The following is a 94,422-nucleotide window of genomic DNA, read 5'->3' as shown; positions in this document are numbered from 1 at the left end:
GGTCGTCTCGGCTGAACCTGTGGTTCCTGCCGCCTGCATTTTTTTCGCAGGCGGGCCATGGGTGCGGCCGGCACCCGGCATTCCCCGCGCCCTCTCTTCATGAAGGGCGAAACGATCCGCACAGCTCGGACGCGAGAGGCGTCGCGAGGCTGTGGTCGTGCGTCTCGCGGGATCGGCAGGCGGCCGCCCTCGAGTGACAGGAGCCTTCAGGCGTTCAGCCTGTCGCTGTGGATCTTGCCGGCCTTCATCACCAGGGGAATGCGGTCGCCTTGGCCGAGCAGACAGGAGATGTCGCGCAGCGGATTGCCGTCGACGACGAGGAGATCGGCGATCGCGCCGGGCTGGATCCGCCCGAGCTTGCCTGCCATGCCGAGCACTTCGGCCCCGACAACCGTGGCGCTCGCAATCGCCTCGCGCGGGCCGAGGATCTCGGCGCGAATCCGGAATTCGTCGCTCTGCAGCCGCTGCGACGGGCCGAGGAGGTCGCTGCCATAGCCCATCTTGACGCCGGCTTCGCGATAGATCTCCAGCGAGCGCAGGCCGGCGTCGCGCACGTCGGCAATCTTGGCGACGCTCTCCGGCGGCAGGCCGTATTGCGCCCCCTCATTGGCGAGCGCCTCGTAGGTGACGAGCGTCGGAATCACATAGACCCCGTGCTCGGCCATCAGGCGCGCCGTTGGAAGGTCGACGAGATTGCCGTGCTCGATGGTGCGCACGCCACAGCGCACCGCGCGCGCGATCGCCTCCGCCGTGTAGGCATGGGCCAGCACATAGGTGCCGCGTCCCCTCGCCTCGGCGACAATGGCGCGGATCTCGTCCTCGGAATAGCCGAATGCGCCGACCGGGTCGGTCGGCGAGGCCACGCCGCCGGAGGCCATGATCTTGATCTGATCGGCGCCCATCTGCAGCTCCTCGCGCACCGCCTTGCGCACTCCGTCGACACCGTCGGCCACGCGCGCCAGCGCGCCGACCCGGACGCAGCAGGGGCACGGGGCGTTGTCGGAGAGGAAATCGGTGCGCGCGCGCATGTCGCCGTGACCGCCGGTCTGGCTCAGCGCGCGGCCGGAGACGAACAGCCGCGGGCCCTCGGTAATCCCGGTGTCGACCGCCTGTTTAAGCGGGTAGCCGGCACCGCCGGCATCACGCACCGTGGTGAACCCCCGCCGCAGCATGCCACGCAGCAGAAGAGCCGAGCGCAAGGTGACCAGCACGTTCGGCATCTGCACCTGCTGCGCCAGGTTGAGCTCGACCGCGATCGCATGCACATGCAGGTCGATCAGGCCAGGCATCAGCGTCTTGCCCTTGAGGTCGATCCTCTGCCCCGCGGTCGCCTGCAACGGCCTGTCCGAGACCTCCTTGATCACGCTGTCCTCGACCAGCACATGCACCCCCTCGCTCAATTCGGGCTGCAGCGGATCGAGCAGCGAAGCATTCTCGAACAGGATCGTCGGCATCGGCAATTTCCTTGCACAGGACCAGGGGTCCTTCAGGGGGAGTCCGGATGACGCCAGCAGCACCATCGCGCAGCCCGGGCTGCGGCAGGTCTTGGCGCAGGCCGAGCACACCGGACTCAACGTCACTCCGGGCCAACATGCCCCGCGCCGTGGGCGCGGCGCAAGGCTCTCCCATGCATGGGGCGTCATGCATGGGCGCCGATGCATCAGAAACGCGCGGCCAGCTCCACGAGCCGCCGGTGCGCCCTGTCGCGCGCCGCGCCGGTGTGCTCGGCCGGCCCGCTGGTCGGCCCGATCGCGACGAAGGTGACGTCGCGCAGACCCATGAAGCGCAGCGCCTCGCGCAGATAGGGCGTCGCAAGATCGGTGCGGCCGCGGCTCATGCCGGTGGAGAAATCGCCGCCGCTGGCAAGGATCACCAGCGTCGGCCGGTCCTTCAACAGTGGAAGATAGCCGCGCGCAGGATCGAAACTGAACGTGAGCCCGGGCTGGTTGATGATGTCGAGCCAGTGCTTGAGCTTGTAGGGGATGCCGAAATTCCACATGGGCGTCGAGATCACGACCCGCTCGGCGAGATCGAGCCGCACCACCATGCGCTCGGCCACCGCGAAGGCGGCGCGCTGGCCGTCGGTGAAGGCGCGTCCGCCCATTCGCGCATATTTCGCCTGCAGGATCTCGCCATCGAACTCCGGCAGCGGCTCGCGCCACAGGTCCATCTCGTCCACTTCCCATTCCGGCCGCGCCTGCCTGAAGCGGTCGAGAAAGGCGCGCGCGCCGGCGCTCGACTCTGAGTCTGCGCGCGGCGAGGCGACGAGATGAAACAGCTTGGGCATCCCCTACCCCAGAGCCTTGATCACCGCATCGGCATTGGTGACGACCGACACGTTCTGAAGGGCGAAGTTGATCGCGGCATTGTGCCAGTCCGCATTCATCGTCGAGCAGCAATCCTCCGGCACGACCATGAAGTAGCCCTTGTCGGCGCCGGTGCGCGCGGTGTGCTCGACCGACATGTTGGTCCAGGCGCCGGTGTTGATGATGACGTCGCGCCCGGTCGCCTTGAGGATGGTCTCCAGCCTCGTGCCTTCCCACGCGCTCATCCGCATCTTCTCGACGACGAAGTCCCCACTGCGCGGCTCCAGGCCGGCAACCGGTGCCACGCCCCAGCTGCCGCGGACGAGTGCCCTGCTGTCAACCAGCCCCTCGAACAGCGGCGCATTCAGCGTCACCCCGGGCGCACCGGGCTCGACCACGAACCAGACGAAGACGATGACGACGCCGCGCGCGCGCGCGACCTCAGCGAGGCGCCGCACATTGTCGACCACGCGCTGCTGCTTGGCATGACCGGGCGCACCGGAATCCGCGAACGCGCCGCCCTCCATGATGACGTCGTTCTGCAGGTCCTGGATGATCATGGCGCAGCGGCGCGGATCGAGCTGCATATCGCCGGACGCGAGCTGCGGCGCCGCGGGAGCTGTCGACGAAGACGATGCGGCCGATGCCGGCCCGACCGTCCGCCGCGCGCTCATATACGGCTCGTGGCGCGGGCCGACCTTGGTGGTCACAGCATAGACCGAATGCGTCGCGGTGAGATACAGCGTGCGGAAATCAGCGCCGCCCCAAGCGAGATTGGCGACCAATTCCGGCACGCGCACCTTGCCGAGCAATTCGCCGGTCGACGCATAGACCCAGACGCCGCCCGGCGCGGTGACCCAGACGTTGCCGCGCTGGTCGCATTTCATGCCGTCGGGCACGCCGGGCTCCAGCTCCGAGCGAATGCCGCTGGCGAAGACGCGGCCGCTCGACAGGCTGCCGTCGCCGCCGACGTCGAACACGCGGATGACAGCCTGCACCGTGTCGTTGACATAGAGCAGCTTCTCGTCGGGCGAGAAACACAGCCCGTTCGGCTGATCGAACATGTAGCGATCGACCAGCAGCTGCGGCGCGCCGCCGCCAGGCGGCACGCGGTACACGCCCTGAAAGCCGAGCTGCCGCGGGCGCTCGACGCCATAGACGGGCATGCGGCCATACCAGGGATCGGAGAAATAGATCGCGCCGCTGGAGTGCACGCACACATCATTGGGACTGTTGAGTTCCTGGTTCTGATAATGCGACGCCAGGATCTCGCGCCGTCCGTCGGGACGCTCGCGCACCAGCGACGACGTCGCGTGCTCGCAGACGATGAGGTTGAGCTCGGCATCGTAGGTCATGCCGTTGCACTTATTGGACGGACGTCGCATCTCCACGACGCCGCGCTTGGCGTCCCATCGGCGGCGGACATCGGCCGGCATGTCGGAGAACAGCAGGAACTGCTCGGCGGGATGCCAGATGGGCCCCTCCGTGAAGTCGAATCCGGTCGCGACCTGCGCTACCGGCGCGTAGGGGTCGATCAGGCTCTCGAACTCAGGGCGCAAGGTGACGTGGGTCATGACCCGTCCTCACGCCGGAAACCAGTGTCGCTGCGGCAGCGACTGCACGAGCGGGCCCGGCACCTGGTCGTGCAGCCGTCCCACGACCATGCCGCCTTCGATCTTCGCGGGACGATCGTGGACCGGCAGCAGATAGCGCGAGCTCGACAGCAGCTTCTTGATGGCCGCCTTCTCGGCGCGCTTCGAGGTGCCGTGATTGCCGGTGGTGCGCGGCTCGGCGTCCTGAATCTCGTTGAACGGCGTCACGATCTGATCGTTGAAGTCGTAGATGACGTCGCCGCAGATCGTGGCGATGCCGTCGGCGGTATGGACGTGGATGTTCATCGAGCCCTCGGTATGGGCATTGGCGGCGTCGCAATACACGCCGGGCATCAACTCGACCGGCCCCGTCAGCTCGAGATCCAGGAAGCGCAGCGCGCTCTTGGTGTGCAGCCGATCTATGAGATGCTTGATGTCGGGCGCCGGATATTGCGGATGCATCAGGCCGGAGACGGAATACTCCAGCTCGCGCCGGTTCAGCACCACGGTCGTGTTCATCGGAAACAGATCGTCCTTGCCCGCATGGTCGATGTGCAGATGGGTGTGGCAGACATAGCGGACGTCGCCCATGCGCACGCCGTGCCGCGCCAATTGGTTCTCGATCATGTTCTCATGGTACTGCAGGCCGCGCATGCCCAAAGTCTCCATGATCTGATTGGAGCGGTAGCCGGTGTCGACCACGACGGGGTAAGGCCCGCCCAGGATCAGGAATCCGAGGGTCAGCACCCGGCGGGTGCGGCCGCAGTCGCGGCCGAGCACGAGGAAGCTCGATTCCAGCTCGATATCACCATAGTCGAGAACCTTGATTTCCAGCGCCATGAGCGTTCCCTGTTGCTTTTGTCGTCGTTGCGCGCAGCGTCATCCCAGCCGATAGACACGCCGCGCGGTCTCTCCCATCACCTGGGCTCGCGCGTCCTCGTCGAGATCCTTGATCGCAGCCGCATAGACCCCAATCAGCGTGCGATAGTCCGTCCAGAGCTTCTCGATCGGAAAGTTCGAGCCGAACAAGCAGCGCTGGGCGCCGAACATCTCGATCGTCTCGCGCACGACATCGGCGACATGCGCCGGATCGTTGCGACGGATGAAGGTGCCGAGGCCGGAGAGCTTGCTGACGACGTTGCGGCAGGCCGCAAGCCGCCGTATGCCGGCGCGCCATTGATCGCGGCCAGCCGGAGAGAGATCCTCCAACATGCCGGCGTGCTGCAGAATGAACGTGACGGACGGACAGCCCTCGGCCAGTGCAGCGGCGCCGGTCATCTGTCCAGCAAATACCTGCAGGTCGAACGACCAGCCATAGTCGGCCAGCCGCGCGATGTTGGCGCGGATAGTGGCATCGTTGCAGAGATCCGGGGACGCAGCAAAGCGGTACAACGGGTTCTCATGCCAGTGCAGTTGCATCCGGACGCCGCGCATCAGCGGATAGCGCGCGAGTCGATCGAATTGCGGCCGCGCGTCGTCGACGGCGAGATCGGCATAAGCGACGATGGCGTGGGGAAAGCCGTGCTGGTCAGCGGTTCGCTGCACCCAGGCGGCCTCGTCCTCGAAACCCTCCTTGGCCCAATTGGTCTGGACATAGACCGACTGCGTCACGCCACTGCTTGTGATGTCTTCGAGATATTCTTCGATCGGATAGTCGCGGCGAATGGGCTCATAGGGCCCGAAGATCCGCGGCTGCATCGGGCCGACCAGCCAGGGCAGATCGGCCCGGCGCCAGATGTGATGATGCGCATCGACGTAACCGCTCATGCCGCCCTCCTCCGCGCCAGCGACAGCACGTGCGAAACGATCACGTCGTCCGAGCCGCCGGGAACGATGTCGTCGACGAACGGCGCGATCGCCTGCAGCGCTTCGGTCTGCGGCTTGAAGCCGGGCCCCGTCGCCAAAGGCGTCAGCCAGCTCACGCGCCAGGCGCGCAGCGACAACTTCCACACGGCCTCGCGGAGCACCTGGTGATCGCCGCGCTCCAGTCCGTCGGAAAGCACCAGCACGGCGGCTCCGCGCGCGTAGGTCGAGAAGCGCGGCACCGCGAGGAACGCCTGCAGCGCCTCGCCGATGCGCGTGCCGCCGTCCCAGTCGCTGACGAGATGCGAGGCCGCCAGCAGCGCCTGCTCGCGCCGCTTCAGGCGCAGCGGCCGCGTCACCCGCGTCAGCCGCGTGCCCAGTGTGAACACCTCGGCCTGCGGCACCGCCTGCACGAGCACATGCGCCAAGCGCATGTTGTCCTCGGTACGCGCCTTCATCGAGCCGGAAACGTCGATCAGCAGCAGCAACCGCCGCAATCGAGGCCGGCGCTTCAGCCGCCGCAGCGACAGCACCTCGCCGTCGCGCCGCACGCTCTCACGCAAGGTCCGGCGCAGATCGACGAAGCTGCCGCGCCGCGCACGCATCCGGCGGTGGCCGCGCCGCTTCGGCAGTTTTGCGCGCGCCTGACGTGCGAGACGCTGCAAGGCGTTGCCGCCGCTGATCGCGGCGAGACGGCGCGCGACCAGCGCCTCGGCCTGGGTGGCCGCGAGCCCGGACTCGTTCTGCTCCTGGGCGCTGTCGGGATCGATGCCGTCGTCGCCTTCCTCCTGCAGCCTGATGACGTCGTCCTGCTGGTCGCTCTCGCCGAGGGCCGCCGCCTCGGTCACGCCGAAATGGATGTCGAACAGCAGATGATAGGTCGAAAGCCGCTCCGGCGGCGGCGCCAGGGTCGCGGCTCCGGCGCGCCTGATGTCGTCGATACCAGCCGGCCCGAGCAATTCGATCGCTGCGAGAAAGGCCGTGGTCTGCTCGGGCGCGACGGCAAAGCCGTTCCGCCGCAGCAGAGCGGCGAAGGTGACGAAAATCTCGGTGGCCCGCGGCAGGCGCAGCTCGCTCATGTCGTCGCCTCCGCGAGCAGCGCGTCGAGGCGCGGCGCGATAAAGGACAGGTCCTCCTCATCCTTCAGCGCAACGCCTATCGAGCGCTTGAAGGCGTCGGGCCAGCGCGCGCCGGTGCGGTTCAGCAAGGTCGCTGCCTCCGCCCAGTCGACAGCTTCGGCAATTCCCGGCGCCTTGCTCAGCGGCTCGCGCCTGAGCTTCGCCACCGCTGATACCACGGCGCGCGCGGTCGCCTCGGCGACGCTCGAGGCGCGCATCATCACGATCCGCGCTTCGCGCTCTGCATCGGGATAGTCGATCCAATGATAGACACAGCGACGGCGCAGCGCTTCGTGCAGGTCACGGGTCCGGTTCGACGTCAGCACGACGATCGGCCGCTCGGCGGCGCGCACGGTCCCGCGCTCGGGAATCGAGATCTGGAAATCGGAGAGGAATTCGAGCAGGAAGGCCTCGAACTCCTGGTCGGCGCGATCGATCTCGTCGATCAGGAGCACGGTCGAATCCGGCGCACGCAGACAGGCGAGCATCGGCCGCTCGATCAGGAAGCTCTCGCCGTAGATGTCGATGCTCTCCTCGCCGGCCTGACGGATCGCCAGCATCTGGCGCGGATAATTCCACTCGTAGAGCGCAGCAGAGGCATCGATGCCTTCATAGCATTGCAGCCGGATCAGCTTGCGGCCGAGCACGGCGGCGACCGCCTTCGCCGCCTCGGTCTTGCCGACGCCGGGCGCACCTTCGAGCAGCAGCGGCTTACCGAGCGCAAGCGCGAGATAGGCGGCGGTGGAGAGCCCATCGTCGGCGAGGTAGTACGCCGCGCGCAGCGCCTTCTCCAGCGCCTGCGGCGAGTCGATGCCGACGATGTTACTGCGGACCACCATGCGCCGTCACCGCCGCGTCTGCGGCCGCGCGCCGCCCTGGGCCTTGATCGCGCGCAGCACCTTCTCCGGCGTGATCGGCAGCTCGTCGATGCGCACGCCGACCGCATTGAAGATGGCATTCGCGATCGCCGGCAGCACCGGATTGGCGCACATCTCGCCCGGGCCTTTGCCGCCGAACGGACCGTCCGGCGCGGGTCGCTCCAGCACGGCGATGTCGTGCGGGCAGATGTCGCCGGGCCCCGGCATCAGATATTCGACGAAGTCGCGCGGGCCCTGCCGGGGGTCGGGATAATACGGCTCGGTCGTCTCATACAGCGCGTGGCTCATCCCCATCCAGGCGCCGCCGACCAGCTGCTGCTCGACGAGTCGCGGATTGAGCGCGCGGCCCAGTTCGTAGGCCGAGTCCATCCTGACCACGCCGACCTCGCCGGTCTCGTCATCGACATCGACCTCCGCGACCAGGCATGCATGCGCGTAGCAAGTCGCCGGCGACATCTCGCCGGTCTCGGGATCGACGTCCGACAGCGGTACCAGAAAGATGCCGCGGCCGGAGATGGTCTTGCCCTGGCGGAACTGCGCGGCGATGGCGACGTCCTTGACCGAGATCGACCGGTGCGGCGCGCCCTTGACATGGATGTTGCCGCGGCCGTCGGTCTCGAGGTCGCTGGCGTTGACCTCGAGCTCCTCGGCGGCCGCTTCCATCATCACGCCGCGCGCCTCCTTGGCTGCGGCCATCACGGCATTGCCGACCCGGTGCGTGCCACGCGAGGCGAACGAGCCCATACAATGCGGGCCGGTGTCGGAATCGGCGGTGTCGACATAGACGTCCTCGACGGGCACACCGAGCGTCTCGGCGCAGATCTGCCGCGTCACCGACTTCATGCCCTGCCCGAGATCGATCGACGACAGCGCCACTGTGAACTTGCCGCTCGGATTGGAATGCACCAGCGCCTGGCTCGGGTCGCCGCCGAGATTCATGCCGATCGGATAGTTGATCGCCGCCATACCGCGGCCGCGGTGCCTGGTCATCTCAGCGCCTCCTTGTGCCGAACACCGATGAGAACCGCGTCGCGCCATGTCCCGGCGATGGCGCCGGGCTCGGCGGCGGCGGCGGCTCGGGCGGCGGCGAGATCGGGAGCCCGCGGTCGTAGCTGGTGCGCTGCTGCGCCGCTGCAATGCGCGGTGAGTTGGGCTCGCGTGGCGTGGCCGGCACTTCCGCACGCGTCCCGCCGCCGTCCCTGCGCGAGGACATGCGCCGAAACTCCTCGCGGATCGGCCACTTGGCCTTCTCCGCCGCGACCTGAACGCATTCGATCAGCGCGGTGTTCTTGGCCTCGCGGCGATGCGCCTTCATGTCGCCGTCGCGATAGGCATTCAGGATGCGGAACTCCATGGGATCCATGCCGATGAGATGCGCGAGCTTGTCCATCTGGCATTCGAGCGCGAAGTCCATGCCGGTGATGCCGAAGCCGCGCATCGCGGTGGCCGGCGTCCGGTTGGTGAAGACGCAGTAGATGTCGCCATGAACGTTCGGGATCGTATAGGGCCCAGGCAGATGCGCGGCGCATTTGACCACCGCGTAGCTCGACAGCCGCGTGTAGGCGCCGGAGTCGAAATAGCCGCGGATCTGCCGCGCAACGATACGGCCGTCCCGCATCACGCCATCCTTGATGTAGATGCGCTCGGCGCCGCGCGGCGGCCCGAACTGCATCTCTTCCTCGCGCCCGAACACGTAGCGCACGGGCCGCCCGGTCAGCATCGCCGCGAGGATCGCGAGCGGCTCGGTCAAGGTGTCGACCTTGCCGCCGAAGCCGCCGCCTACCGTGCCTCCGATGAAATGGAAGGTGTTCGACGGCAGATCGAGAATCTTGGCGCAGGTGTCGAGCGAGAAGAACAGCGCCTGGGTCGATGTGTAGACCACGTAGCGCCCATTGGTGTCGGGCGCTGCAATCGAGCCGTTGGTCTCGACCGGCGCGTGTTCGATCGGCGACATCTGGTAACGCTGCTCCAGGACATGATCGGCCTGCGCAAACCCGCGCTCGACATCGCCAAACCGGAGCTTCTGATGATCGTAGCGCTCGTGATAGGTGAAGGTGTTCTTCGGATAGGTCTCATTGACCGTCGGCGCGCCGGGCTTCAGTGCCTCCTCGACATCGAACACGGCCGGCAAGGTCTCATAGTCGATGCGCACCTTGGCCGCCGCCTCGGCGGCTGCGCGCGGCGTCTCGGCGACGACGGCGACGATCGGCTCGCCGCGATAGCGCACCTTGTCAACCGCGAGCGTCGGCTCGTCGTCCTTGCCGAAGTTGATCAGGCTGAGCAGCGTATTCAGATTGCGCGGCACATCGGCGCCGCGGATGACCCGCCGGACGCCCTCGCTGCGCTCGGCCTCGCTGATGTCGATGCGGCGCAGCCGGGCATGCGGCTGCGTCGACCTCACGACCCGCAGATGCAGCATGCCCTGCAGCTTGTGATCGTTGAAATAGGTCGAGGTTCCCGTCACGTGCCCCAGCATGTCCTGCCGCTGGGTGCCCTTGCCAACCTCGTTGAGATTGTCGTCGCGCTCGTCGGCGAAGATGTCCTTGCGCAGTTCAAGCATCGCGATCTCTCCTTACGCGCTCGCTCGCGACGACGACGCCGCAGCCAGCACGGCATTGATGATCGGCTCGTAGCCGGTGCAGCGGCAGATGTTGCCCGAGATCGCCTCCACCACCTGCTCGCGGCTCGGCTGCGGGTTGCGATCGAGCAGCGCCTTCGCAGCCATCAGCATGCCCGGCGTGCAATAGCCGCATTGCGCGGCAAAGCCTTCGGCGAACGCGCGCTGCAGCGGATGCAGATTTGGCCCGGACTTGATGCCATCGAGCGTCTCGACAGCGCGGCCCTCGACGGTCTCAGCGAGCGTCAGGCAGGAGAGATGCGCGTCACCATCGATCAGCACGGTACAGGCGCCGCAGCCGCCCTGCCCGCAACCGAACTTCGGCGTGACGTCGCCGAGCATCTCGCGCAGCACGGCGAGGAGATTGGTACCGCCGTCGACGAACAGCGCGACGTCGCGGCCGTTGTGCCGGAACTGCAGCGGGGTTTTCGCCATGGTCTAGCTCTCCTGTCCCGACAGCAGCCGCCGCAGATGCACGCCGACGACCTCGCGGCGATACCACGCACTCGCCAGAGAATTGTCCGTGGGCGCCGTGCCCTCGCCTGCGGCCGCTGCCGCCTCATTGATCGCGCCGGCATCGAGCGGCCTACCTTCGAGCGCGCGCTCAGCGCCCTTGGCACGGATGGCGGTCGGCGCCATCGACCCCAGTGCGATCCGCGCGCCGGTGACGCGCCCCCCACTCTGCGGAAGATGTGCGGCGAGCGTGATGACCGAGCCGCCCTTCGGCTTGATGCGCGCGATCTTGCGGTAGCGGAACGCATCGGCCGAGGCGGGCCGGATGCAGGACATGGCGACGACCAACGCTCCGGCCTGACGGTCACGCGATTGCAGGAATTCTTCGAGCGGCAGATCCCGCAGACCGAAGCCGCCCTGCAGCGAGACCATGCCGTCGAGCGCCAGCAGCGCGACGGTGAAATCGCCGAACGGCGCCGGGGCAAACAGGTTGCCGCCGACGGTGCCCATATTGCGCACCGCCGGTCCGCCGATCGAGCGGGCGGCCGGATGCAGGAAGGCGAGATCGCGCTCGGCCAGCACGCGCGCGAAGGTCACACCGGCGCCGATGCGCACACGCGCGCCGGCCGCCTCGATGCCCTGCAAGGCGCGGTCGGTGGCACGCACAACGGTGGCAATCGACACGTCGCCCTCGTTGAGATCGCGCATCACCAGTGTGCCGCCGCCGATATAGCGCGCGGCGCGGTCCGACGACAGCGCGGACGCCGCCTCGTTCAGCGCCTGGAATGTCTTCACCGTCACCGGCATCGGCTCACCTCTTGCTCATGCCGCCGGCTTCAGATGCGACCGGATCGCCTCGAAGCCGGCTTGATAGATGTCTTCCGCAACCATGCGCGTGAGCGCCTCGGCCTGCTCCGGACGCGCGGTGAAGCGGCTTTCCCAATGCCAGAACGTTCGGTCGCCATCGGTGACAGGCAGAAGCCGGACATGGGCGACGTAGTTGAAGAGCTGGACCGGCGTATCCAGAAGGCAGTAGCTGAAGCTCTGCTCGAGGTCGGACAGCGCCAGCAGCTGCTCCCGCAGCTCGGAGCCGTCCTTGAGCCGGAAGCGCCTGACGCACCCGATCTTGTCGGACGACTGCGAACGCTCGATCGCCGAGGTCGCCACGGCCGGGTGCCAGCGATCATGACCATTGAAGTCGCGCAGCAGCTCCCAAACCCTGTCGGAGGGCGCATCGATGATGGTGCTCTTGACCACGTGCGGCACGGCCTAGCCTCCGAACGCGCGCTTGAGCGCATCGAAGCCGCCCTGGAACACGCCGCCACCGATCGACGCCACGAGATCGGTCTCACGCTCCGGCGCGCAGTCGAACTCGGCGGTCCATTCCAGGAACGTCTTGTCGCCGTCCGTGACCGGCGTCAGCCGCAGCGTAGCCACGTAGTTCGACACGCCCATCGGCGATTCCAGGATCGAATAGGTGCAGAACATGTCGTAGTCGGACAGGCCGAGCAGTTTTTCACGGATGCGGTCGCCGTTGCGCAGCCGGAAATCCCTGACGCAGCCGATCTTGTCGGCGGGCTCGCCGCCCTCGATGCGGCTCTCGGCAATCGCCGGGTGCCAGTTCGGCAGACCATTGAAGTCGCGGACACGCGCCCAGACCCGGTCATTGCGAGCATTGACGACAGTGGAGACGTAGACCCTCGCCATCTCGCATCACCCCTTCTTGCGCGGACCGCGATCGGCCGGCGGCTCAGACGGCGCGCCGTCGCCGGCTCCGCCTCCCGCGTCCTTGCGCGCCGCCGTGTCCTTGCGGATGCCCTGCATGTCCCTGGCTTCGCGGATCAGGCCCGGCATCTTGGCGAGGCTGCCGCCCTCGACACCGATGTCGGAGAGGATGGAGTCGATGAGCGGCGCCTGCACACGGTAGCGCAGCGCGGAGTCGATGACTTCGTCGGTCGCGCTGCGGCCGCCATTGCCGTTGCCGCCATTTCCATTCAGGCCGTCGACCTGGAGGATGCGGATGCCCTCGATCTTCTCCATCGGCTTGACGCTCTCGCGCACGATGCCCTCGATGCGGTCGAGCAGCTTGCGGCGGAACAACGAATAGCGTGCCTGGTCGGTCAGCACGTTTTCGGCCTCGTTGAGCAGCCGCTGCGCCTCGGCCTCGACGGCGGCGCGCACGCGCTCGGCCTCGGCCGCGATGCGGGTCTCCTCCGCCTGCTTCTCGGCCAGCAGCACCTCGACGGTCTTGCGGCGACGGGCGATCTCGCTCTCGCGCGCGGTGATGACCTTCTCCGCCGCCTCCGTGGCACGCGTGCGCGCCTCCTCCGCCGTCACCTTGGCGGCCGATTCCTCCAGCGACTTCTGGTACAGCGCGATCGCCTTCTCCATCAGTGCGGTCTCGACGTCCTTCTCGCGATTGACTTCGAGCTTGCGCAGCTCGCGCTCACGGCCGATACGCGCCTCGTCGAGGCCGCGATCAGAGGCAATGCGGGCACGCTCGACCTCCTCGCGGGCGGCGATCTCGGCCTCCTGCAGCGACTGCACGCGCGCGACCTCGAGCTGTTCGATCGCCCGGCGGCGCTCCAGCCGGACGGCCTCCAGCGCCTGCTCGCGCGAGACATCGGCTGTCTCGACCTGCTTGCGCGCGACGATCTCGGCTTCCTTTACCTGGCGGTCGGCGTCGATACGCTCGGCGCGCTTGGCCGCGAGCTCGATGACGCGCGTCTCATCGGCCAGCTCGATCGCCTTCTTCTGATCGATGTTGAGCACTTCCCGGGTGCGCGACGAGGCGATGCGCTCGGCCTCCAGCGCCAGCTCGACCTCGATGCGGCGCCGCTCGACCGCCTCGCGCCGCTTGAGATCGGCGGCCTCGACGGCCTCCGTGCGCGCGATCTCGAGGCTGCGCGTCTCCTGCTCGGACAGGATGCGCTTGGCGGCGACCGCCTGCTCCTGTGCGATCCGCGCCGCCTCGATCGCTTCGCGCGATGCGATGTCGGCTTCCTCGATGGTCCTGACGCGGGCGATCTCCAGGGCGCGCACCCGCTCCTCCTGCGCGATGCGGCTGGCTTCCGTGGCCTCCCGCGCGGCGATGCCGGCAATCTCGATGCCCTGGTTGCGCTCGATCTCCAGCTTGCGTGTCGCATGCTCGGCGGCGATGCGCTCGGCCGACAATGCCTGCTCGCGCGCGATGCGGGCGGCCTCAACCGCCTTCTGCGCCTCGATCTCCGCCTCCTGAATGGCACGGACCTGCGCGATCTCGGTGGCGCGGGTGCGCTCGTCGGAACTGATGCGCTCCAGATTGACGATCGTGGTCTGCGCGATGCGCGCCTTCTCGGTCGCCTCGCGGGCCGCAATCTCGGCTTGCTCGATGGCGCGGGTACGCTCGATCTCGCGCCGCCGCGTCTCCTCATCATTGGCGATCCGCGCGTCGGAGACGACGCGATCCTGCTGGATACGCGCCTTCTCCACCGCTTCCCGCGCGGCAATCTCGGCCTCCTCGATGGTGCGGGTCCGCTCAATGTCACGCTGGCGCACCTCGCGTTCGGATTCGATCCGTGCGGCATCGATCGCGCGCTGATTGGCGATCCGCGCCTTCTCGATGTCCTCGCGCGCCAGCAGCTCGCGCTCCTCGACGGCGCGCGTCCGTTCGATCTCGCGCTGCCGCGTGTCGCGCTCTGCGGCGATGCGCGCCTCCGCGATCGTCAGCTCGTTGGCGATGCGCGCCTTCTCGATCGCCTCGCGGGCCGAAATCTGCGCCTGCTCGGCCTCGGTCTCGCGCAGCGCGCGCTCGCGCGCCACCTCCGTCCGCTGCAGCGCCCGGCGCATCTCGATATCGCGCTCCTGCTCGAGCCGCGCCGTCTCGCTCTCGCGCTCGATCTCCAGCGCCTCGCGCTCGGCCTCGAGGTTGCGGGTGCGGATCTTGATCATCGAGTCCTGCTCGATGTCGTTGCGCAGCTTGCGCTTGCTCTCGATGTCCTCCATCAGCCGGGTGAGGCCTTCGGCATCGAACCGGTTCGAGGGATTGAAGAACTCGAGATCGGTCTGGTCGAGATCGGTGATCGCGACCGATTCCAACTCCAGGCCGTTCTGGGCCAGCGCTTCGGCGGCCGCCGCTTTCACGCGCGCGACATAGTCGCCGCGCTGCTCGTGCATCTGCTCCATCGTCATCTCGGCCGCGACCGAGCGCAGCGCAGAGACGAACTTTCCGGACAGCAGCGCGTGCAGTTTCTCCGGTTCGAGGGTACGACGTCCGAGCGTCGCGGCTGCGATCGAGACCGCGTCGCGGGTCGGCTGCACCCGCACGTAGAAGTCGGCCTCGACATCGACGCGCATGCGGTCGCGGGTGATGACGGCGTCCTGCCGGGCGCGCGTGATGCCCATCGGCAGCACGTTCATGTTGACCGGCGTGTAGTCGTGGATGAACGGCATCACGAAGGCGCCGCCATTGATCACGACACGCTCGCCCATGAAGCCGGTACGAACGAAGGAGACCTCCTTCGAGGAGCGATGGTACAGCCAGTTGACGATGTAGACGGCGACCACGATCACGATGATCGCTATGATCAGCCACAGGATCAGCTCACCGATCAATGCTCCGGACATTGCATTTCTCCCTCAGTCTTCTGTCCGGCGAGCGCGGCGCCAGGCGCCATCGCTGCCGGATCTCGTATTGTCGTGTCAGAGGCGGCGCGGCCGCGAGCTGATCGCCTTGAAATGTCGCACCTGCTCGGTCAACGCCCGCTCCACCGGCAGCCGCTCCATCGAGGAGGCGCCGTAGAAGCCGTGGCAGTTCTTCGTATGCTTCATGATGAAGTCGGCATCGGCCGGCTCGGCGATCGGCCCGCCATGCGCCAGCACCAGGATCTCCGGGTTCACGCTGAGCGCCGCCGACGCCCAGCTGTCGATCAGGCCCGGGCAGTCCTCCAGCTTCGGCGCGGTCTGCGCGCCGATCGAGCCGCCGGTGGTCAGGCCGAGATGACAGACGATAATGTCGGCGCCGGCGATCGCCATGCCCGTCGCCTGCGCCTCGTTGAACACATAGGGCGTCGTCAGCAGATCCTTGTCGTGCGCACGCCCGATCATGTCGATCTCCAGCGCATAGGAGATGCCGGTCTCCTCCAGATTGGCCCGGAAGGTGCCGTCGATCAGGCCGACGGTCGGAAAGTTCTGCACGCCGGCGAAGCCGAGCGTCTTCAGTTCGTCGAGGAAGACATCCATGTCGCGGAACGGATCGGTGCCGTTGACGCCTGCGAGCACCGGCGTGCTCTTCACGACGGGCAGCACTTCGGCGGCCATCTCGACCACGATGGCATTGGCGTCGCCATACGCCATCAGCCCGGCGAGCGAGCCCCGCCCGGCCATGCGGTAGCGGCCGGAGTTGTAGATCACGATCAGGTCGATACCGCCGGCCTCCTCGCACTTCGCCGACAGACCCGTGCCGGCGCCGCCGCCGATGATCGGCACGCCGCGACGGACCATGTCGCGGAACTTCTTCAGCAGTGGTGCACGCTCATATCGCGGCATGACCCATCACCTCGCCTGTCTACGCCGTGCCGGCAGCCGCCCGAGCATCGGCCTCATGGCGCCGATGATGGCTGCGACGAACTCATTGTCGTTGATGTGATGCGGCACGCGGATGAGCCGCCGGTTCGACGTTTGCCGCACAGTCTGTTCGAGACTGCGGAACAGCGCCTCGTCCGCCTCGCGATCAAAGAACGGCTGGCCCTGCGCATCGAGCGCCGAGACGCCCTTCTCCGGCAGCAAGAAGCGGACGGGTCCGTCCATACGATTGAGACGCTCGCCGATCCAGCGCCCCATCTGCGTGTTCTCGGCAGCCGTCGTGCGCATCAACGTCACCTGCGGATTGTGGACGTGAAACCTGCGGCCGCGATAGCGCTCTGGAATCGTGTCCGGCGCGCCGAAATTGACCATGTCGAGCGCGCCGACCGAGCCGACATAGGGCACGCGCGAGCGGATGATGGCGCCGAAGCGGTCCTCCGTCGCCGGAAACACGCCGCCCATCAGCAGGTCGCAGACCTCGGTGGTGGTGAGATCGATGATTCCGGCAAGCATGCCGGAGTCGACCAGCTTCTCCATCGAGCGGCCGCCGACGCCAGTGGCGTGGAAGACCAGGCATTCATAGTCGTCGCGCAGCTCGGCCGTGATCTTCTGCACCGCCGGCGTGGTCACGCCGAACATGGTGATGCCGATGGCGGGGCGTTGCGGCGTGGCGCGATCGACCGCGGCAGACGGCTGCTGCCGCGCCGCGACCATGCCGGCGAGCGCATTGGCGGCATTGCTCAGCACGGCCCGCGAGATCGAGTTCAGGCCCTGAACATCGGTGACCGAGTACATCATCGCGATGTCGGCCGGGCCGACATAGGCGCCGACATCTCCCGACGCGACCGTCGAGACGATCAGCTTGGGCACGCCGACCGGCAGCTCGCGCATGCCGGGTGCCACGAGCGACGTGCCGCCGGAGCCGCCAGCGGAGATGATCCCGGCGACATTGTCCTGCCGGCGCAGCCAGCGCGCGAAGGCGTCGGCCATCGCCGTGACGGAGGCGCCGCGGTCGGCGCCGAACACGGCCGAGCCGCCACGCGGATGATTGAGCGCGATCTCCTGAGCCGAGACGTCGCAGCTCGCGTGCTTGCCGCTGGTGGAGACATCGACCAGCCGCGTGCGCAGGCCGTGGCTGGCAATGATGTCGCGGATGAAGCGCAGCTCCTCGCCCTTGGTATCGAGCGTACCGGCCACGATCACCGCCGGCGGACCGGAGGAGACCGGCGCAACGCGCTCGCGCCCCACGCGCGCGGCCTCATCGAGACGGGTGACGCTGGTGGAGACCGTCCGCGCCTTGGACTCGATCTGCGCGATCGGGACCGGCTGCGACCAGCGCGTCGGCACCACCGGATTGGACACGTAGACCTTGACGGGCGCGGCCTTCGGGGCCGCAGGCGTCGCGGCTCGAACGACCGGCTCCTCTCTGACCTGCTCCGAGCCGAGATCGGTCTCGTCGCCGGCATGCTGGCCGACACCGAGCAGCCGCTGCTGCAGTTCGCGATCAGCCGCAAGCCGCGCGGAATCGATGATGCGGTTGATGCGGCCATTGACCATGATCGCCACGCGCGGCGAGATCGCCGTGGCCACGCCGATATTCTGCTCGATGACCAGCACCGCGATGTCGCCGTCCTGCCCCAGCCGGATCAGCATCTCCTCGACCTGGGCGACGATGACCGGCGCGAGCCCCTCGGTCGGCTCGTCCATGATCAGGAGCTGCGGATTGGTCAGCAGCGCGCGCGAGATCGCCAGCATCTGTTGCTCGCCGCCGGAGAGCTGACCACCGCCATTGCTGCGTCGTTCGGCAAGCCGCGGAAACGTCTCGTAGACGCGATCCACCGTCCACGCCCCCCGGCGCAGCCCGGCCGCAAGCCGCAGATGCTCGTCGACGCTCAGCGAGCGCCACAGACGACGCCCCTGCGGCACATAGCCGACGCCGAGCCGCGCGATGCGCGCGGGATTGAGGCCGGTGATATCCTCACCGCGCAACCGCACCGATCCGCCGGACGGCCGCAGCAGACCCATGATGGCCTTGCACAGCGTGGTCTTGCCCATGCCGTTGCGGCCGACGAGCGAGAACACGCCGCCGTCCAGACGAAGATCGACGCCTTGCAGCGCGTGCGAATGGCCGTAATAGACGTCGAGGCCGCGGACCTCGAGCGCAGGCGCGGAGCGGCGGATATCATTCATGGCCGCCTCCCAGGTACAGCTCCTGCACCTCGGGATCCGACTCGATCTCCTGCGGCGCGCCTTCCTTGAAGATGCGGCCGTTGTGCATCATCGTCACGCTCTCGACGACGCGCAGCGCCACGTCCATGTCGTGCTCGATGATGATGTAGCCGATATGCGACGGCAGCGCGGTCAGGATCTCGACCAGCTCGCGCCGCTCGGTCGGCGACAGGCCGGCCGCCGGCTCGTCGAACAGGATGAACCGAGGGGCGCCGGCGAGCGCCAGCGCGATCTCCAACTGGCGCTGCTGGCCGTGGGCCAGCTCCGAGACCAACTGGTCGCGCACGGAGGTCAGGTGCACCGCCTCGATCAAACGCTCGGTCGCCTGCATCAGCGCGTCGTTGACACTCGGGCGCAGCATCGAAAAGCGCGCGCGCGAGACGCCACGGCAGGCGAGATAGACGTTGTCGCGAACGGTCAGGCCGAGGAACAGCGCCGAGATCTGGTACGTCCGTCGCAGTCCGCGGCGGATGCGCTCATACGGGGGAAACCCAGTGACGTCCTCGCCGAAGAAGCGGATCGTGCCCGAGGTCGGCAGGAAGTCCCCGGTGACGCAGTTGAACAGTGTCGTCTTGCCTGCTCCGTTGGAGCCCAGCACCGCGCGCCGCTCGCCCGGGCGAACCGTGATGGTAATGTCCGTCAGCGCGGCCAACGCGCCGAACATCCGGGTCACGCCGCGCAGTTCGAGCGCAGCGGTCGAGCCAAGGGCCGAGAGCCGATCCGCGACCCTATCCATGACCGTGCCCTCCTGGACGGGACCGCGCCCCGCCGGCTTGGCCGCGCTTGCGCCAGCGCTCGTACAGGCCGATGACGCCGTCGGACGAGAACAACACGATGACGAGGAAGCCGAGGCCGATCAGCAGCCTGAAACGGTTGCCGTCGAGCCCGACCTTGACCAGGAAATCGAGCGCAAACGTGCGCAGGATGACGAAGATGAAGGCGCCGATATAGGCGCCGACGGGACGCGTGATGCCGCCGACAACGGCGACGATGAGAATGTCGATGCAGCGCTCGACGGCCACGGATCCCGGCGAGATCTGCCGATAGTTCCAGACCTGCAGCACGCCACCAAGCCCCGCGATCAAGGCGGCGAAGGCATAGGCCGCAATCCGATTCGCATTGACGTTGAAGCCGAGCGCGGCCATGCGCCGGGGATTGTCGCGCACGCCCTGCAGGGCCAGGCCGAACGGCGCACGGGAGAGATAAAGCACGGCGAAGTAACACAGCGCCGCCACCGCCAGGATCAGATAATAGAACGCGATGTCGGTCCGCCAGTTGATGCCGAGGACATGCGGCGTGGCGATCGTGTTGATACCGGTGTGGCCGTTGAAGATCGCCCAGTTCTGGTTGGTGAAATAATAGAACGCCGCGCCGATCGCGAGCGTGATCATGATGGTGTAGATGCCCTCCGTACGCACGGCCAGCGCGCCGCCGAGCGTGCCGAACAGCATCGCGAGCACCAGCGCCGTCGGCGTCGCCAGCCACCAAGGCCAGCCCAGGCTGATATTGGCATTGCCGCTGACGCCGAAGACGGCGACCATGTAGCCGGCAAAGCCCGCGATCGTCAGCTGCATCAGGCTCACCATGCCGCCATAGCCCGCGAGGAACATCAGGCTCAGGGCGATGGTGCCGAGGATCAGGGTCGTGCCGAAGATCTCGATCAGGAAGAATCCGTTGGCGATGAGCGGCATGATGAGCAGCAAGGCGGCCAGTGCCCAGGCCCATGGATGCTCGGTGACCGACCACGCCGCCGGCTGCGACACCGCGCCCCGTGCTGCCAGCCCCCCCTCTCTCGTCCGCGCCTCCTGGATCAGCGACATGTCAGCGCCTCGCCAACAGGCCCTGAGGCCGCAGCGCGAGCACCAGGACCATGATCAGGAACGTCACGACGATCGCATAGGTCGGGATGTAGACCGAGCCGAGCTGCTCGGCGAGCCCGATGATGACGGCGCCGAGCGCCGCGCCCGGGATCGATCCCATGCCGCCGACGATGACCACGACCAGCGACGCGAGAAGGAAGCGCGTATCCTCGCCCGGCGAGATCGATTGGAAGGTCCCGCCGACCACGCCGGCGATGCCGGCCAATCCCGCACCCAACGCGAACACCAGGACGAACACGAGCTGGATCTGCACGCCGGTCGCGGCGAGGATTTCGCGATCGTCGACGCCGGCGCGGACGATCATGCCGACGCGCGTGCGGTTCAACGCGAGCCACATCAGCACGCCGATCACCACCGAGCCGCAGAAGATCACGAGCCGCACCAGCGGATATTGCAGGAACACCGCCTCGCCGGACGACTTCATTGCGGTCATCAGCGGCAGCTGGACCGGTCCGACCAGCCAGGCCGGCGTCTGGATCTGATAGAAGTCACCGCCGAACGCCCACAGCATCAGATCCGCAAACACGATCGAGAGCCCGATCGTCACCATGGTCTGCCGCAGATCCTGCCCCTCCATGCGGCGAAACACGAGCAGCTGAAGCAGCACGCCGACGACAGCGACAACGATGAAGGCCGCAATGAAAGCCAGGATCCACGAGCCGGTCGCGGTCGAGATGCCGTAGCCGACATAGCCGCCGAACAGATACAGCGAGCCGTGCGCGAGGTTGACGTTGCGCATCAGGCCGAAGATCAGGGTGAAACCGCTGGCGACCAGAAAGTAGAGTCCACCCAACGTGATGCCGTTGAACACCGCGCTCAGAAACACCTTCTTGCGGCCAACAGCCTCTTCCAGCCCCGGCGGCCATACCGCGATGATGAGCCAAGCGAGACACGCGACGGCGAGCAGAATGACGAGGGACCAGATCGGGTGACGCTCGATGAAGCGGCTCATCGGCATCCCCTCGCGTCGGCGAGACCGGCGCCGTCGTCACAACGGCGTCGCGCGTGCAGCCGAAGATCGCCGGTGACGCCGGCCATCGCAGGTCCTCCCTCGTCGGATCCCTTGCCGGATCACGCTGCGACAAGACTAGCCGCAGACGAGAACGCCTGTTTGATCGACAGTCTCTTTTCGCGCGATGCGCAGCAGCACGTCAGGACCGCAGCACTTTTGCAGCGCGGCGATAATCGGTCGGCGCCATGCCGACATTGCCTGCAAAGAAGCGGGTGAAGCCGCTCTGCGACGAGAAGCCGAGATCGAAGCCGATGTCGGCAATGGGCGACTCCGTTGCGACGATTGCGTCCAGCGCCCGCTCCATCAGCAGCGTGTTCAGATACAGGTTCGGCGTCACGCCGGTCTGGCTGCGGAACAGACGATAGAAATGCGGGCGCGACAGTCCCGATTCCCGCGCGATGTGATCGAGCTCGATCTCGGCACAGGGGCTGTCCGACATCAGCTTGATGCACTTGCGGACCCGGAAATCGGTCACCTCGGTGCTTGGCCGCTCCGGCGTCAGCTCGGAAACACGCCAGCTCTCCTCGTAGCAGCTTTCGATCAGCTGGCGCAGCTCGCCATCCAGGCAGCCGAGCGATGGCGCGCCACAGACGAGCGCGGCGGTGCGACGAATGCAGCGGTCGAGCGCGGCGGTGCGGCGGAACCAGGTCCGTCCGAATTTCAGGCCCTCGCGCATGGCTGGCGGCGCGAACCATTCGGCATTGACGTAGAGCACGAAGAAGATCGCGCCGTTGTCGATATCGTTCGGCAGGAAATTATGCGGTTCCCATGGATTGACCGCGACGATCGAGTCCTCGCCGATGACATGGCGCTGATCGCAGACATCGATGTTGGCCGGGGTTCCGCCCACGTGAAAGATCAGATGCCCCTCGCGATGGGCATGCACATTGAACGGCCGATTGAGCTGATAGACCGTCGCGCGACCGAAGCGGGCATGAAAGACGGCAAGCGCCCTACTCATCACTTCCCCACCGATATGACTTTTTGATTATTCGTCAGCGTCGGCCATTGCTGCACAGAAAGCAAGCGACGCGACGACGCGGCCGGAGCAAGCCTCCGGCCGCGTGAGTTGCTGACCCCGATTGGTCAGTACTTCTTACATTCAGGCACGGTCCGGCTTGGCAGCCCGATCTTGGCAAAGGTGGCCGCATCATAACCCAGTGTCTGGTTGACGTCGGGGATCACCTTCACGACCTTGCTGAACAGCGCGCCCTTGCCGTCATCAACCACTTCGGTGACGAAGTTGGTGCCGATGGCCTGGCGGTTGGAGTCGAGCTTGATCTTGCCGTTGGGCGCATCGATCTCGATCTTGGCCAGGGCCGCCTTCAGCTTGGACTGGTTGTCGGACAGATCGCCATTGACCTCACGCAGCGCGAGAATGAGGGCCATGGTCGAGTCATAGTAGTTGGTCGCCAGCAGCGACGGGCTCGGGAAGCGCTTCTCCGGCGGGAACGAGTCCTGATACGCCTTGACGAACTTCTGCCAGCGCGGATCCTCCCAGGTATCGGCCTGGCCCGACGCCGCGATCGTGCCGATCAGCGCGTTCTTGGCGTTCCCCTTGGACGACAGGATGGTCTGGTCGATCATGATCGAGCCACCCATCAGATGCGCCTTGCCGCCTGCCTGCTGGTACTGATTGAGGAAGTTCACCGCGTCGGCGCCGCCGAGGCCAAGATAGATCGCGTCGACATCGTCGGGCAGCGCGGCGATGACCGAGGCGAAGTCCTTGGTGCCGAGCGGGACCCACTGCCGGCTCGAGATCTTGCCGCCGAGGCCGCAGAACTCGAGCGCCAGACCGAACACCTGGGTGTAGATGAAGGAGTAGTCCTCCCCCACGGTCGCGATCTTGCGATAGCCCTTGGTCTCGTAGGCATATTTGCCGAGGCCGACCTGCCACTGCGCGCCGTCCATGTTGAAGCGGAAGAAGTTCGGCGCCGGATCGACGTAGGTCGTTTCCTGCGCGCCGGAGGCCGCATTGACGAAGGTCAGCTCGGGATGCGTCTTGGCGAAATTCTTGACCGCGATGCCTTCGTCGCCCGACAGCGGCGACAGCAGGATCTGCACCTTGTCCTGCTCGATCAGCTTGCGCACGGCGCGCACTGCCGAGTCAGGCGTGGCATCGGTCGAAGCAACGACGAATTCCAGCTCCTTGTCGCCGACCTTCTTGCCAAGCACGTTCAGCGCAGTGACATGGCCGCGCATGCCGTCCTCGCCGAGAACCGTATAGGTGCCCTCGAGCGTCGCCGTGACTCCGACCTTGATCTTCTCCTGAGCGAACGCAGCCGTACCGGACAGCAAAAGCGCCGTGACCACGGCGAACCCCACGCGTCGCATGTGCATCGAACTCCTCCCTTGTCGCCCATTGCTGGAGCACACGATTGTGCCGGCCAGTCGTTGCTGGCCGTATTAGCGGCAGGCCCCACCGTCTCCTCACCATGTCTGGTAAGCAGGGTGAGCCCCATCGCTGCGAAGGCTAGCTGACGCCGCGCTGCACCGGATCGCGCGGCCAGCCGCCACCTTGACGGGCAGTCTCATTTTCCTCGATGCGACGCAAAAATGCCGCCGTGGTAGCGCTGACATCAGGGATGCGCGCAGGACGCGGTGTGAGTCGGCCACTTCTGAGGCATCAACAAAGGCTTCAATGGGCAATACCCTTCGCGTCAGCTCGCACGACAGAAGCCGCGCGCCGGTAATTGACAGCGCTGTCATTGGCCAGTATCGCTGCGATCGTTGAGACGACGAGCGACGCTCGAACAACCTCCAAGAACAAGTGAGGCGTCTCGCACATGCGTCAATGATTGGCGCTGCAACAATGGGGAGGTCACGAATGTCTTCCAAATCGATGAAGGCGCGATGCCTTGCGACCTGTGCATCGCTGGTGCTGCTTTCGGCGTTCGCGAGCAAGGCGCTTGCAGAGCCGGAAATGGTCAAGGGTCCCGCGGCCGAGCCCGAATGCATGGTGCCGTGGACCGGCGACACCAAGTTCTTCAAGTATCCCGCCAAGAAGGGTCCCTACCGCATCGCGCTCGCCAATGGCTACATCGCCAACACCTGGCGCATCCAGATGATCCAGACGGCGAAGGCCTATGCGGCGCAGCCGGAGGTGAAGGCCAAGCTGAAGGAATTCAAGGTGGTCTCGACCGGCGAGGACGTGCCGGCGCAGATCTCGGCGATCAACAATTTCATCGACTCCGGCTATGACGCCATCGTCGTCAACGCGCAGAACCCGACGGCGTTCGGCCCGGTGATCAAGCGCGCCAAGCAGGCCGGCGTGATCCTCGTCGCTTTCGACAACATTCTCGCCACGGAAGATGCGATCAACGTCAACGTCGACCAGAAGGGCCTCGGCGAGCTCTGGGCGAAGTGGCTGGTCAAGAACGTGCCAAATGGCGGCAAGGTGCTCGAAGTGCGCGGCGTCGCCGGCACCTCGGTCGACACCGACCGGCACAACGGCTTCCAATCCATCCTGAGCGGTTCCGGCAAGAAGTGGCAGACCACCGAAGTCGTCGGCAAATGGGACGACGGTGTCGCCCAGAAGGCAACGGCCGATGCGATCGCCACCAATGGCCCGTTCGATGCGATCTCCGGCCAGGGCGGCGACACCGGCATCGTGCAGGCGATGCTCGACGCCAAGCACGAGATGGTGCCGTTCGGCGGCGAGACCGAGAACGGCTTCCGCAAGTTCTGCGCTGCCAAGTCATCGGAAGGCCTGAAGTGTTCCTCGGCCGGTACCGGTCCCGCGCAGGTCGCGGTTGCGATCAAGGTTGCGCTCGCAGCTCTCGAAGGCAAGGTGGTGCCGCAATCGGTCAAGCTGCCGCTTGCGGTCGTCGAGGACCCCAACTTCAAGAAGGATGAGGACTACTTCCCGTCGCAGTCCGACAACTTCTTCGTCGGCAACTCCTTCCCGACCTGCGGCATCAACTTCACGGCGCAGGAGATCATGGGCCAGTCGAAGGAAAATCAGTAGTACGAGGCCCGAAGCCGCCGCGCCGTGCGATGGATGGCGCGGCGGATCGGGATGTGACTGTCGCGCCAGCGCTGAGGAAGAGAGTATCATGATCGCGGCCGAGCCGCTGTTTCGCGCCGAAGGGCTGTCAAAGCGCTATGGCGGCGTGGTCGCGCTGGACCGGGCGGACCTCGAGGTTCACCCTGGGCGCATCCACGCCATTCTCGGCGAGAACGGCGCCGGCAAGTCGACCTTGATCAAGCTCATGGTCGGCGTGGTCGCGCCGGACGAAGGCCGCATGACACTCGGGGGACGCGAGGTCGCCTTCGCCAGTCCTTCGGCGGCAAACGACGCCGGGATCGTCTGCATCTTCCAGGAACTGTCGCTGATCCCCGATCTGTCGGTCGCCGACAACATCATGATCTCTCATCCGCCGACGCGGCTCGGCATGATCGACCGGCGCGCCCAGCGGCGCATCGCTGAGGAGGCGCTGCATCGCGCCGGTGCCGGCGACATTCACCCGCGCGCGCTGGTCAGGGACCTGCCGTTGTCGCGCCGGCAGATGGTCGAGATCGCGAAGGCGCTGGCACGGCAGCCGAAGATCCTGATCCTCGACGAGGCCACATCGGCGCTGACGGCCTCCGACGTCACCAAGGTGTTCGAGGTGCTGAAGCGGCTGCGCAGCGAAGGCCTCGCGCTGCTCTACATCTCCCACCGCATGCATGAGATCGCCGAGCTCGCCGACGACTGCAGCGTCTTCCGTAACGGCCGCCGCATCTCGACCTTCGCCGCCGGCACCAGGACGGATGCCGAGGTGATCGAGCTGATGATCGGCCGCGAGTACAAGCATGTCTTTCCGGACAAGCCGGCGCGTAAGCCCGACGGGCGGCCACCGGCCCTGCAATGCAAAAAGCTCCGCTGGGGCGACCGGCTCAAGGACATCTCCTTCTCGCTGCATGCCGGCGAGATCATCGGTCTCGGCGGCCTCGACGGCCAGGGCCAGCGCGAATTGCTGCTGGCGCTGTTCGGCGTGCTCCGCGACACCAGCGGCGACATTCTCATCGATGGCGACAAGGCTGCGATCGACAGCCCCGTCGCCGCCAAATCCGAGCGCATCGGCCTCGCGCTCATTCCGGAGGATCGCAAGACCGAGGGGCTGATGCTGCCGATGTCGGTGCGCGACAATCTTTCGGCCGCGGCCTTCGACCGCTTCGCGCGATTCGGCATCATCGACCGGCAGCGCCAATCGGCCTTGATCGACGAGATGATCCGCCTGATCGAGATCAAGACCGCCTCGCCTGACCTTCCCGTCAGCGCACTGTCCGGCGGCAACCAGCAGAAGGTCGTGATCGCGAAATGGCTGATGAACAAGCCGCGCATCATCCTGCTCAACGATCCCACCCGCGGTATCGATGTCGGCACCAAGCAGGAGATCTACCGGCTGCTGCGCCGCCTCGCTGACGAGGGCGCCGCGGTCCTGCTGTATTCGACCGATTATGACGAGCTGATCGGCTGCTGCGACCGCGTACTGGTGATGTATGACGGCGCCGTCAGGCGTGAGCTCGCGGGCGCAGAGATCACCGAGCGCGCGCTGGTCAGCAGCGCCCTCAATGTCGACGACGGCGAATTGGCGGAAGCGAGTCTGACATGACCGAATGGCGGTACTGGCTCGCCGAGCAGCGCGGCACCTTGCTCGCGATCGGCATCTTCGTCGCGATGTTCCTGATCTATGCGACCAACCATCCGGCCGGCTTCAGCGCCAACATGGTGCAGACCGCGTCCAACAAGGCGACCCTGCTCGCCTTCGTCGCGATGGCGCAGGCGATCGTGGTGATCACCGCCGGCATCGATCTCTCGGTCGGCATGATCCTGACGCTCACCAATTGCCTCGCCTCCTGGATCGTCGTCGGCACCGCCACCGAGACCGCGCTCGGGGTCGTCGGCGTGCTGGGCACGGGCATCCTGTGCGGCATGATCAACGGCGCGATCGTGATCTTCGGCCGCCTGCAGCCGATCGTGACTACCATCGCCACCGGCGCGATGTATTACGGCGTCGCGCTGATGCTCAGGCCCAATCCCGGCGGCGCCGTCAACGAGACGCTGGCCGATGCGCTGACGGGCCGCCTGTTCGGCGTGCTGCCGACCAGCCTCGTGGCGCTGGCCGCGACGGCGGTCCTGATCTGGGTGCCCTATAGCTGCTCGGTCATCGGCCGCGCCGCCTTCGCCACCGGCTCGTCGGAGGTCGCGGCCTACATGTCCGGCGCACCGATCCGCGCCGCCAAATTCATGGCCTACACGCTCGCCGGCCTATTGTCGGCGATCGGCGGCCTGTTCCTCACCTTCTTCTCCTACACCGGCGAGGCCGCCTATGCGAGCGGCAACGCCTACACGCTATTCTCGATCGCAGCGGTGGTGCTCGGCGGCGTGTCGCTGATGGGCGGACGCGGCAGCGCGATCGGCGCGATCTTCGGTGCGCTGGCCTTCCGCACCATCGGCGACCTCCTGTTCGTGTTCGACTTCGATCCGCTGTGGCAGCCGCTGTTCCAGGGGATCGTGCTGATGCTCGCGGTCTCCATCGGCGCGTTCGGGCTGCTTCGCGTGCGCAATCGGCTGGAGTGGTTCGGATGAGCGATGCAACGGCAACCCGGCCGGCCTCTCGTGGCGCCGGCATGCTGCGCCGGATCGATCCGGCGGTGGCCGCCTCGTTCGGATGCATTGTGCTGCTGCTGCTGGTCGGCAGCCTGTACTCGCGCAGCTTCCTGTCGCCGGACTATCTGCTGCAGCAGCTGAAGGTCGCGAGCTTCCTCGGCGTGATCGCCACCGGCATGATGCTGGTGATCCTGCTCGGCCAGATCGATCTCTCCGTGCCGTGGGTCGTGACATCGGGCGCGATGATGGCCTGCGCTGCCGCCGCGCATGGCACGACCGGCGCCATCCTCGCGATTCCCTGCGGCATCCTCTGCGGCGCCGCGATCGGCCTGCTCAACGGCATCGGCGTCGCCTATCTGCGCATTCCCTCGATGATCATCACGCTGGCCACCAACGCGGTCGCGCAAGGGCTGATGGTCGCCTACACCGGCGGCTTTGCCCCGCAGGATTCCGCTTCGAAGGCGATGCGCTATCTCGCCACCGGCAATGCCGTGCCCGGCCTGCCCAATGCGGTGCTGGCTTGGGCTATCATCGGCGGCGCGGCGATCTGGCTGCTGTCGCGCACCACCTTCGGCCGCGCCATCTACGCCATCGGCAACCGCGAGCGCGCCGCCTATCTCTCGGGCATCGACACGCGCCGGATCACGATGCTGGCCTTCGCGCTGTCGGGCGCCCTCTCCGCCTTCGGCGGCGTGCTGCTCGCGGGCTATGCGTCAAAGGCGGCGCAGTCGATGGGCGATGCCTATCTGCTGCCCTCGATTGCCGCCGTCGTGCTGGGCGGCACGCATATCCTCGGCGGCCGCGGCAGCTATCTCGGCACGATCGCCGGCGTCATCCTGATCACGCTGCTGCAATCGATCCTGTCGGTGATGCAGATCAGCGAAGCCGGTCGTCAGCTGATCTACGGCGCAGTGATCATCCTGATGCTGCTGATCTACGGCCGCCAGAAGGCGTGACGAACTGCGCAGCCGCCAGGCGCTCGGTCTATCGTGCACCCGGCCTTGCTCGTTTCAGAAGTCCGCGACCTTGGTGCCGCCATGCCGCGCAAAGCGCTCGGGTGCATAGGCCTGGGGATCGACGATCGGTGTTGCAGCGGTGGCGAGATCGGCGATGAGATGGCCGGCGCCCGGACCGATGCCGAAACCGTGGCCGCTGAAGCCGGCGGCAACGATCAGGCCGGGCAGCGCGGCGAGCTCGCCGATGGCAGGCACGCCGTCCGGTGTGGAATCGATATAGCCCGCCCAGGTCGCCGTGATCTGGCTCTGCTTCAGGGCCGGCAGCAGCTCAAGCGCGCGTGCATGCATCAGGCGGATCGAGGCGCCGTCCGGCTTGGGATCGAGGATGCGGGTGACCTCCATCGGGGTCGGCTCATCGAGCCGCCAGCGACCGAGCGTCTCGTGTCCGGAGCGCAAGCCTTCGAGGCCGCCCGGCAGCAGGCTGCGCCAGCGCTTGGCGAACATCGGCAGGAACTGCGGCGCGAAGCGCAGCTGCTGCAGGGTCGGATCGACGCGACCGCGTCCGCTGATCGCGACCGTATGTCCGCCATCGCCGCGCCTGGTGATGGAAACGGCGGCGGTGTGCAGCGCCGGCGGCAACGGCTCCGCCGACGGCGACAGCGCGAGCGCCGAGGCGCGGATCGAGGCCATCGGCAGCGCGACGCCGAGCTGATGGCAGAACGACGAGGCCCACGCGCCCGCCGACAGCACCGCAAGCGGAGTGCGGATCGTGCCGCGCTCGGTGACGACGGCCGACAGCCGGCCGCCGCTGGTCTCGATGCCGCGCACCGCGCACATCTGATGCACCGTGCCGCCCTGCTTCAGGATCGCGCGCGCCACCGCCGGCGCCGCATCCGCGGGGCTGGCAGTGCCGTCGGTCGGCGAGAACACGCCGCCCTTCCAGCTACGCCCGGTGGCTGCGCCGCGCTCGGTAGCTTGCCGGCTGTCCAGCATGTGCGTGGTGACGCCGGCCGTCCTGGCGAACTCGCCCCAGCGCGCCCAGCCCTCGAGCTCGGCCTCGTCATTGCTCAGATAGAACAGGCCGCAGCGTGAGAAGCCGGTCGTCTCGCCGCTTTCGGCGGAAAAACGCTCCCAGAGGTCGAGGCTCCATGTCGCCATCGGCAGCTCGCGCGCATCACGGTTCTGCTGCCGGCACCAGCCCCAGTTGCGGCTGGACTGCTCGGCGCCGATCCGCCCCTTCTCGATCAAGGCGACCGAGAGCCCACGCCGCGCGAGGTAATAAGCGGCGAACACGCCGACGATGCCGCCGCCGATGACCACGGCGTCTGCACGCTCGGGCAGCGTGGGCGATGTCTCGACGTGCACCAGGGGGGCGGGCATGTGTTTTCTCCGGCTTTCGGCTGACACAGGTTAAAGCGGTATCAGGCACTTCGGGCATCGGATTCGACAGCCGGACGGCATATCGTTCTGCAAGCCCCCACGTCCCCAGTGTATTGTTTTGCATCGCTTAATCCGGACACATACGGCCCCGTTCTTGCTTTGCAGAAGTTCAATCCCCCAAACGCAGAATTTTCTGCTGTAATGGGACCAGGACGCCTCGCGACACGGGACCCCGGCGGCATGAAGCTCGATCGCATCGACATCAAGATCCTGCACGAACTGCAGAAGAACGGCCGCGTCACCAATGTGGAATTGGCCGAACTGGTCAACCTGTCGCCGAGCCCCTGCTTGATGCGGGTAAAGAAGCTGCAGGCGGAGGGCTATATCGAAGGTTATTCGGCCCAGATTTGCGTCTCCAAGCTCGGCCAGACGCTGACCGTCTTCACCGAGGTCACCCTGAAGAACCATCGCCAGATCGACTTCGCCCGGTTTCTGACCGCGGTCGAGAAGATCGACCAGCTGATCGAGTGCCACCTCGTCTCCGGCGGCTACGACTACATGATGAAGTTCGTCACCGCGGGGATCGGCGAGTATCAGACGATCATGGAGCGGCTGACCGACATGGACATCGGCATCGAGAAATATTTCAGTTTCGTCGTGCTGAAATCGCCGATCGTGAAGCCCTATCTGCCGCTGACCAGCCTGTTCCAGATGTAGGCGCACGCTCAACGCTGGCAATAGGCGCGGACCTGCTCGGGATCCTGGCGCAGATGATCCAGCCAGGTCGGATCGAGCTTCGGTACCGACGACAGCAGCAGCTGCGTATAGGGATGCTCCGGCTTCGCCATGTCCTCGGGCGTGATCTGCTCGATCTTGCGGCCGCGATACATCACGACGATGTCGTCGCAGATCGCTTCCACCACCGACAGATCGTGACTGATGAAGACATAAGCGAGATCGAGCTCGCGCTGCAGCTCCTTGAGCAGATCGATGACCGCCGCGGCAACGACGGTGTCGAGCGCCGAGGTGATCTCGTCGCAGATGATCAGCTTGGGATCGGCGGCGAGCGCGCGGGCAAAATTGACGCGCTGCTTCTGCCCGCCCGACAGTTCGGCCGGCCGGCGCTGCCGCAACGCGCGCGGCAGCTTTACCATGTCGAGCAGCTGGTCGATGCGGCCGCTGCGCTGCTTGCGCGGCATGCCGTGGTAGAATGTCAGCGGACGCCCGAGAATGTCCTCGACCGTATGCGCCGGATTGAGCGCCGTGTCGGCGTGCTGGAATACGATCTGCACCTGGCGCAGCTGGTCCGGGCTGCGATGTCGTGCGCTGCGCCCGAGCTCGTGGCCGTCGAACACGACGCCTCCCGAGAACGGCGGCAGGATTCCAGCAATGGCGCGCGCAAGTGTGGACTTGCCGCAACCGGACTCACCGATGATGCCGAGATTGCGCCCGCGCGCCACGCGCAGGCTGACATTGTCGACGGCGACGATCGCAGGCTGGCCGTCCGAGCGCAGCGGCCCGTAGCCGACCGAGACCTCATGCACCTCGAGTAGCGCCTCGGCCGTGGGCCCGGACGCATCACGCCGCGGCTCATGATCCGGCGCGACGGCCGCCAGCAGCTGGCGCGTATAGGGATGCTGCGCGCGCTCGAGAATGTCGGCCGTCGTGCCGCTCTCCTGCACCTCGCCATTCCTGAGCACCACGATGCGGTCGGCGATCTGGGCGACGACCGCAAGATCGTGCGACACATAGATGCCGGCGATGCAGTGCGCCGAGATCACCGACTTGAAGGCACGCAGCACCTCGACCTGGGTGGTGACATCGAGCGCCGTGGTCGGCTCATCGAAGATCAGCACCTTGGGGCTTGCGATCAGCGCCATGGCCGCTGCGAGCCGCTGCAATTGGCCGCCGGACACCTGGTGCGGATAGCGATCGCCGATCCGGTCGGGATTGGGCAGCGACAGCGCGCGGAACAGTGCGACCGCCTTGGTGCGCGCCTCCTCCAGCGGCATCACGCCGTGGATGCGCACGACCTCGATGACCTGGTCCATGATGCGGATCGCCGGATTGAACGCCGCGGCCGCGCTCTGCGGCACATAGGCGATCTTGGCGCCGCGCACCGCCGCTTTGTCCTTCTCCGGCAGCGCCACCATGTCGACGCCGTCGACCACAACCGAACCGCCAACGATCCTGCAGCCCGCGCGGGCATAGCCCATCAGGCTCATCGCCATGGTGGTCTTGCCCGAGCCGCTCTCGCCGATCAGCGCGACGATCTCGCCCTCGGCGATGTCGAGGTCGACGCCCCCTATGATCTCGATCGTGCGGCCGGAGTCGGTGGTGGCCTCGACGCGCAGATCGCGGATCTGAACCAGGCTCGTCATCTACGACGCCTCCCGGTCGCGGATCTTGGTCGGCAGATTGTCGATCAGGAGATTGATCGCAATCGTCAGGCTCGCGATCGCCAGTGACGGAAAGATCACCGCCGGCGCGGCATAGGGCAGCCCGCCGATGTTCTCACGCACCAGCGCGCCCCAATCGGCGTAAGGCGGCCTGACGCCCAGGCCGAGGAACGACATCCCCGAGAGCAGCAGCACGATGAAGACGAAGCGCAAGCCGAGATCGACCAGCACGGGACCGATGATGTTGGGCAGGATTTCCGCACGGATCAGGTACCACAGGCTCTCGCCGCGGATGCGGGCGACCACGACGAAATCCATGGTGTTGATGTTGACCGCGAGCGCGCGGGCGAAGCGATAGGCGCCGGGAATGTAGATCACGGCCATGGTCACGATGAGAACGGGAATCGACGAACCGACAGCCGCGACGACGACGAGACTGAACAGCTTGCTCGGAATCGAGCTCAGCGCATCGAGCAGCCGGCTCAGCACCATGTCGACGACACCGCCGGTAATGGCGGCGATCATGCCGAGCGTGACGCCGGACGCGCCGGCGATGATGACCGAGGCCACGGAAATGCCGAGCGTGTAGCGCGCGCCCATCAGGATGCGCGAGGTCATGTCGCGGCCGAGATAATCGGAGCCGAGCCACAGCTCACGGCTCATCGGACCGAAATAGTCGGTGTCGACGATGTCGCCGACCGGATGCGGGATGATCATGGGCGCAGCGAACGCCACGACGATCCAGAACGTCACGATCAGCGCACCGACGACGCCGACCGCATTGATGCGGTAGCCGAACAGCGACGTGGGGCCAGGCTTGCGGCCGGCGGATGTCGTGACGCTCGTCATCGCAGCCTCGGATTCGACAGGATGGCAATCACGTCCGCCGTGGTGGTCAGCAGCAGGAAGCCGAAGCAGAAGATGATGGCACAGCTCTGGATCAGCGGCAGGTCGCGGGTGGACACCGCATCGACCATCAGCTTGGCGACGCCGGGATAGTTGAAGATCGTCTCGACGATGATGACGCCGCCCAGGAGATAGGACAAGGACAGCGCGACCGCGTTGACGATCGGCCCGAGCGCATTCGGCAGCGCGTGGCGCAGCACGATCCGGCCGCGCGAGGCGCCCTTCAGCAGCGCCATTTCGACGTAGGGCGTATTCAGCGTCTCGACGACGGCCGCCCGGCTCATCCGGATCATCTGCGCCGAGATCACGATGGTGAGCGTGACGACCGGCATCGCATAGGCACGGGCAAAATCATGGACGGTACGGATCTCGCTGGTGAAGGACACGGCCGGAAGCCAGTTGAGATAGACCGCGAACAGCAGCACGGCGAGCGTCGCGATCATGAACTCCGGAACCGACACCACACCGATGATCGCGATGGTGAGGCAGCGGTCATACAACGTATTGCGCAGCATCGCCGCGGTGATGCCGAGCGTCAGCGCCAGCGGCACCGCGATGACAGCGGTGAGGCCTGCGAGCTTGAGCGTGTTGATCAGACGTCCGCCGATCAGCTTCGCCACCGGCATGTTGTTGGCGTAGGAGACTCCGAGATCGCCATGCACGACGCCTGCGAGCCAGCGCAGGAAGCGGAAGATCGCGGGATCGTCGAGATGCATCGCCTTGCGCAGGCCCTCGACCGCTTCCGGCGTCGCGGCCTGGCCGAGCAGGATCGTGGCGGTGTCGCCCGGCAGCATTGCGGTGGCGAAGAACACGGCGAATGAAACAATGATCGCGGTGACCAGCGCGAGGGCCAGCCGGGACAGGACGAGTGATACGATCCGATGTTTCAAACGATGCGCCCGTTAGCCTGGTCAGCGGATGATGGTCGTTGCCGCGGCGCCGGTCTGCGTGACCGGCGCTACGCGTCTCAAACGGCATTCACGAATCGAGCCAGACATATTCAGCGAAGGCATACCCCATCATGCCGCCGAGCGGGCTCGGCTCCAAGCCCTTCAGCTTCGACGAGGTGGCATCGATGTTGGAGATGTAGGCCGGCACGATGGTGCCCGCCTCCTCCGCGATCATCACCTGCATCTCGGCATACATCTGCTTGCGCTTGGCCTGGTCGAGCAGGCCGCGCGCCTCGAGCATCATCTTGTCGAACTTCTCGGACTTGTAGCGGCTCTCGTTCCACGGCGCCTCGGAGGCGTAGAGCAGCGAGAACAGGATGTCCGGCGTCGGGCGCGGATTGATGTTGCCGAAATGGACCGGCGCCTTCAGCCAGTAATTGTCCCAATAGCCGTCCGAGGGAACGCGCTGCACGTCGAGCGTGAGGCCGATCGCGGCCGCCGAGGCCTGGATCACCATGGCCATCTCGATCGCGGAGTTCGCGGCTTCCGAGGTCACGACCGGAATCGAGGTGCCGAGCACACCGGCCTTCTGGAACAGCGACTTCGCCTTGTCCGGATCGAACGGCTTGGGCTTCAGGTCGGGGTTGTGGAAGAAGTTGGCCGGCGACACCGGCTGGTCGTTGCCGACGACACCGAAGCCGCGCAGCACCGATTTGACGATCTGCTCGCGGTTCACCAGGTGCTTCATGCCATCGATGAAATCCTTCTTGTTGCCCGGCGCCATGTCGAGGCGGATGTTGAGGTCGGTATAATTGCCGCTCGTCGACTTCGACAGCGCGATCCCCTCCTTGCCCTCGATCAGCCGGAGCGAGCGCGGATTGATGTTGGCGGCCAGCTGGATGTCGCCGGAGAGCAACGCATTGACGCGCGCATTCTCCTCGGTGATCGCGATGAACTCGACCTGGTCGAGATAGGGACCGTCCTTGAAATAGTTCTTGTTGCGCACGCCGACGGAGCGCACGCCCGGCTCGAAGACCTCGCGAACGAAGGCGCCGGTGCCGTTCGCCTTGGAGAAGTCGGTGGTGCCGTCGGCCACGATCATGAAGTGATGCAGCGCCAGGATCATCGGCAGGTCGGCATTCGGGCTCGCCAAGGTGATCTCGACGGTGGTCTTGTCGACCGCCTTGAAGCCGGTCATTTGCGCCGCGATCTTGGCGACCTTCGAACCGATCGCCTTGTCGAGGTGCCGTTTCAGCGAGAACACGACGTCGGCCGCCGTCAGCGGCTTGCCATCGTGAAAGGTGACGCCCTTCTTGAGCTTCACGGTCCAGGTCTGCGCATCCTGGGACTCGATCGACTCCGCAAGCTCCATCTGCGCCGCGCCACTCTTGTCCAGCGTCGTGAGCCGATTGTAGAACGAGCAGCAGCGAACATAGTCGGTCGACAACGAGGCCTTGGCCGGATCAAGCGTATCGGCCGTCGAGGTCGACCATCCCGCCGCCTTGATCGCCCCGCCCCGCTTCGGGCTCGCCGCGAATGCGCGCTCGGCGCGGCCGAGGATGGTGCTGCCGGCAGCGAATGCGACGCCGTTCGCGAGCATCATCTTCAGGAGATCGCGGCGCGAGGCGCCGCGCCGGATCGCAGCCTCGACCAGCCCATCATCCGCAGCAGTCCAGTTGGAGATCTCGTGGCTCATGTCATCCGTCCCCTGTTTCGATCCGGCAGAATGAATTCGTCAGTCGCGCGCTTCACGTGGCGGGCACGTGGTCCACGGCGTCGGCCAGCTCGGCCATCGAGCGGAAATGAAAATCCGGCCTGGTGAACGATGCCGGCTCGATTGTGCCGCCATAGCCCTGCTTGTCGTGGCGGCGCTCGATCCAGCAATTGGCGATGCCGAGCTGACGGGAGATGCCGATGTCGTGATACTGGCTCTGCGCGACATGCAGGATCTCGGACTTGCTGCCGCCGTCGCGCGCGACAAACGCGAGCACCTGGGCGAAGAAGGCAGGATCCGGCTTCTCCGTCCCGGTGTCGTCGACCGTGAAGGTTGCATGGAATGGCGAGCCCAGCGCGCGCTCGAAATGATCCATCGCCCAGCGCCGCGCGTTCGTCATCGCGATCAGCTTGTAGCGCTTGGCGAGACGGGCCATCGCTGCGGCGCTGTCCGGAAAGGCTTTCCAGCGCGCGGCTGAATCACGGAAACGTTCGCCGAGCGCGGTCTGCCGGGGCAGACCGAGCTGCGGGGCAATGATGTCATAGACGCGGACGAGATCATCCGGAAAGCGGTCGGCATCAGCGGCATAGCGTGCAGCGCGGTACAGGCTGAGCGCCTGCTCGCCGTCGACAGCCCTGTTCGCATCCGCCGCGATCTCGGCGAGGCTGGAGACGATCCCGCCTTCGAAGTCGATCAGCGTGCCGACCACGTCGAAGGTCAGGTACCTGAATTGAGCGAGATCGAGCTGGGTCATTCTGCGAGGCCTTCCGCGTCGTCGATCCTAGTGTGAAGCCGGGTTTCGGCGAAAGCTTCCGAATTGCCGGGACCCGACGGCAGAAAATTGCGAATAGGAGCGGGCCCCGACATATCGGCGTTGCTGCATAAGCAGCGAGCGGTCCTTGCCCGCTTTCACGCCATCTTTCACGCCATGGCTTGGCGGACGTCCGGGTCGGCCAGGGTCTGGTCGAGCGTCCGCGCGGTCCGCTCGATGATGGCATCGATGTCGGCATCGGTGCAGCACAGCGGCGGGGCGTAACCGAGCACCCCCGTCGGGAAGGCGCGGATGACCAGCCCGTTCGCCCAGGCGCGATCGAAGATGCGGCGCGACGGCTCGGCGCTCGCCGGCAGCGGCGTCTTGCGCTCCTTGTCGACGACGAGCTCGATCGCCGCCAGCAGGCCACGGCCGCGAACGTCGCCGACCAGCGGGTGATCCTGCAGCGCACGCAGGCCGGCCATCAGCCGCGCACCGGCACGCCGGCCGTTCTCCAGCAGACCGCTTTCATACAATTCGAGCACGGCAAGGCCGACGGCCGCGCTCACCGGATGCGCCGAATAGGTATAGCCGTGCCCCACCGCCGACATCCCTGCCCCGTCGGCGATCACGCCATAGACATGATCGGACATCAGGACCGCGCCCATCGGCACATAGCCCGAGGTCAGGCCCTTGGCCACCGTCATGAAGTCGGGAACGATGTCGTCATCGGTGCAGGCAAACAAGGGACCGGTGCGGCCGAATCCGGTGATCACCTCATCGGCAACGAACAGGATGCCATGCTGCCGGCAGCGCTCGCGCATCGCCTTCATCCAGCCGTCAGGCGGCACCAGCACGCCGCCCGAGCCCTGGATCGGCTCGGCATAGAACGCCGCCACCCGCTGCGGCCCGCCCACCTCGGCGATCTTGGCCTCGAGCGCGGCGAGCGACGCCGCAATGATCGCCTCGGGATTGCTGCCGACCGGATTGCGATAGCAATCATGCGACGGGATCTTGTGCTGCCAGCTCAGCGGCACGCCGAAATTGGTGTGGAAGGCAGGCAACGCCGTCAGACCGGCGCCGACCGTCGAGGAGCCATGATAACCCTGCTGCAGCGTGATGAACTGGTCGCGCTGCTTCTGTCCCTTCGCGTGCCAATAATAGTGGATGAAGCGGACCGTGCTGTCGACCGCGTCCGAGCCGCCCAGCGTGAAGTAGACGTGGTTGAGATCGCCCGGCGCACGCTCGGCCAACGCCGCGGCGAGCCGGATGGCGGGCTCCGATGCGAGGCTGAAATAGCCGGTCGCATAAGGCAGCTCGCGCATCTGCCGCGCCGCAGCCTCCACGATGCTGTCATGGCCATAGCCGGCATTGACGCACCACAGGCCGGCGAAGCCATCGACCAGCTGGTGGCCGGAGGCGTCCGTGACGACAGCGCCCTTGGCCGAAGCGAGGACCCGCGCGCCCGAGGCCTCATGTCCGCGATAGGATGCGACGGGGTGCACCAGATGGGCGCGATCGAGTTCGATGAGCGAGTTGCTGAGCATGACGATCTCCGGTTCAGCCGAACGCCTGGCTGGCCAAGGCAAATGTTGAGGCGAATGGCGAGGCAAATGAGGTTGCGGACGGCCGCGTCCCGTCCCTTGCCGCGGGGCGGCGCATGACGATGCCGCCGCCGACATGATCGAAGCCGAGGCTTGTCAGCCACGGCGCAAGCCCGCTCTCGATGGCGGTGTCGACGCGGATGAATTCGCCTTGCCGCCCGGAAAGAAAGTGCGCGACAAGGGCCTTGGCGTCGTCGAGACCCGCGCCGACGACCGGACCGATCACGAGGCCGCGGCCGAAGCGACGCAGCGCCGCGAAGCCGGCCAATCGACCGTCTCGCTCGAGCACCGCGAACTCGCCGACAACAGCGAGATGTGCAATCAGTACGCCGCGGTCCGCGCCGAACGCCGCAGCGTCCAGCACGGTGATCGCGGCAACGTCCTCCGTCGTCGCCGCACGCACGGCATCGCACTGCGCGACCGCCTGCACGAGATGTCCCTGGTGCTGGACGATCTCGCCCGACCGACAGAAGCCGAGCTTCTCATAGAGCGGCAGGCCATCCTCGGTCGCGACGAGCTGCAGCCGGCGGTCGCCCGCAAGCGTCATCGCCTGCTGCATCAGGCGTCGTCCCAGCCCCTGCCCCCGCTCGGCCTCGTCGACGATGACCATGTTGATGGTGCCGGCGTCGCCGCCATAGGGCGTCATCAGCACGGTCCCGATCACGCGCGTATCCGCGCGGACCGCAACGCAGCCCTTGCTGAGCGCAAGAGCCATCTGCCAATCCTCGCGGCGATGCGGCCAGCGGGCCTGACGCGACAACTCCGTCGCGGCATCCAGGTGATCCCTGCTGAAAGCCACCAGGTTCGCGGCGTTGGACATCATGCATGTACTCCCAATCCACCGGGAGTCTGAGGGAGCATCCCCCGGCAAATCGTCTGAAGGCGCTGATGCCAACAACATCTTCCGCCGTAGAACCGGGGCAAAGCCGCATCTTATGCTGGCCTGCCGGCCTATCATCGGACGCCGAGATCATAGCCCGCGTGAGGATCCATGAGCCGCTTTCGTCCGAAATACGTAACCTTCGACTGCTACGGCACGCTGACCAATTTCCAGATGGCTGAGGCCGCACGCGATCTCTACAGCGCAACGCTCCCCGAGCCGGCGATGAACGAGTTCGTCAGCGTCTTCTCGGCCTATCGCCTCGACGAAGTCCTCGGCGCCTGGAAGCCCTATGCCGAGGTCGTCAGCAATGCGCTGGCCCGCAGCTGTCGCAAGATCGGCATCCCGTTCAAGCCGGAGGACGCCGAGATGGTCTATCAGCGCGTGCCGACCTGGGGACCGCATCCGGACGTGCCGGCGGGGCTCGCCAAGCTGGCGAAGGAAATTCCGCTGGTTATTCTCTCCAACGCCATGAACGGGCAGATCCCCTCGAACGTCGCCAAGCTCGGCGCCCCCTTCCATGCCGTGTTCACCGCCGAGCAGGCGCAGTCCTACAAGCCGCGGATGCGCGGCTTCGAATACATGTTCGACATGCTCGGCTGCGGCCCTGAGGACATCACGCACTGCTCCTCCTCGTTCCGCTACGATCTCATGACGGCGCACGACCTCGGCATCAAGAGCAAGGTCTGGGTCAACCGCGGCCACGAGCCGGCCAATCCCTACTACGGCTACACCGAGATCAAGGACGTCTCCGAACTGCCCGGCGTGTTCGGTCTTTAAGCAGAGTGCCCGCGATGAAGTATGTCTCCTACTGGCGCGATACTGCGGCCGCATTTTTCGGCGGTCACACCGGGCCCGTGGAGGGGCATTACGACGTCGCCGTGATCGGTGGCGGCTTCACCGGCCTCGGCGCCGCGCTGCAGCTCGCCAAGGCCGGCGCCAAGGTCATCGTGCTCGAAGCCGGTTCCGTCGGCTCGGGCGCGTCGGGCCGCAATGGCGGGCATCTCAACAACGGCTTGGCGCACAGCTATCCGGCCGCGAAGGCCGAGCTTGGCGCCGAGCGCGCGATCGCCCTCTACAAGGCGTTCGACGAGTCGATCGACACGCTCGAGCGCCTGATCGCGGAGGAGAACATCGCCTGCGATTTCCGCCGCTCCGGCAAGCTCAAGCTGGCGTCCAAGCCCGCCCATTTCGATGCGATCGCCCGGAATTTCGAGGCCATCAACCGCGAGGTCGATCCGGACACGGCACTGCTCTCGGCGGCAGATCTGGAATCGGAGATCGGTTCGCCCTTCCATGGCGCCATGCTGTTTAGGAAGAGCGCGATGATGCATATGGGCCGCTTCGCAGCCGGCCTCGCCACGGCTGCAAGCCGCCGCGGCGCCGTCATCGTCGAGCACGCCGCGGTCACCGAGCAGGTCCCCGAGGCCAAGGGGTTTCGCCTGACTACCGCCAAAGGCACGGTGCGAGCCGATCAGGTGCTGCTTGCGACCGGCGCCTATACCCCGTCGACCTTCAGCTACTTCCGCCGCCGCATCATCGCCGTCGGCAGCTTCATCATCGCAACCCGCCCCCTGACGGCGGCCGAGGCGGCTTCGGTGCTGCCGGGCCACCGCACCTACGTCAACTCGATGAACATCGGCAACTACTTCCGTCTATCGCCGGACAACCGCCTGATCTTCGGCGGCCGCGCCCGTTTCTCGGCGACCTCGGATCAGCAGTCGGACGCCAGGAGCGGCGCGATCCTGCGCGACGCGATGGAACGGATGTTCCCGCAGCTCAAAGGCATCGATATCGACTATTGCTGGGGCGGGCTCGTCGACATGACGGCCGACCGTTATCCGCGTGCCGGCCGCCAGGACGGCGTGTGGTATGCGATGGGCTATTCCGGCCACGGCGCGCAGCTTTCGACCCATCTCGGCATGATCATGGCCGATGCCATGCTCGGCCGGCCCGACCGCAATCCGATGAAGGAGGCCGGCTGGCCGGTCGTACCCGGCCATTTCGGCAAGCCATGGTTTCTGCCGTTCGTCGGCGCGTACTACAAGGCCTTGGACTGGATCCGCTGAGCTGTCGCGGACAGCCGCTCGTGCAGCCGGCACACGGCCCTTAGCAATCAAAGCTGCGCCTCGAAGGCCGCGCGCTCGGCGCGGCTGAGATGCAGCCCATGCTTGGTGCGCCGGTCCAGCACGTCGGCTGCCGTCTGTGCCCACTCCCGCTCGCGCAGGTAGGCCAGCTCCCGCTCATAAAACGTGCCGCCGAAATGACGGCCGAGATCGTCGCGTGTGCGCGCCGGCCCGAGCAGGTCGCGGGCGCAACTGCCGTAGAGACGCGCATAATGCGCCACCGCCTCGCGCGGCAAGGCCTGATACTCGGCTGCAAGATCGTCGAGAAACTGCTCGAACGAGACGCCGAGATCCCCGCCCGGCAGACAGGCCCCCGACGTCCAAGCAGGTCCCATCTGCGGAAACCACGGACCGAGCCGCTCCAGCGCGTGCTCGGCGAGCTTGCGAAAGGTCGTGATCTTGCCGCCGAAGATCGACAGCAGCGGCGGCTGTCCCGCCGTGCCGTGCACCTCGAACACATAGTCCCGTGTCACGGCCGACGGATTGTCGGCGTTGTCGTCGTAGAGCGGCCGCACGCCGGAGAAGGCGTGGATGATATCCGCCTTGCCGGGCGCCGCGCGGAAGTAGCGGTCGAGCACCGCCAGCAGGTAGTCGATCTCGCCGCCGTCGATCGCGACGTCCTCCGCACGACCGTCATGCACGATGTCGGTGGTGCCGATCAGGGCGAGATCGTTTTCATAGGGGTTGACGAAAATGACGCGGCGGTCGGTGTTCTGCAGCAGATAGGCCTGCGACCCGCTCCAGAATTTCGGCACCACCAGATGGCTGCCCTTCACGAGCCGCACATTGTGCGCCGAGTTGAGGCCGGCGACGCCTTGCACGACGTCCTGCACCCAGGGACCTGCGGCATTCACCAGCGCCTTGGCGCGGACGCTCCGCAGCTCGCCGGTCTCGGAGCGCATCTCCAATCGCCAGCAATCGCCCTCGCGGCGTGCGCTCACCGCGCGGGTGCGCGGCAGGATGACGGCGCCCTTGCGCGCGGCATCGATGAGATTGAGGATCACCAGCCGGGCATCGTCGACCCAGCAATCCGAATATTCGAAGCCGCGCCGGAATTCGGGCCGCAGCGGCGCGCCCTCCGGCTCGTGGACGAGGTCGACGTTGCGGCTCGCCGGCAGTTGCTTGCGGCCGCCGAGATGGTCGTAGAGAAACAGCCCGGTGCGCACCAGCCAGGCTGGGCGCTGCTCCGGCGAATGCGGCAGCACGAAGCGCATCGGCCAGATGATGTGCGGCGCCGAGGCCAGCAGCACCTCGCGCTCGATCAGCGCCTCACGGACCAGGCGAAATTCGTAGTATTCGAGATAGCGCAGGCCGCCATGGATCAGCTTGCCCGAGCGCGACGAGGTGCCCTGCGCGAAATCATCCTTCTCGCACAACAGCACCTTCAGGCCGCGGCCGGCGGCATCACGGGCGATACCAGCGCCATTGATGCCGCCGCCGATCACGGCGAGGTCCAACAAGCCGTAATCGGATCCGCTGCGTGAAACCGGCGCGTTCATCGCTTGCTGCTGTGCTTCGTCTCAAGCTTGCGGCCGGCGGCTGCTGCGCGCGTCCTGGTGGCCTTGGCCGGCGTCTTTGCAACCTTCTTGGCCGGCTTCGCCGACTTGGCATTCGACTTGGCCTTCGTCTGTGTCTTGGGGTCCTGAAGACCGTAGGTCGAGAACCCCTGCGCCGTCTCGGCGATCTCGGCGTCACCCAGGATGTGCGGCTGGCCGAGCGCGAGCGACAGATAATATTGCTTCGCGATCGTCTCGAGCTCGACCGCCAGCCACATCGCCTTGTCGAGATTGGCGCCCACCGCGATCATGCCGTGATTGGCCAGCAGGCAGCCGTTGCGTCCCTCCAGCGCCTCAAGCGCAAGCTCGGACAACTCAGCCGTGCCGAACCGTGCATAGCCGGCGCAGCGAATGTCCATGCCGCCGAACGCGGCCATCATGTAGTGGCAGGCCGGGATCGACTTGCGCGCGATCGCGAGCACCGTAGCGTAGGTCGAATGCGTGTGCACGACGCCGCCGACATCCGGCCGTCCGCGCATGATGTCCAGATGAAAGCGCCATTCGGTCGACGGCTTGAGCGGTCCGTCCCAGGAGCCGTACTCGCCCTCGAGCGGCATCGAGGCGATCATCTCCGGCTTCATCGAGTCGTAGGGCGTCGCCGACGGCGTGATCAGCATACGGTCCTTGTAGCGGGCGGAGATGTTGCCCGATGTGCCCTGGTTCAGACCCGACGCATTCATCCACCGGCACTTGGCGATGATGTTCTCGCGGATCAGTCGTTCCTCGCGATTCATTGCAAAAACCTTTCGTCAGCAGGGATTGAGCGGCGGCTCGCCGGCGAGATAGCGGCGAACCTCTTCGGCCGCCTGGTCGGCGGCAAAGGTGACGGTGCGTACGGAGGCGCCGGCGATGTGCGGCGTCAGCGTGACATTGGGGAGCTGCAGCAGCGGCCAGTCCGGCGGCACCGGCTCGACGGCGAAGGTGTCGAGCATCGCACCGGCCAGCCGCTGCGAGCTGAGCGCGTCATAGAGCGCCTGGTAGTCGACCAGCGGGCCGCGGGCCGTGTTGATCAGGATCGCGCCCGGCTTGATCTTTGCCAGCGCGTCGCGATCGATGAAGCCGGTGGTCTCTGCGGTCACGCGGGCATGCAGGCTGATCACATCGGCCCGCGCCAGCAGCTCGCCGAGCGCGACGTGCTCGACGCCGTCGTTGCGATCCTGGGCGCTAAGCTGCACGTAAGGGTCCGTGACCAGGATCTTGCAGCCGAACGCTTTCAGAAGCTTCACCACGCGGGTGCCGATCGCACCATAGCCGACGATGCCGACGGTCATCTCACCAAGCTCGCGGCCGGTCCGGTCGGCGCGGTAGAGATCGCCGCGCCAGTCGCCGCCGCGCAACGACTCGTGGCCGCTGCGGATCAACCGCGTCTCCGCGAGCATGGCGCCGATGGTGAATTCGGCCACGGCGCTGGCGTTGCGTCCGGGCGTATTGACCACGAGCACGCCGTGATCGCGCGCCGCCTGCATGTCGACATTGACCGGGCCGCCGCGCGACACCGCGATGAATTTCAGACGGGGCAGCCGCTGCAGCATCGCCCGTGAGATCGGCGCGAGATGCGTCACCAGCAGCGGCGCTTCGCCGATGAACGCGGCGAGCTCATCGGGATCTCCCATGAACTCCTTGAGGCCATCGAGCTTGGAGCCGGCATAGCCGTGCTCCATCGGCTCGTCCGGCCAGGGCTGCTCGAGCGTGCGGATGTCGAGACTGTCGCCGCAGGTCGCGGTGATGCGCTCGGCGAACACCGACGGCAGCATGAAGCGGTCGCCGATGATGGCGATGGACCTAGACATGATTGGCCCCCGTCCGCTGCGCAGCGAGCTGCTTCCACACCGGCCGCGCCGCGAGGCGCGCATCGACATAGGCCGGAAATAACTGCTCATAGCGTTCGGCCAGCGCCATATCCGGCGCTTGCGGCTCGTCCAAATAGGGCCTCACCCACTCCTCCGCGCAGTCCATCATGTTCGAATAAAGTCCGGTCGCGACCGCTGCGATCATGGCCGCGCCCGATGCGCCGGCCTCCTCGCGGCGGCAGACCCTGATCGTGCTGCCGAGCGCCGCACCAAGAATGGCGCCGAGCGCACGGCTGCGCGCAGCGCCACCGGTCAGACGGATCTCGGCCGGGAGCGATCCCATCGCCGCGTAGCAGTCGCGTGCGGCAAAGGCCAGCCCCTCCATCACCGCCCGCATCAGATCCCAGTAGCCGTGACGCGTGCGCAACCCGATCAGCTGCGCGGACGCCTCATGCGACACGAACGGGCCGCGTTCGCCCGCCTCCGAAATGAACGGATGGTACAGCAGCTCGCCTGCTTTCGCAGCGAGCACGCGCTCATCGAGCCGCCTGATAAGGTCGTTGCGCGAGCGCGCGATACCCTCCATCGCGAGCACGCCGCGGGCGACATCGAGCAGCCAGTCGATGTTCAAGGTCGCGGCCATCGTCGACTGCATCTGCGCGTAGTGCCCGGGCACCGGAAACGGCATCGTATAGCCGGTCGCCTCCGCATTCAGCTTGACCGCATCGGCCGTGCGCGCCAGCCGCATGTGCATGCCGGTCGAGCCGATGATGGTGCAGCCGACATCCGGACTCGGATCATAGAGCCCGCCGCCGAGCGCGTTGCAGATGACGTCGACATAGCCGAGCGACACAGGCACGCCCGCGGGCAAGCCGGTCTCCGCCGCAGCCATCTCCGACAGCGGATGCGTCGCGACGACCCCGTCGACCACGTCGGGAAACAGCCGCGCGGAGTCGCTGATACCGATCAGATCAGCGGCTTCGCCGTCAAAGCAGCGATTGCGGAAATCGCCGCAGGAGAACGCCGCCTCCGACGGATCGGTGGCGCGGGCGCCGGTGAGCTGGAAGTAGAGCCAGTCCTTGCAGTGGAACACCGTGCTGGCGCGATCCAGGATCGCGGCCGCGTGCGCCTGCAGCCAGGCGAGCTGCGGCCCCTGCTGGCAGGCGTTGAGTCCCGATCCCGTGCGCCGATAATGCGCCGCGTTGCGCTCGCCCGATCGGAACGACTCGACGAAGCCGGCCGCGCGCGAGTCGAGCCACAACAGAGCGGGCGCGACGGGCTCGCCGTCGGCATCGATCAGCCAGGTGCCGTCGCCCTGCCCGGTCACCGCGATCGCCGCGACGCGGGCCGCCAAATCAGGCAGCGCAGCGCCGAGCCCGCGCAGGGCGGCCACCGTATCGCTCCAGGTCCGATCCATGTCCTGCTCGACGCGACCGCCCGGCAGGGTCGTGTAGCTGTTGGGAATTGCGAAGTCGCCAAGCTGGCGACCGTCCCGCGCGAACGCGACCGCCTTGATCACCGAGGTGCCGGCGTCGATGCCGATGATCACGTCGCGGGTCGCGGATGACGCCATCGCTCAGCGGGCCTCCGCATGACGAACGCAGACGCCGTCGGTCCCGAAGATATGGAGGTGACGCGACTCCAGCGCGCACGGAACGACATCGCCCGGTCGCGCGGCGACCTTGCTGGAGGTGACGGCGACCAGCAGATGACCAGCGCACTCGCCTGCAATATGCGCCTGATCGCCGAGCCACTGGTTGGAGACGACGCGCAGCCGCGCTTCGCCGCTGCCGATCGCGATCCGCTGCGGCCGGATGCCGACCTTGATGCGATCGGTCTGCACCAGCGCCTGCTGCGCCGACACATCCAGCGTCTGCCGGGAAATGTGGAAGGAGACGTCGGAGCCCGCGGTAAGGCGAAAGCCGCCGTCCTCCTCCGCCACCGCCGTCTCCAGCAGATTCATCGGCGGCTCACCGATGAAGCTCGCGACGAACAGATTGGCCGGACGGTTCTTCAGCTCTCGCTCGCTCGCGAATTGCTGCAATACGCCGTCCTCCATGACGGCGATGCGGTCGGCGAGCGCGCTGGCCTCGGTCTGGTCATGGGTGACGAAGATCGCGGTCATGCCGCGTTCGGCGAGCAGGCCCTTGATGCGCCCGCGCAGCACCGCGCGGAGCTGCGGCTCCAATTGCCCCATCGGCTCGTCGAGCAGATAGAGATCGGCGTCGCGCACCAGCGCACGCGCCAGCGAGACGCGCTGCTGCTGGCCGCCGGAGAGCGCGCGCGGATGATGATCGAGGATATCCTCGATCTCGACCAGACGCGCGATGTCGTCGACGCGCCGCGCGATCTCGGCCCGCGACAGCTGCTGCGCCTTCAGCGCGAAGGCGATGTTCTCGCGCACGGTCAGCGGCGGATACAGCGAATAGCCCTCGAACGCCATCGCCACCCTGCGCTTGGCCGGCGGCAGATCATGAATGGGACGCTGCGCCAGCGCGATCGAGCCCGAGCTCACGCTTTCGAACCCGGCGATCATGCGCAAGGTCGAGGTCTTGCCGCAACCGGAGGAGCCGAGCAGCGCAACGATCTCGCCCGACCTGATGTCCATGTCGAGCGCGCGCACGGCATGGACGTCCGGCTTGCCCCTGGTGTGATAGACCTTGTCGACGTTGCGGATTTCGAGCATGCCCATATCAGATCCTCACGCCGCCTGCCGCCGCGACGGCAGCCCGATACGCTCGCCGCTGGCATGGTCGAACAGCAGCGCCGCATCGGGCGCGAACCGCACGAACACGTCCTCGTCGGCCCCCGCACCCAGCGCCTCCGGAGCCAGAGCCGCCAGCCATTCGCCACCGTCGGCGAAGCGCAGCAGCACCACGGCGCGCTCATGGAGAGGTGTCACCGCGACGATCCGCGCGGGGATCGCGTCCTCGCCGCCATGGCGCGTCACCAAGACATCATCGGGACGTACGCCGAGCCAGCAGCGCCCGCGCGCACCGGACGGCAGCTCGTCAGCATCGAGCCGGACCTGCGTGCCGGCGACTGTGGCGATCAAGCCGCCCTGCCCGACCGTCGGCGTGACTTCGGAGAGATTGATGCTGGGATCGCCGAACAGCCTGGCCACGGCGACTGAGGCCGGCCGCGCATAGATCTCCTCCGGGCGGGCCACCTGCACCAGGCGCCCGTTGATCAGCACGGCGATGCGATCGGCGATCGCCATCGCCTCGCGATAGTCCTGCGTTACATACAGCACCGCCGCCGAACCACGCCTCAGCAAGGTCGGCAGTTCCAGCCGCATCTCGTAGCGCAGCTTGGCGTCGACGTTGCGCAGGGGATCGTCGAGCAGCAGCACTTCGGGATTGCCGATCAGCGCGCGCGCGAGCGCAGTGCGCTGCTTCTGGCCATTGGACAATTCGCGGGGCTTGTGGCCGAGCACGTGCTCGATCTTCAGCAGCCGGCTCATCGCCGCCACCTTCGCCGTGACGTCGGCGGCGCCGCGCGCACGCAGGCCGCTGGCGATGTTGTCGCGCGCGGTCATGTGCGGGAACAGCGCAAAGTTCTGGAACGCCATGCCGATGCCGCGCTGCTCCGGCGGCGCATCGACGATCGAGCGCCCGCCGACCAGGATGTCGCCCGCATCAGGCTCGAACATGCCGGCGATCATCCGCAGCAGCACGGTCTTGCCGCTGCCCGACGGACCGAACACCGCAACGATCTCGCCGGGCTCGACCGCAAGCGACACACCTTTGGCGCAGCTCGCGGCGCCGAAGCTCTTGTCGACGGATTTGAGTTCGAGACGCGCCATGCTTCAACCCTTGACTGCACCGAGCGAGAGACCTTCGACCAGATAGCGCTGCGCATAGAGCGCCAGCAGTAAGGTCGGCGTCACCGAGAGCACGATGGCCGCAGCGATCTGGCCGTATTGGATGCCCGACGCGGTTACGAAGGCGAGCGCGCCGACCGTTACCGGCTGCTTGTCGGCGGAGGCCAGGATCAGCGCGAAGACGAAATTGTTCCAGCAGAAGATGAAGGACAACAGGCCTGCCGCCGCAATGCCGGGACCGGCGAGCGGCACGGCGATGCGCGTGAAGGCCTCGCGCCAGGAATGCCCCGCGAGCCGATAGGCGTGCTCGATATCCGGGCTGATGTCCTCGAAATAGCCGCGCACGATCCACAGGATCAGCGGCAGCGCGATCAGCTGATACACCCAGACGATGCCGAAGTAAGTGTCGTTGAGGCCGAGCTGCTGGTAGTACAGCGACAGCGGCAACAGTACCAGAAGCGGCGGCGCGAAGCGGAACGACAGCAGTGTGAACGCGATGGTCTCGCCGAGCCGGAACTTGAACCGCGCGAAGGCATAGGCTGCGGGCACGCCGAGCAGTAGCGCCAGGATGACGGAGGCGCTCGACAGCAGGAAGCTGTTCATCAGGTTGCGCATGAACGAGATCTGCAGATTGCCGGCGGCGGTCTTGAGCTGGCCGGAAATCAGCGCCTCGTAATTGGCGAGCGTCGGCTCGAACAGGATGCGCGGCGGGATGCGCAGGATCTGCTCGTTGGTCTGGAACGACATCAGGAGGATCCAGACGATCGGGAACATGAAGAACACGAGCACCAGCGCCAGCGCGATGCCGCGGAAGATGCGTCCAGCCGGACTGGAGTGATCCATGACCTCTCTCCTCAGGCGTGACCGTGGGCGCGTTCGCGCAGCCGCAGCCAGTTCTTGATGAAGATGTTCGACAGGATGTTGGTGATCAGCCAGAGGATCATCAGCAACGCCGCCGAGCGTCCGACATTGGTGTACTGGAAGAATTCGAGATAGGCCTGAACCTGGAACACCATCAGCCGGTCACCGGGCCCGCCTTGCGTCATCGCATAGACGATGTCGAACTGCTGGATCGAGTCGAGCAGCCGGAACAGCGAGGCCGTGATGATGTAGGGCGCGAGCATCGGCAAGGTGATGCGGAAGAACACGAAGCTTGCCGGCACGCCGTCGAGCGCGGCCGCCTCGAACGGCTGCCGCGGCAGCGAGCGCAGGCCGGCCAGCAGCAGGATCATGATGAAGGGCGTGTAGACCCAGACGTCGACCAGCACGACCGTGAACAGCGCGGTCGAGGGATCGGAGGCCCATTTGAAATCGGGCGCACCGAGCAGGCCCACCAGATAGGACAGGATGCCGAAGCTCGGATTGGTCATCAGCTTCCACATCAGCGCGGCGATCGCCGGCGCCGTCATCAGCGGCAGCAGCAGCATGATCGAGACCGCGTTGTGGAAACGCGTCGGCCGCCGCAGCAGCAGCGCGATGCCCAGACCGAGCAGCAATTCGGCGATCACCGTCACGGCGGTGTAGACCAGCGAGATGCGCAGCGTGTTCCAGAACGCCGGATCGGACAGGAAATCGATGTAGTTGTCGACGCCGATGAAGCCGCGCAGATACGGCAGATTGAGCCGGTAGCGTTGCAGCGAATACACCGCGGCGGTGACGAACGGCACCAGGATGGCGATGCAGACCAGCAGCGCCGGCAGGCTCAGGAGATACGGCAGCAGCCGCCCGCTCCAGCGTTTCGCGCGGCGCGGCGCCGCCTCGGTCTCGACAAGTTGGGCCATGCTCATGACAGGCGTGATCACATCATCGCGGGAAGAAGATGGGGCCGGTCCGGACGCTTGTGGGGAGCGTCCGGACCGACGGGCGGTCCAAGGAGGTGCCGGGCGCAGCCTCAGCCGAGGCCGGCCTGCTTCAGCTGACGGTTGATGCTCTCGGCAAGCTTGTCGAGGCCCTCGTCAACGGTGATCTCCTTGGCCACCATCTTCTGCAGCGAGGCCGCCCACTCCGTGGTGAGATCGAAGAACAGCGGCTGTGCCGTGAAGTAGATCTTCGCGCCGGGCGCCGAGAGGTCATGCTGCTCGAGATAGCCCGGATACGACTTGGCGATGCGGTCGCGGAATTCGCTGTCCTTCCACACGGAGGTGCGGACCGGATTGACGAAGTCCATCTTGCGCGCGCCGAACAGGTCGTGCTCGACCGACGCCGCCCACTGCATGAACAGCCACGCCGCGTCCTTCTGCTTGGAGAAGCTCGACATCGCCAGCGACCAGATCCAGACGTTCGGCGTCGGCGCCTTGGCGGCCGGATTGGCCGCGAACGGCGCGTAGCCGAGATTGCCGCGCTCCTTGTTCTCGCCGCCGTTCATGAAGTAGCCGAGAATGTCGGCGTCGAAGATCATGCCGGAGGCGCCGGCGCCGAGATCGGTGCCGACCTGGTACCAGGTGTAGGTCGACCAGTTCTTCGGGCCCGAGCCCTGGATCATCTTCACCCACTTCTCGTGGAAGTCCTTCGAGGCCTTGGTGTTCATCGCGGCCTTGAGCTTGCCGCCCTCCATCACGAAGTCCTTCTGGCCGAAATTCGCATAGGCCGACAGGAAGCCTGGATGGATGGTTGCCCAGGAACGCGAGCCGCGCACGCCGACGCCGTAGGGACCGCCGGCGTCCTTGGTGATCTTGGCCGCGACCTCGAGCATATCATCGAGATTGGTCGGCGGCTTGACGCCGACCTTGTTGAAGATGTTGCGGTTGTAGGTGACGTTGTTGAGCTCGTAGCCCCACGGGATGCACCATTGCTTGGCTTTGCCCGAGCCGAGCTCCGAGCCGGCGACGCCGTCCCAGGCGGTCGAGGAGCGCAGGCCCGGCAACACGTCGTCCCAGGCGAACGACGGATTGGTCTTGGCCGGATCCTTGATGTAGGTGTTGAGGTCCTCGATCCAGCCGGCCGGGCCGTAGGTCCAGGTCATGTAGGCGCCGGTCATGAAGGCGTCGTACTGGTCGGACTTCGACGACAGCGCCGCGGTCACCTTGTCGAAATACACATCCTCCGGAAAGATGTCGTAGGTGACGTTCATGCCGGTCAGGCTCTTGAACGCCTCGATGTCGCCGATCATGGCGTCGACGTAAGGATGCTTGTTGAGCAGCAGCTTGACGGTCTTGCCGCTCTGGGCCTTCCAGTTGAAATCCGCGGCCATCGCCTGCGACATCGCGGAGGCAAAGCCGGCATTGGCTGCGGCGCCGGCGATGCCGAGCTTGGCGGCGCCGTCGAGCAGATCACGCCGGCTGATGCGCTTGCCGGCATAGGACGCAAAGAGATTCTTCTCACGATCGTACATTCAACCCTCCCTTTGTTTTTATAGAAGTTGGTCGCGTTACCTGCCCTTCCGACTTTTGTTTTTAGTCTGACCGGATGTTTTCTCCGGCTTGTCGGTAGATAGTGCCTGAGCGGTCACCTCATCGATGATGAGGCCGTTCAGAAAGCCGCTGCGCAGCACCGCGCGCAGGGCCGTGATCTTCGCCTCGCCGCCACCGATGGCGACGATGCGGTGTTTCTTCAAATCGCTCGCGGCCATCGAGGTGGCACGCGCGGAGAGATCGAGATCGAGCAGTTCGCCCTGGGCATTGAAGAAGTGCCCGAGCAGGTCGGCGCAGGCGCCGGCGCGCTTCAGCTCGACGACCTCGTCGGGCTTGATCATGCCGCTCGACACCAGGAAGCCGTCGGCGTGGATCTGGCCGATGCCGACGAACAGCAGCGACGCCTGCTGCGCCAGCGCGAACACGTCGGCGATGCCGAACTGCTGCATCAGCACGCGGCGGTCGGCGACGGAGTTCGCAAACACCGGCACCGGCAGCAGATAGGCCTCAGCGCCGGTGCGCTCGGCGAGACGATGGATCACGTCGAACGGATTGGCGGCGAATTTGCGCGTGAGGCCGCCGAGCAGCGACACGAACTGCACGTCGCGCGCCGGCGTCTGCGGCAACTGCGCCACCACGGCTGCGAGCGTGCGGCCATGGCCGACGCCGATGATCTTGTCGTCGCCGCGCTCCAGCACCTGGCGCAGGAAGCTCGCGCCCTCGAGAGCCAGCGCCTTCAGCGGCAGATCGCCCTCGCCGAGATCCGGCGCGACGCGGCAGAAATCGAGGCCGTAGCGATCGGCCAATGCATTCTCCAGCGCCACGCATTCGGCGACCGGCCCCTCGACGAAGACGCGGATCATGCCCTCGCGGCTGGCGCGGGCGATCAGGCGATGCGCCTTGGTGCTCTGGATGTTCAGGCGGTCCGCGACCTCCGACTGCGTCAGCCCGGCCGCAAAATACAGCCACGCCGCGCGCGTCGCGAGCGATGCCTCGCCGTCGATCATGGGCGCCCTGTCGGAAGCTGTCGTCACGCCGGATTGCCTGCTTGCAAATTTCTTCACGTCTTGCAAAAAATTGCAGACGCCGATCCGGCCGTCAATCCCCCAAACGTGCTGCGGTGCGTCAGGGATGACGGTCCAGGCGAGCATCGGCATGCTCGCCCCATCAGAACGAGAAGAGGTCGCATGAGGGAGTTGTTTGTCGGGATCGACGTCGGAACGAGCGGCGTGCGCGCCTCCGCACTCGATAGCAGCGGCGCGATCCAGGGCACCGCCGCCGTGCCGCTCGCGGCGCCTGTTCAGAACGGCAACGCGGTCGAGCAGGATCCGGAGCTGTGGTGGCAGGCCACGGTCGCCGCGCTGCACCAGCTCGGCGAGCGCGTCGATCTCGGCGCCGTGGCGCGCATCGCGGTCGACGGCACATCGGGCACGCTGCTGCTGATCGATGCCGGCGGACGGCCCTGCTCACCCGGCCTGATGTACAACGATGCGCGCGCGGTCGAAGAGGCGCGACGTATCGCAGCGGTCGCGCCGCCGGAGAGCGGCGCGCATGGCACCAGCAGCCCGCTCGCCAAGCTGCTGCATCTCATGTCCACGACGTCAGGCGCATGGCGCGTCGTGCATCAGGCCGACTGGATCGCCGGACGGCTGGCGGGGCGGCACGGCGTCAGCGACGAGAACAACGCGCTCAAGCTCGGCTATGACCCGGTCAAACGCTGCTGGCCGGATTGGTTCGATCAGCTCGGCGTCCCCCGCGGCGTCCTGCCGACCATCCTGGTGCCGGGCACGCCGTTCGCGGACATCGATGCGGGGATCGCGCGTGCGCTCGGGCTGTCCCCGTCCGCGCGCATCGTGGCCGGTACCACCGACGGCGTGGCTGCCTTCATCGCCACCGGAGCCGATACACCAGGCGATGCGGTAACCTCGCTCGGCACGACGATGGTGGTGAAGCTGGTCGCGACGCAGCCGATCTTCGCCGCCGATCAGGGCGTGTACTCGCACCGGCTCGGCGACAAATGGCTCGCCGGCGGCGCATCGAACACCGGCGGCGCCGCGCTGCTGGCGCATTTCTCCACCGCCGACATGGACCGGATGACACCGCTGCTATCGCCAAACGATCCGACCGGGCTCGATTACTATCCGCTGCCCAAGCCCGGCGAACGTTTCCCGATCGCCGATCCCGCACTGGCGCCGCGGATCACGCCGCGACCGCCGGACGATCTCCGCTTCTTCCAGGCGCTGCTCGAAGGCATCGCCAACGTCGAGGCGCTCGCCTATCGACGCCTGCAGGCGCTCGGCGCACCCGCGCTGCGGCGGGTGATCAGCATCGGCGGCGGCGCCAGGAATCCGGCCTGGACTGATATCCGCGAACGCGTCATCGGCGTGCCCGTCAGCGTCGCCACGCAGACGGAAGCGAGCTACGGCACCGCGCTGCTCGCCTTGCAGGGGCCGCCGCAATGACCGCCGCGGCTTGTGAGATCGGCGGCCTCTCGGCGATTGCCGACCGGTTCGATCACGTGCTGCTCGACCAATGGGGCACCTTGCATGACGGCCGCACCGTGTTTCCCGCCGCGCTGGATTGCCTCGCCAAACTGAAGCGGGCTCACAAGCCCATCCTGGTGCTGTCCAATTCCGGCAAGCGGGCGCGCTCGAATGCCGAGCGGCTGGCGCGCCTCGGTGTGTCCAGCGCGACCTATGACGGCATCCTGACCTCGGGCGAGGTCACATGGGCCGGATTGCGCGACCGGACGCGCGCGCCCTTCACGGATTGCGGCGACACCTGCTTCCTGATCAGCCGCGGCGGCGACCGCTCCTTGATCGAAGACTTGGACATCGTGACCGTCGACGACATCAGGGAGGCCGACTTCATCCTGCTCGGCGGATTGGATGACGATCTCGCCGAGCCCGATCTCTGGCGTGAACCCTTCGCGCAGGCGGCGGCGCGCGGCCTGCCGATGATCTGCGCCAATCCCGACCTGATGATGTTCGGTACGAGCGGCCTCGTCTCCGCGCCCGGCACGCTGGCGCGCGCTTATGAATGGCTCGGCGGCGCGGTGACCTTCGTCGGCAAACCGCACGCCCCGATCTTCGAGGCGGCGCTGGAGCAGCTCGGGCATCCCGATCCACGTCGCGTGCTGATGATCGGCGACTCGCTCGACCACGACGTTGCCGGCGCGCGCGCCATGGGCCTGCAGAGCCTGCTGCTCGCCGATGGCGTGCATCGCACGGCTCTCGCGGGCGCGCCTGATCTGGCCGCGGCCACGCGAAAACTCGCGGCGTCCGCCAGTCGCATGCCGAATTGGACGATGCAGCAGCTGAGCTGGTGAAGGAGACGAACCATGCGCGAACCCGATGAGCTCAGTGCGTTGCGCCGGATGTCGGCGCGCGTCGGCCGCAACATGCTGCTGGTGCAGGGCGCCGGCGGCAACTCCTCGGTCAAGGACGACGATGTCCTCTGGGTGAAGGCGTCCGGCACCTGGCTGTCCGACGCCAATGAGAAAGACATCTTCGTGCCGGTGCTGCTGACGGCGGCGCGCGAAGCGCTCGCTCGCGACGACGAGCGCATCCCGCTCGCCGCCCCCGGCCCCCTGCGCGCTTCGATCGAGACCTCGCTGCATGCGCTGATGCCGCACCGGGTCGTGCTGCACGTTCATGCCGTCAATACCATTGCCTGGGCGGCACGGCGCGATGCGCGCGATGAGTTCGCGGCGCGGCTCGACGGGCTCGCGTGGCGCGATCTCGACTACTACCACCCCGGCCTGCCGCTGGCGCGCGCGGTCAGCGCGATCGTGGCGCGAGAGACCGTCGATGTCCTGATCCTCGGCAATCACGGCCTCGTCGTCGGCGCCGAGACCAGCGATGCGGCCGAGGCGCTGGTGCATGACGTGGAGACGCGGCTGGCATTGCCGGTGCGCGCGACGCCCGCGGCGGATGACGCGGCCTTGCAACGTCTCTGTGCCGGCACCGCGTATCGCCTGCCAGCGGATGCCGCGTGCCACGGCATCGCCACCGATCCGTTCAGCCGCGCCATCGCGACCGGCGGCTCGCTATATCCGGACCACGTCGTGTTTCTCGGCCCGGGCCTGCCGACGATCGAAGGCGCCGACGGTCTCGCCACAATGCTTGCCCGCGCCGAGGCAACCGGCCTCCCCGCGCCCGTCGCGGCACTGGCGCCGGGTCTCGGCGCCATCATCCGCAGCGACGCGAACCCTGGCGCCGAGGCGATGCTGAGCTGCCTCGCGCTGGTGACCAGCCGCCTGCCGCTGTCAGCCGACATCCGCTATCTGTCGTCGCATCATGAGCAGATGCTGCTCAACTGGGACGCCGAACGCTACCGGCAGCAATTGACGGCCGCGCGACAGTAAACGGCGAACCGCCGACGAGAATTGTCACCGCCGGCCGGATCACCCGACGCGATCCGTCGCCTCATTCGGCTGCATAGGCATCCGGATCGGGACTGCTGCTGGGCTTCTTGAATGCAGCCCGCAACGCGGCCGGCATCGGATAGTTGAAATTGGTCCCGGTCGGCGGCACCGGCGATTCGAACCACGTCTTGTAGAGCTTTTCGATCTCCGGGCTCTGATACAGCTCGGCCGTGACGCGGTCGGCGACGGCCTTGAACGGGGCATCATCCTTGCGCAGCATGATGCCGAATGGCTCGGCCTTCGAGAAAGCATCCTCGCTGATGACGTAGGCCGCCGGCTCCTTGGAGCGGGCGATCGCGACCGCAAGCTGGACGTCGTCGAGCACATAGGCCTGGGCCCGATCGGTCTCGAGCATCAGGAAAGCCTCGGCCTGGTCCTTGGCCGGAACGATGGTGACGCCGAGCTTGCGCTCGACATTGACCTTGTTCAATTGCGCGATGTTGGTCGACCCGGCGATCGCAACGGCCGTCTTGCCCTTCAAATCGTCGATCCGCCGCAGCGAGCTCGATGCCTTGGCGGCGAAGCGCGTCGCGCTCAGAAAATGCGTGTTGGTGAAGGTGACGAGCTTCTGGCGCTCCGCGTTGTTGGTGGTGGAGGCGCACAGAAGGTCAATGGTGCCGTTGGTCATCAGCGGAATGCGGGTGGACGAGGTAACCGGAACGGTCTCGACCACGAGGTTGGGCAGCCCGAGCTCCCGCTTCACGGCGTCGGCAATCCGCGCGCAGATGTCGAGCGCGTAGCCGACCGGCTTCTGGTTGCCGTCGAGATAGCTGAAGGGCACCGCGGACTCCTGGAAGGCGACCGCGATCCGGCCGGTTTCCTTGATCTTCTGCAGCGTCCCGCTCAGCTCCTCGGCGCAGGCGGCATTCGCCGCCAGAACCAGTGTCAGGACGCATCCCCATCGGCGCATCGAAGCCTCTCCTCGTCGTCATTCCCTGCATACCGCAGCGGGCCGCAGCCTCGCTTCGGCCGACCGCGATGAAAAGGGATAAAAACGCTCCCGCGTTCATTCCAAAAAGTGATGTCTTTTGGATCCCGAACGTCTAGCCCTGTAGCTGGCGGCTGAAGTCGCAGGTCCTGCGCGCCAGTTCGGCCACGACGGCCGTCAGCGCCGACGGCCTGTCGTTGCGATACATCGCCGAATACGGCACGGCGGGAAGCGCCGGGCTCACCGGCACGACGGACAACTTTCCCTCGGCAAAGAGGGGCCGGAAGCAACGTTGCGGAAGGTAGCTGATTCCGAGGCCGGCCACGGCGAGACCGACGAGAGCGGTGAGATTGTCGATCGTAATCGCACGCTTGAAGGCGACGCCGTTCGCCGTCAGCCATCGATTGATGTAGAGCCCCTGCCCGGAACGGCGCCCCTGCATCAGGAGGGTGTACTCCCCGAGCTCCTCGAATCCGAGACGGCGACGCGACCGAACCAGACCGGGGCGCGCGGTCCAGACGTTCTGCACCTCGGCGAGCCTGACCGAGGTCACATCCGGGTCGGAAAACACCTCCGGAATCACGATCAGGTCCACACTGCCGTCCATCAGGCGATCGTAGAGCGTGCGGGTGGTCTCCACCTCAGGCTCGATCACCACGGCCGGATGCTCCTCCCGGATGGCGGAGACCAGGCGCGGCAACCAGGTCAGCGCCGACAGCTCCGTCGCGCCGAGACGCAGCCGGCGCGCTGGGGGCTGCCGCCCGTCCCTCAATGCGAGGATCTGCTCCTGCAGCGTCAGCATCTGGCGGCCCAAAGCGAGGATTTCCTCGCCCCGTTCGGTCAGGCGCGCGCCGCGCTGGCTGCGGTCGAACAGCGGAACGCGCGCCGACGCTTCGAGCTCCTGGACACGCTTGGAGATCGCAGATTGCGTCGTGTTGAGCTTCACCGCGGCGCGCTCGAACGTACCGAGCTCCGCGATCCAATGCAGAGCCTCGAGCTGCTTCAGCGTGATCATGAGACATTCTCAAAAGCGATGATATGACATCGTCATTTATCTGTTTTCTGAATTTGGCGCGAGTCCTACACCGCTGCCTGTGCAGCCATCCGACGGCAAGCCTGGTGATCGAGGAGGAGAGCGACAATGAGTGAGAACGAGCGGGCGCCGATTGCGGCGGTCGATCCCGGGCTGATCGCGGCCTTCAGACAGATCCCGACGGCGGTGATCAGCGACAACCTCGAGCGTTTGCCGGGCGCGGCCGGCCTGAAGCCGTTCTATACGGGACAGGCGATGGCCGGAACCGCGCTCACGGTCAACACCGCGCCGGGAGACAACCTGTTCGTCCATCGCGCGCTCGATGTGATCAAGCCCGGTCAGGTGCTCGTCATCAATGGAGGCGGCGACGAGACGCGCGCGCTCGTCGGCGAGATCATCGCCGCGATCGCCGAGCAACGCGGCGCGGCCGGCATCGTGCTCGACGGCGCCATTCGCGACTCCGGTGTGCTGATGTCGTCACCGTTTCCGGTGTTCGCTCGCGCCGCCAATCATCGGGGTCCCTACAAGAACGGACCGGGCGCAATCAACGAGCCGGTCTCCATCGGCGGCCTTGTGGTTGCGCCGGGCGACGTCGTGGTGGGCGATGCCGACGGCGTCGTTGCCTTCGCGCCCCAGCGCGCTTCGCTGCTGCTCGAGTCGGCGCGCGCGCAGGAGCAGCGGGAGGCGGAGATTCTGGCGAGCATCCGTGCCGGCCGTTACCAGGGGGCCTACGGCAGGTAGCCGCCGGCGGCGAGCTTGGGTGCCTGACCCGAGGGACCGCATGCCCCTCCAAGCTCGGCGGATCGCACCATCGGCATGCGCAATGCGTCAGGCCGGCCCGCCGCCGCGCCGCGACGGCCTCGCCGACCGACCATCGACCGCACACCTGCCCGACGGGCGACTCACGTCCCCACGCCGCGTCTCTCACGCACGCCGCAGGCTCCCGCCTGCACCCGCCGCGCAATCCAGAGCCGGGCGCCGAAAAACTAATTTCGTCCGTCATCACAGTCACATGACCTCTGTCCAGTCGTCTCGCCAGAAATAAATGTATTTCGTCTTATACGAATTTGTGCTTGTATGCCCTCGTCCCGCCTCGCCAAGAGGGGCGCATCGCGATCGTCACGACGCGCGGGGTGGGATGCGGTGGGCGTATCGGCGCGCAGCATGGCCATGGGTCATGCGGACGAACGGGCCTGATGCGCCGGCGAAATCGTAGGGTCCTGGTCTCCCGACGCCGAGGCCAAGTTCGCGACAACGCTTTCGCGTTGCGCGGGTGACGGGGGCAAGAGAGCCGGTCCCCGGGGAGATGACGTATAAGCCGCTAAAACCATCGCGCGGGGAATGCCGGGATGTCTCGGCTGAACCTGTGGTGACTGCCGCCTGCTTTTTTTCTGCAGGCGGGCCATGGGTGCGGCCAGCGCCCGGCATTCCCCGCGCCCTCTGTTTGCAAGGGCGAAACGACCTGGACAGCTCGGACGCAACGGCGCCGCGAGGCCGCAATGCCACGCCGCCGGCACAAGAGCGGAGCAGTCATGAGATCAGACGGACCATCCCGCCTGCCCGGCCACCCCGGCCACATGGTCCGGCGCCCACCCCCAATGAACCTCCGCCAACGCGTCCCGATCCGCATCAGCCCGCGCCTCACGCTCTCGTCACACACGTTATTTAATTTTAAAACGCCACTTGCTGGGCAAAATTGGATTTAATATAAATTAAATCACGCGCCCGATCGATCATTTAAAGTCTCAGACAATCAAATCCTTGTTTTGGCAGGCCCCCGGACGGCTCCGACCTCCGAAGCGCAACTGATGAAGCTTCACGAACATGCTGCACAACCCAAACGCTAGCACGGTGGCCTTCACATCCCAGCAGGACCAGGGCTGGGAGCGCGCCGGTCCCGGCCCGTTCGACCTCGCGCTGGGCTTCCTGCGGCGGCGCTATCTGGTGATCGCGATCACCGCCGCCGCGTCGCTCGCAGCCAGCTTCGCCGTCCTGAAGATGATCCCCCCGACCTTTTCGGCTGACGTAAAGATCATGCTCGGCAGCGCGAAGCCGCCGGTCCTGCAGCCCCAACCGGCGCAGGACGACCCGCCGCTCGACATGGAATCCCAGATCGAGATCCTGAAATCCAAGTCGATCGCAACCGCCGTCATCACCAAGCTGAACCTCGCCGATGATCCCGATTACAGCGGCAAGGCGAGTCCGCTGCACGGCGTCGTGGACGCCATGCGCCGGCTGTCCGGCGCGGCACCGGAGCCGGTGACGCCGTCGATGGACGATCTGCTCGACGAATTCCAGCGCCGGATGAACGCATTCCGGATCGGCACCAGCACGGTCGTCGAAGTCGACTACAGTGCCAGCGATCCGCAGCGCGCCGCGATGATCGCCAACGCCATCGTCAAGGAGTATTTCGACCAGCAGGTGAAGGCGGAAGCCAACGAGCACCGGACCGTCACCGCCTGGCTGCACGAACGCCTGCAGGATCTCGGCAACGACGCCACGGCGGCCGAACGCGCCGTGAACGACCTGAAGAGCCGGCACAACATCATCTCCGCCGACGGCCGGTTCATGGACCAGCAGCAGGTCACCGAACTGACCAATCGCCTGGTCGCCGCCCGGACGCACGCAGCCTCGCTGATGACCAGGCTGAACCGGTTCGACGAGATGCTGGCGTCCAGCGGTTCCGACAAGCCGATCGACAGCTTTGCTTCGGTCTCGGACTTCTCTCCGGCCGAGCTGAGCGGCAATCTCAATCCGCCCGACGGCCTGTCTCTCAGCAATTCGAACAGCACACAGATCATCAACAGCCTGCGCCAGCAATATCTCGACAATGCGAAGCGGGAATACGAGTACGCCGCCAAGTTCGGCAATGATCATCAGGCCGTCGTCAACATCCGCGCCACGATGAAGAGCATCCGCCAGGCCATTCTCGACGAAGTGCGACGCCTCGCCGACGTTGCCCGGCACGATTATGCGGAGGCCAAGCAGCAGCAGCAGGAGATCGAAAAGCAGCTCGCGCAGGCCGTGGCACGGTCGCAGGACACCAGGGCCGCCGAGGTCAGCATCCGGGAGCTCGAGACCAGCGCCAAGGGATATCGCGCCCTCTACGACACCTTCCTGCAGCGCTACATGGGCTCGGTCCAGCAGGGTTCGTTTCCGATTGCGAAGGCGCGGGTGATTTCCGCTGCGACCCCGCCCAAGAAGAAGAGCAAGCCGAAGTCGATCGTGCTGCTGGGCATCGGCCTGTTCGGCGGCCTCGCGCTCGGCGGAGGGCTGGGGCTGCTGCGGGAATTCAAGGATCGCAGCTTCCGCACGACCAATCAGGTCGAAGATCGGCTGCGCCTGCCCTGTCTTTCGGTCGTGCCTCTGCTCAATCTCGCTGATGTCGACAGGGTCACCCGGGAAGCGGCTCTCAAGCTGCCCGCTACGACGCCGGCGGACGACGGCCAGCGCCTGGTGACGCGTGGTCCGGGGACCTGCTGGGCGGCCTCTGCCATGCCATCCTCACGTTTCGCGGAATCGATCCGTTCGCTGAAGGTCGCCATCGAGCAGGATCCGAGCCGCAGCTCGCGCAAGGTCTTCGGTCTCACCTCGGCGCTGCCCGACGAGGGCAAGTCCGTGATCGCCGCCTCGCTCGCCCAGTTGTTCGCCAGCTCGGGCAAGCGGGTCATCGTCGTCGATTGCGACCTCAGGAATCCGTCGTTGTCCGCCATGCTGGCGCCGCATGCCTGCGCCGGCGTCGTCGACGTCGTGACCGGCGCGCGCCCGCTCGAGGACGCGCTGTGGACCGATCCGGTGACGCGGTTGCAGTTCCTGCCGGCCAAGGGTGCCGCGAGCGGCAGCAGCGACATTCTCGCCAACGAGCAGATGCGCAGGTTGTTCGAGCAGTTGCGGGACAGCTATGACTACGTCATCGTCGATCTGCCGCCGCTTGCTCCCGTGGTCGATGCCCGCGCCATCTCCGGGCTGCTCGACAGCTTCGTCCTCGTGGTGGAATGGGGGCGGACGCCGGCGGACGTGGTCGAGCATGCCCTGAACACGGCGCCGAACGTCTACGACGCGCTGCTCGGCGTGGTGCTGAACAAGACCGACATGAAGGCGCTGAAGCGTTATGCCGATCATTTCGGCGACTACTACAACCACAAATACTACGCCCGCTACGGGAGCGTCATGGCGGAGTAGATCCGGGTGAGGCACGCCGCCGCGCGGCGTCCGCCGTAGCGGCGGTCCGCCCGAGGCTCAACGCTGATGCTCGGGACGGATGGAGGGATGCGCGATGCCGGCGCGCTCCAGCACGCCGCGCAGAGAGATGCCGAGGAGATAGCCGACCTGGACGGCGACGAGACCACCGATCCAGGGCAGTGCCGCGGAGAGGCCGCTCAGGATCGAGACGGCGATGAACTCCGCGAAGCTGATCGCGACGAGCGCCAGCAGCGTGCGAACCTTGAAGATCGCTCCGGCCACTGCTCCCGCTGCAAAATGAAGCGCGATCACCCACATCAATGTTCATGCCTCCTCGGCGTCGGCGAGAGGCTAGCGGCGATTGGTTAGCGATGAGCTAAGCCGCTGCGGGAGATTCGAACAAGCGCATGGGAGCAACACCGCACCGCGGAAAACGCCGCTACCGGCCACCCTGCGGTTGCAGCAACGGGGCCTGATGCCGCCAATGCGTGCTGTAGAGCCAGAGCGCGACCGTGACCACGATGACGTCGACGAGGCCCACCAGGGTCTGGCCGAGCACCTGCGGGTGAATTCCCCCGATCAGGAGCGCCAGCTTGACCGACTGGCGAACGACCTCCGACCCCAGGAACGCGATCAGCGAGTTCTGGCCGACATTGAGCACCAGCGACACCGCCGGCGACCGCCTGGTGCGCGCGAACATGGCCCACAGCAGCGCCATCAGCAGCGGCAGGGTCCACAACAGGTTGATGAGCTTGTCGAACCGGTACGGATACTTCTCGCCATTGCTCGGAAAGCCCAGCCACCCGTCGAGCAGCACCCCGAAGACGAAGACAGCCGCCATCGCCATGTAGAACGGCCGGCCGATCAGGCGGCCGCGGCGATGGAGGTCTCCGAGCCAGGTCCCGATCATCAGGAACAGCTGCATCTGCAGCGAGAACAGCAACAGGATCGCGGCCGGGTTCTCGAGCCCGCCGGCCTCGGTACTCGCGAACCAGGTGCAGACCACAAAGATGGCCGCCGACACCGCGAGCACGAGCGCCCTGTTGCGCTTGAACAGCGGCAGGATCAGCGGCAGCAGCAGGAACATCATCCCGTAGAATTTGAGGATGGTGATGCTGGTCGGCTCGGACTGGAACGTGATCACGTCGAAGATCGCCTGCCCAACCGGCTCGCGCTTCTTGCCCAGGACGGCCATGCCGATGGCAACCGGGACCGAGATCACGAAGTAAGCGGCGAGAACTTTCAGCCCGCGGCTGACGAGCTCCCCGTAGTGATCCTTGTGCAGGTAGACGTAGCCGACCATGAAGCCAGAGATCACGACGAACAGTTCCGCAAAGGGATTGAACTTCGTGAACAGATCGACGGAGTCGGGAAACACGTTTGCAGTGTGGTGATAGAACACGAACAGCATCGAGCAGCTTCGGTAGAAGTCGATCAGCACCTCGCGCCGTGTCTGTCCTGCCGCGCTCACCGCTCGTCTCCGCTACGGCAATCGGGGCACGACGGCGCGAAGGAACGCGCGGATCGCCGGGATGGTTCAAGGGCGGTCATGGAGATCCAGGCCGCCGAAATGGAAGATCCTCGCCAGCAGCGGGGAGACGCCGACGAAGGCAGCGCCGGACCCGTTCGCGGCCAACTGCTTCCTCAACATCAACAGCAGCCCGAGGAAGCGCGCATCGATGGCGCAGACATTGGAAAAGTCGAGCGTCACCGGCTTGCGGGCAGCAACCGCGGCCCGGAAGACCGGAATGGCGCGGTCGACATGACGCGCATCCGCGGGGCCCGACAGGCTCAGCGTGACCGCCCGCGTACCGTAGTCCTGGGTGATCGTCAGCGCCTCTCCCCGCTCATGCGTCCGCCGCATCCACCAGGCCCAGAACACGAAGGGCAGCACGTGGGTGACCACGAGGCGCAGCATCGCCGTGCCGTCATGCCAGTAGCGTCGCCAGAGATACGGCTCCTCCTTGATGCGCCACAGCCACTCCAGGCCGAGCCGGCGCAGGATCTCCGGCGCCCGCGCCACCGTACCGGCCTGGAAATTCAGCGCAGCCCCGAGATGGGCACGAACGGGAATCTCGAGGCGCTCATGATTGCGCTGAAGCCAGGACTGCCCCTTCTGACTGCTCAGGGACGCAACCAGAAAATCCGCACCGCTGGCATTGATCTCATTGATGATGTGATCCCGGCTCATTTCCTCGGCGGAGCAGTAGCCGGGGTTCGACCAGCCGACGCATCGCAGTCCGCTGGGCTGGCTGTTCAGCCGCCGCGCAGCCAGTTCGGCGGCCCCTTGCGGGCCTCCGAACAGAAACAGATTCAGCGCGCTCGCCGACCCCTCATCCGACTTCAGTGCATCGAAAATGTCTGCGCCGGCCGTGCGGCTCTTGATCGGAATCCCGACCAACCGGGCGATCCAGACCACCGGCATGCCGTCGACAGTGCAGAGGTCGCTCAAGATGAGCGACTCCCTGAAGCTCCGGTCGGACTGGCTCGCCACCAGGAAATTGAGATTTGGCGTGGAGATCAGATAGCGGGTCTTGCGGCGGGCGGCGTCGCGGATACGGCGCAGAACACCGCGCATGCCGATGGCGTCGACCGGCACACCGAGGACACAATAGACATCCCGCGCCAGGTCGTCGGGAACAGCAGAATCGGCCGTCGGCGTCTCGACCTCGGACCAGCCTCGACCCGCGCGGACGCGGTCCACGCGGTAGGAGGAGCGCCCCGCCTCCTGCAAGTCCTGCGTGGTCAGCATCGACCGCTCTCCCTCAATCCGCCTTGCTGCACGAGGATGCCGTGCCGGGGGGATCCCGGCCTCGCCATCGCCCTGCCTGAAGACGGCGGCCCCAAACCATCATTTAATTTTAAATCATCCGATCCATTTAATATGGTTTAATTGTGAATGACAAAGCATATTTTCGACGGGCTAGCAGCAAGACTCGCCCCATCTCATGAAATGTCTTTATTTAATTCGGGATCCAGACCATGATTATTCGGCTGCCGCTACGCAGCGTGCCGGACGTTCGATTCCGATGGTTTGAAAACAGAGCGCCAATGCCCAGAGTCCAGGCGACGACATTGACAGCGGCTGTTTCACCCCGTGCTCGCGGGGCGGGCTTCGACATCTTCGCGCTGATCCCGGTGCTGGCCTTCGCCTACTCCGCGCTCATTCAGCCGCTGATCTATTTCATGTTCCCACCGTCGCCGGGACTTCAAGGCCTGCTGGAAAGCCGCGTCGAAAACCGAATCTTCTGGCCGGCGCTGGCGGCCGTTGCCATGATCGTTGCGGCTCACCGGCTGGCGCGCGGCGGCCGCCTCGTCGTTCCCCCGAACATCGTCAGCCTCTGCGCCTATTTTGCTTTCGCCGGCGCCAGCATCGCCTGGGCGTTCAAGCCGGAATTCGCCTTCGTCCGCTTCGTGCAGGAGGCGATGGTGCTGATGGCCGTCGTGCTGCCAGCCTTGTTGTCGAATCCGCGCGCCGACATCCTGCGCGGCGCATTTCTCTGTTTCGCGGCTGGCGTGATCCTCAACGTCGCGCTGATCCCCGGCGGCTATGCGACCTATGCGCAATACGGCTCCGCGGTCGTCGACATCGGCTACCAGGGCTATTTCTCGGGCAAGAACCTGCTCGGCGAGTTCGCGGCGATCGCTTTTCTGCTGTCGGTTCACGAACTGCTGCACCCGGGCTTTCGTCGCGCCCTTGGCATCGTCGTGGCGATCGCCGCGGTCGTCCTGATCTTCCTCTCGAGTTCGAAGACGGCGCTCGGCCTCGCCCTCGTGGCCCCCGTCCTCGCCCTGCTGACGCTCCTGGTCTCCAGGACATTCCGGCTTGCTCCGGTCCTGATCCTCGCGGCTCTCATCCTCGGCTATTTCGTGTTCGGCGAGCTCGCCGGCTTCACCACGAGCCGCATCGCCTATCTGCTGACCGGGGATTCCAGCTTCACTGGCCGCACGACGATCTGGGCCTTCTCGGAAATGGAGATTGCGAAGCGGCCGCTGCTGGGCTGGGGGTATCAGAGCTTCTGGCTCGTCGGCGCGGATGCGCCGAGCATCACGGACGCACCCGGTTGGGTGAAAGCCATGCCGAACTCGCACAACGGCTATTATGACGCCATGCTGGAGCTCGGCTATGTCGGCTTCGCCTTCCTCATCGTATTCCTCGCAACGACCGTTCACGTCATCGGCCGCGTGATGGACCATGACTACAGGCGCGCATGGATCCTGCTGTCGGTCGCCTTGTTCGTCATGTCCTACAATTTTCTCGAAACGCTATGGCTGCGCGCCTTCGACGTGTCCTGGGTCGTGTTCGTGCTCGTGACCGTGGAAGCCGCGCGCTATTGGCGGCAGTCGCCGCTCACGATGCCCGGCCGGCAACCGGCAAGCGGGCGCTCTGCCCGTTTCGCTCGCGCACGCCCACTGTGGAAGCCGCGACTCGGCGTCCGCTGTTGAACCGTCCCTGGCGGGCTATCGTGACGTCGCTGGCGCTACCGCGAACGGTGTGCCCGCATCGAGCCGCGCCTTGGCCGGCAGCGTATGCAGCTTGGTATTGCCGGCCGGATCGACCCAGGGCCAGGAGAGATCGCCGAAGAACGCGGGCTTTGCGCTGAGATACAACGAAGGCGGCAAAGGCCGCGCTTGCAGCCCCTCAGTCCAGACAATCCTGTTGGTGAGATAATCGAAATTGCCACCGCGGATAACCGTCGCCAGCGTCTTCGGATCCGGCGCCATCGTCCATCGCTCCGGATCGTAGCCAAGCATCCAGATGTTGCCCGCTCCCCCCTGCCCCCAGCGTGCCGTATTGGCGACCATCGAGGGATCATCATAGCTCCACCCCCTCATGCGGCCGGATTGGCCCAGCACATTGCCGACAAAGGAATCCCACCACGATCCATAAGCGAGGCCGACAGCGCGGACGCCGGAACGATCGACGAAGCGCTGGCGCTGGCCGGTCAGATGATTGCGGAAGAAGGTCAGGTAGATGGCGTTGCCGTGCGTAAAGTCGCTGTCGGCGTTGTGGGACAGGTTGCCCTCGAACAGGACGTGGTGCGAGCCCGCCATGTGCGACGCGTTGATCCCGACCTCGACCCAGCCGGGATTGTCGAAATCGAACGAATCGTCGGCGTAGTTGTAACCGACGACGCTGCCGGCGCCGGACGAGCGGAACACCATGGTCTTGCAGACGTCGACGAGGATATTGTTCTCGATCAGGACCTCAGACGACCCCCAGGCAAGGCTGAGCGCATATCCGGCGCCGCCGGGCTGAGGCCATGAGCCTGCGTGAATGTAGGAGTCGCGCAGCTCGACCCTGAACGAATTGTTGATCGCCACGCCCTCGCCGAGCCACTGCGTGACCTCGATCGCCTTGGCCCATGAATAGGCCGCGGTCTCGAACCTCAGTGCTCCATCCGCGCCGCCGACGATGGTGAGATCCTCCACGCCCACATGGGCGACATGGATGTCGCGGTTGTTGGCCGCGTGGCCGGCGCTGTTCGGATCGGTGCTGTACGGGGTGAGCTGAGCCTGGTGGCTGGTGCGGTAACTGATCGTCAGCGGCGAGGTGAACGTCACCGTGGCTCCTGAGACCGATGCGATCTCCTTGATCTCCGAGGTCGCCCGGTCGGTCCGCGCGAACCACGACATCGATTTCGGCAGCACGCCCGGCATCTGATCATATGGACCCGAGGCATTCGCCGCGCCATTGTCGTCGCCCGGCTGCACCGGATTGTGCATGTTCCAAGCGACCCGGTCGCCTTGCCAAACTCTGGCGTTCGACGGAAAGCCGGATGGCGTCGCCTGCCACGACGCGCCGGAGACTTCGTCGAGCAGGACGATGTCACCCGGCCGCAGCTGCGCGGCAGTGGCCAGCGTAACGCTCGTCGCCCCCTGGCTGCCATCGGCCGCCAAGCTCCGCGAGGCGGTGCTGTCGGGGCCGTTATTCCATCGGGATGGACCGATGATGATGACGGGCTTGGGATCATAGGCGTACGAGCTCGGATCGACCGGCGCAAGAATCCCACTGGTGCCGGCGATGATCGCAGACGTTCTCATCCTTGCGCCGTTTGGCTTGACGAGCTTGGTCACACCCGCACCTGAGCCGCGCAGCGTCACTGGTCGATTGATCAATAGCGGCTCGCCGAGAATGAACGTGCCCGGTCCGAGCATCACCACCTGCCCGATCGGCGCGGCGTTGAGCGCCGCCTGGATCGCGGCGGTGTCGTCGGCGCCGCCGGGTGACAACGTTCGATAGATCACGGTGCGGCTCGGAATTCCGCCTGCTGACATCAGGCCCGGCGTCCAAGCGACCGCTCGATCTGCCGGCAACAATGTCGCGACCGATCCTGCCGGCAGCGATGGCGTCGCCGGCTCCGCGGCGTCGGCCCGGCAGCCGGCCGGGTGGGAGATCGCCAGCGCCGCCAGGAACGCCGCGCCGAGAGCTGTTCTGTTCATGACGCCCATGCCACCAGCCTTCCTCCGCGTCGGCAGGCTCAGCGCAGTCTGCCGAGGCCGCGCCGATTTAAAATCACCATGATTTTGACACGCGCAGCGACATAATATTAAATCGTTATTTAATTTATTGAAAGCCGGCCGGTCGCCGCGGCTTTCGACGGAGGAATTGAGACGTGACGCCATCGCGCCGCTACCTGCTGATCTCGCCGTGCCGGGACGAGGCAGATTATCTTCGCCGGACGCTCGACAGCGTGGCAGCGCAATCGGTGCCTCCCGCGCTGTGGATCGTCGTGGACGACGGATCCAGCGACGACACGCCGCAAATCCTCGACGAATACGCGCAGCGCCTGCCCTATCTGCGCGTCGTGCGGCGCGCCGACCGCGGCGGACGCAAGGTCGGGCCGGGCGTCATCGAGGCCTTCTATGCCGGGCTCGACACGGTGCGTCTCGAGGATTTCGACTATGTCTGCAAGCTCGACATGGACCTCGATCTGCCCGCGCGCTATTTCGAGCTGCTGATGGAGCGGATGGAGGCGGATCCGCGGGTCGGAACCACCTCGGGCAAGCCGTGGTTCGTCCATCCGCAGACCGGCGCGCTGGAGCCGGAGATCTGCGGCGACGAGATGTCGGTCGGCATGACCAAATTCTATCGTGTCGCCTGCTTCCAGGAGATCGGCGGCTTCGTGCGCCAGGTGATGTGGGACGGCATCGACTGCCACCGCTGCCGCATGCTGGGCTGGATCGCGGAGAGCATCGACAGCGAGGAGCTGCGCTTCATCCATCTGCGGCCGCAGGGCGCCAGTCACAAGGGCATCTGGACCGGCCGGCTGCGCAAGGGCTTCGGTCAGTATTTCATGGGCACGTCGCCGCTCTACCACCTCGCGGTCGCCGTCTATCACCTGCCGGCCTATCCCGCCCTGATCGGCAGCATGGCGATGCTGTGGGGTTACTTCCGGAGCTGGCTGAAGGGGCTGCCGCGCTACGACGATCTCGAATTCCGGCATTTCCTGCGCACCTATCAGCGCGCCTGCCTGCGCCTCGGCAAGCGGGCGGCCACGGCGCGGATCAATGCCGAGCGCGCAGCGCTGTGGCAGGCCACGCATCCCCTGACCGAGACCAGGTGATCAGACCCACGATGGCGGCGGTGTCGATTGGACATCCGCGAAGCTGAAATCCATCTCCGAATTTTCCGGACATCATGGCCAATATTCTCGAATTGAGCCCGCTTCGCGCCGCCTCCGCCGCCTCGCCTCTCGAGAGCAGCGACGGGCACACCCTTGCACAGGCGCAGGCCGGCATGTCCGTCACGATCCCATCGCTGGACGGCATCCGCGCATTATCGGTGCTGATTGTCGTCCTCGGCCATTCCGGGCTCCAGGCGCAGATTCCCGGCGGCTTCGGCGTCACCGTCTTCTTCTTTCTGAGCGGCTTCCTGATCACCACCCTCATGCTGTCCGAGCATGAGCGGACCGGCACGCTGGCGATCTCGAAATTCTACGCGCGCCGCGCGTTCAGGCTGATGCCGCCGCTGCTGATCACCTTGGCGATCGCCTACGGCCTCACCTCCGCTGGCCTGCTCGACGGTGGGATCACCTGGAAGGGATTGGCCGCCCAGTTGCTGTACTTCGCCAACTACTACGGCCTGTTCTTCGACCCCGGCAACACCGTCCCCGACGGCACCGGCATTCTATGGTCGCTCGCGGTCGAGGAGCATTTCTATATCATCTATCCCCTGCTGATGATTGGGTTGCTCGGCGCGGCATTGCGACCGCGGACCATCGGATTGTTGCTCGGCGCGCTCTGCCTGGCCGTTCTCGCCTGGCGCATCCATCTCGTCCATGCTCCCGGCTTCTTCTCCGACCGGACCTATTACGCCTCGGACACCCGCATCGATTCGATCGCCTTTGGCTGCATTCTCGCGCTCGTCATCAACCCGGCGCGCCAGCGGTCACCCACGGCAACCATGTCAGCCGCGCAATGGGTGCTGCTGCTGAGCGCCGCCGCCGTGCTGCTATTGACCCTGGTCTACCGTGATCCTGCCTTTCGAGAGACGGCCCGCTACAGCCTCCAGGGTCTCGCCCTGATGCCGCTGTTCTACTTTGCCGTGCGCTTCGCCGACGCACCGCTGTTTCGTCCTCTCAATCGCTCCTGGGTAATGACGCTCGGCACCTATTCCTACGCGATCTATCTGATCCACAACGTGGTCATCAGGGCGATCGACAAGACCTTTCCGACCATTGCAGCCAAACCCTACCTTCTCTTTCCGCTCGCTCTGCTGATCTCGATCCTCTATGCCGCCGCGATCGAGCGGTTCGTCGAGCCATATTTCAGAGAGCTCAGGCACAGGTTGAGGCCGGCGTCGGCCCGGCCTTCGCCCGCGGAAAGCGAACGGAGAACCTCGCCCGTATCGGCTGGCAATTTCGCGGAAGCTGAAGCCTGAGACCTGGTCCGTCACCGAAAAACGCGGTGGCGGTGGCACCAGCGGACGAACACGTAGATCGACCACACGCGCGACCAATAGATGCCGGGCGCGCCGGCGAGAAAAGCCTGCCAGAGCCGCGCGACAGCGGCCGGATTCAGGCCGACGGGCGCGATCGCCTCCGGATCACGCAGCGTCCGGTCCATCGCGTCCTGCAAGCCGCGCCGGATCCAGCGATCCATCGGCAGCACGAAGCCGCTCTTCGGCCGGTCGAACAGCGTCAGATCGAGCCCCCGCAAGCCGATCCGCCTGAGCATCGCCTTGCTGCGCAGCGGCTGATAGCGGGCCTCGTCGGGCAGCCGATCCACGGCTTCGAACAGCACCTGATCGACCAACGGCACACGCTGCTCCAGTGAGGCTGCCATGCTCGCCACGTCATTGTCGCGCAGCAGCCGCTCGCCGAGGAACAGGCGCTGCTCCATGACGCTGATCGCCGACAGTGGCGTGCGCGCGCGCGTCTCCGCGGTGATCTTTGTCCGCATCGGCGCCGACAGGCCGTCGCTCAGGGTCGCGACCAGATCCGGCGCGAGCAGCTCGCGCTGAAAATCGGGCAGGAACAGCGCGTAGGCCATCTGATACAGCGCCAGAAGATCATCGCCGCGACGGACCATCTCTGGAAGCTTGGCCCATCGGGTCTGCGACGCAACCGCGCCACGCGAGGGCGACAGCATCCGCGCGGCCAGCGCGGCGGCTACGACCTTCAAGCCCGGCGGCACCATTCCCGTGCGCTGCGACCATTGCCGCATGACCGGAAGATCGCGGAACGAGGTGTAGCCGCCGAACAGCTCGTCACCGCCGGTGCCTGACAACGCCACCGTGAAGCCTGCGCCGCGAATGGCGTGCGACATGTAGTAGGCGTTCAAGCCGTCGAAGGTCGGCTGATCCAGGCTGTCGAGCGCAGCCTCGAGATTCCCGACGAAATGCTGCTCGGTCAGCACCACCTCGTGATGCGCGGTGCCGATGGCGTCGGCAATGCGCCGCGCGATCGGCCCCTCGTTGAGCTCCTGCTCCTCGAAGGCGAGCGTGAAGGTGTGGATCGGATGTTTCGCGGCACGCTGCGCCAGATTGGCCATGACCGAGGAATCGATGCCGCCGGACAGGAAGACCGCCAGCGGCACGTCGCTGGCGAGATGCAGCCGCAGCGTTTCCTCCAGCACGGCGGCAAGTTCGTCCTCCTCCATCGCCTGCTCCGGCGCATGGCCGGGGATCGTCCAATAGTCCTCGTCGCGGATGACATTGCCGGCGCCATCGAAAGCCGTCAGATGGCCAGGAGACAACAGCGCGACGCCTTTCACGGCGGTGCCGGGACCGGCGACAAAACCGTTCCAGACGGCGCTCGCCACCGCCTGCGGATCGAGCTGCGGCTTGCCGAGAAGGCCCGAGGCCAGCAGCGCGCGCAGCTCGGATGCGAAGGCCAGCGACCAGCCGGCATCCGGATTCGCCGGGCGCGCGACATAAAGCGGCTTGATGCCGAGGGGATCCCGGGCGAGCAGCAGCCGGCGGGCATTTGGGTCCCAGCAGGCGAACGCGAACATGCCGCGCAGCCAGCTTACCGCCTCCGGCCCATGCAGGCCGAGCGCACGCAACATCACCGCGGTGTCGCCGGTCGAGCTGAATTGCTGGCCCTCCCCGATCAGCCGCTGCCGCAGATCAGCAAAGTTGTAGATCTCGCCATTGAAGACGATGACGTGACCGGTGACAGGGTCCGTCATCGGCTGCACACCGGCAGGCGACAGATCGAGGATCGCAAGCCGGCGATGCGCCAGCAGCGCACCCCAACCGCGCTCGTCCGGCTCGGACGTCCACGTTCCCCCAGCGTCCGGGCCGCGATGAAGCATCGCGTCGTTCATCCGCTGCAGCGCTGCACGATTGTCGTCGTCGACGCGGCCGATGATCCCGGCGATGCCACACATCAGAGCAACTCACCTGCCATATGCGAGGTCAATGCCACGAACGATCTTCGTCTTGCAGGGATCATCGCTGCGCTGACGTGGAGGCCGCGGTGCCTGACGACCACGACGCCAGCGCCTCGGCCGGCGCCGGCGAAGGGCCGTAAGTACGCGCGAGACATTGCTGGTAGTCGAGCGGCGGCGTCCAACCGAGCGTCTCCCTCAGCCTGCGATTGTCGAAGCGCAGCGGCTTGAGCATCGCGTCGAACTTCTTGGGCGTCAGGATCGCAGGGACCTTCGTCGCCCGCCTGAACACCGTCACGAACGCCAACCGCACCGCCGCGCTGGCAAGCCAATGCGGAATCGGCAGCCGGAAGCCGCGCTTGCCGGTGCCGCTGATGTAGTCGGACAGATAGGTCCAGACGCGCTCGCCGGGACCATCGACGATATTCAGCGTGTGCCCCTTCGCACGCGGATCCGCAGCCGCCAGCGCGAAAACATCGGCGCAATTCTCGACATGGGTCATCGGGATGCGGGTCAACGGGCCGATCACGACGTGATGCCGCCCGATCTGCTGGCCGAGCGCGGCGAGATAACCGTGATCCCGCCCCCAGATGAAGCCAGGGCGAAGCACGGTGAGATCCCAGCCATGCGTCTCGGCAAAACGGCGCGTCACCCGCTCCTGCCACCACTTGGCGACGGTGTAGCCGCCGCGGCTATAGACATCCGGCGTCTGTTGCAGCGGCGCCGTCTCATCGAGGACATCGCGCGTTGCCGTGTAGTCATAGACGGAGAAGCTGCTGCACAGCACGAGCCGGCGACAGCCACTGCTCGCCATCGCCTCGAGTAGCCGTTCCGTTCCGCCGACCGTACCGGCGAACTGCGCGTCCTCGCCACCGGACACCACGGCAGCCAGGTGGATCAGCACGTCGACATCGTCGAAGGCGCTTGCGAGCTCGCGCGAGGTGCGCAGATCCGCCCTGACGATATCGACCGAGGCCGGCCAGCCCAGCGGCTCCACACGAGTTGCGGGACGCACCATGGCGCGGACGGCGATGCCCCGCGCGAGCAGCGCGTTCACCACGTGACGGCCGAGAAAACCGTTGGCGCCGGTGACGAGGGCCTTCATATCGCCAGCTCCTTGATCGCAACCCGCTCCGTGGGCTTCATCGCCTCGACCATTCGATTGACCGCGAGAACGTCCTCTGCGGTAATCGGCAGCGGCGCCCCCGAACCGAGCGCCTGATAGGTGAGCGCGAGGAACTCCCACAGCCCCTCATAGGCGCCGGGGCCTTTGAACTTGCGCAGCAGGGTCGACAGCGCGGCACGGCGGATGTCGCTCCCCTCCTCCAACCCGCTGAAGAACGGGCGCAGCGGCTTCGGCACGCTGCGCGGGCCATCGAAGGTGAGCCGCGTCTCGAACAGATTGGCCGTCGCCTGCATCCGCTCGCCATAGACCCGCAGCCAGAACGCGTCCGGCTGCGCGCTGGCGCTGAAGCCGAGCGTCGCGGTGCCGCGTTCGGCTTCGACCACGCAGCGAAACTCGTCGAAGGGCAGCAGCGATGGCTTGCGCTTGCTCCAGACGGTCTGCGCGCTGCGGTGCGGGCCGACAAAAGCGTGCGCCAGCGAGGCGAGATGCGGCAGGAAGTCGGCGATGGCGCCACCAGCGAGATTGAGCGCCGGATGCGGCGCGTTCGGATCGGCAAAACCGTCGGGACCGAGGATGTCGAGGCAGATCAGGACATCGACATGGGTGACGGCTCCGAACTCGCCTGTCTCGATACGGCGCAGGATCTCCTGCGGCGCCCGGTTGAAGACGTAGTTGTAGTCCTCGACGACATGGCGGCCGACCTGTCTGGCCCGCAGCGTCAGGGTCTGGAGCTCCTCGAAAGTCGAGGTCGCCGGCTTCTCGACGATGACATGTGCGCCGGCCTGGAGCGCATCGATCGCCAGCCGGAAATGCGAGGTCGGCGGCGTCGTGACATGCACGACGTCGGGCCGCACCGTCTCGAGCATCGTACGGTGATCGGTGAACCAGGACGGGATGGCGTAGCGCTCGGCCGCGGCCTCGGCCGTCGCCGGCGACAGATCGCAGATGGCGGCAAGCTGGACGCCAGGGAGGGTGTTGACACAGGCGAGATGCTGGCGGGCGATCTGCCCGGCACCGATGAGCGCGGCCTTCATCACGCGGTTGTCTCCAGGATCTCGAGATAAAACTCTTCCAGCGCCCGTGCCGCCGCGCTCCAGGCGTATTTCTCGACCGCCATCTGCCGCGCCGCATGACCAATGCCGGCCGCAAACGCCGGCTCCGCGAGCAGCCGGCTCACGGCGCCGGCGAAGGCGACAGGCTCGTTCTCGATCAGGATGTCGCGCCCGGGCACCGCCTCGATCCCTTCGGCGCCGAGGCTGGTCGAGACGATCGCCTTGCCCATCGCCATGGCCTCCACGATCTTCAGCCGCGTGCCGCCGCCGAGCCGCAGCGGCACGACCACGGCCGCGGCTTCGGCGAGATGCGGCCGGAGATCCGGCACGAAGCCGGTGAACTCGATCTGCGCGCCTGCAAGCGCAAGCAGCGACGACGGCGGCCGGCCACCAATGATCTTACAGCGTGCGTCGGGATGTCTCGCGGCGATCAGAGGCCAGACGTCCTGGACGAAATGCGTGACCGCGTCGATGTTCGGCACCGTCGACAGCAATCCGAAATACACCACGGTGCGTCCATCGGGCTTGGGATCCGTGCGGCGCGGCTGATAGAAGTCGATGTCGGCAGCGTTGGGGATCACCGCCGTGCGAACATGCGGAAGGTCCTGACGCAGGCGCGCCTCGTCATCGATGCTGCAGAGGTAGACGCCGTCGGCCTGCCCGTAGATCGCGAGCTCCTCGCGCCGCAGCTTGCGCCAGTTCGCCCCGGCATAGAGCCGGCGGCCGAGACTCGCACCCGTGGCCGCGAACTGACGCGCCAGATCGTAGGCGATCTCATGCGAATCCACGATCAGCCGCGGCGGCATCTCGCCCGCCGGCGCTTGCTTCAACAGGCAATGACCGAGATAGGGAAACTCGAGATTGACGATGTCGAAGCGCGTCGCCTGCAGCAGCTTGTCCAGCACGCGCTGCAACTCCGGCAGCGCGACGCGCAGGCGGTCGAAGCTCCAGGACGACGCCAGCGAGCGGAGTTGCAGCAGGCGCTTGGCCAGCCCGTCACGACCAAGCGGGTTGCGCACCAGTACGACGTCGCGACAATAGGCCTGCATGGCGTGCTGGCATTCATCGATGTCGAAAGCGTCGTCCACCAGCGCTACGGCAGTGAGATCGTGACGGCGCGCCAGTTGCGTCATCAGCCCGTGCATGCGCGCCTGCGCCCCGAACCGCGGCGGACTTGCGGGCATATGCGAGACGCTCAAGATGCTGAGGCGCCGCGGGTTCCCGACACCGCCCCGGCAACGCCGGAGATTGCCCTGCGCCGGCGGCGCAGGGTCCAAGACATCCGAGGCTGGGGTATCGCGGGTCATGCTCATTTAAATTATTAAATTACGCTCCCTTATATATCTTATTTAATTTTTGGCGATCATTATCTGATCCGTCCTGTTGGCCTTGCTCCGCGTCCTTGCGGCCGGCCGTCACCGCTTCCTCATCAGATCCTGGATGATCGTACCTGCGATCCGCAACGGTCCGACATGGCGGAACACACCGACGACGATCGCCAGATAGACACACGCGCAGAATCCGCCCGACAGCACCATGCGGATCAGCGCCGGGACACCGGCAAGCAGCGTCGCCTGCAGCCACCATCCGGCAGCCACCGTTGCGAGAGCACCGATCGTCTGTGGACCCACCGCCCGGATCACCAGCGCCGCGCCGATATCGATCGGCCGGCCGGCATACATCACCGACGGCAAGGCGATCAGCGAATAGCCGATGACGACGCCCCAGGCGACGCCGACCGGCCCGAAGGGCAGCCCCGCCAGCACCGCTACGACCTGCGCCACGAGAGAGATGACCCCCCAGGTCTGCCAGCGGTCCGCCCGCCCGAGCGACAGATGCAGCCAACCTTGCGAGCCTTCGACGACATGCGAGATGCCGCGGAGCGCCATGATGCTCAGCAGCGCACCGGCCGCCTGCCATTTCTGTCCGAGCAGGACGACGGTCAGGTCCTCGGCCGTGACGGACAGGATCGCCGCCGCCGGCATCAGGAAGAAGGCGAGGATCGACAGCGCCGCCTCATATTTCTGGCGCAGCACGGCGGGGTTCGCCTGCAGCTTGCTCAGCGCCGAGCTTCCGACGGCATGCGTCTGATTGAGCGCCGCATAGATCGAATTGTCGTACAGGTTCATCGCGTTCTGGTAGTAGCCGACCTGATCCGGCCGGTAGAGCAGACCGAGCGCAATCCGGTCCACGGCCCGCGACAGCGTGTAGGCCACTGTGAAGCCGACGACGTGCAGCCCGAACCGCACCATCGACTTTACCTCGTCGTCGAACACCGGCGTCCCCGGACGCCACGGACAGGCCAACCACGTGCCGATGACGACGCAGATCGCGCTCGTCACCGGACGAAGCACCAGCGCCCAATAGCCGTAGCCTGCCATCGCGGCCGCGATCGCCACGATCGTTCCGACGAAAGTGCCGAACAGCTGAATCCGGCCGATGCGGCCGAACTGCATCGTCCGCCGCAGCAGCGCCATGTGCTGATTGGTCAGCCCCGCCAGCACGAAGGTGACGGCGATGCAGAGCGAGATCGGCAGCAGCCGTGGATCATCGTAGATCCAGGCAATCAGCGGGCTGCACACCGCGACGATCACGGCAACGGCCATGCCGATGCCGGCGCTGACCCAGAACAGTCCGCTGACCTGGGCGGGCGTCACCCGGCTTCGCTGCGCGGTCGCATCGAGCAGGCCGAAATCGATCAGGAGCGGCGCGAAGCTCGTCAGCACGGTAACGATGGCAACGAGCCCGAAATCCTCCGGCGCAAGCAGCCGGGCCAGCACGATGGCGGCGACGATCTGGAGCGCGGCATTGCCGTACTGAATGACGATGGACACGATGCCGCCGCGCAGGGCGCGGCGGCCGAGATCGCTCGATTCCCGATGCTCTTCGAAATAGGCGGCGACGGCTTCCGACATATGAGGTCAATCACCTTCAATCATCGAGGTACGCCAACGGCTGCGCTGTCGCAGGGACCGGTCGCCGGCAGGAAACATCCGGCACCAAACGGCGGTTTTTTCGAAATCATCACGTCGGTCGGAACCGCAGCAATACAGGACCGATGACGGTCCATTGTGGCGGAGAAAAGGATTTAAATCCTCATTTTGCCAACAATGCCGGCTCCCGCTTTAAATCCGGGATCGCGGACGGACCAGGGCCGGAGACCATCTCGGCCAGCGCCCTGAGCCGGTCCTTCCGGGCCGAAAGGCCCGGGAGAGGCTGCAGGCCCGTCGCGTCCAGGATGGTTTCCCACCGATAGACCCAGTCGTGACGCAACAGCGTCTGCACCATGCCGGTGCGCCGCATCGCCTCCTGGCGCTCCCGATCACGATCCAGCTCCCTGATGACTCGATCGATCCCATCAGAGGTGTGAGGCACGTGGACCATGACATCGGGCCAGTCGAACAGTCTCGGAAACAGCTCGTTGTCGGGGCGCTCGCCGAGCATGATGGCGCCGGAGGCCGCGCCTTCGAAATAGCGGTAGCCGAACTCCACCTGTCGTCCCGTCTCGCCCGGCTCGTCGAACTTGCCGGGATTGACGAGGAAATACCTGCTGCGCTTGGCGAGGTTGGCGACCTGCGCCCGATGCTCTGCGAGGTCGATTGCCTGGCTGCCGCCGATCGTGTCGTGAAGATAGAACAGACCGCTGTCGCGGGCCATCGCGAGCAGCGTTTGATGGATGACACGGGATCGGCGCCCCATGCTGAAGACATCGATGACCCGCTCGGGCGGATCGGGATAGGGACAGAACTTGATCGCATCGATCGCGAGCGGCAGATGCGTGCAGGCCTGCCCGATCTCCTCGCTGAGCGGCTTCACCGTGCCGATCTGGAACGGCATCACGATATCGAACTTGGCGAGCACCTTCAGGAAATGGCGGTGCTTGGCGATCTCCTTCACCCACATCTCGTCCAGCAGACATACGGATGTCCGGCAAGCCCCACGAAGATCCGCGATCGCGTCGAACATGATGAGGTCCTGCGGGAAGCCGCAGATGGCGAACAGGACGTCATATTGCCGGCTGGCCGGGATGCGCGGCAGACCCGGGTTCAGCAGCACCGGCGCATGATAGCCCAGCCGGGTCGCGAAGCTGGCCCGCCGGCTCGACGGATCCAGCGTGGGCGCGAGCAAATCTGCGGAATCGATCTCGCAGATGATGTCCTCGAGCTCGACATGGGGACCGCGATTGAGCGCTTTGCCGAAAATGTTCCGGAGCGAGAAGACGAGGACGCGCGACGTGTCCGATTGCGAGCTCATGGCGCCTCACTTGCCGTTTGGAAAGATCGGATGAGCTCGGCGTCCAACGCCAGCCGAGCCGCCGCCTCGATGCGGGCAAACGGGACGTCGGCGCGGATCGCCATGTCCAGCAGGCTGTGCCTGCCATCGGCGAGGTTGAGCACCCACAGCAGATCCATCTGCGTCGCCCCGCCCGCCTCGCGCTGGCCCGCAATCGCCCGATAGAGCCCGCGCCGTCCGAGCTGCGGCTCGCCGCGCCCATCGACGCGCTCATAGACGCAGTCCCGATCGAGCAGGTCGAGCACCTCGGCGATGACGGCATAGGACTGATCGAGGCAATCCGGTTTGACGAAATCGAGATTGTCCGCCGAGGTGTGGTACTCCGGAAACGTTCCATGCACCCCGCGCATCAGGCAGCCCACGGGCAGGTCGAATCCCGGTGAGCAGAACTGCCGTTCGTCATAGCCATACGGACTGAACGGCATGATCTCGTGGGGCAATCCGGAGTGCTTGAGGACATGCGCCACGGCGCGGTCGATCGGTGCGCCCTTGCGGCTCTGCTTGTAGTGGAAGCAGCTCGTATCACCGAGACAGGTCAGGACGAGTCCATGCTCCACCTGGCCCAGGCGGCTCTCGTTGCGGTCGAGCCAGGCCAGCGCCCCGATGGTCGCCGGCAGAAACAGAAACCGATACCCGAGCCTGGGCTTCAGCCGCGCCTGCCGTATCGCCAGCGCTGTCATCACCGAGATGCCGGAGAGATTGTCATTGGCAAGGCTCGGATGACAGATGTGGCAGGTGATCAACACCTCCTTGTCCGACTGGCCGGCGACGAAGAACTCGCCATAGGTCAGAGATCCCGGCGCCAGATCGCTGTCGATCTCGACGCGATAGCTGTCATCCGTCATCTCCCGCCACAGACGATCCGGCAGGCAGAAGCCCCAATCATCGGCATAGTAGCCGGTCCGGTACGGGATCAGGTCGGGTTGGTCAGGCAGCGTGTGAACATGCCTTGCCAATTCGGCACGGCTCATCACAGCGCTCACCGGCTTGCTGTAGCCCATGACATGAAGATTGTTGTCGGCGAAGTCGACCAGACGACGGCCCGCCATGCTGGAGATCGTCGCCCCGCGGATATTCCACTCGGCCGGCACATGCCAGTCGAGGACCGGCGTCCCGGTGGCGACCTCATGCATCGTGAGATCGATATGACGGCCGACGATCTCGAGCGTCTGGCGAACGCCCGCGCCGGTCAGGCTGCGATTGATCGGAAACAGCTGCGTCACGAGATCGTGGAGATCGATCTCCGGCGTTCTCCCGGCCATCGGCGACGTCAATCTGTCCAGCATCACGCGAGAGCTCCTGGCCCGAAAACCCATCTCATGACGCTCATCACAGACCCCGCTCCGCCATCGGCGGCCAGGACGCATCCTTCGCCGACAGCACGGTCACCGGTTGCGGCCAGTTGATCCCGAACATCGGATCATCGTGGCGGAAGCCGTCCGACAGCTCCTCGGCGTAGTCGACGCCCATCAGGTACTCCACCGTCACGTCGTCGGTAAGCGTCTGAAACCCGTGGGCGAAGCCGGCCGGGATGTAGAGCATGCGCGCGGTCGACGGGCCGAGCTCGCAGGCATAGACCTCGCCGCACGTCGGAGAGTCCGGCCGGATGTCCACGATGACGTCGTGGATCAGCCCCGCCGTGCAGCGGACGATCTTGGCATCTCGCTTCGGCGCGCGCTGGAAATGCATGCCGCGCACGCTGCCACGAATGCGCGTCACCGAGCTGTTGCCCTGAACCGGCTGGAAGGTGATGCCCTCGTCGGCGAAGGTCTTGGCGCACCATGTCCGCGTGAAGCTGCCGCGCTCATCGGCGCGAACCGTGAGCTCGATCAGCCGCGCATCCGACCGTCCCAGTTGGACAAACCTCATGGCGACAGCCTAGTCCTCGATGGTCGCTTTCGGCACCGGCACGATGAAGCGGCCGCCCCAGCTGCGGATCTCCGCCATCTGAGTCTTGATCTCGTTCTTGATGTTCCACGGCAGGATCAGAACGTAGTCCGGCTTCGCTTCAAAGATCGCCTCCGGCGGCAGGATCGGAATGCGGACCCCCGGCATGTAGCGGCCCTGCTTGGAGGGAGCGCGATCGACGGTGAAGTCGAGGAAGTCGGTCCGGATGCCGCAGTAGTTCAGCAGCGTGACGCCCTTGGCCGGCGCGCCATAGGCGACGATCTTCTTGTTGTCGCGCTTGAGCGCGGTGAGCAGCTCGAGGAGAGCGCGCTTGGTCTCCTTGACCTGCTCGTTCCAGGCCACATAGATCGCGTCCTCGTGCAGGCCGTAGGCGCGCTCCCGCGCCAGCACATCGGCCACATCAGGGCTTTCGACGTGCGAGGCGGCCTGATGGCAGACGAAGAACCTGATCGAGCCGCCATGGGTTTCGGGCAACTCGACGTCGAACACGCGCAAGCCCGCCCGGGCGAAGATGCGCAGGCCGGCGATCAGGGACAGATACGAGAAGTGCTCGTGATAGATCGTGTCGAACTGATGCCGCTGCATCAGCGTCAGGAGATGCTGCACCTCGAAGGTCGCGACGCCCTCGGGCGCCAGCAGGATCTTCACGCCGCCCGCGAAATCATTGATATCAGGAACATGGGCGAGCACGTTGTTCGCGGTGAGAAGATCGGCCGACCAGCCCTCCTCCCGCAGACCGGTCGCGCACTCGCGGCCGAAGAACTCGATCCGCGTCGCGATGCCCTTGGCACGCGCGGCCATTGCGACGCTCTCACACGGCTCGACACCCAGACAGTTGATCCCCTTCTGCAACGAGTACTGCAGAAGATAGCCGTCATTCGACGCGATCTCGATGTGCGTCGACGACGGACCGAGCCGGAAACGCGCGGCCATGGCCTCGACATAGCTGCGGGCGTGCTCGAGCCAGGAGGTCGAGTGCGACGAGAAATAGGCGTAGTCGGCGCGGAAGATCTCCGAGGCCGCCAGCAGGTCGCGGGTCTGCGCCAGACGGCATTCGCGGCACACGAACGTCTCCAGCGGATAGAACGGCTCGGCCCGCATGTAATTGGCGGGATCCACATAGTCGTTCGCGACCGGCGAAGCGCCGAGGTCGATGAGCTTGAGAGTGAGCTCATCGCCGCAATGCCGGCATTTGGGCGCGATACCCACGGCGGTGGGAAGGCTCAGTTCCATGGTGTCTCCGTCACTGTCCTGTCTGGCGAAGCGATGGCCCGGAGGGCGGCCGCGTCAGGTCCATTGCAGCCTGTCGTTGATCCTCGCGGTCTCCATATGGTCCTGCAGGACCTTGAGACGGATCAGATCCGACGAGCGAAATTCGGCATCCTTGAATTTCATCCGCGTCAGGCCGTCGACCAGATTGGTGATCGACTGGTCCAGCGACACAAGCGGCTGGTGATCGGGCGCGAGCGAGCGGTAGAGGCCGAAATCCACCTTGTAGGAGCGGCTGTCCACCGGTGCGGAAGTGTTGATCGACACCGCCGTCCCCGGGACGCGCGCCGCCACCGCGTCGGCGAGATCCTTGACCTGGTAGTTGCGGTCGTCAGAGCCGGCATTGACAGTGAGGAAGCGACCGCCGTTATCAGCGGGCCGGTCGATCGCCCAATCGATCGCCCGCGCCATGTCGGCGACGTCGATCAGCGGGCGCCAGGGCGTGCCGTCCGAGAGCACGCTGATCTGCCGGCGCGTCAGCGCGCAGGCGACGAAATCATTGAGAACGAGGTCGAGCCGCAGCCGGTCCGACATGCCGCACGCGGTCGCGAAGCGCAGGCAGGTGATGGTCATGCCGGTATCGATCGACGCAAGCTCCTGCTCGGATCCGATCTTCGACTTGGCATAGGCGGTGATCGGGTTGAGCGGGTCGCTCTCCTTCCGCGGCGGGCCATCGGCAACACCGTAGACGCTGCAGCTCGAGGCGAACACGAAGTTCTTCACGCCCGCCGCCGCCGCCGCCCGGGCGAGCGAGACGGTGGTGTTCTGGTTGATGTCGAGCGTCACGTCCTGGAAGCGGTTGCCCATCGGATCGTTCGAGATCGCCGCCAGCTGCACCACGGCGTCGTAGCCGCGGAGATCGACCGCCATGTCGCGGACGTCGCCATGGATCTGCTCGTCGAGATACCGCTCAGGAAGAACCGGCGCCCCGGTCAGGCAGTGCGCGAAATAGGCATTGTCGAAACCGTGCAGCGTCGCATCCGGCCGCCGCGCCCGCAGGTGCCTTGCGACCACGGGACCGACATAGCCCATGTTTCCAGTGATGAGCACTCGCAAAATCGCTACCCCTTTACGCCGTCAACAAAGCACGATTTAAATACCACGAGCGATTATAAAATATAATATCACGCCGCGTCCAGCAAATCCAATGACCGAGTCATTGCGGGACCTGGCATTCATCCGGACGGCTGGTACAACCATCCGAAATGCGGCATTTTTCTGCATGAGCGCCCCTCGACCGCGGTCGCCCGGACCTCGCGCTTGCCGTCCCCGCGATTTAATTATATTCACCAAATTAAATAACGCCATGAATCGGACAAACGAGAACCTCAAACCTCGTCAGCTTTATTTCGGTCGTTTCGTTGAAGATTTGAGAGACAAGGCATGACGCTATCCGCCGGCGACTGGGTCGAAGTCCGCAGCAAGGAAGAGATCCTGGCCACGCTCGATGCGAATGGGAGGCTCGAGGGCCTGCCGTTCATGCCGCAGATGTTCAAATGGTGCGGCCAGCGCTTGCAGGTCTACAAGCGCGCCCACAAGACCTGCGACACGGTGACCGGATACAACACCGGCGAATGGCTCGGACGGCGCCTGCCCAACGCGGTGCATCTCGACCTGCGCTGTGACGGCGAGGCCTATGGCGGCTGTCAGGCCGCGTGCCTGATCTTCTGGAAGGAGGCGTGGCTGTCTCCAGTGGATCCGGCCCAGGCCGCGGCGGCCAATCAGGCGCATGCCGCCGCACGCCAGGCATCCGGCGGATGCAGCGCCCGCGCGGTGTGGGACGCAACGAAATCGCCCGATCAGGCGGCCGGCAAAGGTCCCAGATATTCCTGCCAAGCCACCGAGCTGCCGAACTACACCCAGCCGCTGAAATGGTGGGACGCACGGCAATATGCCGAAGACATCGCGTCCGGCAATGTGTCCGCCGGCAAGATGTTCCGCGGCCTCCTCTACTTCGCCTATGTCGGCGCCACCATGGCTCGCCGTCCACGGCTCGGACGTCCGGCCCGCTGGATCTACGATCGCATCCAATCGCTATGGGGCGGCGTGCCGTTTCCGCGGAAACGCGGCGACCTCGCGACCGACAAGGACGCGCCGATCGCCCATCTCGGCCTGCAGCCGGGCGATCTCGTCCGCGTCCGGCCGCACAACGAGATCCTCGCCACCATCGACAAGCAGACCAACAACCGCGGCATGGGCTTCGATGCGGAGATGGTGCCCTATTGCGGAAAGGTGTTTCGGGTCCGCACACGGGTGGAAAAATTCATCGACGAGCGCACCGGCTACATCCGGCGGATGAAGACGCCGGCGGTCATCCTCGACGGCGTCTACTGCCAGTCGCGCTACAGCGAAAACCGCCTGTTCTGCCCGCGCGGCATCTTTGCCTGGTGGCGCGAGGTCTGGCTGGAAAAGGTGCCGGCCTCCGCGATCGAGCGCGCCCCTACGGAGGAGGCTGTCGACCTCCCCAGGCGCGCCACGGGCTGACGCCCCGCAGCCACGTCCCGGCTCATCAGCCGATTGCCAAATGCTGCAACGGCCAGCCGCTCCACACGCGGGATCGCGGCGCGCGAATGTCGCGCCCGATCGCTTCGGCTGCGATCAGCTCAACGCGAGCTTGCGGACGACGAAGGCTTCCGCGTAGCGTTCGGCCGCCCGGCATTCCATGCCGCGCAGCCGGGCCAGGCCCATGAATGTCTCGGGGTCGAACCACTGCTTGGAGCGCTGGCTGCCGAAGTGCGACATCAGCAGCGCGACCTTCCGCTTCATGACCCGCTCGGAGACAGGCATGTAGACGTTCGGCCGTCCCAGATCGCCGTCCCATTTCGGAATCTCGTATTCGAGGACGAGATGATCGCGGAATGTATTCCAGACCAGCCGGTTGACCTGCCGATGGTCCTGATGCGCGTCGTCGCGCCGGTGCGCGAGGATCACGTCAGGCTCGATGCGCCCCTTCAATTCCTCGAACCAGGCCTTGATGTCTTCGCCCTGCTCCGGAAAGAAGCCGTCGCGGAAATTCTTGATCTCGAGCGTCCGGCCAGCCGCCTCGGCGAGAAAATCATTTGCAGATGCCCTCGCCTCGACCTCGCGCTCGCCATTGCCGCTCAGCACGCACCAGTGCACGTCGAGGCGCACGCCCTGATCGAGCCAGGTCAGCAGCGTCCCCCCGGCACCGATCTCGATGTCGTCGGAGTGCGCGCCCAGGCAAAGAACCGACAGCCGGTCGCCGCGACCGGCGAGCTGCAGCGCTCTCATCCGTTCACCACGGCCGGCAGGTTGGCGCCGAGATGCCAGGGCGTGTCACCGCGCTCGATCATCTCCTCGAGCACCTGGCGATCCCTCAGCGTGTCCATCGCCCGCCAGAACCCTTCGTAGCGGTAGGCCATCAGGAGGCCACGATCGATGAGCCGCTTGAACGGCTGCACGACGAGTTCGTCGCCTTCCTCGATGTAGTCGAAGATCTCCTTGCGGAAGATGAAATAGCCGCCATTGATCCAGATGTCCGAATCGTTGCTCGCCGCCATGCGGCCGACCTTGCCATCGGCGTCGAACTCGGCGAGGTGGAAACTGATCGGCGGATGAATCGCGATGAAGCAGCCGATCATGCCGCTTCGCTTGAAGCGGTCGATCATGTCCGGCAGCGGCGCATCCGTGAGGCCATCGCTGTAATTGGCCAGGAAGATCTCTTCGCCCTCGACCAGATGCCGGACGGCCCGCAGACGCTGACCGATATTGCGCCAGATGCCGGTGTCGACCAGAGAGACCCGCCAATCCGCCGGGCGCTCGCCCAGCAGTTCGATCTTCTTGCCGAACTGCGAGATCGTACAGTCGGTGGTCGCAGCCTGGTTGTAGTTCAGGAAATAATCCTTCACCACGTTCGCCTTGTAACCAAGGCACAGGATGAAGTCGCGGTGTCCATACTGGCTGTAGTACTGCATCACATGCCAGAGGATCGGCTGGTGGCCGATCGGAATCATCGGCTTCGGAACGCTCTCGGAGTATTCCCTGATCCGCGTCCCAAGTCCTCCGCAGAACAATACAACCTTCATGACTGGACGTCCTTCAGATGCATAATCTTGGAAATGAGCATCACGATCGATCAACTCCGCCGGCCCTGCTCGGGCGCTCTCGTCGCGCCATCCACTCCGGCCCCGACGGGCCGGCCGCGGACATCGACATCTCGCGCCGGCCAGCACCCGACGATTAATAATCACATTAAATTCCATTTTAAATGATATTTTTTGGATTGGATATTGAAATATTCCCGCGGCGGACATTAATCGGCCACACGCATGATGCGGCGCGGCCCTGGCCAGCCGCACACCCAGCACATCCCTCCGGTATTTCGAGACCATCCGCGCGGAAATTAAACGGACGACGATTTTATTTGTTAAATTAAATATTCGATTATATCATCCACCCCAATCCGCTATTTAACCGAGTTTCGAACACCCCTATCCCATGCATTACGTGGATCAGCCCGAGACTCTCGATCGGAACGGAATGCCGACCGCGTTATTGGCGGAGCGGCAAGTCCAGGCGCGCAAATGGCCCGTGCATTACGCCGCGGTCGAGCCTTTCGCGATCGCGGCAGACATTGCGACGATCACCACATCCAGCGTGCTGTCCGGCTTTCTCTACCACCTGCAGGACGCGGCCGGCGCTAACGACGTCAGCAAATCGGTGGGATTGGCGATCCTGGTCTCGGCGCTGTTCGTCTCGCTGATGAAGATTCGCGGCATGTATCGCCCGGCAGAGCTGCTGATCCTGCCGCGCCAGGTCCGCGCGACGTGCCTGACCTGGGTCACGGCTTTCCTGGTGCTGGCCGGCGCGCTGTTTGCGCTGAAGATCGGCAGCGAGTTCTCGCGCGGGACGAGCGTCGTGTTCGCCCTGCTGGGGCTCTCGGCGCTGATCATCAACCGCCGGATCACGGAATATCTGCTGGTGAAGGGGCTGGCAGAGAAACGGTTCTCGGGGCGGAACATCGTTCTGATCACCGACGAGGACAGCAAGGACAATGCGGGCCTGACGCAGCTGCTCACGGACACCGGCTTTCGCGTCAAGCGACACTTCCTGCTTCCCGAGCCCGGAGCCGGCCCGGATCAGCGCCAGCGGATCGTGACCAGCGTCATCGATTACGTTCGCGGCTCGGACATCGAAGAGATCGTGGTCGGCGCCAATCCTGATCCGTGGTCCGATCTGCGCACGCTCGGCGCCGAGCTGAGGGTCCTCCCCTTCCCGGTCAGCTTCGTGCCCGTCGGAACGGCCTCGGAAATGTTCAAGCGTCCGCGCCGCGAGATCGGTAGCGCCGTCTGCATCGAGCTGCACCGGGGATTGATGAGTCCGGTCGAGCACGCGACGAAGCGGCTCATGGACGTGTTGCTGGCGGGATTGGCGCTGACGCTGCTCTCACCGCTGCTGATGCTGGTCGCGATCGCCATCCGCCTCGACTCGCCTGGTCCGGCGCTGTTCCGGCAGCAGCGTTGCGGCTTCAATGGCAGGGCGTTCCAGATTTTCAAGTTCCGCACGATGTCCGTGCTCGAAGACGGTCCTTCCCTCATCCAGGCCAAGCTCGGCGACAGCAGGTTCACGCGCATCGGCGCGTGGCTACGGCGAACCAGCATCGATGAGCTGCCGCAGTTGCTCAACGTGCTGAACGGGAGCATGTCCCTGGTCGGCCCGCGCCCACATGCATTGGCCCATGACAACGAGTTCGACAAGCTCGTGCGCAACTACGCGTTCCGGCGCCGCGTCAAGCCAGGACTGACGGGATGGGCGCAGGTGCATGGCTGCAGGGGGCCGACGCCGACGCGCGCCTCCATCGAGCAGCGCGTCGAGTTCGACCTCTGGTACATCGACAATTGGAGCCTCTCGCTGGACATCGCGATCCTGCTGAGGACGCCGCTCGAGCTGATTCGCGGAGACAACGCCTACTAGCCAGCTCCGCAGAGACGGCCTTCAGGCGAGTTGAAACTCCAGCCCAGGCCGTTGCTCGCACCCGCCGCGCCGACGTATCGACGATGCGTCCTTCAGCGTTGAACGGAGAGCCATCCGACAGAGATAGAGAGAGGCGCGCGCAACGTTACAGGCCGACCGAGAATGGCGGTGAAGGAAGCCGAACGCACCGGAACGGTCAGGCGCGCTGCCGGCGGCCTTTCGGCGCACTGCCGTTGATCGCGAACTCCTCGATCCGGCGCCCCGTCTTGATCGCAGCGACCAGCCAACGCGGCTGCTTGCCACGGCCTGACCAGGTCTCGGACGTCTGCGGATTGCGGTACTTCGGCAGGACCCGCGGATATTTGCGACGCGCCTTGCCATTGCCGTTGTAGGACTGAGCGCCGTCGCCATTCGCCCCCTCGATGACCCCGCGGCTGCGGTTCAGCACCGCCAGACGACGTTCGAGCTCGCGCTTTTCCGATGTGATCCTTTCGGCAAGGATCTGGCTGATCTGCTCATGGAGAGACCAGAGGTCATCGAAAGACATCGCCTCGAAATCGATCTTCTTGGTGGACATACAGCGACCTTTATCTGTGATCTCTATCCTGCCGGATTAATGTCATATAATTCGGTATTTCGATCCGCAAGTGGTTCGCTGTCGGAAAAACGTAATATTTGAGTTATACCCGCTCCGGCGATGGATTTGGTTGTAGCTCGATAAAATATCAACCTGCAACCCTATTCCGATAATGTGTCACGCGGTTCGGACAAGATGACGTCCACGAAAATTCTCCTCACGAAAAAACGCCGAATCGACACGATCTGCAAGGGATTTTCGCATTTTGCGGCAGAACGGCGCAGTCATTACGCGCATATCACGGCGCAGGCCGGCTGATTCCGGTTCAAGGCACCATTTGCACGAGAGCATTTTTCAGAACGCCCGATAACGTGCACAACCTATTCGCGCGGCCTCCCCGATAACAAGGATCGGGATATTTATGCCCCTGCACAAAATGCCAGATCACGGTTTAATTACGCACGGCATCAGGAATATGCCGCGAAACGGTCGAGATCCATTCATCTGCCGGCAGGCGGCGCGCCGACGCGCCGCCTGTGGACGATCGGAAATCGTAGGCGCTGCGCCCAGTGAGATCGTCCTGACGTCTTGACGCCCGAGAGGGTCCTGCACATTGACCATGAACCTGCCGAGAGGCGTGTTCACGGAGAACGGTCGCGCCGCGCGATCCTTGGTTGCGATGACGATTCCAAGCCGGCGGGACGGCGCTCGTCGGAGGCGGAGTGAACGGCGCGCAGCCGGGCCCTTTGCCAGCGCGAACAGATCCGCGACCTCGGGACGACATCGGCTGATAGGTTCTCTTTGGGCGCAACGGCCCGGCAGCAGCGGCTCTTCGAACCATCGCAAAGCGGTCGGTCGCGTCGACCTCCCCTTGGTCGGCGATCCCCGAGAATGATGATGCCAACCGGTCGGGCCTTGAACTTGCCGCGGTCGGCGCCGTGGCGACCGCACCGCGGCGCCGACCGCGGGTGTCCGCTGGCCCCACTAATGTATAGGTCCAGCACACCCGGCGGGCGATGACGTCCCCGCCGTGCCTATCGCTGTTGCTTGGTGCGGCCGGGCGCCGCGCGGCGCGGCACGATCAGGTGAGCCGTGCCGCGATGCCGCCTGTTTGCGACCGGACGGCGGCTGGGAGCAGCGCCCGCGTGCTCGACACGCTTGTCGAGGCTGCAACTGATGGATTGAATTTCGTCGAGGAGAGTGTTGCAGAGTTCGATCTGCGCCATCAGCGCGGCGGGCGTCGCATTGTCCGACGATCGCACCTGCAAGCGCGATTTGGCGCTCCGGATCTTGTTCAATGATGTCAGGACGGCCTGGAGGGCGCCCCTGCTTCCAACGTCCAACTCATCGTCACTCAACGCTGTACCAAGCTCGTCACACAAGGACGGACCCCACTCGTTGGCGAGATTTGCAGGACTTTTCTCGAACGCCGGCGAATTGCAATCGCGACGACGGACCGGCTCCGATGACCGGAATTAAATTAACCACTCGCGACAAGTTAATTTACCATCTGCAAGGCAAGACATTAAATACGTCCGGCGCAGGAAGCGGCTTGGAGTATATTTTTACCGCGTCCCCGAAAGGACTTATTAACCACCCTTGGTCGACGACAATTAAAGCTTTAGTTTGTTCAGAGCACGCTTTTTCGTATCTCGCGTTGTCCGTCCGGTTCATAGTAAATATTTAATTTTAGATTGCACAAAACAGACCGCGCAACCTGCTTATTTAATGTGACAGGCACTCCATTGGAGTTCCCACTCGCACTCCGCAGACCATCTCTGTGCCTCCGGCACGAGGTCCGTCTCACCACACCATCGCCCGCTCCGGCGCCCCGCAGACCACGGCGCGCCGATATCGCACACCGCGGGGCGTCTCGACGGCGACGCGCCTGATGCATCCAGGATAGATCGCGAGATTGTAGTGAAACGGCGTGGCATCGAACGCGCCGCGGAGCCGGCAGAGACGGCTGAGATCGGGGCCGCACTCGGTCAAGGGATAAAGCCCACGGGCGGCGGCTTCGCCCGACACGGCAGCCAAGATGAGCGCGAGGGCGGCGGTGCCCCTGATCAGGTTCGACAATGGCATGCTCCCCAGAAGCGGATCGGTGGCGGGCGGGTCCACCTTAGACTTGGATGATGGTCATCGACAACCGGTCTGGGGGATGACCGGGTTCTGCATGCCGTCCGATCCGCCACGGCTCATGTCGCAAACGATCGGGAGCGACTCAGATAACCGTTGCTCAACGGCTTTATGCCTAGATTTTTATGGATTTCAGGAGGTCTTCCGCAAGGGACTCCCTCGCAACCGAAGCGGCCGCGACGTGCGCCGGCGACGACGGTACCTCGGTGAGGATGGACTGTGACCTAATTAGCACGATGCGGCAAAAGCGGGTGGGGACGAACGGTGGTGCGCTTTCGCCCGGGGTGGGCGCCGGGTAGGCTTGGGACCAAGAGGGGCGTCTTCCTCCTTGGGGGAGGGAGTGGCGTGGGGCAACGTGATTTTTTGTTGTATCCGAAAATGCGTTTGAAGAGCTTGATCAGTCCGCTCGGGTCGTTCGGATCGGCCGGCGGTGCAGGATCTCTCATCCGCCACAGCGCAGCGACGTCGGGCCGTTTTCGCCGCCTGCGCGGCGGCTCACGCTTGCTGGCCGCCATCGCATGCCTGGCGTTTCTGCCGGCCTGCTCCTGGCTGCCCGGGACGGGTCCGACGAGCGACGCGGTCAGCGATAACGCCACGGCCAGCGTCCGGTCGACCACGGCCCTGCCCTATGCCCTGGTCGATGTCAGCTCAGAGACGATCGGCTTCCTGTCACAGCCGAACCTGGTCACCTTCCAGGGCGTGTTTCCGGACAAGCGGCCGAAGCCGGTCCAGGTCGCGGGTGTCGGCGACGTCCTGAACGTGTCCATTTTCGAGGCAGCCCCCGGCGGATTATTCACGCCGCCGACCGCCGCCGGCGCCCGTCCGGGCAATTTCGTCGATCTGCCGGCGCAGGCCGTCGATCAGCAAGGCAACATCCGCGTTCCATATGCCGGCGAGATCGCCGCGGCCGGCCGCACTCTGCCCCAGATCGAGCAGGAGATCGTGTTTCGCCTGCAGAAGCGCGCGCTCGAGCCGCAGGTCGTCGTCAGCCTGAACCAGCAGCATTCCAGCGTGGCCAGCGTTCTCGGCGACGTCAACACGCCGGGCGTGCTGCCGCTCAACAGCGTCGGCGAGCGGCTTCTGGCCGTGATCGCGCGGGCCGGCGGGCCGAAGCACGAGGCCATCGAGAGTTACGTGACCCTGCAGCGCGACGGCCGGCGCGTCCGCGTGCTGCTCGCCCGCGTCGTGCAGGATCCGCGCGAGAACATCTTCATCCGTCCGAACGACGTCGTCTACATTACCAGGGAATCCCCGACCTTCACGGCGCTCGGCGCGCTCAACCAGAACGTCTTCGGGTTCAATTCGGAGATCTCGTTCGATACCGAGACGCTGACCCTGGCGCAGGCAATCGGCAAGGCCGGCGGCCTGAACGACCAGCAATCCGATCCGGCCGAGGTCTTCCTGTATCGTTATGAGGAGCGGCCGCTGCTGCAGAAGCTCGGCATCGATACCACGCGCTTCGTCTACGACCGCATTCCGACGATCTATCACATCAACCTGCGCGATCCCTCCGGCATGCTGCTGGCCTCGGGCTTCCAGATGCGCAGCAAGGACGTGATGTATGTCGCGAACGCCAAGGTCGTCGACTACTACAAGCTGTTGACCCTGATCAACAACACGGCGGCGACGACGTCCAACACCGCCGCGGCGGTGACCAACGTCAATGCGGCGACGAAGACCAGGTGGTGACGGCGATCGACAGGCTTTTCCGGCGCGGTTCGGTTGCGCGCCGGGCCCGGCCATGATCGCGCGCAACATGCAGACCTGAGCACACACGTTCGGCCCGACGCCAAAAAGACGCTGTCTCCTCACACGGTCGGAGGCCGCGCGCCCTGCCCGGTCGCCGACCTTGGTCTTGAGCAGATTCGGCAAGTCCGATGTCTCCAGGGGGGGTAGGTGCTTCTGAGCGCCTTCGATCTCGCCCGGCGCCATGGAGGTCCGAGTCGTGGTGCGCGCCACGGCGCCTTGCATGCTCCGTCACCGATCGGCTCAAGCTGGCAGGCTCGGCGTGGTGTTGGGGATGAGTGGGAGCTCGGCTTCCGCGGTCTCGAGAAGCTTCTCACCGCGAATTCCGAGCGGCCGACCGATCCACAGGGCATACTCCGTGTGATCGGCGAGCGGCTGCGTGGTGTTCGGATGAACCAATACGCTGAGCCGGCCGTGATTGAGCATCAGCCACGGCACCAGCACTGGAAACACCTCGACAGCGAAGGCGACCTGGTACATTGCGCGCTCATGCGGGCCGACCGGCGCGTCGTGCCAGCGCCCGAGCGTCACGACGAATCGCTCGCCGATCCAGTGGCGCAATTCCTCCGCCTCTCTGTGGGTGTCCTGATCATAGTAGACATGGGCGTGAAAGCTCGCGATCGCGCTCAAGCGATGCGGCTCCGGTCTGGTCCCGGCCATCGGTGTCTCCTGACGGACGGCGGCAATCGGCCATCCATAGATCGGCCTCGGCGAGCATCTCAGCCTCGCCGACACCACCCAGCCAAGTTGCACTCGGATAATGTCCCCAAGCCAGCGCCACTAACGACAACGCCGCGCTGAAA

The 94,422-nt window shown here is 65.7% G+C and carries 79 protein-coding genes; 18 read left to right on the top strand and 61 right to left on the bottom strand.

The window, feature by feature from the left end:
* Positions 1-206 precede the first annotated feature (206 nt).
* The 21 genes from NLR35_RS30950 to NLR35_RS30850 form a co-directional block, all read right to left on the bottom strand.
* The gene (locus NLR35_RS30950) at positions 207-1,454 is read right to left on the bottom strand and encodes an amidohydrolase family protein (RefSeq protein WP_257170328.1); all 1,248 of its coding nucleotides are present in this window, start codon (positions 1,452-1,454) and stop codon (positions 207-209) included.
* Positions 1,455-1,660: 206 nt separating this feature from the next.
* Complete coding sequence (locus NLR35_RS30945) at positions 1,661-2,287, bottom strand: FMN-dependent NADH-azoreductase (RefSeq protein WP_257170327.1); 627 nt, start codon at positions 2,285-2,287, stop codon at positions 1,661-1,663.
* Between the two features lie 3 nt (positions 2,288-2,290).
* On the bottom strand, positions 2,291-3,880 hold the full coding sequence (locus NLR35_RS30940) for an isochorismatase family protein (protein WP_257170326.1): 1,590 nt from the start codon (positions 3,878-3,880) through the stop codon (positions 2,291-2,293).
* A gap of 9 nt (positions 3,881-3,889) precedes the next feature.
* Positions 3,890-4,738: an MBL fold metallo-hydrolase gene (locus NLR35_RS30935; protein ID WP_257170325.1), complete on the bottom strand. Its 849-nt coding sequence runs from the start codon at positions 4,736-4,738 to the stop codon at positions 3,890-3,892.
* Between the two features lie 39 nt (positions 4,739-4,777).
* Positions 4,778-5,665 (bottom strand): amidohydrolase, encoded by an 888-nt coding sequence (locus NLR35_RS30930; RefSeq protein ID WP_257170324.1) that lies wholly within the window; start codon positions 5,663-5,665, stop codon positions 4,778-4,780.
* Positions 5,662-6,780: a VWA domain-containing protein gene (locus NLR35_RS30925; RefSeq protein ID WP_257170323.1), complete on the bottom strand. Its 1,119-nt coding sequence runs from the start codon at positions 6,778-6,780 to the stop codon at positions 5,662-5,664. Before NLR35_RS30925 ends, NLR35_RS30930 begins: the two co-directional genes overlap by 4 nt.
* Positions 6,777-7,658 (bottom strand): MoxR family ATPase, encoded by an 882-nt coding sequence (locus NLR35_RS30920; RefSeq protein ID WP_257170322.1) that lies wholly within the window; start codon positions 7,656-7,658, stop codon positions 6,777-6,779. The genes NLR35_RS30925 and NLR35_RS30920 overlap by 4 nt, the downstream gene beginning before the upstream one ends.
* A 6-nt stretch (positions 7,659-7,664) precedes the next feature.
* Entirely contained in the window at positions 7,665-8,687 is a 1,023-nt protein-coding gene (locus NLR35_RS30915; protein ID WP_009029086.1) for a xanthine dehydrogenase family protein molybdopterin-binding subunit, read from the bottom strand.
* 1 nt (position 8,688) lies between these two features.
* Positions 8,689-10,257 (bottom strand): xanthine dehydrogenase family protein molybdopterin-binding subunit, encoded by a 1,569-nt coding sequence (locus tag NLR35_RS30910; protein ID WP_257170321.1) that lies wholly within the window; start codon positions 10,255-10,257, stop codon positions 8,689-8,691.
* 12 nt (positions 10,258-10,269) lie between these two features.
* Positions 10,270-10,749 carry a (2Fe-2S)-binding protein gene (locus tag NLR35_RS30905; protein WP_257170320.1) on the bottom strand — a complete coding sequence of 160 codons (480 nt, stop codon included), beginning with the start codon at positions 10,747-10,749 and terminating at the stop codon, positions 10,270-10,272.
* Between the two features lie 3 nt (positions 10,750-10,752).
* Positions 10,753-11,574 carry a xanthine dehydrogenase family protein subunit M gene (locus NLR35_RS30900; protein WP_257170319.1) on the bottom strand — a complete coding sequence of 274 codons (822 nt, stop codon included), beginning with the start codon at positions 11,572-11,574 and terminating at the stop codon, positions 10,753-10,755.
* Between the two features lie 15 nt (positions 11,575-11,589).
* Positions 11,590-12,033 carry an SRPBCC family protein gene (locus tag NLR35_RS30895; RefSeq protein ID WP_257170318.1) on the bottom strand — a complete coding sequence of 148 codons (444 nt, stop codon included), beginning with the start codon at positions 12,031-12,033 and terminating at the stop codon, positions 11,590-11,592.
* Between the two features lie 3 nt (positions 12,034-12,036).
* Positions 12,037-12,474, bottom strand: coding sequence for an SRPBCC family protein (locus tag NLR35_RS30890; RefSeq protein ID WP_257170317.1), 438 nt, complete (start codon positions 12,472-12,474; stop codon positions 12,037-12,039).
* A gap of 6 nt (positions 12,475-12,480) precedes the next feature.
* Positions 12,481-15,372 carry a flotillin family protein gene (locus tag NLR35_RS30885; protein WP_257170316.1) on the bottom strand — a complete coding sequence of 964 codons (2,892 nt, stop codon included), beginning with the start codon at positions 15,370-15,372 and terminating at the stop codon, positions 12,481-12,483.
* A 75-nt stretch (positions 15,373-15,447) separates the two neighbouring features.
* Positions 15,448-16,293 (bottom strand): phosphoenolpyruvate hydrolase family protein, encoded by an 846-nt coding sequence (locus NLR35_RS30880; protein ID WP_257170315.1) that lies wholly within the window; start codon positions 16,291-16,293, stop codon positions 15,448-15,450.
* 6 nt (positions 16,294-16,299) lie between these two features.
* Positions 16,300-18,519 carry an ABC transporter permease gene (locus tag NLR35_RS30875; protein WP_257170314.1) on the bottom strand — a complete coding sequence of 740 codons (2,220 nt, stop codon included), beginning with the start codon at positions 18,517-18,519 and terminating at the stop codon, positions 16,300-16,302.
* Positions 18,512-19,294, bottom strand: coding sequence for an ABC transporter ATP-binding protein (locus tag NLR35_RS30870; RefSeq protein ID WP_257170313.1), 783 nt, complete (start codon positions 19,292-19,294; stop codon positions 18,512-18,514). Before NLR35_RS30870 ends, NLR35_RS30875 begins: the two co-directional genes overlap by 8 nt.
* Positions 19,287-20,378 carry a branched-chain amino acid ABC transporter permease gene (locus tag NLR35_RS30865; protein ID WP_257170312.1) on the bottom strand — a complete coding sequence of 364 codons (1,092 nt, stop codon included), beginning with the start codon at positions 20,376-20,378 and terminating at the stop codon, positions 19,287-19,289. The genes NLR35_RS30870 and NLR35_RS30865 overlap by 8 nt, the downstream gene beginning before the upstream one ends.
* Position 20,379: 1 nt before the next feature.
* Positions 20,380-21,390, bottom strand: coding sequence for a branched-chain amino acid ABC transporter permease (locus NLR35_RS30860; protein ID WP_257170311.1), 1,011 nt, complete (start codon positions 21,388-21,390; stop codon positions 20,380-20,382).
* A gap of 199 nt (positions 21,391-21,589) precedes the next feature.
* On the bottom strand, positions 21,590-22,411 hold the full coding sequence (locus tag NLR35_RS30855) for an AraC family transcriptional regulator (protein WP_257170310.1): 822 nt from the start codon (positions 22,409-22,411) through the stop codon (positions 21,590-21,592).
* A 125-nt stretch (positions 22,412-22,536) separates the two neighbouring features.
* On the bottom strand, positions 22,537-23,790 hold the full coding sequence (locus NLR35_RS30850) for an ABC transporter substrate-binding protein (protein ID WP_257170309.1): 1,254 nt from the start codon (positions 23,788-23,790) through the stop codon (positions 22,537-22,539).
* A gap of 487 nt (positions 23,791-24,277) precedes the next feature.
* On the opposite strand from NLR35_RS30850, the gene NLR35_RS30845 reads away from it, so the two are divergent.
* From NLR35_RS30845 to NLR35_RS30830, 4 genes are all read left to right on the top strand, one after another.
* Positions 24,278-25,417, top strand: a complete 1,140-nt coding sequence (locus NLR35_RS30845) for a sugar ABC transporter substrate-binding protein (protein ID WP_257170308.1) — start codon at positions 24,278-24,280, stop codon at positions 25,415-25,417.
* An 88-nt stretch (positions 25,418-25,505) separates the two neighbouring features.
* On the top strand, positions 25,506-27,047 hold the full coding sequence (locus NLR35_RS30840) for a sugar ABC transporter ATP-binding protein (RefSeq protein WP_257170307.1): 1,542 nt from the start codon (positions 25,506-25,508) through the stop codon (positions 27,045-27,047).
* Positions 27,044-28,024: an ABC transporter permease gene (locus NLR35_RS30835; RefSeq protein WP_257170306.1), complete on the top strand. Its 981-nt coding sequence runs from the start codon at positions 27,044-27,046 to the stop codon at positions 28,022-28,024. The genes NLR35_RS30840 and NLR35_RS30835 overlap by 4 nt, the downstream gene beginning before the upstream one ends.
* Positions 28,021-29,001, top strand: a complete 981-nt coding sequence (locus NLR35_RS30830; protein WP_257170305.1) for an ABC transporter permease — start codon at positions 28,021-28,023, stop codon at positions 28,999-29,001. The genes NLR35_RS30835 and NLR35_RS30830 overlap by 4 nt, the downstream gene beginning before the upstream one ends.
* 54 nt (positions 29,002-29,055) lie before the next feature.
* Here the strand turns inward: NLR35_RS30830 and NLR35_RS30825 are convergent, their stop codons facing one another.
* Entirely contained in the window at positions 29,056-30,381 is a 1,326-nt protein-coding gene (locus NLR35_RS30825; protein ID WP_257170304.1) for an FAD-binding oxidoreductase, read from the bottom strand.
* Positions 30,382-30,621: 240 nt separating this feature from the next.
* On the opposite strand from NLR35_RS30825, the gene NLR35_RS30820 reads away from it, so the two are divergent.
* Positions 30,622-31,098 (top strand): Lrp/AsnC family transcriptional regulator, encoded by a 477-nt coding sequence (locus NLR35_RS30820; RefSeq protein ID WP_257170303.1) that lies wholly within the window; start codon positions 30,622-30,624, stop codon positions 31,096-31,098.
* Between the two features lie 8 nt (positions 31,099-31,106).
* On the opposite strand, the gene NLR35_RS30815 is transcribed toward NLR35_RS30820, so the two are convergent.
* From NLR35_RS30815 to NLR35_RS30785, 7 genes are all read right to left on the bottom strand, one after another.
* On the bottom strand, positions 31,107-32,762 hold the full coding sequence (locus tag NLR35_RS30815; RefSeq protein WP_257170302.1) for an ABC transporter ATP-binding protein: 1,656 nt from the start codon (positions 32,760-32,762) through the stop codon (positions 31,107-31,109).
* Positions 32,763-33,629 (bottom strand): ABC transporter permease, encoded by an 867-nt coding sequence (locus NLR35_RS30810; protein ID WP_257170301.1) that lies wholly within the window; start codon positions 33,627-33,629, stop codon positions 32,763-32,765.
* A complete protein-coding gene (locus NLR35_RS30805) occupies positions 33,626-34,576 on the bottom strand; it encodes an ABC transporter permease (RefSeq protein WP_257170300.1) in 951 nt (316 codons plus the stop codon). The genes NLR35_RS30810 and NLR35_RS30805 overlap by 4 nt, the downstream gene beginning before the upstream one ends.
* Before the next feature lie 88 nt (positions 34,577-34,664).
* On the bottom strand, positions 34,665-36,272 hold the full coding sequence (locus NLR35_RS30800) for an ABC transporter substrate-binding protein (RefSeq protein WP_257170299.1): 1,608 nt from the start codon (positions 36,270-36,272) through the stop codon (positions 34,665-34,667).
* Positions 36,273-36,324: 52 nt separating this feature from the next.
* Positions 36,325-37,044 (bottom strand): HAD-IA family hydrolase, encoded by a 720-nt coding sequence (locus tag NLR35_RS30795; protein WP_257170298.1) that lies wholly within the window; start codon positions 37,042-37,044, stop codon positions 36,325-36,327.
* A gap of 167 nt (positions 37,045-37,211) precedes the next feature.
* On the bottom strand, positions 37,212-38,588 hold the full coding sequence (locus NLR35_RS30790; protein WP_257170297.1) for an aspartate aminotransferase family protein: 1,377 nt from the start codon (positions 38,586-38,588) through the stop codon (positions 37,212-37,214).
* A 13-nt stretch (positions 38,589-38,601) separates the two neighbouring features.
* Complete coding sequence (locus NLR35_RS30785; RefSeq protein WP_257170296.1) at positions 38,602-39,468, bottom strand: GNAT family N-acetyltransferase; 867 nt, start codon at positions 39,466-39,468, stop codon at positions 38,602-38,604.
* A gap of 168 nt (positions 39,469-39,636) precedes the next feature.
* Between NLR35_RS30785 and NLR35_RS30780 the strand changes: the two genes are divergently transcribed.
* Together NLR35_RS30780 and NLR35_RS30775 are read left to right on the top strand one after the other, a co-directional pair.
* On the top strand, positions 39,637-40,305 hold the full coding sequence (locus tag NLR35_RS30780; protein ID WP_257170295.1) for a haloacid dehalogenase type II: 669 nt from the start codon (positions 39,637-39,639) through the stop codon (positions 40,303-40,305).
* A gap of 14 nt (positions 40,306-40,319) precedes the next feature.
* Positions 40,320-41,594 (top strand): FAD-binding oxidoreductase, encoded by a 1,275-nt coding sequence (locus NLR35_RS30775; protein ID WP_257170294.1) that lies wholly within the window; start codon positions 40,320-40,322, stop codon positions 41,592-41,594.
* A 47-nt stretch (positions 41,595-41,641) separates the two neighbouring features.
* On the opposite strand, the gene NLR35_RS30770 is transcribed toward NLR35_RS30775, so the two are convergent.
* The 10 genes from NLR35_RS30770 to NLR35_RS30725 form a co-directional block, all read right to left on the bottom strand.
* The gene (locus tag NLR35_RS30770; protein WP_257170293.1) at positions 41,642-43,150 is read right to left on the bottom strand and encodes a glycerol-3-phosphate dehydrogenase; all 1,509 of its coding nucleotides are present in this window, start codon (positions 43,148-43,150) and stop codon (positions 41,642-41,644) included.
* Positions 43,147-43,941 carry a class II aldolase/adducin family protein gene (locus tag NLR35_RS30765; RefSeq protein WP_257170292.1) on the bottom strand — a complete coding sequence of 265 codons (795 nt, stop codon included), beginning with the start codon at positions 43,939-43,941 and terminating at the stop codon, positions 43,147-43,149. The genes NLR35_RS30770 and NLR35_RS30765 overlap by 4 nt, the downstream gene beginning before the upstream one ends.
* 15 nt (positions 43,942-43,956) lie before the next feature.
* Positions 43,957-44,997 carry a 2-hydroxyacid dehydrogenase gene (locus tag NLR35_RS30760; RefSeq protein ID WP_257170291.1) on the bottom strand — a complete coding sequence of 347 codons (1,041 nt, stop codon included), beginning with the start codon at positions 44,995-44,997 and terminating at the stop codon, positions 43,957-43,959.
* Complete coding sequence (locus NLR35_RS30755) at positions 44,990-46,570, bottom strand: FGGY-family carbohydrate kinase (RefSeq protein WP_257170290.1); 1,581 nt, start codon at positions 46,568-46,570, stop codon at positions 44,990-44,992. Before NLR35_RS30755 ends, NLR35_RS30760 begins: the two co-directional genes overlap by 8 nt.
* Before the next feature lie 3 nt (positions 46,571-46,573).
* Complete coding sequence (locus tag NLR35_RS30750) at positions 46,574-47,683, bottom strand: ABC transporter ATP-binding protein (RefSeq protein ID WP_257170333.1); 1,110 nt, start codon at positions 47,681-47,683, stop codon at positions 46,574-46,576.
* A gap of 15 nt (positions 47,684-47,698) precedes the next feature.
* Positions 47,699-48,802, bottom strand: a complete 1,104-nt coding sequence (locus NLR35_RS30745; protein WP_257170289.1) for an ABC transporter ATP-binding protein — start codon at positions 48,800-48,802, stop codon at positions 47,699-47,701.
* 3 nt (positions 48,803-48,805) lie between these two features.
* Positions 48,806-49,663, bottom strand: coding sequence for a carbohydrate ABC transporter permease (locus NLR35_RS30740; protein WP_257170288.1), 858 nt, complete (start codon positions 49,661-49,663; stop codon positions 48,806-48,808).
* Positions 49,664-49,674: 11 nt separating this feature from the next.
* Positions 49,675-50,607: a carbohydrate ABC transporter permease gene (locus NLR35_RS30735; RefSeq protein ID WP_374940875.1), complete on the bottom strand. Its 933-nt coding sequence runs from the start codon at positions 50,605-50,607 to the stop codon at positions 49,675-49,677.
* A gap of 104 nt (positions 50,608-50,711) precedes the next feature.
* Positions 50,712-52,151 carry an extracellular solute-binding protein gene (locus NLR35_RS30730; RefSeq protein WP_257170287.1) on the bottom strand — a complete coding sequence of 480 codons (1,440 nt, stop codon included), beginning with the start codon at positions 52,149-52,151 and terminating at the stop codon, positions 50,712-50,714.
* Between the two features lie 36 nt (positions 52,152-52,187).
* Entirely contained in the window at positions 52,188-53,177 is a 990-nt protein-coding gene (locus NLR35_RS30725) for a sugar-binding transcriptional regulator (RefSeq protein WP_257170331.1), read from the bottom strand.
* Positions 53,178-53,357: 180 nt separating this feature from the next.
* On the opposite strand from NLR35_RS30725, the gene NLR35_RS30720 reads away from it, so the two are divergent.
* Genes NLR35_RS30720 through NLR35_RS30710 form a run of 3 tightly spaced genes read left to right on the top strand, consistent with a single transcriptional unit; the run spans position 53,358 to position 56,536 of the window.
* Positions 53,358-54,632, top strand: a complete 1,275-nt coding sequence (locus tag NLR35_RS30720; RefSeq protein ID WP_257170286.1) for an FGGY-family carbohydrate kinase — start codon at positions 53,358-53,360, stop codon at positions 54,630-54,632.
* Entirely contained in the window at positions 54,629-55,498 is an 870-nt protein-coding gene (locus NLR35_RS30715; RefSeq protein WP_257170285.1) for a TIGR01459 family HAD-type hydrolase, read from the top strand. The genes NLR35_RS30720 and NLR35_RS30715 overlap by 4 nt, the downstream gene beginning before the upstream one ends.
* A 12-nt stretch (positions 55,499-55,510) precedes the next feature.
* On the top strand, positions 55,511-56,536 hold the full coding sequence (locus tag NLR35_RS30710) for a class II aldolase/adducin family protein (RefSeq protein WP_257170284.1): 1,026 nt from the start codon (positions 55,511-55,513) through the stop codon (positions 56,534-56,536).
* 61 nt (positions 56,537-56,597) lie between these two features.
* On the opposite strand, the gene NLR35_RS30705 is transcribed toward NLR35_RS30710, so the two are convergent.
* Both NLR35_RS30705 and NLR35_RS30700 read right to left on the bottom strand, forming a co-directional pair.
* The gene (locus NLR35_RS30705; protein WP_257170283.1) at positions 56,598-57,506 is read right to left on the bottom strand and encodes an amino acid ABC transporter substrate-binding protein; all 909 of its coding nucleotides are present in this window, start codon (positions 57,504-57,506) and stop codon (positions 56,598-56,600) included.
* Between the two features lie 133 nt (positions 57,507-57,639).
* Entirely contained in the window at positions 57,640-58,539 is a 900-nt protein-coding gene (locus NLR35_RS30700) for a LysR family transcriptional regulator (protein ID WP_257170282.1), read from the bottom strand.
* Between the two features lie 126 nt (positions 58,540-58,665).
* On the opposite strand from NLR35_RS30700, the gene NLR35_RS30695 reads away from it, so the two are divergent.
* The gene (locus NLR35_RS30695; protein ID WP_257170281.1) at positions 58,666-59,298 is read left to right on the top strand and encodes an RraA family protein; all 633 of its coding nucleotides are present in this window, start codon (positions 58,666-58,668) and stop codon (positions 59,296-59,298) included.
* 1,083 nt (positions 59,299-60,381) lie between these two features.
* Positions 60,382-62,739 (top strand): polysaccharide biosynthesis tyrosine autokinase, encoded by a 2,358-nt coding sequence (locus NLR35_RS30690; protein ID WP_306577812.1) that lies wholly within the window; start codon positions 60,382-60,384, stop codon positions 62,737-62,739.
* Positions 62,740-62,796: 57 nt separating this feature from the next.
* Here NLR35_RS30690 and NLR35_RS30685 read toward each other — a convergent pair whose 3' ends face one another.
* The 3 genes from NLR35_RS30685 to NLR35_RS30675 form a co-directional block, all read right to left on the bottom strand.
* Entirely contained in the window at positions 62,797-63,057 is a 261-nt protein-coding gene (locus NLR35_RS30685) for a hypothetical protein (RefSeq protein WP_257170330.1), read from the bottom strand.
* A 121-nt stretch (positions 63,058-63,178) separates the two neighbouring features.
* The gene (gene opgC / locus NLR35_RS30680) at positions 63,179-64,210 is read right to left on the bottom strand and encodes an OpgC domain-containing protein (protein WP_257170279.1); all 1,032 of its coding nucleotides are present in this window, start codon (positions 64,208-64,210) and stop codon (positions 63,179-63,181) included.
* Between the two features lie 66 nt (positions 64,211-64,276).
* Positions 64,277-65,491 (bottom strand): WecB/TagA/CpsF family glycosyltransferase, encoded by a 1,215-nt coding sequence (locus tag NLR35_RS30675; RefSeq protein WP_257170278.1) that lies wholly within the window; start codon positions 65,489-65,491, stop codon positions 64,277-64,279.
* Positions 65,492-65,814: 323 nt separating this feature from the next.
* Between NLR35_RS30675 and NLR35_RS30670 the strand changes: the two genes are divergently transcribed.
* Complete coding sequence (locus tag NLR35_RS30670) at positions 65,815-67,185, top strand: O-antigen ligase (RefSeq protein ID WP_257170277.1); 1,371 nt, start codon at positions 65,815-65,817, stop codon at positions 67,183-67,185.
* A 15-nt stretch (positions 67,186-67,200) separates the two neighbouring features.
* On the opposite strand, the gene NLR35_RS30665 is transcribed toward NLR35_RS30670, so the two are convergent.
* Positions 67,201-69,366, bottom strand: coding sequence for a glycosyl hydrolase family 28-related protein (locus NLR35_RS30665; protein ID WP_257170276.1), 2,166 nt, complete (start codon positions 69,364-69,366; stop codon positions 67,201-67,203).
* Here NLR35_RS30665 and NLR35_RS30660 point away from each other — a divergent pair.
* On the top strand, positions 69,357-70,307 hold the full coding sequence (locus NLR35_RS30660) for a glycosyltransferase (protein WP_257170275.1): 951 nt from the start codon (positions 69,357-69,359) through the stop codon (positions 70,305-70,307). The two genes, NLR35_RS30665 and NLR35_RS30660, sit on opposite strands and share 10 nt — an antisense overlap.
* A gap of 74 nt (positions 70,308-70,381) precedes the next feature.
* Positions 70,382-71,623 carry an acyltransferase gene (locus NLR35_RS30655; RefSeq protein WP_257170274.1) on the top strand — a complete coding sequence of 414 codons (1,242 nt, stop codon included), beginning with the start codon at positions 70,382-70,384 and terminating at the stop codon, positions 71,621-71,623.
* Positions 71,624-71,634: 11 nt separating this feature from the next.
* Here NLR35_RS30655 and asnB read toward each other — a convergent pair whose 3' ends face one another.
* From asnB to NLR35_RS30605, 10 genes are all read right to left on the bottom strand, one after another.
* Positions 71,635-73,575 carry an asparagine synthase (glutamine-hydrolyzing) gene (asnB, locus tag NLR35_RS30650; protein ID WP_257170273.1) on the bottom strand — a complete coding sequence of 647 codons (1,941 nt, stop codon included), beginning with the start codon at positions 73,573-73,575 and terminating at the stop codon, positions 71,635-71,637.
* A gap of 61 nt (positions 73,576-73,636) precedes the next feature.
* Positions 73,637-74,680, bottom strand: a complete 1,044-nt coding sequence (locus NLR35_RS30645; protein WP_257170272.1) for an NAD(P)-dependent oxidoreductase — start codon at positions 74,678-74,680, stop codon at positions 73,637-73,639.
* Positions 74,677-75,735, bottom strand: a complete 1,059-nt coding sequence (locus tag NLR35_RS30640; RefSeq protein ID WP_257170271.1) for a Gfo/Idh/MocA family protein — start codon at positions 75,733-75,735, stop codon at positions 74,677-74,679. Before NLR35_RS30640 ends, NLR35_RS30645 begins: the two co-directional genes overlap by 4 nt.
* A complete protein-coding gene (locus tag NLR35_RS30635) occupies positions 75,735-77,060 on the bottom strand; it encodes a glycosyltransferase family 4 protein (protein WP_257170329.1) in 1,326 nt (441 codons plus the stop codon). Before NLR35_RS30635 ends, NLR35_RS30640 begins: the two co-directional genes overlap by 1 nt.
* 108 nt (positions 77,061-77,168) lie before the next feature.
* Positions 77,169-78,668, bottom strand: coding sequence for a lipopolysaccharide biosynthesis protein (locus NLR35_RS30630; protein WP_257170270.1), 1,500 nt, complete (start codon positions 78,666-78,668; stop codon positions 77,169-77,171).
* 181 nt (positions 78,669-78,849) lie between these two features.
* A complete protein-coding gene (locus NLR35_RS30625; protein WP_257170269.1) occupies positions 78,850-80,007 on the bottom strand; it encodes a glycosyltransferase in 1,158 nt (385 codons plus the stop codon).
* Positions 80,004-81,332, bottom strand: a complete 1,329-nt coding sequence (locus NLR35_RS30620; protein WP_257170268.1) for a DUF4910 domain-containing protein — start codon at positions 81,330-81,332, stop codon at positions 80,004-80,006. The genes NLR35_RS30625 and NLR35_RS30620 overlap by 4 nt, the downstream gene beginning before the upstream one ends.
* A gap of 43 nt (positions 81,333-81,375) precedes the next feature.
* The gene (locus NLR35_RS30615; protein WP_257170267.1) at positions 81,376-81,915 is read right to left on the bottom strand and encodes a dTDP-4-dehydrorhamnose 3,5-epimerase family protein; all 540 of its coding nucleotides are present in this window, start codon (positions 81,913-81,915) and stop codon (positions 81,376-81,378) included.
* Between the two features lie 9 nt (positions 81,916-81,924).
* Positions 81,925-83,187, bottom strand: a complete 1,263-nt coding sequence (locus NLR35_RS30610) for a class I SAM-dependent methyltransferase (protein WP_257170266.1) — start codon at positions 83,185-83,187, stop codon at positions 81,925-81,927.
* A gap of 54 nt (positions 83,188-83,241) precedes the next feature.
* Entirely contained in the window at positions 83,242-84,279 is a 1,038-nt protein-coding gene (locus NLR35_RS30605; RefSeq protein ID WP_257170265.1) for an NAD(P)-dependent oxidoreductase, read from the bottom strand.
* A 327-nt stretch (positions 84,280-84,606) separates the two neighbouring features.
* On the opposite strand from NLR35_RS30605, the gene NLR35_RS30600 reads away from it, so the two are divergent.
* Complete coding sequence (locus NLR35_RS30600; RefSeq protein WP_257170264.1) at positions 84,607-85,707, top strand: hypothetical protein; 1,101 nt, start codon at positions 84,607-84,609, stop codon at positions 85,705-85,707.
* 114 nt (positions 85,708-85,821) lie between these two features.
* Here NLR35_RS30600 and NLR35_RS30595 read toward each other — a convergent pair whose 3' ends face one another.
* Together NLR35_RS30595 and NLR35_RS30590 are read right to left on the bottom strand one after the other, a co-directional pair.
* A complete protein-coding gene (locus tag NLR35_RS30595) occupies positions 85,822-86,475 on the bottom strand; it encodes a PIG-L deacetylase family protein (protein WP_257170263.1) in 654 nt (217 codons plus the stop codon).
* The gene (locus NLR35_RS30590; protein WP_257170262.1) at positions 86,472-87,269 is read right to left on the bottom strand and encodes a sugar phosphate nucleotidyltransferase; all 798 of its coding nucleotides are present in this window, start codon (positions 87,267-87,269) and stop codon (positions 86,472-86,474) included. The genes NLR35_RS30595 and NLR35_RS30590 overlap by 4 nt, the downstream gene beginning before the upstream one ends.
* 412 nt (positions 87,270-87,681) lie before the next feature.
* Here NLR35_RS30590 and NLR35_RS30585 point away from each other — a divergent pair, with 412 nt between their 5' ends.
* Positions 87,682-89,157: an undecaprenyl-phosphate glucose phosphotransferase gene (locus tag NLR35_RS30585; protein WP_257170261.1), complete on the top strand. Its 1,476-nt coding sequence runs from the start codon at positions 87,682-87,684 to the stop codon at positions 89,155-89,157.
* Between the two features lie 196 nt (positions 89,158-89,353).
* Here the strand turns inward: NLR35_RS30585 and NLR35_RS30580 are convergent, their stop codons facing one another.
* From NLR35_RS30580 to NLR35_RS30570, 3 genes are all read right to left on the bottom strand, one after another.
* A complete protein-coding gene (locus NLR35_RS30580; RefSeq protein ID WP_257170260.1) occupies positions 89,354-89,734 on the bottom strand; it encodes an H-NS histone family protein in 381 nt (126 codons plus the stop codon).
* A 1,034-nt stretch (positions 89,735-90,768) separates the two neighbouring features.
* The gene (locus NLR35_RS30575; protein WP_257170259.1) at positions 90,769-91,092 is read right to left on the bottom strand and encodes a hypothetical protein; all 324 of its coding nucleotides are present in this window, start codon (positions 91,090-91,092) and stop codon (positions 90,769-90,771) included.
* A 445-nt stretch (positions 91,093-91,537) separates the two neighbouring features.
* Complete coding sequence (locus NLR35_RS30570) at positions 91,538-91,819, bottom strand: hypothetical protein (protein WP_257170258.1); 282 nt, start codon at positions 91,817-91,819, stop codon at positions 91,538-91,540.
* Positions 91,820-92,374: 555 nt separating this feature from the next.
* Between NLR35_RS30570 and NLR35_RS30565 the strand changes: the two genes are divergently transcribed.
* Positions 92,375-93,562: a polysaccharide biosynthesis/export family protein gene (locus NLR35_RS30565; RefSeq protein ID WP_257170257.1), complete on the top strand. Its 1,188-nt coding sequence runs from the start codon at positions 92,375-92,377 to the stop codon at positions 93,560-93,562.
* A 300-nt stretch (positions 93,563-93,862) separates the two neighbouring features.
* Here NLR35_RS30565 and NLR35_RS30560 read toward each other — a convergent pair whose 3' ends face one another.
* On the bottom strand, positions 93,863-94,279 hold the full coding sequence (locus tag NLR35_RS30560) for a DOPA 4,5-dioxygenase family protein (RefSeq protein WP_257170256.1): 417 nt from the start codon (positions 94,277-94,279) through the stop codon (positions 93,863-93,865).
* Positions 94,280-94,422: the final 143 nt, after the last annotated feature.

This window comes from Bradyrhizobium sp. SRS-191, assembly GCF_024586915.1.
Classification (GTDB): Bacteria; Pseudomonadota; Alphaproteobacteria; order Rhizobiales; family Xanthobacteraceae; genus Bradyrhizobium.
Note: the sequence above shows the minus strand (reverse complement) of the source record. Positions and strands in the feature narration are given on the sequence as shown.

Excerpts from the sequence above, each read along its gene's own strand:
- NLR35_RS30940 (WP_257170326.1), bottom strand. The coding sequence starts at position 3,880 with ATGACCCACGTCACCTTGCGCCCTGAGTTCGAGAGCCTGATCGACCCC.
- NLR35_RS30880 (WP_257170315.1), bottom strand. The coding sequence starts at position 16,293 with ATGCCGCGATATGAGCGTGCACCACTGCTGAAGAAGTTCCGCGACATG.
- NLR35_RS30690 (WP_306577812.1), top strand. The coding sequence starts at position 60,382 with ATGCTGCACAACCCAAACGCTAGCACGGTGGCCTTCACATCCCAGCAG.
- NLR35_RS30750 (WP_257170333.1), bottom strand. The coding sequence starts at position 47,683 with ATGCTCGAAATCCGCAACGTCGACAAGGTCTATCACACCAGGGGCAAG.
- NLR35_RS30720 (WP_257170286.1), top strand. The coding sequence starts at position 53,358 with ATGAGGGAGTTGTTTGTCGGGATCGACGTCGGAACGAGCGGCGTGCGC.
- NLR35_RS30655 (WP_257170274.1), top strand. The coding sequence starts at position 70,382 with ATGGCCAATATTCTCGAATTGAGCCCGCTTCGCGCCGCCTCCGCCGCC.
- NLR35_RS30775 (WP_257170294.1), top strand. The coding sequence starts at position 40,320 with ATGAAGTATGTCTCCTACTGGCGCGATACTGCGGCCGCATTTTTCGGC.
- NLR35_RS30905 (WP_257170320.1), bottom strand. The coding sequence starts at position 10,749 with ATGGCGAAAACCCCGCTGCAGTTCCGGCACAACGGCCGCGACGTCGCG.
- NLR35_RS30935 (WP_257170325.1), bottom strand. The coding sequence starts at position 4,738 with ATGGCGCTGGAAATCAAGGTTCTCGACTATGGTGATATCGAGCTGGAA.
- NLR35_RS30920 (WP_257170322.1), bottom strand. The coding sequence starts at position 7,658 with ATGGTGGTCCGCAGTAACATCGTCGGCATCGACTCGCCGCAGGCGCTG.
- NLR35_RS30915 (WP_009029086.1), bottom strand. The coding sequence starts at position 8,687 with ATGACCAGGCACCGCGGCCGCGGTATGGCGGCGATCAACTATCCGATC.
- NLR35_RS30585 (WP_257170261.1), top strand. The coding sequence starts at position 87,682 with ATGCATTACGTGGATCAGCCCGAGACTCTCGATCGGAACGGAATGCCG.
- NLR35_RS30560 (WP_257170256.1), bottom strand. The coding sequence starts at position 94,279 with ATGGCCGGGACCAGACCGGAGCCGCATCGCTTGAGCGCGATCGCGAGC.
- NLR35_RS30910 (WP_257170321.1), bottom strand. The coding sequence starts at position 10,257 with ATGCTTGAACTGCGCAAGGACATCTTCGCCGACGAGCGCGACGACAAT.
- NLR35_RS30705 (WP_257170283.1), bottom strand. The coding sequence starts at position 57,506 with ATGCGCCGATGGGGATGCGTCCTGACACTGGTTCTGGCGGCGAATGCC.
- NLR35_RS30945 (WP_257170327.1), bottom strand. The coding sequence starts at position 2,287 with ATGCCCAAGCTGTTTCATCTCGTCGCCTCGCCGCGCGCAGACTCAGAG.
- NLR35_RS30835 (WP_257170306.1), top strand. The coding sequence starts at position 27,044 with ATGACCGAATGGCGGTACTGGCTCGCCGAGCAGCGCGGCACCTTGCTC.
- NLR35_RS30770 (WP_257170293.1), bottom strand. The coding sequence starts at position 43,150 with ATGAACGCGCCGGTTTCACGCAGCGGATCCGATTACGGCTTGTTGGAC.
- NLR35_RS30825 (WP_257170304.1), bottom strand. The coding sequence starts at position 30,381 with ATGCCCGCCCCCCTGGTGCACGTCGAGACATCGCCCACGCTGCCCGAG.
- NLR35_RS30840 (WP_257170307.1), top strand. The coding sequence starts at position 25,506 with ATGATCGCGGCCGAGCCGCTGTTTCGCGCCGAAGGGCTGTCAAAGCGC.
- NLR35_RS30785 (WP_257170296.1), bottom strand. The coding sequence starts at position 39,468 with ATGATGTCCAACGCCGCGAACCTGGTGGCTTTCAGCAGGGATCACCTG.
- NLR35_RS30600 (WP_257170264.1), top strand. The coding sequence starts at position 84,607 with ATGACGCTATCCGCCGGCGACTGGGTCGAAGTCCGCAGCAAGGAAGAG.
- NLR35_RS30860 (WP_257170311.1), bottom strand. The coding sequence starts at position 21,390 with ATGAGCCGCTTCATCGAGCGTCACCCGATCTGGTCCCTCGTCATTCTG.
- NLR35_RS30570 (WP_257170258.1), bottom strand. The coding sequence starts at position 91,819 with ATGCCATTGTCGAACCTGATCAGGGGCACCGCCGCCCTCGCGCTCATC.
- NLR35_RS30890 (WP_257170317.1), bottom strand. The coding sequence starts at position 12,474 with ATGGCGAGGGTCTACGTCTCCACTGTCGTCAATGCTCGCAATGACCGG.
- NLR35_RS30765 (WP_257170292.1), bottom strand. The coding sequence starts at position 43,941 with ATGAATCGCGAGGAACGACTGATCCGCGAGAACATCATCGCCAAGTGC.
- NLR35_RS30675 (WP_257170278.1), bottom strand. The coding sequence starts at position 65,491 with ATGCTGACCACGCAGGACTTGCAGGAGGCGGGGCGCTCCTCCTACCGC.
- NLR35_RS30630 (WP_257170270.1), bottom strand. The coding sequence starts at position 78,668 with ATGTCGGAAGCCGTCGCCGCCTATTTCGAAGAGCATCGGGAATCGAGC.
- NLR35_RS30800 (WP_257170299.1), bottom strand. The coding sequence starts at position 36,272 with ATGAGCCACGAGATCTCCAACTGGACTGCTGCGGATGATGGGCTGGTC.
- NLR35_RS30620 (WP_257170268.1), bottom strand. The coding sequence starts at position 81,332 with ATGCTGGACAGATTGACGTCGCCGATGGCCGGGAGAACGCCGGAGATC.
- NLR35_RS30645 (WP_257170272.1), bottom strand. The coding sequence starts at position 74,680 with ATGAAGGCCCTCGTCACCGGCGCCAACGGTTTTCTCGGCCGTCACGTG.
- NLR35_RS30845 (WP_257170308.1), top strand. The coding sequence starts at position 24,278 with ATGTCTTCCAAATCGATGAAGGCGCGATGCCTTGCGACCTGTGCATCG.
- NLR35_RS30925 (WP_257170323.1), bottom strand. The coding sequence starts at position 6,780 with ATGAGCGAGCTGCGCCTGCCGCGGGCCACCGAGATTTTCGTCACCTTC.
- NLR35_RS30900 (WP_257170319.1), bottom strand. The coding sequence starts at position 11,574 with ATGCCGGTGACGGTGAAGACATTCCAGGCGCTGAACGAGGCGGCGTCC.
- NLR35_RS30820 (WP_257170303.1), top strand. The coding sequence starts at position 30,622 with ATGAAGCTCGATCGCATCGACATCAAGATCCTGCACGAACTGCAGAAG.
- NLR35_RS30595 (WP_257170263.1), bottom strand. The coding sequence starts at position 86,475 with ATGAGAGCGCTGCAGCTCGCCGGTCGCGGCGACCGGCTGTCGGTTCTT.
- NLR35_RS30745 (WP_257170289.1), bottom strand. The coding sequence starts at position 48,802 with ATGGCGCGTCTCGAACTCAAATCCGTCGACAAGAGCTTCGGCGCCGCG.
- NLR35_RS30830 (WP_257170305.1), top strand. The coding sequence starts at position 28,021 with ATGAGCGATGCAACGGCAACCCGGCCGGCCTCTCGTGGCGCCGGCATG.
- NLR35_RS30640 (WP_257170271.1), bottom strand. The coding sequence starts at position 75,735 with ATGAAGGCCGCGCTCATCGGTGCCGGGCAGATCGCCCGCCAGCATCTC.
- NLR35_RS30870 (WP_257170313.1), bottom strand. The coding sequence starts at position 19,294 with ATGGATAGGGTCGCGGATCGGCTCTCGGCCCTTGGCTCGACCGCTGCG.
- NLR35_RS30885 (WP_257170316.1), bottom strand. The coding sequence starts at position 15,372 with ATGTCCGGAGCATTGATCGGTGAGCTGATCCTGTGGCTGATCATAGCG.
- NLR35_RS30795 (WP_257170298.1), bottom strand. The coding sequence starts at position 37,044 with ATGACCCAGCTCGATCTCGCTCAATTCAGGTACCTGACCTTCGACGTG.
- NLR35_RS30665 (WP_257170276.1), bottom strand. The coding sequence starts at position 69,366 with ATGGCGTCACGTCTCAATTCCTCCGTCGAAAGCCGCGGCGACCGGCCG.
- NLR35_RS30950 (WP_257170328.1), bottom strand. The coding sequence starts at position 1,454 with ATGCCGACGATCCTGTTCGAGAATGCTTCGCTGCTCGATCCGCTGCAG.
- NLR35_RS30735 (WP_374940875.1), bottom strand. The coding sequence starts at position 50,607 with ATGAGCATGGCCCAACTTGTCGAGACCGAGGCGGCGCCGCGCCGCGCG.
- NLR35_RS30615 (WP_257170267.1), bottom strand. The coding sequence starts at position 81,915 with ATGAGGTTTGTCCAACTGGGACGGTCGGATGCGCGGCTGATCGAGCTC.
- NLR35_RS30875 (WP_257170314.1), bottom strand. The coding sequence starts at position 18,519 with ATGAATGATATCCGCCGCTCCGCGCCTGCGCTCGAGGTCCGCGGCCTC.
- NLR35_RS30700 (WP_257170282.1), bottom strand. The coding sequence starts at position 58,539 with ATGATCACGCTGAAGCAGCTCGAGGCTCTGCATTGGATCGCGGAGCTC.
- NLR35_RS30755 (WP_257170290.1), bottom strand. The coding sequence starts at position 46,570 with ATGGCGTCATCCGCGACCCGCGACGTGATCATCGGCATCGACGCCGGC.
- NLR35_RS30695 (WP_257170281.1), top strand. The coding sequence starts at position 58,666 with ATGAGTGAGAACGAGCGGGCGCCGATTGCGGCGGTCGATCCCGGGCTG.
- NLR35_RS30865 (WP_257170312.1), bottom strand. The coding sequence starts at position 20,378 with ATGTCGCTGATCCAGGAGGCGCGGACGAGAGAGGGGGGGCTGGCAGCA.
- NLR35_RS30725 (WP_257170331.1), bottom strand. The coding sequence starts at position 53,177 with ATGATCGACGGCGAGGCATCGCTCGCGACGCGCGCGGCGTGGCTGTAT.
- NLR35_RS30855 (WP_257170310.1), bottom strand. The coding sequence starts at position 22,411 with ATGAGTAGGGCGCTTGCCGTCTTTCATGCCCGCTTCGGTCGCGCGACG.
- NLR35_RS30580 (WP_257170260.1), bottom strand. The coding sequence starts at position 89,734 with ATGTCCACCAAGAAGATCGATTTCGAGGCGATGTCTTTCGATGACCTC.
- NLR35_RS30730 (WP_257170287.1), bottom strand. The coding sequence starts at position 52,151 with ATGTACGATCGTGAGAAGAATCTCTTTGCGTCCTATGCCGGCAAGCGC.
- NLR35_RS30790 (WP_257170297.1), bottom strand. The coding sequence starts at position 38,588 with ATGCTCAGCAACTCGCTCATCGAACTCGATCGCGCCCATCTGGTGCAC.
- NLR35_RS30930 (WP_257170324.1), bottom strand. The coding sequence starts at position 5,665 with ATGAGCGGTTACGTCGATGCGCATCATCACATCTGGCGCCGGGCCGAT.
- NLR35_RS30815 (WP_257170302.1), bottom strand. The coding sequence starts at position 32,762 with ATGACGAGCCTGGTTCAGATCCGCGATCTGCGCGTCGAGGCCACCACC.
- asnB (WP_257170273.1), bottom strand. The coding sequence starts at position 73,575 with ATGTGTGGCATCGCCGGGATCATCGGCCGCGTCGACGACGACAATCGT.
- NLR35_RS30610 (WP_257170266.1), bottom strand. The coding sequence starts at position 83,187 with ATGGAACTGAGCCTTCCCACCGCCGTGGGTATCGCGCCCAAATGCCGG.
- NLR35_RS30850 (WP_257170309.1), bottom strand. The coding sequence starts at position 23,790 with ATGCACATGCGACGCGTGGGGTTCGCCGTGGTCACGGCGCTTTTGCTG.
- NLR35_RS30740 (WP_257170288.1), bottom strand. The coding sequence starts at position 49,663 with ATGGATCACTCCAGTCCGGCTGGACGCATCTTCCGCGGCATCGCGCTG.
- NLR35_RS30635 (WP_257170329.1), bottom strand. The coding sequence starts at position 77,060 with ATGACCCGCGATACCCCAGCCTCGGATGTCTTGGACCCTGCGCCGCCG.
- NLR35_RS30715 (WP_257170285.1), top strand. The coding sequence starts at position 54,629 with ATGACCGCCGCGGCTTGTGAGATCGGCGGCCTCTCGGCGATTGCCGAC.
- NLR35_RS30760 (WP_257170291.1), bottom strand. The coding sequence starts at position 44,997 with ATGTCTAGGTCCATCGCCATCATCGGCGACCGCTTCATGCTGCCGTCG.
- NLR35_RS30685 (WP_257170330.1), bottom strand. The coding sequence starts at position 63,057 with ATGTGGGTGATCGCGCTTCATTTTGCAGCGGGAGCAGTGGCCGGAGCG.
- NLR35_RS30625 (WP_257170269.1), bottom strand. The coding sequence starts at position 80,007 with ATGAGCTCGCAATCGGACACGTCGCGCGTCCTCGTCTTCTCGCTCCGG.
- NLR35_RS30780 (WP_257170295.1), top strand. The coding sequence starts at position 39,637 with ATGAGCCGCTTTCGTCCGAAATACGTAACCTTCGACTGCTACGGCACG.
- NLR35_RS30710 (WP_257170284.1), top strand. The coding sequence starts at position 55,511 with ATGCGCGAACCCGATGAGCTCAGTGCGTTGCGCCGGATGTCGGCGCGC.
- NLR35_RS30590 (WP_257170262.1), bottom strand. The coding sequence starts at position 87,269 with ATGAAGGTTGTATTGTTCTGCGGAGGACTTGGGACGCGGATCAGGGAA.
- NLR35_RS30810 (WP_257170301.1), bottom strand. The coding sequence starts at position 33,629 with ATGACGAGCGTCACGACATCCGCCGGCCGCAAGCCTGGCCCCACGTCG.